This is a genomic window from Mesorhizobium australafricanum (assembly GCF_033977265.1).
In the GTDB taxonomy this organism is placed as follows: Bacteria; Pseudomonadota; Alphaproteobacteria; order Rhizobiales; family Rhizobiaceae; genus Mesorhizobium; species Mesorhizobium australafricanum.
Map to the genome: position 1 here is coordinate 168937 of NZ_JAVIIT010000006.1, position 112740 is coordinate 281676.

Consider the following 112740-nt stretch of genomic DNA (forward strand, 5'->3'; position numbering starts at 1 on the left):
GGTCTCGACATTGCCGGCGACGACGGCGGCAGGGTAGGCGGGCTTCAGCATCGAACCATCGGGGATGATGATGTTGATCGGCCTCAGGCACCCGGCATTCATCGGGATCATGTCCTCAACCATGACGCGGAAGGCATAGAGCACGGCGGCGCGGGCGACGGGCTCCGGCGCGTTGAAATTATTCTTCATCACCGGCGACGTGCCGGTGAAATCGACGGTCGCCTCGCGTTTTTGACGGTCGACGGTGATCTTGACCTTGATCACCTGGCCGGTGTCGGTGGGGTATTCGTAAGCCGCGCTGTCGGGAAGCCGCTCGATGACGCGGCGCACGCTCTCGGCAGCGTTGTCCTGGACATGGCCCATATAGGCTTCGACGACATCGAGGCCGAAATGCGCGACCATCTTGCGCAATTCCGCCACGCCCTTTTCGTTGGCGGCGATCTGCGCCTTCAGGTCGGCGATGTTCTGGGTGGGATTGCGCGCGGGATAAGGATGGTCGGTCAGCAGGGTCTCCAACTCCTTCTCGCGGAAGCGGCCGCGATCGACGATGCGGAAATTGTCGAACAGCACGCCTTCCTCGTCGACCGTTGTGGCCAAAGGCGTCATCGAGCCGGGCGCGGTGCCTCCGACATCGGCATGATGGCCGCGCGAGGCCGCCCAGAACAGGATTTCCTTGCGCGCATCGTCGAAGACAGGCGTCACCACCGTGATGTCGGGCAGATGCGTGCCGCCATTATAGGGGGCATTGAGCGCGAAGACGTCGCCGGGATGGATGTCGCCGGAATTCAGTCGGATGATGGTTTCGACCGAACGGTCCATGGAGCCCAGATGCACCGGCATATGCGGCGCGTTGGCGACCAGCGCGCCGTGGCGGTCGAAGACGGCGCAGGAAAAATCGAGCCGTTCCTTGATGTTGACCGAATAGGCGGTGTTCTGCAGCGTCACGCCCATCTGCTCGGCGATGGACATGAAGAGGTTGTTGAAGACTTCCAGCATCACCGGATCGGCTTCGGTGCCAAGTGCGGCGGCACGCGCCTTTCTTTCCGTGCGGCGTATCACGACGTGGTTGAGATTGGTGATCTCGGCACGCCAGCCCGGCTCGACGACGATGGTCTGGTTCGGTTCGATGATCAGCGAGGGTCCGGCGACCGTGTGGGATGGCCGCAGGTCTTCGCGGCGGTAGACGCCAGCCTCGTGCCAGCGGCCTTCGGTATAGAAGCCCCGGTTTTCCAAAGGCTTGGCCTCGGTCCTCGCCGGTCCGGCAGGCGCGTAGCCTTCGGCCTTGTCCTGTCGAGCGGCTTCCATGCCTTCGACGGCGACGGTCTCCACGACGATCGGCTTGTCGTCATAGACGAATCCGAACTGTGCCTTATGCGCGGCCTCGAAATCGCTTCTGGCACGGAAGATCGAACCGTGCTCGAAATTCACCGGCAGCGCCGTGTCGGTGCCGTCATAGCGGATATGCAGGACAGGCTTCGTTGAAACCGCGTCCCCGGCAATGCCCTGCTCGCCAAGCTCGGCGACAACCTCGCTGCGCAAGGCCACGATCAGTGCCTCGATCGCCGCACGCGATTCCTCGGCAAGCGGCTGCAGCAGACCCTGCTGGCGCGAGGCGAAGACCGACGAGAGGCCGATGCCGTAAGCTGAAAGCAGGCCGGAGAAGGGGTGGATCAGCACGGCTTCCATGCCGAGCGCGTCGGCAACCAGGCAGGCATGCTGGCCGCCGGCGCCGCCGAAACAGTTCAAGAGATATTCCGTGACGTCGTAGCCGCGCTGCACCGAGATCTTCTTGATGGCGTTGGCCATGTTCTCGACGGCGATGGTGATGAAACCCTCGGCGACGGCCTCGGGCGTCCGGCCATCGCCGATTGCGGCGGCAAGTGCCGTGAATTTTTCGCGAACCACCCCGACGTCGAGCGGCTGGTCCTGGCCTGCGCCGAAAATCGCCGGGAAGAAATCGGGCTGCAATTTGCCGAGCATGACGTTGGCATCGGTGACGGCGAGCGGGCCGCCGCGCCGGTAAGCGGCCGGGCCGGGATTGGCGCCGGCGGAATCCGGGCCGACGCGGAAGCGGCCCGCTTCATAATGCACGATCGAGCCGCCGCCGGCGGCGACCGTGTGGATGCGCATCATCGGGGCCCGGATGCGCACGCCGGCGACCTCGGTGTCGAAGGCGCGCTCATATTCGCCGTCATAATGGGCGACGTCGGTCGAGGTGCCGCCCATATCGAAGCCGATGACCTTGTCGAAGCCGGCGAGCTTCGCCGTCTCGACCATGCCGACGACCCCGCCCGCCGGTCCCGAAAGCAGCGCATCCTTGCCCTGGAACATGTCGGCGGCGGTGAGACCGCCCGACGACATCATGAACATCAGACGCGGACCGGCACCCAGTTCGCCGGCCACCCGCTGCACATAGCGCGACAGGATCGGTGACAGATAGGCGTCGACCACGGTGGTGTCGCCGCGGCCGACCAGCTTGATCAGCGGCGAGACCTCGTGAGAAACCGAGATCTGGCTGAAGCCGATCTTGCGGCAGACCTTTGCCACGGCCTTTTCGTGGTCTGGGTATTTCCAGGCATGCATGAAGACGATGGCGACCGCGTCGATGCCGTCGGCCTTGGCCTGTTCGATCGCCGGGCGGCACGCGGCGATGTCGAGCAATCGCTCGATGCAGCCATCGGCGCGCACGCGCTCATTGACCTCGATCACCCGCTCATAGAGCTGCTCGGGCAGGATGATCTCCTTGGCGAAGATATCCGGCCGCGCTTGGTAAGCGATACGCAAAGCGTCGCGAAAACCCTTGCTGATGAGCAGGAGCACACGATCGCCCTTGCGCTCGAGCAGCGCATTGGTGGCAACAGTGGTGCCCATTTTGACGTCGCCGATCGGGTCGGCGGAAATGACCGCGCCGGCTTTCAAACCCAACAGGTCGCGGATGCCCTGGATAGCGGCGTCCGCATAGGCCTCGGGATTCTCGGACAGCAGCTTTCGAGGGTGCAGCCGACCTCGCGGATCACGACCGATAATGTCGGTGAAGGTGCCGCCGCGGTCGATCCAGAAATCCCATTTCCCTGTCTTTTCGGCTGCCGGCATTCTGCTGATCCATTATGTTTTCGAGCGTATGTTCTGTTAGTTCGGGATTCCGGCGCCAGCAATCGCAAGTTGATGTTACACATGGAAACGCAACGTTACGAAACCGACGCGCCTGCTGATGCATTTCCTTTGGGACCGCTCACCGAAACGTGAGCGTTTGTTGAAGGAGAGATACCATGAAGAAGCTCATTCTGGCGTCTGTTTCGGCGCTCGCCCTGCTGGGGGTCGCGGCTTGTAGCGACAGTGGTACCGACAAGACCACCACGCAGAGCACCAATCCCCCGGCCAACGAGCAGCCGATGAAGCCGGTTTCGCCTGACGCTTCGAAGCCCGCCGAACCGGCTCCGGCAACAAATCCGGCTCCTGCCGCGCCTGCGAAGTAGGAGCTGATCGATAATATCGAGGAAGGCCGGTATTGCCGGCCTTCTTTTTGCGTCGATCCGGATGTCGCCGATCACACCTGCGGCATCGTCCCGGCTTGATAGGACCGCCCGGTTCGCACTATGAAGCCGGCATGTCGATTTGGGACCGCCTCGGCGACTTCATCGCTCGTGTATCGTCGTCGGCGTCCTCGGGCGTCGCGGACGTCGTCGAAGCCGTGCGTACCGTGTATTCGGGCGATCCGGACCTGCGCCGGCGCGTTGCCTTCTCGGTGGCGATGATCGCGCTCTCGGCGAAGATGGCTAAAGCCGACGGTATCGTCACGCAGGACGAAGTGCGCGCCTTCCAGGAAATCTTCGAAGTGCCGCCAAGCGAGACACGCAATGTGGCGCGGCTTTACGACATCGCTCAGCAGGACGTTGCCGGGTTCGAGATCTACGCCCGGCGGATGGCGCAACTCTGCGGTTCCGGCCATGCCAACTGCATGATGCTGGAAGACATCCTTGACGGTCTGTTCCATATCGCCAAGGCAGACGGCCTCGTCCATGAGCGGGAAGGGCAGTTTCTGCACCGGATCGCCGAGATTTTCCGGATCGATGAGACGCATTACGAGGCGATCCTGTCGCGGCACGTCAATCTAGGCGCCGCCGATCCCTATGTCGTGCTGGGCATCGAGCGCGGCAAGCCGTTCGAGGAAATCAGGAAACGCTATCGCAAGCTGATATCGGACAATCACCCCGACAGATTGATCGCGCGCGGTCTGCCGCAGGAATTCATCAAGATCGCCACGACCAGGGTCGCGGCGATCAATGCCGCCTATGAGATGATCGAGCGGGGCCTCAGGCAGGTATGAGCGGTTTTCTGCCCGACCAGCCAGGTGCGGAGGTCCGGGTGTCGCCGAATTTCGGTCCGCGCCTCGGGACGTTGAGGCCCGACATGATCGTGCTGCATTATACGGGGATGGTAAGCGGCGCCGGTGCCGAGGCGTGGCTATGCGATCCGGCAAGCGAAGTATCCTCGCATTACCTTGTTCATGAGGACGGCCGTATCATTCAGATGGTGCGCGAGAGCGATCGTGCGTGGCATGCCGGCAAGAGCTCCTGGCTCGGGCGAACCGACATCAACTCCTGTTCGATTGGCATCGAGATCGCCAACCCCGGGCATTCGCTGGGCTACAAGGCCTTCCCCAGACGGCAGATCGACGCCGTGATCGACCTATGCGCGGGTATCGTGGACCGTTATTCCGTTCCTTCCGCAAGGGTGCTGGCGCACTCGGACGTGGCTCCGGGCCGCAAGGTCGACCCGGGCGAGAAATTCCCCTGGAAGGCGCTGTTCGTGGCCGGTGTCGGTCACCTTGTAACGGCGGCTCCGATAAAACCGGGCGCTGCGCTGAAGGCTGGTGACACCGGCTCCGATGTCGAGGCACTGCAGTCGATGTTGGCGCTCTATGGTTATGGCGTTGAGATATCGGGTATTTACGACCGGCAGACGGAAATCGTGGTGGCGGCGTTCCAGCGGCATTTCCGGCGGCGTCTGGTTGATGGCGTGGCGGACAGTTCGACGACCCGCACGCTGGAGAGGCTGTTAGCTTCCGTAAGGATAGCCCTCGCCAAATAATCGCGCTGGGCCCCTTAAATTACAATCTGTCACTTAAAGTGAATTGCGCCGCCTTCATTGCCGCCAATTCCACCGCCAAATGCCTCTCCCGCAAGTCGTCGGACGTCTATCCCCCCGGATGCTCCGACGTTGAATTGGCGTAACTGCGTGAATTTCTTCGCGCGGTTTTAACAGAACAGGACTACATGCAAAAATTGACCGTTGTAGCGGCAGCTGTTGCTGCCGGAGTAATAAGCTTTGCCTTCAATCCGGCAAGCAGTGCCCCTTTGAGCCTTCGGGCAGACAATGGCCTTGCCGTCACCCCCACGACGACCAAGGCGGCCTCAGGCAGCAAGGCGGCGCCAAAGATCAAAAGAGCTCCGGCTAAGGTGCAGAAGGTTGCCGCGACCAGGGCCGCGAAATCGACGGCCAAGCGCGCCAGGCGCGGCAGAAAGACAATTGATCTCACCACGACAGCTTCGATCCATACTGGCAAGATCGACCTGGCGACGCCCCCTGCTGCCGGCGACGGCGAATATTCGACGATCATTGCCCGCTATGCGGCGAGCTATGGCGTTCCGATGTCGCTGGCCAAGGCCGTCATCAAGATCGAAAGCAACTATCGGCCGAACCTGGTCGGCGGCGCCGGCGAGATCGGCCTGATGCAGATCAAGCCGGCGACGGCCCGCATGATGGGCTACACCGGCTCGGCCAAGGGATTGTTCGATCCCGACACCAACATCAAATACGGCATGAAGTACCTCGCCATGGCGCGGGATCTCGGCGGCGGCACCACCTGCGGCACGATCCTCAAATACAATGCGGGTCATGGCGCGACGCGGATGAACCCGGTTTCGGCCGCCTATTGCAGCAAGGTGAAGGTGCAGATGGTGGCGCTGGGCTCACCGGCCTAAGGCTCATCCGTCGAGGCGGATTTGGGCAACGCGTGTTTCCTCATGCATGTCGTTGTCCCGAAACCGCCGCGCACCCTGCGGCTGAGCCCGCGAGCTTTGGCGACATGGATCAGCTTTTTCGTTTGCCTTTTCGGGCGGGAATCCCTTTATACGCGCTTGCCAGCTGGCCGGGCGGCCGCACCCGCGAGAGCCGAAAGGCTGCGGGTGAGGAAAGTCCGGGCTCCATGGAGACACGGTGCCGGCTAACGGCCGGCGGGGGCGACCCCAGGGAAAGTGCCACAGAAAGCAAACCGCCGCGGCATCTGCTGCGGCAAGGGTGAAAGGGTGGGGTAAGAGCCCACCGCGCGACTGGCAACAGAAGCGGCAGGGCAAACCCCACCGGGAGCAAAACCGAATAGGGGCGGTGCGAGGGGAAACCTTCGAGGGCTGTTTCCGGCCCACCGCCCGGGTAGGTTGCGTGAGGCGCATGGCAACATGCGTCCAAGATGAATGGCCGCCACGTTCTCGCTGCAAGGCGAGGGCCATACAGAACCCGGCTTACAGGCCAGCTGGCATTTTTCTGATTTGCGATAGATGCGCGGGATCAAGGGGGTACGCCGACATGCGAGTGTTCTGATTCAGACGCTCTGCAAGACACCCTTGGCGACGTGATCAAACGTATCCTTGAAGCCGGTGCGATCAAATCGTACCTTGGAGGGGCATAAGGAGCGCGCGTCATGGGCCAGGTCGATAAACGCAGCATCACGCTTTCACCGGAGCTGGCAGCCGCGGTCGACGATGTCGTCGCCGCCGGCGAATACGCCTCGGCCAGTGAAGTTATCCGCGATGCGCTCAGGCAATGGAAGGAGCGGCGCGACCTGCTCGGCTACACCGTCGAGGAGTTGCGGGAGCTGGTGCAGGAGGGGATCGACAGCGGGCCGGCGCTGGAGGGGCCTCCTTTGATGGAGCGATTGCGCGCTAAATATGCGAAGATGGCGGAAGCCAAAGGCGCTAGTGAGTGAAGTACCGCCTGCTTCCACAGGCACTGATCGACCTCGAAGCTATCGGCGACTACATCGCCGGCCACAATCCAAATGCCGCAATCCGTTTTGTGGAAACTCTTCAGCGGCGATGGGATTTGCTGACCCTTCATCCCGAATCAAGCGCGCCGCGCGACGACATCTTGCCGGGCATTCGCCACCTCGTTGTCGGGGAGTATCTTACGTTTTATCGGATTGGCGACAACGCGATCGAAATTCTGCGCGTATTACACGGCCGGCGCAGGATCGAGGCCGAGGATCTAGGATCCTAGGTGCCACTCAGTTGGCGACTTTGTCCAGCGATGTCTCGATCGCCTGCCAGAGCTCCTCGACCGGCTCGCAGCCGATCGCCAGGCGAACGAAGCCAGGCGGCACGGCATCGCCGCGTTTCGAGCGCCGCTCGGCCGATGTGTGCACGCCGCCGAAGGAGGTTGCCGCTTCAATAAGCGGACAGCCGTCGATGAACGCCTCGGCCTGTTCTTCGGAGGCGAGCTCGAATGAAATCAGGAAGCCGAAGCGCTCCATCTGGGCACGCGCCAGATTGTGCGAGGCATCGCCCTCGAGCCCGGGAAAGCGCAGGCCGCTGACGGCGCGATGGTCCTTGAGCCGCCGCGCGATCGTTTCGGCCGACGAGCACATGCGATCGAAGCGCACTTCCAGCGTTTCGAGGCCGCGATGCACAAGCCAGGCCTCGAACGGGCCGGGGATGCCGCCGGCTGTCTCGCGCCAATCCTTCACCCTGGTGACAATGTCCGGGTTGCGGCTGGCGACATGGCCAAAGAGCACATCCGAATGACCGTTGATCGCCTTGGTGTCGGCCGAGACCACGATGTCGGCGCCAAGATCGAGCGGGCGCTGGCCGAAGGGCGTCATCGTCGTGTTGTCGACGATCAATGTCCCCCCTTGCGCATGGACGGCCATGGCGACGGCGGTGATGTCGCAGATGTCCAACCGCGGGTTCGACGGACTTTCGACAAATACCAGCCGGTAGCCGGCGAAACCGCCGTCAAGGATGCTCGCCGTTGGCCTTACGTCAAAAGCGACGCCGAGCGGTTTCAGGAAACGCTCGGCCAGTGCGCGCGTCGTGTGATAGCCGTCCGACGGCAAGAGGATGCGGTCGCCCGATTTGAGAAGCGCGAAAAAAGCCGCTGAAATCGCGCCCATTCCCGATGGAAAGGCAACGCATTGCGCATCTTCCAGATGGCCAAGCGCGTGCTCGACCGCATGCCAGGTCGGGTTGCTGAAGCGGCCATATTGATCGAAGCCCGTCGCGTCGCCCGGCGCGTGGAAGATCGAGGCCATGGTCAGTGGCAAGGGAATAGGATCGCCCTTGGCGAAATCGGCGCTGCGCAGATGCGCAAGTGTCGCGGCGCGTGACTTCGCATTGTCAGACATCAGCTCGATCCTTGTTATGGCCAGAAAGGTGTCAAGCGACGCTATGCGCGCCGGCTGTGCGCAGCAAGCTGCGTCGTTTTGGGCCAGAGGGCTCTAAACGCTTCGTTAGGCTTAATGGAGGATAAAAACGAGACGTTCGTTCGGCCTGCCCTTTCTGGTTGTGGCGCGCGTGTTTGTGATGCCTGTTCCCGTTGACGCCCATAGTGCCCCATGATATCCCATTCGCATCATCAAGCTTTCGTTCCGCGTCAGGGTGAAGCGTGCGCCAATCGGGCAGTCGCGGCGGCTGTGCGTTTGTCGGCTGTCGCCTCGGTGAATGAAGCGATTTGCCGCGAGCGCGGGGGCGCGGAGAACAACATGGGAAGGGGTGCGGCGGCGGAAGCGGCTGCAGCGTTCATTGGACCGATTTCTGTCAAACACGGTGAGCAGGATCGATGCAAAGGGGCGGGTGTCCGTTCCGGCGCATTTCCGCGCGGCGGTTCAGAAACGCGGTTACTCCGAACTCTACGCGCTGCGCTGCCTGGACCTGCCGGCCATGGATGTCGGCGGGCTCGACCTGCTCGACCGCTACGAGCAGCGGATCGCGCTGGAAGATCCATTCCTGCAGACGGCGGACGACATGTCGTTCTTCTGCCATGGCGACGGGACGTTTTTGAAGCTGGACCAGGACGGCCGCATCACCATGACCGATTTCATCCGCGAGCATACGAGCATCTCGAACGAGGTGGCCTTTGTCGGCCGCGGCAATTTCTTTCAGGTCTGGGAGCCGGGACGGCTTGCCGCCTATGGGGCGCAGGCGCGGGCCAGGCTGTTGCAGCTTCGGCAGGGGACGAAGCCCGGGGAGCGATCGGAATGATGGCTGGCCACGGCGATGATCCTCACGCCGTTGGCGGACTGGCCCGTCACGTTCCGGTCCTCCTTGCCGAGGTGCTCGACGCGCTTGAGCCGAAGACCGGCGAGATGATCGTCGACGGGACATTCGGCGCCGGCGGCTACACCAGCGCCATCCTCGATCGCGGCGCCTCGGTCGTTGCCATCGACCGCGACCCGGACGCAATCGCGGCGGGCAGGGCGCTCGAACAGCAGGCCGGCGGCCGGCTGAGGCTTGTCCAGGCGCCGTTCTCAACGTTGGACGAACATGTCGAGGGCGCCGACGGCGTCGTGCTCGACATCGGTGTTTCGTCCATGCAACTCGACCAGGCGGAGCGCGGCTTTTCCTTTCGCGCCGATGGGCCGCTCGACATGCGCATGGCGCAAGCGGGCCTGAGCGCTGCCGACGTGGTCAACACCTTCAAGGCCGGCGACCTTGCCCGCATCTTCGGCTTTCTCGGCGAGGAGCGTCATGCCGGCCGCATCGCGCGCATGATCGAGAGCCGGCGCGAAAAACGGCCCTTCGAGCGCACGCTCGATCTCGCCGACGCCATCGAAACGCATATCGGACGAGGGCCGAAGGACAAGATCCATCCGGCCACGCGTGTTTTCCAGGCGCTGCGCATCTTCGTCAACGACGAGCTTGGCGAGCTTGCAGGAGCGCTGCTGGCCGCCGAGCGGGTGCTGAAACCCGGCGGCCGGCTTGCCGTGGTGACGTTCCATTCGCTGGAAGACCGCATCGTCAAGCGTTTCATCGCCGACCGTTCCGAGGCTGCCAGCGGCTCGCGCCACATGCCCGACGCACCCGCGCGCGTCGCGACCTTCCGCAAGGCTGGCGGCGGGGTGACGCCGGGAGAGGCCGAGATAGCGGCCAATCCGCGGGCGCGCTCGGCCAGGCTGCGCGCGGCAATGCGCACCGAGGCGCCGGCGCGCGCAGGCGATTTTTCGATTTTCGGCCTTCCAAAGCTTCCCGCCGTCGAACGGCCGGGAGAGAGGTGAGCACGTGTTTCGTACCAGCGACATAGTCCTGATCGCCGTCATGGTCTCGGCTGCGGCCCTGACCTACAAGACCAAGCGCGAGGCCGAGGAGCAACTGGCGGCCGTGCAGAAGATACAGGCGCAGATCCGCTACGAGGAAGACACGATCGATCTCCTCAAGGCGGACTGGAGCCTGCTTACCCAGCCGTCGCGGCTGCAGAAGCTTGCCGACGTCTACAAGAGCCAGCTCGGGCTTGAACCGGTTGGTGCCCACCAGATCGGCGGCCTTGACGACATTCCCGTGAAGCCGGTGACCATCGAGGACCTCACCTCGCAGCGGCTTGGCGGCATGGCCGACAATTCCGGCGATGGACCCACGGACGACAAGGATCCGGTGGTCACGGGGAGCACGGTGCAATGATCAGCGGGCTTCCAAAGATCGGTGACCTGCTGAAGCGTCGGAAGAGGACCGCCGAGGACGGCTCGATCGTCGTCGACGCGGCGCGCAAGGCGACGGGCGGCAAGGCCAGGACCCGCATCGTCATGACGATGGCGGTGTTCTTCACCATCTATTCGACGATTGCCGGCCGGCTTGTCTATCTCGGCCTGCAGAATCCGGACCTGTCGGACGGTCCGCAGAGCCGGGTCACCGCATCGCGCCCCGATATCGTCGACCGCAACGGCGAAGTGCTGGCGACCGATATCAAGACGGCGTCGCTGTTTGCCGAGCCGCGCCGTATCGTCGATGCCGATGAGGCGATCGAGAGGCTGTCGACGGTGCTGCCTGAGATCGATTACGAGCAGACCTATCGTAAACTGAAGAGCGGCGCCGGCTTCGTCTGGCTGCAGCGACAGCTCACTCCGAAGCAGCAGGCCGACATTATGTCGCTCGGCATTCCGGGCCTGGGCTTTCGCACGGAGAAGCGCCGTTTCTATCCGAGCGGCGAAACCTCATCCTACGTTGTCGGCCTGACCAACATCGACAACCAGGGCATCTCCGGGATGGAGAAATACATCGATGAGCAAGGTCTGAGCGACCTGCAGGCGTCGGGCCTGGCGGTGGCCAGGGATCTGAAGCCGGTGAAGCTCTCGATCGATCTGCGCGTCCAGCATGTGGTGCGCGATGAGATCGCCGCCGGCCTGGAACGCTATCGCGCCATGGGCGCCGGCGCCGTTGTGCTGAACGTCAAGACCGGCGAAGTGATAGCCATGGCCTCGGTGCCGGATTTCGATCCGAACAATCCTTACAATGCACAGGACAAGGACCGGCTGAACCGTATGTCGGCGGGCCTTTACGAGATGGGCTCGACCTTCAAGAGCTTCACCTCGGCCATGGCGCTCGATTCCGGCAAGGCGACGATGGCGAGCCGCTTCGACGCTTCGCATCCGATCCGGGTCGGCCATCAGGCCATTCACGATTTCCACGGCAAGAACCGTGTGCTGTCGTTGCCGGAAGTGTTCCTCTATTCATCCAACATCGGGTCGGCCAGGGAGGCCGAAATGGTCGGCATCGAGGGGCACCGCGAATTCCTGCATCGTCTTGGAATTCTGGACAAGATGCAGACCGAACTGCCGGAAGTCGCCCGCCCGACTGAGCCGAAGGTCTGGAAACAGGTCAATTCGTTCACCATCGCCTTCGGCCATGGCGTGTCGACGACGCCGCTGCAAGCGGCTGTCGGCTGCGCGGCGCTGATGAATGGCGGCTATCTGATCCAGCCGACATTCCTGGTCCGCAGCGAGCAGGATGCAATGGCGGTGGCCAAGAAAGTGGTCAGCGAAAAGACGGTCGAAGGCATGCGCTACCTCTATTCGCTCAACGCCGAGAAGGGCTCCGCCAGAAACGCCAGGGTCCCCGGCTACCGGGTTGGCGGCAAGACCGGAACAGCCGAGAAGGTCATCAACGGCCGCTACTCGAAGGACTTGAACTTCAATACCTTCGTCGCCGCCTTCCCGATGGACGATCCGCAATATCTCGTCTTTACGATTGCAGACGCCCCGCATCCGGAAAAGCCGGGGATGACGGACGTCGCCGCCGCCAATGCGGGGGTTATAGCCGGCAACATCATCAGGCGTTCTGCGGCCATGCTTGGCGTGAAGCCAGATTTCAGCCATGAAAATGGTGCAACGCTGGTTTCCTATCAGTGATTCTTAGGGCGCGCCGGCAACTGCGCGCTATTTTGTTGCGATGAACGGGACTCAATGTATCTAAAAGATCTAGCCGGTGTCCTGCCTGTCGAGGGAACAGCTTCCCGCGATCTGGAGGTTACCGGGCTTTCCTCCGATTCCCGTCAGGTAAGACCGGGTGCGGTTTTCTTCGCGCTCGCCGGCAGCAAGGCCGATGGCTCGACCTATGCGGCCGACGCCGCCAGCCGGGGTGCCGCCGCGATTGTTGCAAGCAAGGGCACGGCCATTTCCGGCCTGTCGATCCCGGTTATCACCGTCGATGACCCGCGCCTTGCGCTGGCGCTCAGCGCTGCACGCTTCTTCGGACGCCAACCTCAGACCATTGTCGCCGTCACCGGCACCGCCGGCAAGACATCCGTCGCCGCTTTCACCCGCCAGATCTGGGAGCAGGCGGGTTTTGCCGCCGCCTCGATAGGCACGACCGGCGTGGTGGCGCCCGGGCGCAACGAATATGGCTCGCTGACGACACCGGATCCGGTGGCGCTGCACCGGTTGCTCAGGGAACTGGCGGATGCCGGCGTCACGCACGCCTCGATGGAAGCCTCGAGCCACGGCCTCGACCAGCGCCGTCTCGACGGCGTGAAACTCGCGGCTGGCGCCTTCACCAATCTTGGCCGCGACCACATGGATTACCATCCGACCGTCGAGGATTATCACCGCGCCAAGCTGCGCCTGTTCGACACGCTGCTGCCGAAGGGCGCGCCCGCGGTCGTCTTTGCCGACGATCCGTGGTCGGAGCCGACGGTTCATGCCGCAAAGGCGGCGGGCCTGAAGGTACTGACCGTCGGCCGCCATGGCGATTTCCTGACGCTGAAACGGGTCGAGCACGAGCGCCACCGCCAACGCGCTGAGATCGCGGCCGACGGCGTGCTTCACGAGGTCGACCTGCCTTTGGCCGGCGATTTCCAGATCGCCAACGCGCTGGTCTCGGCCGGGCTTGCCATCTCAACTGGAACGCCGGTCGATAAAGCCTTGGCCGCGCTGGAAAAACTAAAGGGCGCGCCGGGCCGGCTCGACCTCGTTGGCACCACTGCCGCCGGCGCTCCCGTTTACGTCGACTACGCGCACAAGCCCGATGCGCTGGAAAACGTGCTGACTTCGGTCCGGCCCTTCACCACGGGCCGCGTCGTCGTGGTGTTCGGCTGCGGCGGCGACCGCGACCGCGGAAAAAGGCCGATCATGGGCGAGATCGCGACGCGGCTCGCCGATGTCGTCATCGTCACCGACGACAATCCGCGCACGGAAGTGCCCGAAACCATCCGCGCGGCGATACTTGCCGCGGCGCCCGGCGCCATCGAGATCGGCGACCGCCGCAAGGCAATCCATGAGGCGGTGGCGATGCTTCGCGTCGGCGATACGCTCATCGTCGCCGGCAAGGGGCATGAGGAAGGCCAGACCATCGGCAGCGAAACCTTCCACTTCTCCGACCATGAGGAAGTGCGCGAGGCGCTTACGGAGCGCGCTGCATGAGTTTGCTCTGGACGTCGGAAGCGCTGGTCGAAGCCATGGGCGGCAGGCCGATCGGCTCGCTGCCGGAAGGCATCACCGGCATTTCGATCGACAGCCGCAGCCTGGAGCCGGGAAACGCCTTCTTCGCCATCAAGGGCGAGACGATGGACGGCCACGATTTCGCGACTGCCGCCGTGAAAGCGGGTGCGGCCGTGCTGGTCGTCGCCGAGGGCAAGCTGCCGTCGCTCGGACGGCTGACGGCGCCGATGATCGTCGTGCAGGACGTGCTTGCCGCCCTTGAGAAACTCGGGGTAGCGTCCCGTGCCCGCACGAAGGCCAGGATCATCGCGGTCACGGGCTCGGCCGGCAAGACGACCACCAAGGAAGCGCTGCGCCATGTGCTGTCGGCGGTCGGCAAGGTCCACGCCTCGGCACAATCGTTCAACAACCACTGGGGTGTGCCGCTGACGCTCGCCCGCATGCCGCAGGACTGCGACTACGCGGTCTTTGAGATCGGCATGAACCATCCCGACGAGATCAGGCCGCTGGTCAAGATGGTCAGGCCGCATGTCGCCATCGTGACGATGATTGCTGCCGCACATCTCGGCTTCTTCAAGAATCTCGATGAGATCGCCATGGCCAAGGCCGAAATTTTCGAGGGGATCGAGCCCGGCGGCGCCGCGCTGCTCAACCGCGACGATTCACGCTGGAAGCTGCTCGGGAAGATGGCGAAAGAGGCAGGCGTCGAGCATGTCTTCGGCTTCGGTGAGAATGCCCGCGCTGCCTTCCGCCTTGCCAGCTGCGAACTTTATGCCGACCATTCCGACATCACCGTCAAGATCGGCAAAAAAGACCTAGCGGCCCGTGTCGGGGCGCCTGGCCGCCATATGGTGCAGAACGTGCTGGCCGTGCTCGGCGCCGCGCAACTGGTCGGTGCCGACCTCGACAAGGTTGCGGCTGCGCTGGCAGACCTTTCGGCCGAGCGCGGGCGGGGCCGACGCCATGTCCTGCATCATCCCAACGGGCCGATCATGCTGATCGACGAAAGCTACAACGCCAATCCGGCGTCGATGGCGGCGGCGATGGCACTGCTCAACGCCACGCCCGTCTCGGGCGAGGGCAGGCGCATCGCGGTGCTCGGCGACATGCTGGAGCTCGGCAGCCATTCGGCGAAGCTGCACGCAGCGCTTGCTGAACTGATCGTCGGCACGGGCACGCGCAACGTCTTTCTCGGCGGGCCGGAAATGCAGGCGCTGGCCGAGGCTTTGCCGGCCGATGTCGAGACCGAGTATCGGGCAGGCGCCGAGGAACTGAAGCCGATCGTGATCTCCGCGCTCAGGCCCGGCGACGTGGTGATGGTCAAGTCGTCGAAAGGCATCGGGTTTTCAAAGCTGGTCGAGGCGTTGCTCGGCAAATTTCCGGCGGAAGCCGCAAACATTGAACCGACTTGAGGTCGGGCTCCGGGGGACGGAAGGACCATGTTCACACTGCTCGTCGATTTCGCGGACAAGATCTCGTTCTTCAACGTCTTCCGCTACATCACTTTTCGCACCGGCGGCGCACTGATCACGTCGGCGCTGATCGTCTTCATCTTCGGGCCGACGATCATCAATTCGCTGCGCCTGCGGCAAGGCAAGGGCCAGCCGATCCGTGCCGATGGTCCGCAGACGCATTTCAAGAAAGCGGGAACGCCGACCATGGGCGGGCTGATGATCCTGTCCGGAATCATCGGTTCGTCGCTTTTATGGGCAAATCTTTCCAGCATCTATGTCTGGGTGGTGCTGCTGGTCACCGTCGGCTTCGGCTCGATCGGCTTTTACGACGACTATCTCAAGGTCACCAAGCAGTCGCATCTGGGCTTTTCCGGCAAGGCGAGACTGGCGATCGAGTTCATCGTCGCCGCCATCGCCGCGTGGGTGATCATGCATAATGGCCAGGCGCCGTTCTCGTCGTCGCTGACCTTCCCCTTCGCCAAAGAATTCCTGATCAACCTCGGCTGGTTCTTCATCCCGTTCTCCTGCTTCGTCATCGTCGGCGCGGGCAACGCGGTGAACCTGACCGACGGTCTCGACGGCCTGGCGATCGTGCCGATCATGATCGCGGCGGCGTCCTTCGGCGTCATCGCCTATCTTTCGGGCAATGCGGTGTTCGCCGAATATCTGCAGATCCATTTCGTTCCCGGCACCGGTGAACTCGCCGTCGTGCTCGGCGCGGTGATCGGCGCGGGGCTAGGCTTCCTCTGGTTCAACGCGCCACCGGCCGCCATCTTCATGGGCGATACCGGATCGCTGGCGATGGGCGGCCTGATCGGCACCATCGCGGTCGCCACCAAGCACGAGATCGTGCTGGTCATCGTCGGCGGCCTGTTCGTGGTCGAGATCTTCTCGGTCATCATCCAGGTCGGCTACTTCAAGATGACCGGCAAGCGCGTCTTCCTGATGGCGCCAATCCATCACCATTTCGAAAAGCTCGGCTGGACCGAAAGCCAGGTGGTGATCCGCTTCTGGATCATTGCCGTCATCCTGGCGCTGGTCGGCCTCTCCACCCTCAAGCTCAGATAGGACGCCCGCTTGATTCCCGCCGCTTCCTTTTCAGGCAAACGCGTTTCGCTCTTCGGGCTTGGCGGCTCGGGGATTGCCACCGCGCATGCGCTGATCGCAGGCGGCGCCGAGGTGCTGGCCTGGGACGACAATCCTGAAAGTGTCGCCAAGGGAGCGGCCGCGGGCATTGCGACCGGCGATCTGCGCGCCGCCGACTGGCCGCGCTTCGCTGCCTTCGTGCTGTCGCCGGGGGTGCCGCTGACGCATCCGAAGCCGCATTGGACGGTGGAACTCGCACGCGGCGCCGGCGTCGAGGTGATCGGCGATATCGAGCTGTTCTGCCGCGAACGCATCAGCCAAGCGCCGGCGGCGCCGTTCATTGCGATCACCGGCACCAACGGCAAGTCGACGACGACGGCGCTGACGGCGCATATCCTGAAGTCGGCGGGTCGCGACATGCAGATGGGCGGCAATATCGGCCGCGCCATCATGACGCTCGACCCGCCCGAACCGACGCGGCACTATGTTGTGGAGTGCTCGTCCTATCAGATCGATCTCGCGCCCTCGATCAATCCGACCGCCGGCATCCTGCTCAACCTGACGCCCGACCATCTCGACCGGCACGGCACGATGGCGCATTACGCCTCGATCAAGGAACGGCTGGTCGCCGGTAGCGACACCGCGATCATCGGCGTCGACGATTCCTGGTGCGCCCAGATCGCCGACCGGCTCGAGCGCGCCGGCCGGCAGGTCATCCGCATCTCCAAGCGCCTGCCCTTGACCGATGGCTATTTCGCCGACGGTACCAATCTGATGGAGGCCGTGCATGGCCGCTACAGCCGTGTCGCCTTCCTCGAGGGCATTGGCTCGCTGCGCGGCCAGCACAATGCGCAGAACGCGCTGGCAGCCGTCGCGGCATGCCTGAGGATCGGGCTCGACCTCGGCGAGATCCAGGCGGGGCTCGAAACCTTCCCGGGGCTGGTGCATCGCATGGAGCAGGTCGGCCGCAAGGACCATGTGCTGTTCGTCAACGATTCCAAGGCGACAAATGCCGATGCGGCAGCACCGGCGCTGTCGAGCTTCAACCGCATCTACTGGATCGCCGGCGGCCTGCCCAAGGAAGGCGGCATCGAGCCGCTGCGCGGCTTCTTCCCGCGCATCGCCAAGGCCTATCTGATCGGCGAGGCGGCGCCCGCCTTTTCCGCAACACTGGGCGAGGCTGTGCCTTACGAAATATCCGGAACGCTGGCGGCCGCGGTCGAGCATGCCGCCAACGACGCGGCAAACGACACCGGCGGCGAGGCGGTGGTGCTGCTTTCGCCGGCTTGCGCCAGTTTCGACCAGTTCAAGAATTTCGAAGTTCGCGGCGAAGCCTTCAGGCAAGCTGCGACTGCTATTGATGGGATGAAACCCATCGGAGGGCCACGTTGATGCAAAGCCGTCTCGACAAAAGTCCGGTCGCAACCTGGTGGTGGACGATCGATCGCTGGTTCCTGGCGGCATTCCTGTCGCTGATGGGACTGGGCATCGTGTTGTCCTTCGCCGCAAGTCCGGCGGTGGCTGAGCGCATCGGCCTCGACAGCTTCCATTTCGCCACGCGCCAGATCATCTTCACCATCCCGGCGCTTATCGTGATGCTGGCGGTCTCCTTCCTGGAGGCGCGGCAGATAAGGCGCATGTCGCTGGTGATGATCTGCATCATGCTGGTGCTGATGGTGGCGGTGCTTTATATCGGCGTCGAGGTGAAGGGCGCGCGGCGCTGGGTGTCGCTCGCCGGCCTGTCCATCCAGCCGTCCGAGTTCTTGAAGCCGGCCTTCGTCGTCATCTGCGCCTGGCTGTTTGCCGAGCATAAGCGCCAGCCCGACATTCCCGGCAATCTGTTCGCCATGCTCCTGCTCGCGCTGGTCATCTCGCTGCTGGTGGCGCAGCCCGATCTCGGCCAGACCATGCTGGTGCTCGGCACCTGGGGCGTGATGTTCTTCATGGCCGGCTTGCCCTGGTTCTGGATCGTGGCACTCGGTGCGGCCGGCGTCGGCGGCGTGTTCGCGGCCTATACGGTGTTTCCGCATGTCGCCGCGCGCATCGATAAGTTCATGACCGGCGAAGGCGATACCTTCCAGGTCGATATGGGCCGCGAGGCGCTGATCAATGGCGGCTGGTTCGGCGTCGGTCCGGGCGAGGGCACGGTGAAGCGGGTCATCCCGGACAGCCATGCCGACTTCGTCTTCTCTGTCGCGGGCGAGGAGTTCGGCCTCATCATGTGCTTCTTCATCATGTCGATCTTCGCCTTCATCGTGCTGCGCGGATTGAGCATCGCGCTCAAGGAGCAGGACGATTTCACCCGCTACTCGGTCGGCGGCCTCGTCACCGTCTTCGGGCTGCAGTCGGCCATCAACATGTGCGTGAACCTGCAGCTGATGCCCGCCAAGGGCATGACGCTGCCCTTCATCTCCTATGGCGGCTCCTCGCAGATCGCCATAGCCGTCTCGATGGGCATGGTGCTCGCATTGACGCGCAAGCGGCCGGAAAAGCGCAAGCAGATGGGCTTCGTCCTTTCTCAGCGCGCAATGCCGGCGGAATGAGGCGGGATGGCGAAGGGTGTCATCCTGCTTGCGGCCGGCGGAACGGGCGGACATCTGTTTCCGGCCGAGGCGCTTGCGCATGAGCTGATCGAGCGCGGCTGGAAGGTGCATCTCGCCACCGACCATCGCGCCGAGCGCTATTCCCGCCATTTCCCGGCTGCAGACATCCACTCTATCCCTTCGGCCACCTTGGGCTCGAAAAATCCGGTCGCCATACTGTCGGCCTTCTGGAAAATCTGGCAGGGCGTGCGCGAAGCGGGGAGGATCATAGCCAGGATCAAGCCGGAGGCGGTCGTCGGCTTCGGTGGCTATCCGACGCTGCCGCCGCTCTATGCGGCGACAAGGCGCAAGGTTCCGACGCTGATCCATGAGCAGAACGCCGTCATGGGTCGCGCCAACAAGGCGCTTGCCAGCCGGGTCGACGCGATTGCCGGCGGCTTCCTGCCGGAGGGCGCGAGCGCTGCCGGCGCAAAGACGGTGACCACCGGCAATCCGGTCAGACCGCAGATCCTCGAAGCGGCGAAGACGCCCTATGTCGCATCGAACGCGGGCGAGCCGTTCCGCTTCCTGGTGTTCGGCGGCAGCCAGGGCGCGCAATTCTTTTCCGATGCCGTTCCGGCGGCGATCGCGCTGTTGCCGCAAGACCTGCGCAAGCGACTGGCGATCACCCAACAGGCGCGCGCCGAGGATGTGGCGCGGGTGAAGGCCGCTTATGCCGACCTCGGCGTCGACGTCCAGGTCTCGCCCTTTTTCACCGACATGGCGGCGCGCATCGCGGCGGCGCATCTGGTGATGTCGCGCTCCGGCGCCTCGACGGTTTCGGAGATCGCGGTCGTCGGCCGGCCGGCGCTGCTGGTGCCTTATCCGCACGCACTCGATCACGACCAGGCGGCGAATGCCGCGGCACTTGCAGCCGCCGGCGGCGCCGAGCTTCATCCGCAGTCGACGCTGTCGGCGGAACGGATCGCCGAGTTGGTTGGCGGGCTGATGCAGGACCCGAACCGGCTGGCGACCATGGCCGCCGCAGCCCGCTCGGCCGGGAAACCGAACGCGGCGCGGTTGCTCGCCGATCTGACAGAGGCTATTGCGTCCGGCAAAACGGTTTCGGACTATAGGAGGACGCGCGCATGAAGATGCCGCAGACGATCGGCCTCGTGCATTTCATCGGCATCGGCGGCATCGGCATGAGCGGCATCGCCGAGGTGCTGCACAATCTCGGCTACAAGGTGCAGGGTTCCGACCAGGCCGACGGCGCCAATGTGCAGCGGCTGCGCGACAAGGGTATCGAATGCTTCGTCGGCCACAAGGCCGAGAATCTCGGCGACGCCGAGGTCGTGGTCGTTTCGACCGCAATCAAGAAGTCAAACCCCGAGCTGAAAGCCGCGCGCGAAAAGCTGTTGCCGATCGTGCGTCGCGCCGAGATGCTGGCCGAGCTGATGCGTTTTCGCCAGGCGGTCGCTATCGGCGGCACGCACGGCAAGACGACGACCACCTCGATGGTGGCTACCTTGCTCGAGGCCGGCGGACTCGACCCGACCGTCATCAATGGCGGCATCATCAACGCCTATGGCACCAATGCGCGCATGGGCGATGGCGAGTGGATGGTGGTCGAAGCGGACGAGAGCGACGGCACGTTCCTGAAACTGCCGGCCGATATCGCCGTCGTCACCAACATCGATCCCGAGCATCTCGACCACTATGGCAGCTTCGACAAGGTGCGCGAAGCCTTCCGCCAGTTCGTCGAGAACGTGCCGTTCTACGGCTTCGGCGTGATGTGCACCGATCATCCGGAGGTCCAGGCGCTGGTTAGCCGCATCGAGGATCGCCGTGTCATCACCTATGGCGAGAACGCGCAGGCCGACGTGCGGTTCACCAATCATCGCATGGCGGGGGCTGTGTCGGAGTTCGACGTGACGATCCGCGACCGCAAGGGGCGGGGCACAACGACGATCGCGGGCCTGCGGCTGCCCATGCCCGGCCGCCACAATGTGTCCAACGCTACCGCGGCGATCGCGGTCGCGCATGAGCTCGGCCTGTCGGCCGAGGCGATCAAGAAGGGCCTGTCATCCTTCGCCGGCGTCAAGCGGCGCTTTACCCATACCGGCTCGTGGAACGGCGTCGAGGTGTTCGACGATTACGGCCACCACCCGGTCGAGATCGCGGCGGTGCTGAAGGCCGCGCGCAGCGCTACCGAGGGGCGTGTGATCGCCATCGCGCAGCCGCATCGCTTCACCCGGCTACATGATCTCTTCGACGAATTCTCCGTCTGCTTCAACGACGCCGACACCGTGATGGTGGCGCCCGTCTATGCGGCCGGCGAAGAGCCGATCGAAGGTGTCTCGTCGGATGCGCTGGTTGCGCGCATACGCTCCGGCGGCCACCGCGACGCACGCTATATCGACGGCGCGGCAGCGATCGCGCCAGCCATTCGCGAGCTGGCCAAGCCCGGCGACTTCGTCGTCTTCCTCGGCGCCGGCAACATCACGCAATGGGCTTACGCGCTGCCCAAGGAACTTGGTGGGACGCCCTCATGATGCGCGGCCAGGATCTCATCGACAAGCTTGGTGGCCGGCTTTCCGGCTTGCGCGGCCGCATCATGCCCAATGCCGAGATGGACAAGATCACCTGGTTCCGCGCCGGCGGCCTGGCAGAGGCGCTGTTCCAGCCGGCAGACGAGGAAGACCTGGCGACGTTCCTGCGCGCGGTGCCGGAAGAGGTGCCGGTCATGGTGGTCGGGGTTGGCTCGAACCTCCTGGTACGCGACGGCGGCATTCCGGGTTTTGTCGTCAGGCTCTCCGCCAAGGGTTTCGGCGAGGCCGAGGCCACTGGGCCGACCATGATCAAAGCCGGCGCGGCGACGCCGGACAAGCGTGTCGCCGCGGTGGCATATGAAGCCGGCATCGGCGGCTTCCACTTCTACCACGGCATCCCCGGCGCCATTGGCGGCGCGCTGCGGATGAATGCGGGCGCCAACGGCGTCGAGACCCGGGAGCGGGTCGTCGAGGTGAGGGCGCTGGACCGCAAGGGTAATCTCCACACGCTCAGCAATGCCGACATGGGTTATGCGTATCGCCATTCGTCCGCACCCGCCGGACTGATCTTCACCTCGGCAGTCTTCGACGGCGTTTCCGAAGACAAGGCGGCGATCAAGGCGGCAATGGATGCGGTGCAGAACCATCGCGAGACTGTGCAGCCGATCCGCGAAAAGACCGGCGGCTCAACCTTCAAGAATCCGGAAGGCACTTCGGCCTGGAAGGAGATCGACAAGGCCGGCTGCCGCGGACTGATGATCGGCGGCGCGCAGATGTCACCGATGCATTGCAACTTCATGATCAACACGGGCACGGCGACCGGCTACGACCTCGAATATCTTGGCGAGACGGTGCGGGCGCGGGTGCTCGAGAATTCCGGTATCCGGCTGCACTGGGAGATCAGGCGCCTCGGCAATTTCCGGCCGGGTCATGCGGTGCAGGAGTTTCTCGGGCAACTCCTTTAAAGCGCGTCGCGCTGGAAACGGACTCAGGCGACGCGCTTTAAGTCCTTGGTTTATGCATGTCGCCCAGAACCGCGTACACTTCTGGGCGACATGCATCAGCCGTGTCGATGTTCAGGTGATGCCGGCCTGCGAACGGAGGCTCGGCCTGACCTCAATCTCAACACATCTCTGCGCCTCGTGAAGTTCAAGTAACGCTTGAACTTCGGTGCTTCGCAACGGTGTCAACAGTTGCTGCAAAGACTCAACGACACACTTTTCTCGTGCGTTTTCGCGGAAAGTGAATCTCTCGGAATCATAGGCACTTGCCAGCGAATCAACTCTCTGATTCTCTGCCCTAAAGCGTTTCCTGATTTGAGTCGTTCGACGCGTTCAGTCGCGTTTTCCGTCTGGGGGGGCAACCTGCCGGAAGACTCGGACTCAATGCTCAGGAATGCGGTGCGGGAATATCGGTTGCAGGCCCGGCGTGAGAGGGATGACGGGAAATGAAGAAGAAGCATGTGGCTGTTCTCCTGGGTGGATTCTCCTCGGAGCGGCCCGTGTCTCTGTCTTCGGGGAAGGCGTGTGCGGATGCGCTCGAGAATGAAGGCTATCAGGTCAGCCGCGTCGATGTTTCGCGTGATGTCGGGTCTGTGCTTGCCGAGCTCAGGCCCGACGTCGCCTTCAACGCGCTGCACGGCCCCTTCGGCGAGGACGGCACCATCCAGGGAATTCTCGAATATCTCGGAATTCCCTACACCCATTCGGGCGTGCTCGCTTCGGCGCTGGCCATGAACAAGGAGCAGGCCAAGAAGGTTGCCAAGGCGTCCGGCATTCCGGTCGCGGAATCCAAGGTGGTCAATCGCTTCGCCGTCCAGAACAAGCATCCTATGAAGCCGCCTTACGTGGTCAAGCCGGTCAATGAGGGGTCGAGCTTCGGCGTCGTCATCGTGCATGAGGGGCAGTCGCACCCGCCGCAGGTGATCGGGTCGACTGAGTGGCAATATGGCGAGACCGTCATGGTCGAGCGCTACATCCATGGGCGTGAATTGACTTGCGCGGTGATGGGCGACGTGGCGCTCGGCGTCTGCGAGATTATTCCGACCGGGCATTCCTTCTACGATTACGATTCAAAATACGTTCCCGGCGGATCAAAACACGAAATCCCTGCAAAAATTTCACCGAATATTTACCAAAAAATACAGACACTGGCCCTTAAGGCTCATCTTGCCATTGGTTGCCGGGGCGTCTCCCGATCGGACTTCCGTTACGACGACCGCCACTCTGAAAACGGCGAGGTTGTCTGGCTTGAGGTCAACACTCAGCCGGGCATGACGCCGACGTCTCTGGTGCCTGAAATCGCCGCGCAAGCGGGACACTCGTTCGGCGATTTGTTGAGTTGGATGGTGGAGGACGCTTCGTGTCTGCGTTGAGGTGGGGACAGGGTAAAGGCGGCGGCGCGGCTGGTTCCGCGCTGTTCGGCATGCCGCTGTCATTCGACCGTTTCGTCTTGCCGCGTCAGCTTCGCCGGCCGATGCGTGTGCTGGCGCGCCTGTGCGGCGGCGAGTATGAGGCGCCGCGCTTTTCGGCCGCGATCCTTTCCGCCGCGCTGATCGCATCCAGCAGCGCCTATGGTGCTTATCTTGGCGGCTATGCCGACAGCATCGTGCAGGGCGTGACGGCGCGCACCGGCTTTGCCGTCGACCAGATCAAGGTGGTCGGCAACCGTCAGACTTCCGAGATCGATGTGCTTGACCGGCTCGGCCTCGACGGCTGGACCTCGCTGATCGGCTTCGATGCCGAGGCCGCGCGCGAGCGTATCTCGACGCTGCCCTGGGTCGAGGGCGCGGCGGTGCGCAAGATCTACCCGCATACGCTGGAAGTACGCATCGAGGAGCGCGAACCCTTCGCGCTCTGGCAGCAGGGCGCCTCGGTGTCGGTCATCGAGCGGTCGGGCGAGGCGATCGCGCCGTTCTCGGGCGGCAAGCAGGCGCTGCTCCCGCTGATCATCGGCACGGGCGCGCCGGCCATGGCGCCGGCCTTTCTCGACAAGGTCAAGCGCTATCCCGAACTCGCGGCTCGGGTCAAAGGTTATATCCGTGTCGGCGAACGCCGCTGGGACCTGAGGCTTGAAAACGGCATCACGGTCAAGCTGCCGGAAGACGGCGAGGACCAGGCGATCGCGGAGCTCGTCAAGCTCGACCACGACAACGGCCTGCTGACGCGCGACATCGCCGCCGTCGACATGCGGCTCTCCGACCGGCTGGTGGTGGAGCTCTCGCCCGAAGCGGCAACGCAGCGCGAGGCCGCGCTCAGCGAAAAGCCAAAGAGCCTGACGAAGCGCAAGCCGGAGAGGAAGATATGAGCTGGCTTGGCGGTAGCGGTGATGCTTCTTCGCGCCGGTCGGGCACGCTCACGGTGCTCGACGTCGGCTCGAGCAAGGTTTGCTGCGTGGTGGCGAAGCTGAAGCCGAACGACGACGGCAAGCTCCTGCGCGGGCGCTCGCACCGCATCCAGGTGATCGGTATCGGCCACCAGAAGTCGCAAGGCGTGAAGTCCGGCGTGGTGGTCGACCTCGATCGCGCCGAGCATGCCATTCGGCTAGCCGTCGATGCGGCCGAGCGCATGGCCGGGCTGACCGTCGATTCCCTCATCGTCAACATGACCGCGGGCCGGCTGAAAAGCGAAGCCTTCTCGGCGACCATCAATCTCGGCGGCCATCAGGTCGAGGAAGTCGACATCAAGCGCGTGCTCGCCGCCGGCGCCAAGCAGGCGCTGAGAGCCGAGCGCGAGGTGATCCATTCGCTGCCCGTCGGTTTCTCGCTCGATGGCGAGCGCGGCATGCGCGACCCGCGCGGCATGGTGGGCGATGCGCTTGGCGTCGACATGCATGTGCTGACGGGCGACGCGGCGCCGATGCGCAATCTTGAGCTTTGCATCAACCGCTCGCATCTGTCGGTCGAACGCATGGTGGCGACGCCCTACGCCAGCGGGCTAGCCTCGCTGGTCGACGACGAGCTCGAAATGGGCGCCGCCTGCATCGACATGGGCGGCGGCACGACGACCATTTCGGTCTTCTCGGAGGGCAAGTTCGTCCATGGCGACGCCATCGCCATCGGCGGCAACCATGTGACGCTCGACATGGCCAAGGGCCTGTCGACTTCGCTCGATGCCGCGGAGCGGCTGAAGGTGATGCACGGCTCGGCGCTGCCTGGAAGCGGCGACGACCGCGACCTCGTCTCGATCCAGCCGATCGGCGAGGAAGGCGATGTGCCGTTGCAGATACCGCGCTCGGTGATGACGCGGATCATCCGCGCGCGCATCGATGAGACGCTGGAGCTTTTGCGCGACCGGCTGAACAAGTCCGGCTACGGCAATGCCGTCGGCAAGCGCGTCGTGCTGACAGGCGGCGCCAGCCAGCTCGCGGGCCTGCCGGAAGCTGCACGCCGCATTCTCGGACGCAATGTGCGCATCGGCCGTCCGCTCGGCGTGGCAGGCCTGCCGGAAGCGGCCAAGGGACCGGCGTTCTCGACCCCGGTCGGACTGATGATCTATCCGCAGATGGCGAGCTTCGAGAGCCATTCGGCGAAAGGACTTTCCGGTTTCAGGATGACCGGGACGGGCGGAAAACTGCATCGCATGAGTCAGTGGTTGAGAGACAGTTTTTAATTTGACGGGGACAGCCCCATAGGCGGCCGCAGCGGCGAAGCGGCGGGAAAGGCAAAGGACGGAGACAATGACCATCAATCTGCAAAAGCCGGACATCACCGAGCTTAAGCCACGCATCACCGTCTTCGGTGTCGGCGGCGGCGGCGGCAATGCGGTCAACAACATGATCACAGCCGGCCTGCGCGGCGTCGAGTTCGTGGTGGCCAACACTGACGCCCAGGCGCTGACGATGTCGAAGGCCGAGCGGCTGATCCAGCTCGGCGCGCATGTCACCGAAGGCCTCGGCGCCGGCTCTCAGCCGGAAGTCGGCCGCGCGGCGGCGGAAGAATGCATCGACGAGATCATCGATCACCTGTCCAACACCCATATGTGCTTTGTCACTGCCGGCATGGGCGGCGGCACCGGCACGGGCGCTGCTCCGGTCGTTGCCCGCGCGGCACGCGAGAAGGGCATCCTCACGGTCGGCGTCGTCACCAAGCCGTTCCATTTCGAGGGCCAGCGCCGCATGAAGACGGCCGACTTGGGCATCGAGGAACTGCAGAAATGCGTCGACACCCTGATCGTCATCCCCAACCAGAACCTGTTCCGGCTGGCCAATGACAAGACCACTTTCGCCGATGCCTTCGCCATGGCCGACCAGGTGCTCTACTCGGGCGTTGCCTGCATCACCGACCTGATGGTCAAGGAAGGCCTGATCAATCTCGACTTCGCCGACGTGCGCTCGGTGATGCGCGAGATGGGCAAGGCGATGATGGGCACCGGCGAAGCTTCGGGCGAGGGCCGCGCGATGGCCGCCGCCGAAGCCGCGATCGCCAACCCGCTGCTCGACGAAACCTCGATGAAGGGCGCCAAGGGCCTGCTGATCTCGATCACCGGCGGCCGCGACCTCACCCTGTTCGAGGTGGACGAAGCCGCGACCCGCATCCGCGAGGAGGTCGACCAGGACGCCAACATCATCTTGGGCGCTACCTTCGACGAGGAGCTGGAAGGGGTGATCCGCGTGTCGGTCGTCGCCACCGGCATCGACAAGTCGGCAGCCGAAATAGCGGCCGCGCCGATCTCGATCCGCGCGCCGCAGAAGCCTGCCGCCCGCCCGGCGGCTCCGGCTCCGGAAATTCGCCCCGCCCCGGTTCAGCAGCAGGCCTATGAGCCGCGCGCGGTTGACCCGGTCGCCGAGGCGATCCAGCTTGCCGAGGCAAACGCCGCCGCCATGGCGCAGCCGCGCGCCGTGCCGGTCGACGACTTCCGGCCGCAGAGCAAGATCTTCCAGGCTCCGCCGGCCCAGCCGCAGCCGCAGCCGGTGGTGCCGCAGCAGGTCATGCAGCAGCCCGCGCCACAGCGCGAGATGCCGCAGCCGATGGCGGCGGCCCCGCAGCGCATGCCGCGCGTGGAGGATTTTCCGCCGGTGGTAAGGGCTGAAGTCGAAGCCAAGACCCGCCCGGCGGACCATGAAAACAGCGGCCCGATGGGGCTGATCAAGCGGCTGACCAACGGCCTTACCCGCCGTGAGGAAGAGCCGGCCCGGCTCCAGCCGGCGCAGCCGCGCGAGCCGAAGCTGCGCCAGGCCGCGCCGGAGATGCGCCGCCTCGCCAGCCAGGATCCTGCGCTCTACGCGCCGCGCCGCGGCCAGCTCGACGACCAGGGCCGGCTGACGCCGCAGGCCCGCACGGTCCAGGAAGACGACCAGCTGGAAATCCCGGCCTTCCTGCGCCGCCAGGCCAATTGATCGATACAGCAGACCGCTGATCGTCGATACAGCAGAGGCTGATCGTTAACGATATATAACGGTTGTTAACAGGCAGACGAGAAATCGTCTGCCTGTTGCTTTTTAAAATGTATTCAGAACAATGCGTTATGGAAACTTTCTCATATTTTCCCGTGGTTACACAGGGTAAGAAACCGTGATTTGGAGTCTCCAGGGCGGGCCATTATCTTCGCCACGGACTAAAGTCGGTTTGCCGGGATTCGGGGAGTAGCCCTGCCTGCCGATCATACCAGAGCCGCATGCTCTTGCTTATTTTGCCGCGTTTGTGCGAGCGCCAGACCATCCAACTGGCTGCAAGATACCCAGGGCCGATCAAGCGGACGCAGGCATTAGGGCGTATGGGGTTACTCTTGCACGACTATCAGACGACTGTGAAATCGCGCGCGACGCTGGCTGGCGTCGGCGTCCATAGCGGCAAAACCGTCACCGTTCAGTTCCTGCCGGCCGACGCCGATACGGGTATTGTCTTCCATCTTTCGGACGGCGGCGAAAGCCGCGAGTTCCATGCTCTGGTCGCGGAAGTCGGCGCTACCGACCTTTGCACCATGCTCGGCGATCCGGCCGGCGAGCATATCGGCACTGTCGAGCACCTGATGGCCACGGTGTTCGGTCTCGGTATCGACAACCTCATCATCGAGATCGACGGTTCGGAAGTCCCCATTCTCGACGGCAGCGCCATGGCCTTCGTCGAAGCCTTCGACCAAGCCGGCATCGAGACGCTGGCGGTGAAGCGCCGCTATATCCGTGTCGTCAAGCCGGTGCGCGTGGAAGCCGGCGCATCCTGGGCGGAGTTCCGCCCCTATGACGGCACGCGGTTCGAGGTCGAGATCGATTTTGAAAGCCCGGCGATCGGCCGTCAGCAATTCGCCTCCGACATCAATCCCGATATCTTCCGCCGCGACATCGGTCGTGCCCGCACCTTCGGCTTCATGAAGGATGTCGAACGGCTGTGGGCCGCCGGCTACGCGCTCGGTTCGTCGCTGGAGAACTCGCTGGTCATCGGCGACGACAACCGTGTCATCAATGTCGGCGGTCTGCGCTATCCCAATGAATTCGCCCGCCACAAGACGCTAGATGCCATGGGCGATCTGGCGCTGGCCGGCGCGCGCTTCATCGGCTGCTTCCGTTCCTATCGTGGCGGCCATCGGATGAACGCCTCGGCATTGCGCCGGCTGCTTTCCGACCGGACGGCCTTCGAGATCGTCGAGACGCGGCGGCGCGAACGCGGCCGCGTCGCCGAGATGATCGCCGTCAGCGGGCCGGTCTACGCGCCCTGGGTGATCTGATTCTTAACCGTTTTCTGGTTTTGTAATGCGGGCTTGTGTTGCATAGCTGCATCACAAGGCTGCCAAATTGCGCGGCCTTGGCCACGGCGCCGGCCTGCCACAAAAATGTGCGATTGGCCGGACATAGCGTTGCCGGGCAAGGGGATAATGGTTTATGGCTTCGGCCGGACCGAAACGACGCCGAAGGGGCGGAATCCAAACATGTCTTTTTCGCGAGTTGGTCAATCGGTAACGCCGCGTCGGCGTGTTTTGCTGGCGCTGTCGGTGGTTGCTCCCGCGCTCTTGCTGTCGGCCTGCATGTCCTCCGAGAAGGACGTCAACCTGGCGACCTATGTCGATCAGACCGAACCGGCCGACGTTCTCTACAATCAGGGCCTGGCCAATATGAATGCCGGCCGCCTCGACGAAGCGAGCAAGAAGTTCGACGCGGTCGACCGCCAGCACCCCTATTCGGAATTCGCCCGCAAATCGATGGTGATGGGGGCTTTCGCCGATTATCGCGCCGGCAATTATGACGAAGCGATCGGCACCGCGAAGCGCTATCTGACGCTTTATCCCTCGACCGACGACGCCGCCTATGCGCAGTACATCATCGGCTTGAGCTACTACCGGCAGATCAAGGACGTCACCCAGGACCAGAAGGAAGCGCGCCAGACCATCCAGACCATGCAGGAACTGGTGACGCGCTGGCCGAACTCCGAATATGTCGGCGACGCCAAGGACAAGATCCGCTTCGCCAACGACCAACTCGCCGGCAAGGAGATGCAGGTAGGCCGCTACTATCTCGAGCGCCGCGAATACATCGCCGCCGTGAAGCGCTTCCGCACCGTGGTCGAAAGCTATTCCAACACCCGCCATGTCGAGGAGGCGCTCGCGCGCTTGACCGAGTCCTACTATGCCATGGGCCTGACCTCGGAAGCCCAGACCGCCGCGGCGGTGCTCGGCCACAACTATCCGGACAGCTCGTGGTACAAGGATTCCTACAAGCTCCTGCAGAGCAACGGGCTTGAACCGCGCGAAAATGCCGGGTCGTGGATATCCAAGGCCGGGAAGCTGATTACCGGCGCCTGAAGCTTGCGATGCTGTCCAGACTGTCGATCCGCGATATCGTCCTGATCGAGAAGCTGGACATCGACTTCCTGCCTGGGCTTTCGGTGCTGACCGGCGAAACCGGCGCCGGAAAATCCATCCTGCTCGATGCCTTGTCGCTGGCGCTCGGCGCGCGCGGCGATGCTTCGCTCGTCCGCCACGGCGCGGCGCAAGGCCAGGTCATCGCGGTGTTCGACGTGCCGCGCAACCATCCTGCACGCGCGATGCTTGCCGAAAACGACATCGAGGACGATGGCGATATCATCCTGCGCCGCGTGCAGACGGCCGATGGCCGTACGCGCGTCTTCGTCAACGATCAGCCCTCCAGCGTCACCCTGATGCGCGATGTCGGCCGCGCGCTGGTCGAGATTCATGGTCAGCATGACGAGCGCGCGCTGGTCGATTCCGGCGCGCATCGTGAATTGCTGGACAGTTTCGGCGGGCATCTGGGCGCCGTGCGCGGCGCGGGCGAAGCCTGGCGCTATTGGCGAAACTGCGAGCAGGAGCTTTCGCGGCATCGCGCCAAGGTCGAGGCGGCGGCGCGCGAGGCAGATTATCTGCGTGCTTCCGTCGCCGAGCTTGCCAAGCTCGACCCGCAGCCGGGCGAGGAAACCGAGCTTGCGGACCTGCGCGCGCAGATGATGCGCGTCGAAAAGATCGCCGCCGAAATCCATGATGCGCAGGATGTGCTGTCGGGGCCGTCCTCGCCCTTGCCGCAGCTCGCCAGCCTGTTGCGCCGGCTGCAGCGCAAGTCGAGCGAGGCGCCGGGCCTGCTCGACGATGTGGTGAAATCGCTCGACGAGGCGATGATCTCGCTCGACGCTGCGCAGTCCGGCGTCGAGGCAGCGCTTCGCGCCACCGAATATGATCCGCAGCGTCTGGAGAAGGCGGAAGAGCGGCTGTTTGCGCTGCGCGCCGCCTCTCGCAAGCACAGTGTCGCGGTCGACGATCTGGCGCAGCTGCGCGACACGATGGTGGCCGATCTTGCCGATCTCGATGCCGGCGAGGAGCGGCTGCATGCGCTGGAAAAGCAGGCCGCTGCCGGGGGCGAGGCCTACGATATTTCCGCCGCGCAGCTTTCGTCGCTGCGCCATGGGGCGGCGGCGGGCCTGACCAAGGCGGTGATGGCGGAACTGCCGGCGCTCAAGCTCGAACGGGCCGAATTCGTCGTCGAGATGAGAAGCGATGCCGAAAGCCGCATGGAACAAGGCATCGATGAGGTCGAATTCTGGGTGCGGACCAATCCGGGCACCAGGCCTGGACCGATGATGAAGGTCGCCTCCGGCGGCGAACTGTCGCGCTTTCTCTTGGCGCTCAAGGTGGCGCTCGCCGATCGCGGCTCGGCGCCGACCTTGGTCTTTGACGAAATCGATACCGGCGTCGGCGGCGCGGTGGCCGATGCCATCGGCCAGCGGCTGGCGCGGCTGTCGAAGCGGGTGCAGGTGCTTTCGGTCACCCATGCGCCGCAGGTCGCGGCACGCGCGGCGACGCATTTCCTGATCTCGAAATCCGGCGGCAAGGACCGTGTCGCGACCGGCATTGCCGAAATGGACCGCGCGGCGCGCCAGGAAGAAATCGCGCGCATGCTGGCCGGCGCCACCATCACCGACGAGGCCCGCGCCGCAGCGGACCGGTTGCTGCGCGAGAACACGGCCGCCGCCTAAAGCGCGTCGCGCTGAAACGGATTCAGGCGCTCCCTTTGTTCTCGGAAGCAGAGTCAGCAGGTGGCTGTATCCTGCTGTCGAGCAATGATTTTTCCACCAACTACCTCCCTGCCGGTGAATCCTGATTTATAGTGGCCCGCCATAAATCGAGGACTGCGCTGCATGTCGGAAAAACCCGTCGATTCGTTGAGCGAGAGCGAAGCCGCGGATGAGCTGAAGCAACTGGCGGCGGAGATTGCCGAGCACGACCGGCGCTATCACGCCGAGGACGCGCCGACGATCACCGACGCGCAGTACGATGCGCTACGCCGGCGCAACCTTGCCATCGAAGAGCAATTCCCCGATCTCGTGCGCGACGATTCGCCGTCGCGCCGGGTCGGCGCGCCGCCTGCGGAAGGCTTTGCCAAGGTTCGCCATGCGGTGCCGATGCTCAGCCTCGCCAAGGCCTATACCGACCAGGACGTCACCGATTTCATCGAGCGCGGACGGCGCTTCTTCGACCGCGACAAAGACCTCGACATCGCCTTCACCGCCGAGCCGAAGATCGACGGGCTGTCGGCCTCGTTGCGTTATGAGAACGGCGTGTTCGTGCAGGGTGCGACGCGCGGCGACGGCGCTGTCGGCGAGGACATCACCGCCAATCTGAAGACCATTGCCGATATCCCGAAGACGCTGCAGGGCTCGGGCTGGCCGCAGACAATCGAAATCCGCGGCGAGGTCTACATGACCTATGCCGAGTTCGAGGCGCTGAAGCAGCGTTCGGCGGCTGTCGGGGGCCAGGATTACGTCAATCCGCGCAACACCGCGGCAGGGTCGCTCCGGCAGAAGGACCCGTCGGTCACCGCCAGCCGCAACCTCAAATTCTTCGCCTATGCCTGGGGCTACACGACAGCGGATCCCGCGCCGACGCAGTTCGAAGCCGTGCAGAAATTCGGCGAATGGGGATTCAAGATCAGTCCGCTTATGGTGCGGGCGAAATCGGTCAAGGACCTGATCGAGCACTACCACAGGATCGAGGAGCAACGTTCCGCGCTCGGCTACGATATCGACGGCGTCGTCTACAAGGTCGACCAGCTCGAGCTCCAGCGCCGCTGGGGTTTTGTCACCGGCGAGCCGCGCTGGGCGGTCGCCCATAAATTCCCGGCCGAGCAGGCGATGACGACGGTCGAAAAGATCGACATCCAGGTCGGCCGCACCGGCACGCTGGCGCCGGTGGCGCGGCTGGCGCCGGTCACGGTCGGCGGCGTGGTGGTCGAGAACGTCACGCTGCACAACGAGGACTACATCAAAGGCTTCGACAGCAACGGCCTGCCGATCCGCGATGGCATCGACGTTCGCATCGGCGACAGCGTGGTCATCCAGCGGGCAGGGGATGTCATCCCGCAGATCGTCAGCGTCGTCATCGACAAGCGGCCGGCGAATGCGGTGCCTTACGAATTCCCGCATACCTGCCCGGTCTGCGGCTCGCCGGCGACGCGCGAGATCAACGAGAAGACGGGTAAGGAGGATTCCCGGCGCCGCTGCACCGGGGAGCTGATCTGCGCCGCCCAGGCCATCGAAAGGCTGCGCCACTTCGTGTCGCGCGGCGCGCTCGATATCGAGGGCCTCGGCGCGGAAAACATCGACCTCTTCTTCAATTCGGGGCTGGTGAAGACCGCCGCCGATATCTTCACGCTGAAGGATCGCCGCCCGGCCGTCACCAAGGCGCTGGCCGAGCGGCGCGAGGAGCAGGCGAGGCTGCGCGAGGAGGCCTCGGGCAAGGCGCGCAAGAATGTGCGCAGCGTCGAGGAGCGCAACTATGAAGGCCTCGACAAGCTGTTTTCGGCCATCGACGCGCGGCGTGAGCCTGAACTCGACCGCTTCATCTTCGCGCTCGGCATCCGCCATATCGGCGAGACGACGGCCGCCGTGCTTGCCCGCCAGTTCTCGACCATCGAGGAACTGATTCGCGTCGGCAAGGAGACGGCGAAGGCGGAAGATCCGCATACCGTCTTCCCGTCGATCAACGGCATCGGCGACACGGTGATCGGCGCGCTGCGCGACTTCTTCGGCAATGAGCGCAATGACGACGTGCTCGACGCGCTGCTGGCGCAGGTCCATCCGAAGCCCTATGTCGTCGAAATCTCGGCCGGCAGCGAAGTCTCCGGCAAGACGGTGGTGTTCACAGGCTCGCTGGAAAAGATGACGCGCTCGGAAGCCAAGGCGATGGCGGAGCGGCTCGGCGCCAAGGTGGCGGGCTCGGTTTCGGCCAAGACCGACCTGGTGGTGGCGGGTCCGGGTGCTGGCTCCAAGCTCAAGACCGCCAGCGATCTCGGCATCGAGGTGATCGACGAGGACACCTGGCTGCAGCGCATCGGCAGGGGCGGCTGATGGCAGGCGCGTTCAAGGGCTTTGGGCAGAAGGCCATCCCGTTCCTCAAGGCGCTCGACTTCCACCAGAGCCGCGAGTGGTTCCAGGAAAACCGCGACCTGTTCGACAGCGAGCTGCACGAGCCGTTCTGCGATCTGGTCGAGACGCTGACCGAGCGTTTCGAGGCGGCCAAGCTCGGCTTGCGCGGCGACCGCAAGAAATCGCTGTTTCGCATCAATCGCGACGTGCGCTTCTCAAAGGACAAGCGGCCCTACAACCGGCACCTGTCGGCGATCCTCTCGCCGGACGGCAGCAAGATGTCGCAAGGCGTTTTCTACGTGCATATCGGGCTCGAGCGCTGCTTCGCCGGCGTCGCCTGGTGGCAGCCGGCGCCGGAACTGCTGCAGGCGATGCGCAAGGCGATCGTGACCAAGCCGGCCGCGTTCCGTGGCATGGTCTCGTCGCTCAAGAAGGCAGGTCTGGATCTCGATCCTGAAGATTGCCTGAAGCGCGCGCCGCGCGGCTTCGAGGACGTCGGCGAAGACGATCTTGCACAGGCGGTGCGCAACCGGCATTTCGTGGTCCGCCACGACATCGATCCGGCGACGATCCATTCGCCGGCGCTGGTCGACGATCTCGTCGGCTTCACGCTTGGCGCCAAGCCGCTGCTCGACTGGGGCAGGGCGATCCAGGGCACGGCCGTGGCGGCCTGACGCCGTCGTCGCGGGTCAGGCTAGAGCGTTTCACCGTTTCACGGAAACGGCGAACCGCTCTATCTCTTTGTTTTGACGCAATTCCGGACGGAAAACCGCTCACACTTTTCCTGGAATTGCTCTAACGGCCTACATCCGCATCAGCAGGCCGCCATCGACGGCGAGTTCGATGCCGGTGATGTAGCTCGCGGCGTCCGAGAGCAGGAACAGCGCGGCATTGGCCATGTCCTGGGGCGTGCCGATGCGGCCGAGCGGTGTGTAATCCGCCACGGCGGCACGCTTCTCTTCGGTGTCCCAGCGGGCCTGCAGCGGCGTCAGCGCCATGCCGGGGCAGATGGCATTCGAGCGGATGCGCTCGCCGGCAAGCTGCATGGCCAGCGACTTGGACAGCGCGCAAACGCCGGCCTTCGACGCCTGGTAGGCGTCCTGCGGTTTCGGGTCGCCGCGATAGCACTGGATGGTCGAGAAATGCACCATGGCGCCGCCGCGGCCGCCGGTGCGCATTTGGGGGACGACCGCGCGTGCAGTATGCACGAAGGATTTCAAATTGATGTTGAAGACCTGGTCCCAGACGTCGAGATCCATCTCCAGGGCCGACTTGTCGCGGCCGAACCAGAGCACGCCGGCGACATTGGCGAGGTAGTCGATGCCGCCGCGTTCGCGGCCGGCGGCGCCGATGGTTTGCTCGACGAAAACGGCGTCAGTCAAATCGCCCTGCGCGAAGGTCAGCCTGTCGTCATAGGCGGCAAGCGAGGCCGGGCGGGGCTTCACGTCGATGGCGGTGACCGAGGCGCCGGCATCGAGCAGCGCCAGCGCGATCGCTTCGCCCATGCCGCCACCGGCTCCGGTGACGACCGCATGCCTACCGGTAAAATCAAAGACGACCATTTGTCCCTCTCATGTTGGCGCCAGAGTCGCGTTTTGCGCCAGGGCGCGATGGCGCGACAATAGGGGTGGATAAAAAAGATCGATGGCAACCGGTGTTTGGCAAGCCGCCCATCAGTTCCGCTGATCGTTGGGTCAAGCGAATTGGTGTGACAAGCGAGGCGACGCTCCCTAAATCAGGCCGCTCAAGGAGCGGCTGATGACGGTGGAAGCAATCTCTGAGGGCAGCACCGGTGGTGATTTCTGGGACGGCGTGCGGCTGTCGATGCCGGTCGTCGTCGCCTCGGCGCCGTTCGCGGTGCTGTTCGGCGCGATCGCGGTCGACAACGGGTTGTCCGTCCTCGAGGCTTTCCTGATGAGCGCCATGATCTATGGCGGCGCCAGCCAGATGGTCGGCATCGAACTGTTCGGCCAGCATGTCGCGCCATGGCTGATCGTGCTGTCGATCTTCGCGGTGAATTTTCGACACGTGCTCTATTCGGCCGGCATCGGCAGGCGCATCGCGCATTGGCCGTTGCTACAGCAGGCGCTCGGCTATTTCATCCTGACCGACCCGCAATATGCTATCGCCGAGGCAAGGGCGGCGTCCGGCCGTCCCGTCGGCTTCGTCTGGTATCTGGGGCTCGGCCTGCCGGTCTATGTGTTCTGGGTGATCGAAAGCGGCTTGGGTGCCGTGTTCGGCAAGATGATCCCGGACACGCATGCTCTCGGCATCGATTTCCTGCTGCCGATCTATTTCCTCGGCCTGGTGTTTGGCTTCCGCAAGCGGCCGCTTTGGGCGCCCGTCGTCGCCGCCAGCGCCGTCGCCTCGATCATTGCCTACAGAACCGTCGGCTCGCCCTGGCATGTCTCGATCGGCGCGGTCGCCGGCGTTCTCCTGGCGGTGATCCTGCCGCCGCATCACAGCGGCGTGGGCAAGCGGCCATGAGCACGACCTTCTGGATCATCCTCGCAGGCGCTGTTGCCACCTATCTGACGCGCGTCGGTGGCCACCTCGTCATCTCGCGCTTCGACACCATTGATCCGCGGGTGGAGGCAGGGCTGAACGCCGTGCCGGCCGCGGTGCTGACGACGCTTGTGGCGCCGGAGCTGCTGCATGCCGGACCGGCGGAATGGGCAGCGCTCATCGTCACCGTGCTGGTATCGCTGCGCGGCGGCCTGATGGCGATGTTTCTGGCCGGCGCGGCAGTGCTGATCCTGGCGCGCCAGTTCGTCGGATAGTCAAATCTTCGCGTCGTGGGGCAGCGGCGCGGTGGCTTTCTCCAGCCAGGCCAGCGTCTCGCCGTCGACCATCGGGCCGATCTCGGCCAGCACCCGGGCGTGATAGCGGTCGAGCCACTGCAGTTCGTCCCGATGCAACAGGTCGCTGCGGATGAGCCGCTTGTCGATCGGCGCCAGCGTCAGCGTCTCGAAGCCATGCATGGCGATATCGCCGCCTTCGATCGGCTCCGCCGGCGTGACCAGGATCAGGTTCTCGATGCGGATGCCGTAGGCGCCTTCCTTGTAGTAGCCGGGCTCGTTGGACAGCATCATGCCGGCAAGCAGCTTTTCCGTGCCGGTGCGGGCAATGCGCTGCGGTCCCTCATGTACGGCGAGATAGGAGCCGACGCCGTGGCCGGTGCCATGGGCGAAGTCGCAGCCATGCTTCCACAGGGCCGTGCGGGCGACGGCGTCGATTTCCGAGCCGCGGGTGGCGGCGGGGAAGCGCAGCGTCGAGATGCCGATCATGCCTTTCAGCACCAAAGTGAAGCGTTCGCGCATTTCCTGCGTCGGCTCACCGATCGGCACGGTGCGGGTAATGTCGGTGGTGCCGTCCTGGTACTGGCCGCCGGAATCGAGCAGGAACAGCTCGCCGCTCTCAAGCTTGCGGCTGGTGGCGCGCGAGACGCGATAGTGCATGATCGCGCCATTCGGGCCGGCGCCGGAAATCGTGTCGAAGGAGACGTCGCGCAGCGGCATCTGCGTTTCCTCGCCGGTCCGACGGCGCACCTCCTCGAGCTTGGTGACGACGGCGATTTCGTCCAGCGTGCCGGGCTTCTGGCGGTCGAGCCAGCAAAGCAGCCTGGCGATCGCGGCGCCGTCGCGCCGATGCGCGGCGCGGCTGCCCGCGATCTCGGCCTGGTTCTTGGTGGCGCGGGGAATACGCGCCGGGTCAGCCGCTAAGACGACGGTGCCGCCATTGTCCTCGGCCAGCATGCGGAGCTTTTCCGCCGCCAGCACCGGATCGAGCGCGATCTTGGCGCCGGTCCTGGCCAGATCGACGATGGCGGCTTCGAATTCGTCCGGATCATGCAGATCGGCAAGCTGGGTGAGATAGGCTGCGACCTGGCGCGGGAATTTGCGCTGGTCCATGAACAGCTGATGCTTGCCGTCGGCGGCGAGAATGGCGAAGCCGAGCGCAAGGGGTGTATGGGGCACGTCGCCGCCGCGGATGTTGAAGACCCAGGCTATCGAAGAGGGATCGGTCAGCACGGCCTGGGTGGCACCGTCCTTTTCGATCGCGCCAGCCAACCGCGCCAGCTTGTCCTTGGCAAGCTCGCCGGCAAGATTGAGCGGATGGATCTCGACAGGCGCGCGCGGCGGTTCCGGCTGGTCCTTCCAGATGATGTCGATGGGATTCCTGTCGAGCGGCACCAAAGTCGCGCCGGACTGCTCGGCCGACGCCCTCAGCGTCTTGATCTCGCCGATCGTATGCAGCCAGGGGTCGAAGCCGAGCCTTGCTCCCTTGCCGAGATTGCCCTTGATCCAACTGGCCGGCGGATTGTCGATAAGGCTCTCGACGGTGAAGATCGACAGGTCGACCTCGCCCCGCACCTGCAGCGTGTAGCGGCCGTCGACGAAGATGAAGGCGCGGTCACGCAGGACGATGGCGACGCCGGCCGAACCGGAAAAGCCGGTCAGCCATTTCAGCCGCGCCGAGCGATCGGCGACATATTCGCCCTGATGCTCGTCCGCGCGGGGCACCATGAAGCCGTCCAAGCCGTTCTCCGCCAGCCATTGCCGCAGAAGCGCCACGCGCGGCTTGCCGACGGCCGGATCACCAGCGGAATCAAAGGTCTGGAACATTTCTGGCATCTCCTCGAGTGGCTTGCTCGGACCGTAGCGCATGACACAGAAAACCGGAATCGATTTCGGCAGGGCCAGATCGGCTGGATTTCGCCCGTCTCAGCGCTTGAGATGGATGGTAACCCAGCCCTCGCGATGCAGCGTGCGCACGTGTCGGAAGCTCTGGCCGACATAGGCCGAGATCACCGCATCGCGCTGCCGGTCGAGGATGCCGGAAAGCACCAGCGAACCGCCGAGCCTGATGTACCTGGCCATCTCCGGCGCGAGCCGCATCAGCGGCCGGGCCAGGATGTTGGCGACGATGAGGTCGAAGGGCGCGCGCCTGGCGAAGATCGGATGATGGAAGCCGGGCGCCGTCACCGTCTCGACCAGCGCCTTGACATGGTTGAGACGGGCATTGGCGGCGGCGACGCGGACGGCGACCGGATCGATGTCGGTCGCCAGCACCGGGACATGCGCGAGCTTGGCAAGCGCGATCGCGAGCACGGCGCTGCCGGTGCCGAGATCGAGCGCGTTGCGCGGCCGCTCGCGCAGCACCACCTGTTCCAGCATTTCGAGGCAGCCGGCAGTGGTGCCGTGATGTCCGGTGCCGAAGGCTAGGCCCGCCTCGATCTCAATGGCCAGGTCGCCGCTGTGGCGCTTGGCCCGGTCGTGCGACCCGTGGACAAGGAAGCGACCCGCGCGTACCGGCTTCAAGCCTTCCAGCGAGCGCGACACCCAGTCGATGTCGGGGATGGTCTCGCGCTCGACAGACTTCCGCAGGCCTAGATCCGCGAGGATGGACTTGACCCGCGCTTCAACAGGATCGACGTCGCCGTCGGCATAGAGCGACACTTCGTGGATATCGTTGTCCTCATCGAGCTCCAGCACGGCCAGCGGCAGACCGTCTTCGTCGAAGGCGGCGTCGAGCGCCGCGAAGATGCGGTCTGCCTCGACCTTGTTGGCGGTGAAATGGAGCCTGGTCTGCCCCATCAGAGTGACTCTTGTTTGAACAGAAGCAAAAACCGGTTCCCACTTTTTGCCTTCGCCGACCTTCGGTTCGGGATCATGTTTGGCCACCGGCAGCCAACCGCTTCAGCTTGGCGACGGCGGTGTCGGCGCTCTCGCCATAGGCGATGGTGCCGGCAAAATCGCCCTTGGCATTGAGCAGCAGCACCGAAGCCGTATGGTCCATCGTGTAGTCGCCGTCGCCGGTGTCGACTTTCTTCCAGTAGATGCCGAAGGCCTTGGCCATGGCGTGCACCTTGTCCGGATCGCCGGTGATGCCGGTGATGCGGTCGGAAAAATTGCTGACATAGGTGTTCATCGTCTCCGGCGTGTCGCGTTCAGGATCGACGGTGACGAAATAGGCATTGAGGTTCTTGCCGCTGTCGCCCATCGTCTTCAGCCAGCCGGCAAGCTCGAGCAGGGTCGTCGGGCAGACTTCCGGGCAATGGGTGAAGCCGAAGAACACGACGCTGGGGTGCCCCCTGAAGGCGGCTTCGGTGATCGGCGCGCCTTTCTGGTCGACCAGCGTGAACGCCGCGCCGAAGGGCTCCCCGCCATAGTGGCCCCGGTACCAGTCGAATGTCAGCCAGCCGATGCCCGCCGCCATCAGGACGAGAATGCCGACCAGGATTGAACGCATCATCAGTGAATGTCCGTCGCGATTGCCTTGGCTATAAGCCCAAGTTTGGCGACAGTCTTAGCGGGTCGGAGGCGGGCGCGCAAAGATGTCGCGTTGCCGCAATCGGCTGGACAGGCCGGACGGCTTGCAAAAGCCACGGTGCTGTCCCACCTGACACCGGCAAACGCGAACCGAGGAGGCTTCCTTGCGAAAACTGATCGGCTTATTCGCCGCATGTCTTGCCCTCAACGCCGGCGCGGCCATTGCCGACGAGGTGGGCAAAGTGGGTGTCGACTGGGTCGGCAACGACATCATGATCGACGCGATCAAGGACCCGAAGGTCGACGGCGTCACCTGCCATGTCGCCTATTTCGACCGCAGCATCATCGACCGGCTGCACAAGGGCAACTGGTTCGAGGATCCCTCCGATTCCTCGATCTCCTGCCGCCAGACGGGGCCGATCACCATCGGCGACATCGACATGAGCGAGGGCGGTGAGGAAGTGTTCAAGCAGGGCCTCAGCCTGATCTGGAAGAAGCAGGTGGTGAACCGCATCTACGACAAGAAGAACGAGACGCTGATCTATCTGTCGCATTCGCGCCAGGTGCAGAACGGCTCGGCGAAGATGTCGGTCACGACCGTGCCGCTCTACGGCCAGAACGTGGTGTGGACAAAGGGCAAGCCGCAATAGGATTGAGCCGCTTGCGGGACCGATCGCTCGGGCGTAAAGCCGCGCCATGAACCGCCCTGAAAACCTCGTTCTCAAGGACCCCGAACCGCGCATCCATCCGACCGCGGAGCTGAAGGCCTGCAAGCTCGGCCGCTACGTCTCGATCGGCGAGCGGGTGATCCTGCGCGAGGTGACCGTCGGCGACTTCTCCTATTTCGAGCGCCATTCGGAGGCGATCTACACGACGATCGGCAAGTTCTGCTCGATTGCCGCCAACAGCCGCATCAACGCGCTCGAACACCCGATCGAGCGGCTGACGCAGCACAAGGTCAGCTACCGGCCGAACGAGTATTTCCGCTGGCTGGGCGTCGACACCGCATTCCGTGCGCGGCGGCAGGCAAAAGCGGTCAGTGTCGGCCACGATGTCTGGATCGGCCATGGCGCGGTCATCATGCCGGGTGTCGCGATCGGCAACGGTGCCGTCATCGGCGCCAATGCCGTGGTGACGCATGACGTCGCGCCCTATACGATCGTCGCCGGCGTTCCGGCAAAGCCGCTGCGCCAGCGGTTCGAACCCGAAATCGCCGCGCGCATCGAAAACCTCGCCTGGTGGGGCTGGCCGCCCGAGAAGCTGGCCAGGGCTGTTCCCGACATGCAGGCCATGCCGATCGAGGCCTTCCTCGACCGCTGGGTAGACAGCACTCTCTGACAATTGCTGCGGTGCCCCTTCCGCCATGCGGGGTGGCGCAGCGGAAGGGGCTGGAGGTAAACCGCCGTGAAGCGGAAGGAACAGGTTTTCTGGCCTGCACCGGCACTATCGCAAACAAACCGATAAGGTGCTTTTTCACAGGGCTGCGCTTCTTGCGTGTGTTTGATTGCAGCCGCGCGCAAGCACGAAAATTCAAATCCTTGGAACCCGAGGCGGCGGCAGCTTGTTTCTTCGCAAATGCCTGCGCGTCCACGGTTTTCGAGGGATTTGCATGATCGAGAAGGTTTTTACCAGGATAGCCAATTGGGTGGCGCATCTGGCGGGCATGCCGCCGACCTTCGCGGTCTGCGTTCTTATCATCGTGGTCTGGGGGTTGAGCGGCCCGATCTTCGGGTTCTCGGACACCTGGCAACTGGTCATCAACACCGGCACCACCATCATCACCTTCCTGATGGTGTTCCTGATCCAGAACACGCAGAATCGCGACGGCGCGGCGATCCAGGCCAAGCTGGACGAATTGATCAGGGTCAGCCGCGCCCACAATCATTTCATCGGTATCGAGCACCTGACGGAATCCGAGGTCGAGGAGATCCGCGATAAATGCGAACGAGCAGCCAAGCGGCATGACCGGCAGATTGCCGAAATGGCCGCCAAGAAGGCAGTGTCGGCCAAGAAAACTTCCAAGGACGATCGCAAGATCGCTGACACAGCCGCAAAGAAGACGGTCGCGGCGAAGGACGGCTCCAAGAAGAAGGCGGCCGCTTGAGCGCGCGTCAGCGGTTCACGAAGGCCGCGAACGCGTCCTTGTGATCGGGATGCCAGCGCGACAGAGCAGGGCGGTTCTCGATGATGTCGCCGATCGCCCAGGCCATGCGCTTTTCATCCGTCGGCCGCGCGACCTCGTTGTCGGGGCACAGAATGTAGAAATCGTCGTCCATCAGCGATGTCAGCATGAAGTCGATCACCTGCTCGCCGGTCCAGGCGCCGGCGGGTTTTTCCGTCGCGCCTTCAGTCAGTCCGGTATAGGTGAAGCCGGGGATCAGCAAATGCGCCGAGACCTTTGCTCCAGGCTCGTTGCGCAGCGCATGCGCCAGCCCTTCGGTAAACGTCTTCACGCCGGCCTTGGAGACGTTGTAGGCGAGATTGCCGGGCGGCGTGGTGATGCCCTGCTTGGAGCCGGTGTTGACGATCAGGCCCGGTTTTCCGGTGGCGAGCATGCGCGGCGCAAAGGCCTCGACGCCATGCACGACACCCCAGAAATTGATGTCCAGCAGCCGCTTCCAGGCGTCGCGGTTCTCCCACGGCTTGCCAGGATTGTTGCCGATGCCGGCATTGTTCATCAGCACCGAGACCGCGCCGAAAGCACCGTAGGCAAGATCGGCCAGCCGGTCGACTTCGTCCGCCTTGGAGACGTCGGTCGGGATCGGGAGGACGGCATCCTCGCCAGCGATCGCCGCCACCGCCTGCTTGGCCTGGTCGAGGCTCGTGCCGCCGATATCGGCAAGCACCGTCTTCATGCCCATCGCCGCGAACCGTTTTGCGGCGGCAAGGCCGATGCCGCTGGCACCGCCTGTGATGACGGCGACATTGCCGGAGGCGAATGCGGGCAGAGCGGTCTGGATTTGGGCGTCGTTGGTCATGATTTCCATCCTTGTTCGGGTCGGGCCGAACTTAACGCCGGGCGCCGCCGGGGCAAGGCCGGTTCGTCCCAAGGAGTTGACCGCAAGAGCGGCATGGTCGACCGCGATAGCCGCAACGGGTTGACCGCTGCTGCGCCCGCCGCGCATGTTGTCCTGAAAAAGGAGTTCGACATTTGACCGACTGGATCGGAATCCTGAAGGAGCAGACCGCCAATGGCGACCAGATGGGCCGCGAGGTGCCGAAGATGCTCGCCAATCCCGACATTGACGAAGCACAAGTGAAGACGCTGTTTTCGGCGCTGGAACAGCAGGCCGACTTTGCCGAAAAGCTGCGTCTCGCGCTGGAAAAATTCGGCCACGACTTTCCGGTCATCAAGGCGGCCGAGCGGCTGGAGGAGCGCTATGCCGAGCTTGCCGCCTCGGCGGCGGAGAAGCTGAAAGCAATGCGAAAATAAGGCGGTTCTATTTTTTCGCAATTTCCGGATGGAAGGCTGTGGCGAAGTCACCGAGCCCAACACTTTTCCTGGAATTGCTCTGGCTATTTTTCGATCAGACGTTCGAAACGTTTGTCAGGCGCGAACCAGATGGTCGCCACCAGCACATAGATGGCCACGCCGATCCATTGGCTGACGAAGGTCAGCGCTATCGCGGCCAGATAGAGGGCCAGGGAAATCTTGCCCTTGCGATCCTGGCCCACGGCCCTGGCAAAGGTCGTCTCGGCGCCGTGCAGATGGCGCAGGTTGATGACCAGGATGTTGTAGGCAACGGCGCAAAGCGCCAGATCGACGCCATAGACGGCGACCGGCACCGGGGCGAAGTGATTTTCGCCCATGAAGGCCGTGGTCACCGGCATCAGCGACAGCCAGAACAACAGGTTCAGGTTGGCCCACAGCACGCGGCCGTCGACGCGCTGCACGGTATGGAACATGTTGTGCAGATTGTTCCAGTAGATGCCGACATTGATGAAAGACAGCACATAGCTGAAGAAGATCGGCCACAGCGGCGCCAGCGCCGAGAAATCCTCGCCGTGCGGCACTTTCAGCTCCAGCACCATGATGGTGATGATGATGGCGACGACGCCATCGGTGAATGCCTCGACCCGTCCCTTGCCCATGATTCTCCCTCGCTCTCGATGGACGTTACGGGAGGACGAAGCGGCTGACCATCCTGCCGGAATTGTCAGGCCGAGGTTAGGCGGTTGGAACGCGTTGGGCTTGCGACCGCCGCGCAGGCCTGTGCCTCGATGACACTCATGATCGCTGCCACGGCGGTCTGCGGCGCGGCGGCAGCGCTCGGCTATCGTGGCGGCCTGCAGGTGGGGAACCAGATCGCGCCCGCGAAGCGCCGCGCCGAAGTGGTGTCAGCGTTCTTCTTCTGCGGCAACGCGCTGCCGGTGATCGGCATCGGCATCCTGTCTAGCCTGGCGAAAGCAACCATGGCGAGCCTGGCCTTTGCCGGCATGATCATCGTCTTCTCGCTCGTGGCGCCCGGCTTCGGCGCAAAATACGCGCGCTGATGCAACTTCCTGACCTGTTTCAGCCGTTCGGCGTTTCCGGCAGGAGTTGCGCGCGCTGGCGCGGCACGCCGAGGCCGGTGTCCGGCGGTTCGCCCGCGGCCGGACGGTTCTCGATCATGTGCATCGTGCGCCAATGGCCGAAGCGGTAGTAGGCGGCGGCCAGCGCCAGCGAGGTGATCGAACCCGCCGGAAAGCTCCACCACAGCGCCTCCTGGCCGATCACGCTCCGGAAATAATAGGCAAAGCCGGTGCGCACGATCAGCACGGAGATGACCAGAATGATGAGCGGCGGCATGACGGCGCCGGTGGCGCGCACCGTGGCGAACAGCACAATCGTGATGCCGAACAGGATGAACGACCAGGACGCCACCTTGTTGATGTGGGCGGCAATGTCGATCGCGGTGCCGTCGCCGATGAGAAAGAGGCTCAGCACCGCGCGGTCGAAGACGAACAGCAGCGCCACCAGCGCGCCGGTCAGCACCAGGTTGAAGCCGACACCTGAGGCCGCGACCTTGCCGATGCGGTCCCAGCGGCCGGCGCCGACATTCTGCGCCGCCATCGAGGAGACGGCTGCGCCGATGGCGAGAGCCGGCATCTGGATATAGGTCCAGAGCTGCGCGGCGATGCCGTAGGCGGCCGCGACCTGCGAGCCGTAGGAATTGACGATACCCATCACGGTGAGCGCGGCGGCGGAGATGACGATCATCTGCAGGCCCATCGGAATGCCCTTGAAGACGACGATGCGCAGCAGCGCCGGGTCGGGCTTGAGCAAAACCAGATCACTGCCTGCCAGCCGCAGCGGATGTTTGCGCGTATAGAGCACGATCAGGATGGCGATCACGCTCACCGTCTGGCCGACAAGCGTCGAGGTGGCCGAGCCGGCAATGCCGAGCTCGGGGAAGGGGCCGATGCCGCGGATCAGCAGCGGATTGAGCACGACGTCAAGGACGACCGCCAGCGCCATGAAGACAAACGGGGTTCGTGAGTCGCCGGCGCCGCGCAGCACGGTCATGACGAAGGACAAAAGGTTCATCATCGGCACGGCGACGAAGATGATGCGCAGGTAGGCCCGCGCCAGCGGCAAGGCATCCGCCGGCGTGCCGAGCCCGGTGAGGATGGCATCGACCCAGATCCAGCCGCAGACGGCGAACACCACCGAGACGAGGAAGAAGAAGGTGGCGCTGGTGCCGACGATCCGCTTCGCCTCGGGCAGATCGCGGGCGCCGACCGATTGCGCCACCAGAATGGTCGCGGCCATGCCGATGCCGAAGACGGTGCCGAGGATGAGGAACAGCACGAGATTGGCGTTGGAGGTGGCGGTCAGCGCCGCCTCGCCGAGGAAGCGGCCGACCCAGACCGCATTGATCGAGCCGTTGAGCGACTGCAGCACGTTGGAGCCCAGAACCGGCAGCGCGAACAACAGCAGCGTGCGCGGGATCGGGCCGCTGGTCAGGTCGCCGACGCGCTGGCGGGCGGGCTTTTTGTCATCCATGTTGTTATCCATGGTGGGGCGGGTACCAAAAATGAATCAGGCCCGCGATGCTATCGCAGGCCTGATGGTGATGCATCCCATTACGGTTGAGGCGGCTGCCGCAGCGGCCGTCGCCGTCCATTACTGGGTGGTCTTTCCGGAAAGGCCGGGCAAGGTGACCTGGTAGACTAGGAAGGTGGTGTCGACATCGGCGCCGTCCTCGGCCTTGTACGAAGCGCCGACCTGGAAGCCGTCCTGAGTGAGAAAATCGTTGTCGTTGGCAACGAACAGGAAGTAGTCATCGGGCAGCTTGGGGTCGAGCACCGGAGCCAGCGACATCGCCTCCCACTTCTCCGAAAGGTTGTTCTTGTCGTTCGGGGCGCCATTGTGGAGACCGAATCGGCCGAGCTCGCCCTTGTCGTTGATGTCGATGAACGGCGTCAGCTTGGCAGCGGTCACCGACGGATCGAGCACGCCCTTCGGCGCGACGGGCTTGTCGGCGGCGTCGAACGGGCCGTTGGCGATATCGGTGGCGGCGGAGAGGTCGACGATCTCGATCTTGCGGTAGAGCGACTCGTCGCCCTTCACGCCCTGGCCGTTGCCTGAGTCACGCGCCAGCATCAGGAAGCTCTTGTCGGTGAGCGCCACGATTTCGCTCTGCGCGGCGACCTTGGTCTTGCCCTTGGCGTCCTTGAACACCGGCAGCGGCACGACATATTCGTGCGCCAGCTTGAGGTGGGCGAGATCGGAGGCGTCATAGACCAGCGCGCGCGTATTCTGGCGAGTCGAGCCGGAATCGCCGCCATCCTGGCGCGGCGCCGACTGCAGCACGGCGATCAGGAACTTGCCGTCCGGCGTCATCGACATGCCTTCGAGGCCCTGGTTGTTCTGGCGGCCGGTCTCGGGGTCCTTCGGATCGGGCTCGGCCGCACCTAGGCCCGGATTGTCGGAAGCGAAGTTCGGCTTGCCATGGCGCATCGGCACCAGCGCCGCGGGCGGCTGCGTCGCCGACATCAAGCGGCCGTCGGCCGAGAAGCGGTAGATGTTGGGGCCATACTCGTCGGAGATGAACATGGTGCCGTCGGACAGCCGCACGATCGCTTCGTCGTCCAGCGCCAGCTTGCCGTTGTCGGCCTGCGGCAGGATCGGCATGTCGCCGGCGGCCGACCGCACTCCGTTCAATGGGTCGAGGCCGGTGGTATCGGCGCCCTTGTCGTCGGTCAGAAGCATGGTGTCGGCGAGCGTCGCCTTGACGCCCGTCTGCTCCTGACCGGCGGCGGGTGCGGTGCCCGGCGCGGTCGGTGTCAGCTCGATCGCGATCGTGTTGAGGCGGGCGCGATAATCGGTGGTGCCGACGACATTGTAGCCGCGATCCGGCAGCAGCCAGAGAGAGCCTTTGTAGCTTGCGCCGTCGCGGGTCCAGCCCTTTGTGTCGATCGCCATGCCGGAACCCGAACCGAAAGTCTCGCCGAACTTGTCCTTCAGGCTGGCCGGAATACGGCCGACGCCGACGAGCCCCTTGTTGACATAGGCGACGCCGTCGGCGAGCGCCGGCGTCAGGGCGGTGAACAGGGCAAGTGCCGCGCCGAGCACGACGGTTCGGTTGAGATGTTTCATCGGTATCCCCTTCTTGACGAGCAGAGCGGCCGTTGGCTGAAAAGGGCGCGGCATCGACGATGCGGCCAGCCCCTTGCCGTCGAGCGGTCTAGGACTTGAACGTGATGGTTGCGTGACAGGTGGCGCGCACTTCTCCTTCTCCCCTTGTGGGAGAAGGTGGCCGAGCGAAGCTCGGTCGGATGAAGGGTGTTCCAGGGAACGTCAACGTCTCACTCCGCTGGAACACCCCTCATCCGTCTCGGCGCTGCGCGCCGATCCACCTTCTCCCACAAGGGGAGAAGGGAAAAGGCATGCTCAATCGCTCTCCCTTGCGATCAGTTCCAGCGGCCAGACCTCGCGTATGATCCTCGTGCCTTCGGGCCCGGCGAAGGCGGGAAGGGAGGCGAGCAGCATCTCGGCCAGACGCCTTCCCATCGGCCCCAGCGACGGACGGAAGGCGGTCAGCGCCGGGGAGAAGTAGCGGCAAAGCGGCGTGTCGACGATGACGATCACCGCGACGTCGTGGCCAGGCCTGATGCCCATCTCGGCCAGCGCCTTGCAACCGCCGAGGGCCATGGCGTCATTGTTGAAGATGATTGCCGTCGGCCTGTCCCTGGAGACCATGACGCGCGGCGTCACCTGGTAGCCGCCGGCCTCGTTGATGAAGCCGTCGGCGATCAGGCCGGGGTCGACTTCGATGCCGTGCCGCTTCAGCGCCTTGCGGTAGCCGTCGAGGAACAGGTAGCCGAAGTTGAGATCAAGCGAAGGGCGGATGGCGGCAATGCGGCGGTGGCCGCGTGCGACCAGCCGGTCGACGGCTTCATCACCCGCCCTCTCGAAATCGATATCGAGCGAAGGATAGGTGTCGCCGCCGGACTGACTTCGGCCAAGCGTGGCGAAGGGAAAGCCGGCCTTGCTGAGATAGTCGATCCGATCGTCTTTCCGCCGTGTGTTGGCCAACACGACCGCGTCGGCCCGGCGCGTCTCGACCACGCGGCGCAGCCTCTCCGGCTGATATTGGCCGGGCTCACCCATGACGACCATCAGATCCAGGTCATGCTCGGCGAGCCGCGCCTGCAGCCCGGTCAGGAACGGGATGAAGAAAGGCTCGCCATATTGCTGGTCGCCCGGATGCGGCTGCAGCATGAAGGCGATGGAGCGGGTGGCGCCTTGCCTGAGGCTGCGGCCGGACTGGTTGGGCGAATAGTTCAGCTCTCTCGCCGCTTCCAGCACACGCTGGCGCGTATCGGCATTGACGTCGGCACGGCCGTTCAGCGCGCGCGACACGGTGCCGATCGAAATGTTCAGGTGACGTGCAAGATCGTGGATGCTGGACGCCAAGGACGGTTCTCCCCCTGCCTTGGCTAGCACCGGCTGCCCCTCAGGCCAAGGCTTCGGGACGATTTTCGCGAACAGCCGGTTGACATTCTACGCCATCGGGTGTGTTCTCGTAAACGTTTACGGAAAAACGTTTACGGTGATCCCGTGGATGCCGTGACATTCGGCCTGGAGGGGCCGAACGGGAGGAGCGTTGGATGATGAAGGTCGTCCTGGTCGGGTGCGGAGCCATGAGCAAGCATTGGCTCGATGCCGCAAGGCGGATCGACGGGCTTGCCATTGCCGGCCTTGTCGATCTCGATGCCGAGCGGGCGCAGGCGAGGGCGCGCGAATACGAACTCTCCGACGCCGTCATCGGCACCAGCCTCGACGCCGTCCTCGATAAGACCAAGCCCGATGCCGTGTTCGACGTCGTGGTGCCGGCTGCCCGCCGCGAGGTAGCGCTTTCAGCCTTTGCCCATCACTGCCACCTGCTCACCGAAAAGCCGCTGGCCGACAGCCCGGAGAACGCGCGCGCCATAATCGAAGCCGCCCGTCGCACCGGACGCGTTCACGCCGTCGTCCAGAACCGTCGCTATGTCGCCAATGTCAGGCGCATCCGGCGGTTTCTGGACTCCGGCGCCATCGGCAAGCCGACCAGCATCCACGCCGACTTCTTCATCGCGCCGCATTTCGGCGGCTTTCGCGAGGAGATGGCCCACGTACTGCTGCTCGACATGGCGATCCACACCTTCGACGCCGCGCGCTACATGGTCGCCGGCGAGCCGGCCAGCGTCTATTGCCAGGAGTGGGAGCCGGCCAGTTCCTGGTACCGGCAGGGCTCGTCGGCGAGCGCCGTCTTCGACCTCGGCGGCGGCAAGGTCTTCACCTATGCCGGCTCCTGGTGCGCCGACGGTTTCCGCACCAGTTGGGAAGGCAGCTGGCGCATCGTCGCCGAGCGCGGCAGCCTGATGTGGGACGGCCATGACGGGCTGAAGGCGGAGGTGGTTGCGACCGGCCGCGACGGCATCATCGACAAGACGCAAGCCATCGAGGTGCCGGCGCTCGATCCCGCCGACCGGGTCGACGGCCATCTCGGCATCATCCAGGATTTCATGCAGGCGGTCGAGACCGGCACCGAGCCGGAGACGCGCGGCACCGACAACATCAACAGCCTGGCCATGGTCTTCGGCGCGATCGAGAGCGCCGAGACCGGACGCCGGGTCATGATCGCCAGGGATGCTCAGTGATGGCAAATCCACTGCTCGACATCAGGATCGGCACCATGGTGCGGGCCAATCTCGACGACCCGGCCGCCTACATCAAGCAGATCTTGCCGCTCGGCTTCGAAAGCATCCAGCCCTTCTTCTGGCAGACGCTGGGCGGCAAGGATCTGCCGAGGCTCGCCGGCCAAATACGAGAGGCGATCGGCGACGCCGACGTCACTGTGTCGTCGATCGGGGTGTTCGGCAACCCGCTGGAGAGCGGCGATACAGATCGCGGCGTGCTCAAGGCCTGGGAGACGGTGATCGACAACGCGCATCTGTTCGGCACCTCAATGGTCTGCGGCTTCACCGGCCGCGTTCGCGGCAAGAAGCTGACCGACAGCCTGCCGCGCTTCCGCGAGGTGTGGGGGGCGCTGGCGAAACGTGCCGCGGACAAGGGCGTGCGCATCGCCTTCGAGAACTGCGCCATGGATGGCAACTGGGCAAGCGGCGACTGGAACATCGCCCACAATCCCGATGCCTGGGAGCTGATGTTCAACGAATTGCCGGACGACAATCTCGGCCTCGAATGGGAGCCCTGCCACCAACTCGTCTACCTGATCGATCCGATCCCGCAGATCCGCAAATGGGCGCCGCGCATCTTCCACGTCCATGGCAAGGACGCAACGGTGCGCTGGGACGTGATCCGCGAGCATGGAGTGTTCGGGCGCCTGCCCTTCGTGCAGATGCGCACGCCGGGCTTCGGCGACAGCGACTGGACGCGCGTGATCAGCGAGTTGCGGCTGGCCGGCTACAAGGGCGCCATCGACATCGAAGGCTGGCACGACCCGGTCTATCGCGGCGACCTCGAGATCACCGGCCAGGTGCGCGCGCTCGACTATCTGAAGCAATGCAGGGGAGGTAGGGCCTATCTGCCGAACCCGGCTTGAATGCTGACAGGCGGGAGGAGCCGGGCCGTGCACTTGGCGCCAAATGCCGAAGCAATCGTCGAAAACCCTCCGTTTGGAGGGATCAAAAAGGGAGGAACGTGCATGAGCATCACGACCAGAAGGACTGTTCTGCGCTCGACCGTCGTGGCCGCCGCCACGGCGCTCTGCGCCACAATCTCTGCGTTGCCGGCCCAGGCGCTCGACGCGCAATGGTGCAAGGACGTCCACATCCGCTTCTTCGTCGGCGGCGCTGAGGGCGATGCCTTCGGCACCATCGTCTACAATGGTGCCAAGCAGGCGGCCGCCGATCTCGGCCCAAAGGTCGACTACATCTTCTCCCAGTGGGACGTCGAGAAGATGGTGCAGCAATTGCGCGAGGCGGTCGCGGTCAAGCCGCAGGGCATCGCCATGATGGGCCATCCGGGCGACGCCGCGATCATGCCGCTCGCCGAACAGGCGCATAAGGACGGCATCAAGATGATGTACCAGAACGTCCCGGTGCCAAAGGTGACGGCGGCGTTCGGCGGCGGCTATGTCGGCGCGCAGCAGGAGCAGCAGGGCCGCGCGCTCGGCGCCGAGGCCTTCAAGCTCGGCAAGCTCAAGGCCGGCGACAAGGCGATCATGATCGGCCCGTTCGAGAACGAGAACCGCGGCGCGCGCGAGCGCGGCACGGTGGCGGCCTTGAAGGAAGCGGGCGTCGAAGTCATCCAGCTCTCCTCGCCGCCGAGCGGCGAATGGGCGTCGGATCCCAACCTCGCCATTCCGGTGATCACCGCGGCGCTTCTCAACCATCCGGACGTCAAGGCGGTCGGCTATCCCGGTGGCCAGATGCTCGGCAACGTCGCCACCTATATGCAGGCGGCTGGACGCAAGCCCGGCGACATCTTCAATTTCGGCTTCGATACCAGCCCGCAGATCGTCGAGGGGTTCAAGGGCGGCTGGGTGCAGCTGACCGCCGACCAGCAGCCCTTCCTGCAAGGCTATCTGCCGATCCTCAGCCTTTGCCAGCAGGTGGTGCTGGGGCTGGCCCCGATGAATGTCGACACCGGGGCCGGTTTCGTCACGCCGCAGAACTACGAGATCGTTTCCGAGCTGGCCAAGCAGGCGCTGCGTTGACCTCCCAAGCCGCCGGCCGGGATTATTGCCCGGCCGGCGAGATGACCGCAGAGACAATTCCAGCGAGGATCGCATGAGCGAACGCATCATCGAACTGCGCGACATCAAGAAATCCTATGGCCAGGTCTATGCGCTGGGCGGCGTCAACCTCAGCGTCGATCGCGGCGAGGTGGTCGGCCTGATCGGCGACAACGGCGCCGGCAAGTCGACGCTGATCAAGATCCTATCCGGCGTGGTGAAGCCGACCAGTGGCGACATCCTGGTGCGCGGCACGCCGGTCAGCGGATGGAGCGCGGCGCGCTCGCGCGACGCCGGCATCGAGACGGTGTTCCAGGACAGGGCTCTGGCCGTGCAGCAGACCATCGTGCGCAACATCTTCATGGGCCGCGAGCTGACCGGCTTCATGGGCTGGCTGAAGGTCAACAAGGAGATCGAGGAGGCGAGCCGGCTGATGCGCGAGATCGGCTTCACCTCGAAAGTGTTCACGCCGCACTCGATCGTCGGCCAGCTCTCGGGCGGCGAGCGCCAGGGCGTGGCGATCGCGCGCGCCATCTACAAGCAGGCCGAGCTGATCATCCTCGACGAGCCGACGACGGCGCTGTCGCTGACCGAGACCGCCAAGGTCTTCCATTTCGTGCGCCAGGTGCGGGCGAGCGGCCGATCGATCCTGTTCATCGGCCACAACATCCACCACGTCTTCGACATCGCCGACCGTTTCGTCGTGCTCGACCGCGGCAAGGTGGCGCTGACGGCCGACCGCAGCGAGGTGAAGTCGGCCGAGGACCTGATCAACTTCATGGAAGACGTGGCGCATCCCGGCGGCTTGCCGGGGCTGCACGAGGGCGCGGAGCAGAGAGCGTGATGAGCAAGGCCATGGAACCCGATCTGCAAACCCCTCTGGGAAGAACGAGCGGCCAGGCGGGCAAGGAATGGAGCCATCCGTCGAACCACTGGCTGCGCGGCTTCGTCCTCGACAACCGCGCGGCCCTCGGCACGCTGGCCGTGTTCATCGTCATGATGGCGGTGTTCATCATCGCCAACCCGACGGTCTTCACCACCTGGTATCTCTACAGCTCAGTGCTCACCACGCTTCCAGTCGCGCTGTTCGTGGTGGTGCCGCTGGTCTTCGTCGTCACCTGCGGCGAGATCGACCTGTCGTTCCCGGCGACGATGGGCTTCGCCTCCTGGGTCTTCGCGCTGGTGGTGCAGGCCGGCTACGATCCGTTCCTCGGCATCGCGGCGGCGCTCATCACCGGCACGCTGCTCGGTTTCCTCGTCGGCTCGCTGGTCGTCTATGGCGGGCTATCGTCGCTGATCGCCACGCTCGGCATGAACTTCCTGCTGCGCGGCCTGATCCAGATCATCAACGAGGGCAAGTCGACGTCGTTGAGCAGCCTTGCCGACAGCTTCGCCTACAAGATCTTTTCCAGCCAGCTCTGGGGCATCCCGGTGCAGATCTTCTGGGCGATCGCCTTCGTCGTCTTCTCGGCGTTGCTCTACAACCGGCACCGCTTCGGCGCGCAGGTCAAGGTCGTCGGCGACAATCCCGACAGCGCCAAGCAGATGGGCATCGACGTCAAGCTCGTGCGGGTGAAAGTGTTCGTCTTCACCGGCATAGGGGCGGCGATTGCCGGCACCTTCTCTGTGATGATCAACTTCACCTGGTGGCCGACGGCGGGCGACGGCTATCTGTTGCCGGTGCTGGCATCGGTGTTCGTCGGCGGTACGCCGACCTGGGGCGGCATCGGCACGGTCGTCGGCGGCGCGATCGGCGCCGTCACGGTGTCGTTCATCCAGACCGGCGTGGTGGCCGCGGGCCTGAGCGGCTTCTACGTCCAGTTCTTCAACGGGCTGATCATCATCCTGTCGCTGCTCGGCCACAAATGGAACCAGGCAAGGTACCGGTGAATGCAAGTTTCGGCGGCAAGCGGTAACTTTAGTCCGAAGTCGCTATTTTGCTTGCCAAAAACCTCAAGACTGGCCTTAATTTGCCTGGAGCGATCTGGGGCAGTTTCGAATATGATATCTGAAGGAAGTGTTCGGCGGGCGATAAATCATCTCACTGCGTTCGGTGACACGGACCTTTTCCCTATGCTGCCCGAAATGAAGTGCTTTGCGGAGTCGGCCGACGCGATCGTCGCAGATTGCGCGAAGCTTAATTTAGGGCAGTACACCCCAACGGGTGTCGTTGAGAATCTAACGCCTAAGTCGTGGTTGGGATTTCGAATTGCCCATCAGCTGACTGCCGCTGACAATCTTATCTATCTTGCCGCATTACTCGACTGTGCTGATCGTCTAGAGGCTTCACGGACACCTGAGGAGCGCAATGAGGCGTTTGCATATAGGTTTGACACAGAAGAAACAAAACGCGTTTTCAAGGCGGGCAGGGGCTTTCACCAATGGATCTCCTACCTTGTTGAATTTGGCGCATCTGATCGTCCTTTTTTGGATCCGCCGGTAATTACAACTGACATTGCTGATTTTTATCAGCGCATATATTTTCACAGAATCGAGAATATTCTTGATGACGCGGGGGCCCCACGGGGTCCGTCTGAATTAATTAAGAAGATTATTAAAACTACCAGGGCTCGGCAGAGCTACGGCCTTCCAGTTGGAACGACCGCGTCTCGGCTGATTGCGGAATGCGTATTGAACGACACAGACACTTTCCTCAGAAATTTGGGAGTCACATTTACCAGATTTGTCGACGATTTCCGAATAATAGCCTCTGACGAACAATCTGCTCATTCTATACTTTGTAAACTTGCAGAACACCTTATGGTTACGGAAGGGCTTTCGCTGAATGTATCCAAAACAAAAATTGGTCAGAGGAGCGAATTAGAAGCCGGCGCGAGGCATCGTCTGCAAGACGTCTTTTCGTCTAGTGAAATGGAAAGCATGGCTAGCTTCATTCAGCTAAATTACGGAGAAGGAGACGATGAATCTGAAGATGATTCTCTGAGCAATCCATTTATTGCGTTTATGAAGCCGTCCGTCTTGTTTGAAAAGATGGATAGTCTTGGTGACAAAAGAGGCGTCGATCTTTCGATATTCAAAGCTATTCTTCGAGTTTTACGCTTTATTCCTGTACACGATCCTGTCTATCTGCTCGGTCGTCATGCTGAGTTGCTTTATTATATTCCGAGAGAGTTTTGTATGGTGCTGACCGCTTGGTCAAAGCAGGATGGATTTCCTCATGGAGATGTAAAAACTCGCGTTCTCGAGCTTTTGCATGCCTCGCCCTACGCTGATTTGCCATATGTCCGATCTTGGCTCATCGCGTTGTTTGTCAATGGAACCTTGCCATACGAACCATCAGATTGGGCGACCTACGACTTCAATCGGACGATAATGGAGAAGCGAGCTCGCATTTTCTTGAAAGGACTGGCCAATGATCGCCCTTATTTTCGTGCTCAAAGGACTCAGCTCGGGGGGTTGAGTGAGTGGGAGAAACCAGCTGCGTTGATGGCAGCGATGTGTCTACCTGCCGATGAATATTCAGCTTGGTTAGATGTATCTGTGTCGCAGTTAGCTTCCCCGTTTGCGCGCACCTATTGCAATTGGTTGAAGCGCTCTCACGGAAGTCTCAGAGCTATTCTCGAGCAGTGAAAATCTTAACAATGTCAAACCCCGGTGACAAATCCGTCCAGCACTCGCTTCTGCCCCGCCTTGTCGAAGTCGATGGTGAGCTTGTTGCCCTCAATCGCCGCGATGTTGCCGTTGCCGAATTTCTGGTGGAAGACGCGGTCGCCGACGCTGAAGGCGGACGGCGTGTCGGCGACGGATTTGGCGACCAACTCGCCCTCGATGGTGCGGCCTTTCACGCTGGTGCGGCCGGCGCCGTAGCCGGAGTCGGTCTCGCCATAGCCGATGCGCTCGACCTGGTGGCCGGAGCGGGTGCCCCAGTTGCGGTCGGTGGCCTCGGTGCGGTTGGCCCGCGCGCGTTGCCAGCCGGGCGTGGCATAGGTGTTGGAGAAGCTGCCCTGATCCTTGGCGCCGACATTGTCGAAGCGCGAGGCGCCATAGGGGTTCTGCCGGCCACCGCCGCCGCGGCCGGAGGCGAATGAGCCGCCACCATAGGGATTGCCGTAGCCGCCGTAGCTGCTGCCACCCTCAGCGACATCGACATGGGTTTCCGGCAACTCGTTGACGAAGCGCGACGGGATCGTCGATTGCCACAATCCATGAATCTGGCGGTTGGAGACGAACCAGATGTGCAGGTTCTTCTTGGCGCGCGTCAGGCCGACATAGGCGAGGCGCCGTTCCTCCTCCAGACCGGAGCGGCCGCCTTCGTCCAGCGCGCGCTGATGCGGGAACAGGCCTTCCTCCCAACCGGGGAGGAACACCGTTTCGAATTCTAGGCCCTTGGCCGAATGCAGCGTCATGATCGAGACCGCATCTTGCGACTCGCCCTGCTCGGCATCCATGACCAGCGCTACATGCTCGAGGAAGGCGCGCAGCGACTCATACTCCTCCATGGAGCGGATCAGCTCTTTCAGGTTCTCCAGCCGCCCGGGCGCTTCCGCCGAGCGGTCGTTCTTCCACATGTCGGTGTAGCCGCTCTCTTCCAGGATGGTTTCGGCGAGCTCGGTATGCGGGGTGGTTTCCAGCGCGTTGCGCCAGCGCTCGAAATTGGCCGCCACCTCGCGCAGCGCGGCGCGTGGCTTCGGCTTCAGCTCGTCGCTTTCGGAGAGCGTGGCTGCGGCCTCCAGCATCGGGATGCGCAGGGCACGCGCGGTGTCGTGGATCTGGCGGATGGTCGCTTCGCCCAGACCACGCTTCGGCACGTTGACGATGCGCTCGAAGGCGAGGTCGTCGCCGCTGTTGGCGACGACGCGGAAGAAGGCGAGCGCATCGCGGATTTCCAGGCGCTCATAGAAGCGCGGGCCGCCGATGACGCGGTAATTCAAGCCCAGCGTGATGAAGCGGTCTTCGAAGGCGCGCATCTGGAAGGAGGCGCGCACCAGGATCGCCATGTCGTTGAGCTTGTGCCGATTGCCTTGTCTATCGGGGCGCTGATAGGCCTCGATGGCGTCGCCGATGGCCCGGGCCTCTTCCTCCGAGTCCCAGGCGGCATGGACATGCACCTTGTCGTCCTCGGGGTCGTTGCGGTCTGTGAACAGCGTCTTGCCGAAGCGGCCCTCATTGTGGGCGATGAGATGCGAGGCCGCGCCCAGTATATGCGCGGTGGAGCGATAGTTGCGCTCCAGCCGGATGATGGTGGCGCCCGGGAAATCCTTGTCGAAACGCAGGATGTTGTCGACCTCGGCGCCGCGCCAACCGTAGATCGACTGGTCGTCATCGCCGACGCAGCAAATGTTGACGGGGGACCTGCCTCGGCCTTCGGAGGAAGAGCGACCAATCTCCCCCCTTGAGGGGGAGATGTCGGCGGAGCCGACAGAGGGGGGTGGTGCCCCACCGGCCTGTCCGCGCGAGGCGCCCCCCTCTGTCCTGCCGGACATCTCCCCCTCAAGGGGGGAGATTGGCCTGCCCTCCGGACGCTGCGCGAGAAGCCGCAGCCACATGTATTGGGCGGTGTTGGTGTCCTGGTACTCATCGACCAGTATGTATTTGAACTTGCGGTGATATTCCTTCAGCACGTCCGGATAGGCGCGGAAGATGCGGATCGGATGGTAGAGCAGGTCGCCGAAGTCGCAGGAATTCAGCGTCTGCAACCGTTCCTGATACGCCTTGTAGAGCTGGCGGCCCTTGCCGTTGCCGAAACTGCGCGCATCGCCTTCCGCAATCTCGTCGGGGCCGAGGCCCTTGTTCTTCCAGTTGTCGAGCATCTGGGCGAAGGTCTTGGCCGGCCAGCGCTTGTCGTCCAGCCCTTCTGCCTGGATCAACTGCTTGATCAGCCGCACCACGTCGTCGGTGTCGAGGATGGTGAAGCCCGATTTCAGCCCGGCAAGCTCGGCGTGGCGACGCAAGAGCTTGACGCCGATGGAGTGGAAGGTGCCGAGCCACGGCATGCCCTCGACATTTTCCTCGCCGATCAGGAGACCGATGCGCTGCTTCATCTCGCGCGCGGCCTTGTTGGTGAAGGTGACGGCAAGAATTTCTGACGGCCAGGCCTTTCTGGTGTTGAGGATGTGGGCGATGCGGGTGGTCAGCACCCGCGTCTTGCCGGTGCCGGCGCCGGCCAGCACCAGAACCGGGCCTTCGGTCGTTTCGACCGCGAGCCGCTGTTCCGGGTTGAGGCCCTTCAGATAATCGGGCGCGCTGTTCTGGCCGCTGCGCGCCGCCATGGCGCGCGCGGCTATGCCGGACGGGGCCGCGGGCCGCGCATTCGGTTCATCGAAAAAAGGCATGTCCTCGGAAAAGCCCGACATCGCCCCCGAATGTAGTGATTCGGGGGCGAAAGACCAGAACTGTCTACGTTTTGTTCTAGTTTCGCGTGTCTGGCTCCAACTTGACAGCCGGAGCGGGTGAGGGAAAGCTGGCGGCAGGGCAGGGACGGCATGCCGTCGCCTGGGCGGCGCTATTTTTGTTTGACGCAATTTCGGACGGAAAACCGCTTCACACTTTTCCTGGAATTGCTTGATGCGCGCAACAGTCGAAGGAGCACCGTCTTGGCTGTCACCATCACCTCCCTCGTCCTCTTCCTCATCGGTTTGGTTCTCGGCGGCGGCGGCGTCTGGCTCGCGATGCTGGGCGGCAGTTGGTACTACCTGATCGCCGGCCTGGTTTTCCTGATCACTGCCTGGCTGCTGTTCAGGCGCAGGTCGACATCGCTTTGGCTCTACGCGCTGTTCGTGCTCGCCACGCTGTGCTGGGCGGTTTGGGAAATCGGCTTCGACTGGTGGCAGCTCGGGCCGCGCGGCGGCATCATAGTGCTGATCGCCTTATGGCTGTTGACGCCATGGGCAAGGCGCGGCTTGACCGGTCCGGACGGGCGCGCGCCGATGATCCTGGCCGTGCTCGCCTCGCTTGCCGTGGCCGGCTATTCGATGACCGCCGATCCCAAGGATATCGGCGGCACGCTGGGCACCGAGAAGGTGGCCACGGCGGCCAATCTCGGCGGCGACGTGCCGGCCGGCGAGTGGCACTTCTACGGCCGCACGCCGTTCGGCCAGCGCTATTCGCCGCTCGACCAGATCACGCCCGACAATGTCGCCAAATTGCAGCTGGCATGGACCTATCGCACCGGCGACGTGAAAGGTCCCGACGATATCGGCGAGACGACCTATCAGGTGACGCCACTCAAGATCGGCGACGCGCTGTTCATCTGCACGCCGCATAATTTCGCCATCGCCATCGATGCCGCGAGCGGCAAGGAGAAATGGCGCTACGACCCGAAGATCAAGCTGGATCCCAACCGCCAGCACCAGACCTGCCGCGGCGTGTCCTACTACGCCGATGCCAAGATCGCCGGCGGCCAACCCTGCGCCGCGCGCGTCTACCTGCCGACCTCCGATGCCAGGCTGATCGCGCTCGACGCCGCGAGCGGGCAAGTCTGCCCGTCCTTCGCCGAGGGCGGCACGCTGAACCTGATGGCCAATATGCCCTATCCGAAGTCTGGCTATTACTATTCGACCTCGGCGCCGCTTATCGTTGGCGGCAAGATCATCGTCGGTGGAGCGGTCAACGACAATTATTCGACCGAAGAGCCGTCCGGTGTCATCCGCGCCTATGACGCCGGCACGGGCGCCCTGTTGTGGAATTGGGATTCGGGCAATCCCGACCAGACGGCGCCGCTGCCGGCCGGGCAGAACTACACCAACAACTCGCCCAACATGTGGTCGACGGCGAGCGCCGACGAAAAGCTCGGGCTGCTCTACGTGCCGCTCGGCAACCAGACGCCGGACCAGCTCGGCATGGGCCGCAGCGCCAATGTCGAGAAATTCTCCTCCTCGATCACCGCGCTCGACCTCAACACCGGGCAACTGCGCTGGGTGCGGCAGACCGTGCATCACGATCTGTGGGACATGGATGTGCCGGCGCAGCCGACACTGGTCGACATCACCACGGCGAGCGGCGTGGTGCCGGCGCTGGTCGGGCCGACCAAGCAGGGCGATCTCTACGTGCTCGACCGGCGAACCGGCGAGCCGATCATTCCGGTGAAGGAGGTGCCGGCGCCGGGCGGCGCTATCGAGGGCGATCATGCCTCGCCGACACAGCCTGCCTCCGACCTGTCCTTCAATCCCAAGCCGCTGACCGGCGCCGACATGTGGGGCGTCACCATGTTCGACCAGCTGGCGTGCCGGATCGAGCTGAAGAAGCTGCGCTATGAGGGACGCTACACGCCGCCCTCTGTGCAGGGCTCGCTGATCTATCCCGGCAATTTCGGCGTCTTCAACTGGGGCGGCGTCGCGGTCGATCCGGTGCGGCAGGTGATGTTCGGCATGCCGACCTACCTCGCCTTCACCTCGAAGCTCATCCCGCGCGCGGACGTGCCTGCGCCGAGCGACAACACCAAGGGCAGCGAGCAGGGGCTGAACCGCAACGAGGGCGCGCCTTACGCGGTGGTGATGGGACCGTTCCTGTCGCCGCTCGGCATTCCCTGCCAGGCGCCGCCCTGGGGCTATGTCGCCGGCGTCGACCTCAAGACCGGAAACATCGCCTACAAGCACCGCAACGGCACCGTCTACGACATGACGCCGCTGCCTTTGCCGCTCAAGGTCGGCGTGCCCGGTATCGGCGGGCCGATGATCACGGGCGGCGGCGTCGCTTTCCTGGGCGCCGCGGTCGACGATTATCTGCGCGCCTATGACCTCACCACCGGCAGGCAGCTCTGGCAGGCGAGGCTTCCCGCGGGCGGACAGTCGACACCGATGACCTACACGGTGGCCGACGGCCGCCAGTTCGTCGTCATCGTCGCCGGCGGCCACGGCTCGGTCGGCACCAAGCCGGGTGACTACGTGATGGCCTACACGCTACCTAAATAGGCGGCTGATATTCAGGTGAGGCCGGCCTGCGAATGGCGAGTTCCTGCGCTTCCGGTGCTCACGTACTTTAGTACGCTCCGCTCCGGTTCTCGGACCTCACCATTCTCGACTCGGCCTGACCTGAATCTCAACCACCTATTGCGCTAGGCAACAGCCTGGCGGATCGGCAGCTGGCTTTGGGTGTCGGCCACTTCAGTGCGCTGCGTCAGCGCGAAGATTTCGCCGAATGGCGCCGGGCGGCCGAGAAGGAAGCCTTGAGCCTCGTTGCAGCCTTCGGCGCGCAGGATCGACAATTGGCTGTGCGTCTCGACGCCCTCGGCCAGGACCGGGATATGCAGGCTCTGGCCGAGCGCCAGCACGGCGCGGATGATGGCCTTGGCCTGCGGGCTGGTTTCAACCTCGGACATGAAGGAGCGATCGAGCTTGATCTTGTCGAACGGGAAGGCGCGCAGCGTCTCCAGCGAGGAATAGCCGGTTCCGAAATCGTCGATGGCGATGGTGACGCCCAGCGCCTTGATCCGCCGCAGGATATTGAAGGTACGGATCTTGTCGGCGATGATGGTGGTTTCGGTGATCTCGAGCTCCAGCCGGCTCGGCTTGAGCCCGGTGTCGAGCAGGATCTCGTGGACGAGCTTGGGCAGGTCGGTATGGGCGAACTGGACCGGAGAAAGATTGACCGCGACCTTGTACGGATGATCCCATGAGGCGGCCTTGGCGCAGGCGGTGCGCAGCACCCACTCGCCGAGCGGCAGGATGAGGCCGTTCTCCTCGGCCAGCGGAATGAACTCGGCTGGAGGAATATTGCCCCTGGTCGGATGCTTCCAGCGCAGCAGCGCCTCATAGCCGCGAATGTCGCCGGTCGGAACGGAAGTCTGCACCTGATAGTGCAGGTCAAGCTGACCGTTCTCGACGGCATCGCGCAGATCGTTGGCCAGTGTCCGGTTGGCGCGGACGGCCTCGTCCATGGCCTGCTCATAGAAGCAGACGTTCTGGGTTATGTTGGCCTTGGCGCGATACATGGCCAGGTCGGCATTGTTGACCAGCGTTTCGCGGTCGTGCGCGTCGTTGGGGTAAATGGCGACACCGAGGCTGGCGCCGGTCGCGGTTTCGACGTCGCCGAACCTGACCGGCGCGAACAGCGCCGCTTCGAGGCGCGAAATGAAATCGACAAGGTCCGACTGGCTCTTCATGCGCTTGACGCCGGCGAACTCGTCGCCGCCGAGGCGGGCGACGAATTCGCCTTCCTGCAGCAGCGCGCTCATGCGTTCGGCCAGGTTCTTCAAGGTCTGGTCGCCGGCGCCGTGCCCCCAGATATCGTTGATCTCCTTGAACCGGTCGAGATCGATGCCGACGACCGCCACTTTGCCGCCGAGTTCGCGGGTGCGGTCGATCTCACGGTCGAGATGATCGTTGAAGTTAGCCCGGTTGGGCAGGCCGGTCAGCGCGTCGTTCATCGCCAGGTGATGCAGGCGTTGAAAGGCTTCCGAGCGCGTCTTGTCATCGATCAGATAGCTGGCAAGGCCGGTGCCGATGATGATCAGGCCGGCAACGGCGACGCCGAGCGCCATGGCATGCACCGCCAGGGAATCGGTGTTGGCGCCGCGCGTTACCAGCGACGTCACCTGCACCGCCGCCATCGCGGTGAAATGCAGGCTGACGATGGCCAGCACCAGAATGGCCGCGGCCCAATAGTTGCGGCCGGACAGCCGTTCGCTCAGGGCGACGCTCAAGGCGAGGCAGGCAAAGATCACGGAGAGCAGGACAGAGGCGGCAATATAGGTCGTGTCCCATTCGACGATGCCGTCGACATGATAGGCCGCCATGCCTGTGTAGTGCATGCCGGAGATCGCCAGGCCGACGATGACTCCGCCGACGATCGGGGCAATGCGCGGAGCGTGGGTCGTCGCCGCGATGAAGCCGGCGGCGGTGCCGGTGATGGCGATAAACAGCGAGGCGATCGTCAGCACCGGATCGAAGGCCATCGGAGCGCCGGGATCGTAAGCCAGCATGGCGATGAAATGCGTGCACCAGATGGATGACCCCGCGCAGACCGCGGTCAGGAAATGCCAGCCGACCTGTTGCAAGCCTTTGGCTTCATGCGCACGCAGGAAAAGCCGGATGGTTGCCCAGGAGCCCGCGCTGCAGACCAGCGCCGCGACCAGCACGAGCCACAAATTGTGATCGACTGCCACGCAGGAAACGATGCGCATCATGGCCGGCTAGCCCTCTTATATCTCGGAGGCGCCGGACCTTCCGCCTTATCGAGTCATCGCCCGGTGTCCGTTGGCGGACATCCTGTTTGTCGCGGCGAGGGTGTGACACAGGCGTTGGCAGCCGCCCCCAATGCGGATACCGATAATTCGACCTACAACCTGCTGCACAACCTATAATAGGCGGTTAATTGTATTGGGTACCGGCATCCGTGCGCAGGGCATGGTTTCTGGAATGTGTATGATAATTCTAAAATAGACACAATATCGATATTTCAAGGGTAGGGGCCGTGCCGACCGGGCGCGACCTTCCCTGCCGCCGTCGAGCTCGGCTGGCAAAAAGAGCGAATCAGCTCGCTGTCGAAATGACCGATCCGCTCAAGACCGTGCGGGCGCTTCAAAGCCCGAGATGGCCTCTCAGGCTCGGCACCTGCTCCAGGACCTGGTTGGTCAGGTCAGGGCCAGCGGCGGCTTCGGCCTGCTTGATCAAGGTCTCGCCGGCCTGCCGGATCTGCGCCATGTCGAGACCGGACGCCTTGAGGGCGGCGACGCCGTTGATCAGCGCGCCGGCCTTTTCGCCGAGCACGCCGCCAAGCGCGCCTTGCAGCGACGACAAAAGGCCGCCGCCCGAACCGGCCGCCGCGCCGGCTGCCATCACATCATATTTCTGCGCCAGCGCGTCGGCGCCGGGGATTTGGGCGAAGAAGGACGAAACGCTGGTGCCTTCGGCCTCGTGCTCGAGCACGGAAAAGATGGTGCCGACAACCTTCTCGGTGGTGGGCTCATCAAGTCCTGCCTTTTGCGAGACGGTGTTGACGATGTCCTGGACATTCATGGCATTCCCCTTTTCGTCGATCAGGCAAAGCTGCACCCGCAGCTTTTCTTCCTAATGTGCAGCTTTGCTTCCTAATGTGACAGCACCATCAAGGCTTTCGGAAATGACCAAAATGTGATGGGCGAGCCGCGGCCCTCCGGATCGTCATCCGGGCGCGGCTGGACCGTATAGATCTCGACCCTATCTTGCGGATCGACCCGCCAATCGTCCCAATTGCCGTCGAGGAGAGCCATGACCGAACCCGTTGCCAAGCCCGTCACCACGCAGCCCATCGTCACTCGACCCTTGATTACTAAGGCGATGATCGATGCCTATGACGAATACACGCATCTGACGCTCGATAGGCGCCGCTTCATGGAGCAACTGACGAGGCTGGCGGGCTCGGGCGCGGCGGCGGCCGCGATCGCGCCGATGCTGGCGGCAAATTCCGCCCAGGCGGCGATCGTCGCCGAGGACGACAGCCGGGTGAAGGGCGAGGACATCACATATCCCGGCAGCAGCGGCGAGATGAAAGGCTACCTGGTCAGGCCGGCCGATCAGCCCGGCAAGCGCGGCGCCGTCATCGTCATCCACGAGAACAGGGGCCTCAACCCGCATATCCGCGATGTCGCCCGGCGCGTGGCGCTGGAGGGGTTCGTCGCCTTGGCGCCGGACTTCCTGTCGCCGCTTGGCGGCACGCCGCCCGACGAGGACAAGGCGCGCGACATGTTTACCAAGCTCGATGCCGCCCAAGTCGCGGCCGACGGCGTGGCGACAGTGGCCTACCTCCAGAGCCTCAAGGACGGCAACGGCAAGGTCGGAGCGGTCGGCTTCTGCTGGGGCGGCGGCGCGGTGAACCAGCTTGCCGTCCATGCGCCCGACCTCAGCGCCGGCGTCGCCTATTACGGCATGCAACCCAAGGCCGAGGACGTTCAAAAGATCAAGGCGGCGCTGCTTTTGCACTATGCCGGGCTGGACGAGCGGACCAATGCCGGTATCGATGCTTACAAGAAGGCGCTCGACGCCGCGCATGTCGAATACACGGTCTATGTCTATGACGGCGCCAACCACGCCTTCAACAACGACACCTCGGCCGCGCGCTACGACAAGAAGGCCGCCGATCTCGCCTGGGGTCGGACGGTCGCTTTCCTGAAGGAGAAGCTGGGATAGTCGGGCAGTTTAGGTGTTTGCCGCCGGTTTATGAAAGGCGACGCCGGCGATCACCAGCGCAATGCCGAGGCAGTCTGGGATGCTCGGCACCTGGCGCAGCACGATGACGCCGATGAGCGTTGCCGTGAGCGGCAGGAGCGACAGCATCAGCGCGAAGCTCGCGCGCGGCAGTCTCGCCATGGCGAGCTGGTCGCAGATGTAAGGGATGACCGAAGAGCAGACGCCGACGCCGATCGCGGCAATGAGCAGTCGCAGTGACGAGAAGGCCGGCAGCGCTTCGCTGAAGCCGACGGGCAACACGATGAGAAACGCAATCACCATGGCGGTTCCGAGGCCGGCAATGCCGATGCCAGCCTGGGCGACGCGGTGGCCGATCACGATGTAGCCGACGAACAGGGCGCCATTCAAGAACGCCCAGGACAGGCCGACCGGATCGCTGGACCACTTCACGTCGATAAGCAGCAAGGTGCCGATAACCGCAACAGCCAGCGCCGCGACGTTGCGCCGGCTGCGCAGACCAACCAGCGCCACTGCGATGGTGCCGACGAATTCGATCGCCGCCACCAGCGACATCGGCAGGCGGTCGAGCGCCAGATAGAACGAGCAGTTCATGACCGCCAGGCAGGCGCCGAAGGCCAGCAGCAGCAGTCGCTGAGCGCGATCGGCGCGGGCGAAAACGCGCCAGGGCCTGGTCAAGGGGGCGAAGATGAGGGCGGCGGTGGCGATGCGCAGCCAAGCCATGCCGAGCACGCCGACCTGGTCGAAAAGCAGCACCGCGAAGGCTGGCCCGAGGTAGTGGAACACGGCGCTGACGCAGAACCAGACATGCGGCGGCAACGCGTTGGCCAACCCAGCAGAGGCGGGGCCGGCGAGGTCAGGGCGCACATCGGCGGCGGCCTGGCTTGCAGCCGGAATTTGCGTTTGAGCTTTCATGGGAGCATTATCGCAGGTGAAACCCGCGATCCACATGCGCGATGAACGGCCTGATAGCCATTTCGCTTTCTGAAGGAAGAAAATCAGCTTGAAAAACCTTCGAAATGAAGTTTCGGGTGTGGATGTCGTGGACCTGAAGATCCTGCGGCTCCTGGAAAAGGATGCGCGCATCAGCACGGCGGAACTGGCGCGCGCGGTCGGGCTGTCGCCGCCGAGCGTGGCGGAGCGCATCCGCAAGCTGCAGGAGAACGGCGTGATCGAGGCCTACACGGTCAGGATCAATCCGGCCGCCCTCGGCATGAAGCTGTCGGCATGGCTCAGAATCAGGCCGGTGCCGGGACAGCTGTCGGTGGTGGCGGAAATCATTCGCGAGCTGCCGGAAATCGCGCAATGCGACCGGGTAACCGGCGAGGACTGTTTCATCGCGCTCGCCCATGTCGGCTCGGTGAGCGAGCTCGAGCGCGTGATCGACCGGATCATTCCCTATGCGATGACCAACACCGCGATCATCCAGTCATCGCCGATCGAGCCGCGTTCCCCGCTCCGCGGTTTCAAGCAGAAGTGACGGGGCAGCGACAGAGCAATTCCAGGAAAAGGCCTCGCGGTCCGGCTCGGCGACTTCGCCGTAGCCTTCCGTCCCGAATTGCGTAAGAAAAAACAGATCAAGCGTGGCCGCGCTTCATGCGCGCCTGCTTGAGAATCGCGCGCCAGCGGATCATGTCGAACGGAATAGGTTCGTTGTTGTTGGCGATGTGGAAGATCTCGTTGTTGACGTTCTTCAGCGATCGCCAGAAATCATAGTCGGTGATGCGTGGATCGGCCGCCAACCGCTCCACTTCGACCTTGATGTCGGTTTTCATGCACTGTCCTCGCGCCGCATTCCGCCTGCCGCCCGCGCAAACCCGGTGCGGCGGTTTTCGAACGCGCCTCTGAGTCGTTCAACGGCTCAAATGGCTTGTTCACGTTAAAACCTTGGTAAGGTTAACGCGGGCGCCGAGGTGCTTCAAGCGCTCTTGCGTTTGATGCCGATCGAACGGCCGGCACGCTCCGGCATCGGCAGCGCCGCATGGGCGGCGCGCATGGCTTCAATGTTGCCAAGCACATCGGCGGGGAAGGGAGCAACCTTGGGTCCGTCCATGTCGACATGCAGCGACAGCGTTTCGGACGTTGCTGCCAGCCAGCCGTCGACATGACGGATTTCCTGGTAGGCGCGCAGGCGCTTCTCATCATGGTCGATCAGCTGGAACGAGACGTTCACCTTGTGCTCGAGGTGCAGCTCCTGCAGGTAGCAGACATGAACCTCGGCCGTGTAGATGGTGAGGCGCCGCTCCTTGACGTAGTTCGGCCCCATGCCCATCAGATCGAACGCCTGGTCCGAGCAGCGGTCGAACAGCACGTTGTAGTAGGCCATGTTGAGATGGCCGTTATAGTCGATCCATTCCTTCTCGATCGCCATTGGGCCGGAAATGATCGGTACGGGGATCGTCATCTTGGTTTTCCTTGATGGTCGCTGGACAGGGCGGACGGAAGGCTACGGCGAAGTCGCCGAGCCTAATCGCTTGGCACTTTTCCCGGAATTGCTTTAGGCATCATCCATAGCTGCATAACAAGGTGGCCACTGGTCCATTCGCGGAGGAATTCATGGCTTTGAGCGACCTCAACTCCGTCGAACGCAACGAGGAAGGCATTGCCGCGGTGCTCGGCATCCTCAAGCAGCAGTTCGGCGAGCGTTTTCAGACCGGCGAATCGATCCGCGGCCAGCACGCCCACACCACCACCTATATCCCGACCCAGGCGCCGGACGGCGTCGCGTTCGTCGAGACGACGGCGGAGGTGCAGGAGATCGTGCGTGCCTGCGCCGCCCATCGCGTGCCAGTGATCGCCTTCGGCGTCGGCTCCTCGCTCGAGGGTCACACCAATGCGCCGGGCGGCGGCATTTCCATCGACACCTCGCGCATGAACCGTATTCTGTCCGTCAATCCGCAGGACCTCGACTGCACGGTCGAGCCCGGGGTGACGCGCGAGGACCTCAACCGGCATTTGCGCGACACCGGCCTGTTCTTTCCGATCGATCCGGGCGCCAATGCGTCGCTCGGCGGCATGGCGGCAACCAGGGCCTCCGGCACCAACGCCGTTCGCTATGGCACCATGCGCGAGAACGTGCTGTCGCTGACCGCCGTCATGGCCGACGGCGAGACAGTGACGACCGGCAAGCGGGCGAAGAAAAGCTCCGCCGGCTACGACCTGACGCGGCTTCTGGTCGGCTCCGAGGGCACGCTCGGCATCATCACCTCGCTGACGCTGAGGCTGCAGGGCATTCCGCAGGCGATCTCCGGCGGCGTCTGCCCGTTCCCCAGCCTGGAGGCGGCCTGCAACACGGTGATCGCGACCATCCAGATGGGCATACCGGTGGCGCGTATCGAGCTGGTCAACGCGCTGCAGATGCGGGCGATGAAGAACTATTCCAAGCTCGACTATCCGGAGAGCCCGTGCCTGTTCGTCGAATTCCACGGCAGCGACGCCGGCGTCGCCGAGCAGGCCGAGACGTTCGGCATGATCGCCGAGGAGCAGGGCGGCGGGCCGTTCCTGTGGACCAGCGTCGCGGAAGAGCGGACCAGGCTCTGGAAGGCGCGGCACGACGCCTACTGGTCGTCGCTGACGCTGCGCCCGGGCGCCAAGGGGCTATCGACGGACGTCTGCGTGCCGATCTCGCGGCTTGCCGAATGCGTTACCGAAACCGAGGCTGACATCGCCGAGATGGGGCTGATCGCCCCGATCGTCGGCCATGCCGGCGACGGCAATTTCCATGTGCTGGTGCTGATGGATGTCGACAACCCGGATGAGATCGCGCTCGCCGAGACATTCGTCGCCAGGCTCAACATGCGCGCCATCGCGATGGAGGGAACCTGCACGGGCGAGCACGGCATCGGCCAGGGCAAGGTCGGCTTCCTGCGCCACGAGCTCGGCCATGGCGTCGATGTCATGCGCACGATCAAGCAGGCGCTCGATCCGCTCAACATCATGAACCCTGGCAAGATCCTGCCGTCGACATAGATAATCCTCGCGCTTGATCGCAGACTCGGTCGGCGAAGACGCAGGCTCCACAACGGAGGAACGAAGCCATGGCGATTTCACGCAAGGAAGAAGCTCGCGCGCTTAGCGCGGACGAACAGGATCTGGTTGCGAAGTCGCACCATCCCGTGGTGCAGGAGCTCGCGGACCCCGAACTTACCAATCTGGTCAAGCTGTTGCGGGAACGGCGCGACAAGGCGCAGACCGAGGCGCATCGGCGGCGCCGCGAAATGCGCGGCAAGGGCGCGCCGAAAGGTGCCGTGGCGTCGAAAGCCGACGGCGGCTCGCAGCTGAAGCTGGAAGTCCTCGCAATGGCCATGCGGCGGCTAAACGGTGAGGCCGAACGACGCCGCCAGCTTGCCGCGCGCCTTTCATTGGTCGAGAACGCGCGCAAGGCACTGGCCAGCAAACAGGCCGCCGCCAATGGGCCGGATTTCAACACGCGGACTGCGCACAGGGGGATGCGGGCGATAGCAAACGAGAAGGCACAGAACCTTGTTCGGCCGGCGGAGCGTGGCCGCCAGCGAAAGGCGGCGGCGGTGGCTCAGGCCAAGCGCGATGCGCGGTAGCAATTCCTCTACGGCTGAGTGCAGACTATTCCTGCACCCCCTCGACCAACTTCTGCAGCATCGGCCGGGTCGGCGCGAAGAAAGTCGTGCCGGTATGCGGGGTGGAGAAGTCGAGCAGTCGGTCGTAGGCGCCGGGCGGCTCGCCGACATACATGCGCTGCAGCATCTTCTCGATCACCCACAGATAGCGCGTGTAGCCGATGAAATAGGTCCCGAACTCATTCTGCCCCGGACGGCCGAACGGCATGTTGTCGCGCAGGATGTCGTATTCGTTGCCGGCGTCGTCCTCGATCGTGGCCAGCGACTTGTGCGACTTGCGCGGCTTGTCTTCGTCATCGATCTCGATGTTGTCGATCTTGGTGCGGCCGATGATCTCTTCCTGGACATGCGTCGGCGTTTTGCCCCACGCAGCCATGTCGTGCAGGTATTTCTGCACCACGACATAGCTGCCGCCTGCAAAGTCGGCGTCCTCGTCGCCGACCAAAGCGGAGGCAGGCAGGTCTAGGCCGGTCGGATTGGCGGTGCCGTCGACGAAGCCCAGAAGATCGCGTGCGTCGAAATAGCGAAAGCCCGAGACTTCGTCGACGACAGTCACGCCGTCGCCCAGGCCGTTCAACAGGATGCGCTCGAACTCGAAGCACATATCGGGCCTTTCGGCGCGGATGTGGAAGAGCAGATCGCCCGGCGTCGAGGGCGCCGAATGCGCGGAGCCCTCGATCGCCGCGAACGGCTTCAACTCGCGCGGCCGCCGGTTGGGCGACAGGCGGCTCCAGAGCTCGGCGCCGATGCCGGCGATGCAGGATAGCCGGCCCGACAGGTCGCGGAAACCGACATTCTTGACGAGGTCGTCAAGTTCGCCGAGTACCGATGCGACCTTCGAAAGCGCCGCCTTGTCGCTACCGACGGTGACGACGAGGAAAATCGCGGCCAGCGACAGCGGAGCGTCGACGCTCTGCGCGTCGATGGGCACTCTATCCCAGTTCTTGCCTGACATTCGGAATGCTCCATGCTGGGGTGAGATGAGCCGGCCAGGGACATGACCGCGGGGGGAGGGATGGTCGGGAAAAAGATATCGCGACCGCGCGCAGTCGCGCAACAGCGGACATTGCCCGGACCGCTGGCCGTTGCTAATGGAATTGCCTCTTTATCGACACGCGGATGCGGGTAGAGTGCGGCTGACTTTCAACCCGGGAAACAGATGCTCGCCCGCCTGTTCGTGATCTTCGGTGGCCTGTTCGTGCTGGTGCTGTGCGCGGCGCTGGTGGTGCCGTATTTCATCGACTGGACGGGCTACCGGGCCGACTTCGAGCGCGAGGCAAGCGCTATCCTCGGCCGCAAGGTGACGGTCAAGGGCGATGCGACGGCGCGGCTGTTGCCGTTTCCGTCGGTGACCTTCTCCAATGTCGAGGTCGCGGGCGGGCCGGTAGGCCGGCCGGCAATGACGGTCGAGACCTTCTCCATGGATGCGGAGCTGGCGCCTTTCCTGCGCGGCGAGGTGCTGATCTTCGACATGCGGCTGGTGCACCCCAAGGCCGTCATCGATGTCGCAAGTGACGGTACGGTCGACTGGGCGATCCGGCCCTCGACGCGGCTCGACCCCGGGCAAATCGCGATCGAGAAACTGACCATAACGGAGGGGCAGATCGAACTGCGCCACGCCGCCGGCGGGCGCAGCCACCTGGTTTCCGAGATCAACTCGACGATTTCCGCCAAAGCGCTCATCGGCCCCTGGCGGATGGACGGAACACTGCGCTTCGATGGCATGCGCACGGACATCTCGGCCTCGACCGGCAAGGTGGAGCCCGACGGCCAGATGCGGCTCAGGCTGAAAGCCGATCCCGATGCCTATCCGCTGATCATCGAAGCCGACGGCAATGCCGGCATCGTCAAGGGCGCCGCGGTCTATTCCGGCCAGTTCAAAATTTCGGCCGCTGACAAGAATGGGGCCGACAGGAATTCGGCCGAGCTGCGCGGCAACGACGGCGAGCCGGTCAAGATCAGCACCGGCAAGCCCGACCCGGGCTTCCGGTTGAACGGCAAGTTCGCGCTCGATCACCAGAAACTCGACGTTGACGCGTTCCGCTTCGAGACCGGGCCACTCGACAATCCCTACACCGCCGACGGCAAGGCCTCGGTCGATCTCGCCCTGAAGCCGCATTTCTCGGTCGAGGCCAGCGGCGCGCAAGTCCAGTTCGACGAGGCTGTCGGCGGGGCCGCCGGAGCCGGCTTTACGCTCGACCAGCGCATCGCGGCATTCGAGCAGACGCTGCAGCATATGCCGAAGCCGACCATACCAGGCACGGTCGAGGTCAGGCTGCCGGCGGTGGTGGCGGGCGATACGACGGTGCGTGACGTGCGGTTGTCGGCCGAGCCTGTCGAAGGCGGCTGGTCCGTCAAATCGTTGGCCGCGACGCTGCCGGGCCGCACGACGCTCGAAGCCGACGGTATGCTGAGCGTGGAAGACCATTTCGGCTTCACCGGTTCGTTGCTGTTGGCTGTCGCACAGCCTTCCGGCTTTGCGGCCTGGCTGTCGAAGGATGTCGACGAGGCCATCCGCCGGCTACCCGCGGCAGGCTTCAAGGCCAAGGTCGACCTCAGCGAGAACCGGCAGTCCTTCAGCAATCTCGAACTCATTCTGGGCAAGGCGAAATTCTCGGGCAGCATCGATTCCAGCCAGCCGGATGGCGCCAGGCCTTCCGTGCTGATGCGGCTGACGGGCGGGGAGATGGACCTCGATGGGCTGGCCGCTTTCGCCTCGATCTTCATCAGCGACAAGGGCGCCAACCGCTTTTCGGATCGCGATCTTGATTTCAAGATCAAGGCAGGGCCAGTCAGCGCCGTCGGGCTCAGCGCGGACACCGTCGATACGGCGCTGCGGCTGCGTGAGGGCCTGCTCGAGATCGACCGGCTTTCGATCGGCGGCCTCGCCGGCGCCTCGATCAGCGCCACGGGGCGGGTCAAGGATTTTCCGCAGAGCCCGACCGGCAAGCTCAATGCTTCCGTTGTGGCGGTGGATCTCAAGCCGCTGATCGATGTCGCGGCCCAGCATTATCCCGACAATGCCGTGCTCAAAGGCTTGGCCAGTCGTGCGGCGGCCTATCCCGAACTGTTCCAGGACGCGCGCATCGACTTGCTGACCAGCGCCGCCGACAATGGCGACGGCAGCACCGGGCTCGCGCTCTCAGCCCAGGGCAAGGCCGGCGGTTCGGCCTTCTCGGCTTCGCTTTCCGGCAAAGGAACCGCGGATAAGCTCTCCGAGGCGCCTGTATCGATCACCTTCAACGCCCGCAACGACAATGCCACCACGCTGCTCGCGCTCTACGGCCTGCCTGCGCTGCCGCTTGGCATGCTCGGCCACGCAAGCACCGACATCTCGGCGAAAGGTTCGGTTGCCGGCGGTCTCGCGACCAGCTTCAACCTGACGGCAGATGACTTCAGGGCGAGTTTTGACGGAACCGTCGCTGAGACGGCGCAAGGCGCCACCGCCAAAGGCAAGGTCAATCTCGACGCCGCCGATATCGAGCCATGGTTGATGACGACGGGCGTGGGCCTGCCCGGCATGGGGACCGGGACCTCGACGTCGCTGACGGCCGATGCCGATTTCGGCAACGGGCTTCTGGTGCTGAGCGGTCTGACCGGTTCGATCAACAAGGCCGCGGTATCAGGCGACGTCAATATCGATGCCAAGGATGGGCTGCCGCATCTCGCCGGAGCGCTGGCGCTCGACGAACTCGACCTCGATCCGCTGGCGGTCTCGCTGTTCGGCGACCAGTCCTTCGCTCCCGCCAAGGGCGGATGGCCGACGACGCCGTTCAGTCAGAAGTCGACCCTGCCGTTCAACGCAGACCTCGATCTCAACACCTCGGCGCTTGCCGTCAGGCCATTCGCCGCGGCGCATGACGCGGCCTTCTCGCTGAAGCTCGATCGCGAAGGCATCCACGTCTCCGACCTCAAGGCGAAGCTTTACGGCGGCGATTTGACTGGTCTGTTCGACCTGAAGAACACGGAGGGTACCGGCCTGTTCTCCGGCCAGATGAAGCTTGCCGGCAGCGATCTTTCCGTTGTCCTGCCGGGAGCCGGCATCGGCGGCGGCGGCGATCTTTCGGCGGCGCTGTCGACCAGCGGCAAATCGGTCGATGCCATGATTGCAGCGCTGTCCGGATCAGGCACCGCGGCGCTGAAGGGATTGAAAGTCGACGGCGTCAATCCGGACGGCTTTGCCGCCATCATCGCCAAGGCCAACGCGATCGGACGCGATATCGACACGGCCAAGACAGCGGGCTTCGCGCCGCAGATTGCCGGGCAGGGCAGCTTCGCCGCCGGCGATACGGATGTGGCTTTCGCCGTCGCCAACGGCACGCTGCGGGCGCCGCCGATCAGCCTCGACAATCCGGGTGCGACATTGTCCGCCGACGTCACGGCCGATCTCAACACAAGCACCGTCACGGCAAAGGGTACGCTGACCTACCGTCCCGGCGACGAGGCGCTGGTCGGCTCCGAGCCTGCCGTCAATTTCAGCCTGGCCGGTCCGCTTGGGGCGACCGCGCCCCAGTTCGACAGCGGCCCGCTGGCGCAGTTCCTGACGCAGCGCGCGCTGGAGAAGGAACAGCAGCGGGTCGAGGCGATGCAGGCGGCGCTCCTGGAGAAGCAGCGGCTGCGGCGCGAGGTGCGCTACTACGCGTCGCTGCAGACCGAGCGCGACAAAGCGGCTGAAGAGTTGCGCCGGCAAGAGGAAGAGGCGCGGCTGAAGGCCGAGGCCGAAGCCAAGGCGAAAGCCGAAGCGGAAGCGCAGGCAAAGGCTGAAGCCGACGCGAAAGCCAAGGCGGACGAAGAGGCCAGGGCCAAGGCGGAAGCCGACGCCATTGTTCAAGCCGAGGCGGACGCCAAGGCCAAGGCGGATGCACAGGCTAAGGCCGAGGCTGAGCAGCGGGCCGCCGACGAGGCGGCCAAAGCGCAGGCCGAGGCCGATCGCAAGAAGGCGGAGAAGGCGAAGCTGGAAGCAGAGCGCAAGGCGGCCGAGCAGACGCCGAAAGTCGACCGGTCGCTTCCAGGCGTCAATGACGGTTCGACTTCAGCGCCGGCGAATCCGAAGGCCAATCCGTTCACAATCGACAATCTGTTGAAGTCGCTCGACGGCGGTTGAGCGTCATCAGTCGAAGACACGCCCAAGCCGTCCCGGCGCCGAGCCCAACCGCTAATGCATGTCGCCCAGAGGTGTGCAGCGGTTCTGGGATAACGACATGCATCAAAACAAAAACTTACAGCGCGTCGCTTGAATCCGTTTCAGCGCGACGCGCTTTAGGCACTTTTCCTGGAATTGCGCCTACGACTCTTCCTGGCGAGAGAGCAGACGCCGCAGCATCGGCTCTATCCGCGAAAGCTCGTCGAGATGCGCGGCCGACAAGTCGGCCAGGTGATCGTCGGCCAAAGGGGTGAGTTGCAGCAGCACGCGCCGGTGATCGCCCTTGTCCTGATCACGTATGACCAGACCTGCCTCGGCAAGCCGGTTCACCAGTTCCACCGCGCTGTGATGGCGGATGCGCAGCCGCTCGGCAAGCTCGCCCACCGCCACCGGTCCGCCGCCGGGAAATCCCTTGATCGCCAGCAGCGCCTGATGCTGGCGCGGCGTGAGGCCCGCCTCATTGGCCTGGACCTGGCTGAATTCGAGAAAGCGGCGGATCAGATAACGGAACTCGGATAGCCGCTGGTAGTCGGCCTGGCTGATGGCGGGGCGTGGTTTCGGCGGCGTCATTCGCCGACTTATGGTCCTTTCCTGCAAAAGCTCAACTGGCTGTCGCGATCCCTGTCCAAAATGACGGGGGCAGCGATCGAAAACGGCCTTGAAGGTTCATATCGTATTACGATATGAACCCACCTGAAACCGGACGGTCTTTGCGCCGCCAGAAAGTTCAGGCTCCCAAAATGAAATCCGCTCACGCCGGCAACGGCCATCTTCGCGACTTCACGACCGATCCGCGCGTGCTGCTTATCGCAGCCATAGCCGTGGTGGTGGCGACAGCCGGGCTCTTTACCGGTATCGTCCTCTTGAAGCTGATCCGGCTTGCCACCAACATCGCCTATTTCGGCCAGTTCACGCTGGCCGAACTGAGGCTCGAGGACACGCCGCTTGGGCTTGCCGCGGTGATCGTGCCGGTGATCGGCGCGCTGATCATCGGACTGATGGTGCGCTTCGGCAGCGAGAAGATCCGCGGCCACGGCATTCCCGAAGCTATCGAGGCGATCCTGTTGGGACGTTCGCGGCTCGACGCCAAGGTCGCGGTGCTGAAGCCGCTGTCGTCGGCGATCTCGATCGGCTCGGGTGGACCGTTCGGCGCCGAAGGCCCGATCATCATGACCGGCGGCGCCATCGGCTCGCTGATCGCGCAGATGCTGCCGGTCAGCGACAATGAGCGTAAGACGCTGCTGGTGGCGGGTGCCGCGGCCGGCATGACGACCGTGTTCGGCACGCCGATCGCCGCGATCATGCTTGCCGTCGAGCTGCTTCTGTTCGAATGGACGCCGCGAAGCTTCATTCCGGTCGCCGTCGCCGCGATCGTTGCGGAAGTCGAACGCAGTCTGCTGCATCTGCCGGGACCGATCTTTCCGTTCTCGGGGAGCATGGATGCATCGATCGCCGGACTGGGCGGCTGGGTGCTGATCGGCATCGCCTCCGGACTTCTGTCGGGCCTGCTGACGCAATTGGTCTATGCCTGCGAGGACGCCTTTCTGAAGCTGCCGACACACTGGATGTGGTGGCCGATGATCGGCGGTCTGGTGGTCGGCATCGGCGGCCTGATCGAGCCGCACGCGCTTGGCGTCGGTTACGACAACATCGCCAACATGCTCGACGGCCGCACCGTCGCCACCGCCGCGCTGCTGCTTCTGGTGGTGAAGGCCATCATCTGGTCGGTCGCGCTGGGGTCCGGGACCTCGGGCGGCGTGCTGGCGCCGCTGCTGATCATGGGCGGAGCGATGGGAGCGGTGCTCTCAGGCATCCTGCCCGAGGCGAGCCCCGGCTTCTGGCCGCTGCTGGCGATGGCCGCTACGATGGGCGGCACCATGCGCGCGCCGCTGACCGCGACCTTCTTCGCCACCGAACTTACCGGCAACACGCATGTTCTGGTGCCGTTGATCGCGGCCTGCGCCACCGCGCATGCCGTCACCGTGCTGTCGATGAAGCGCTCGATCCTGACCGAAAAGGTGGCGCGGCGGGGACATCACCTCGTTCGCGAATATCGCGTCGATCCTTTTGCCTTGACCAGGGTCAATGAAGTGATGACGACCAAGGTCGAGAGCGTGCCGGCGACGATGACGCTGCACGGCGCCGCAACCTTCCTGACCGCTCCGGATACGCGGCACCCGAGCTTCCCGGTGATCGATGAAGCGGGACATGTGCTCGGCGTCATCGATCCGCCCGCGATCCTGCGCTGGCGGCGCGCCGGCATGCACTGCAAGGCGACGCTCGGGGAATTGCTTGCCGGCAGCAAGGTGACGCTGGCTTATCCCGACGAATATCTGGAAGGGCTTTCGGACAAGCTCCTGGTCGCCAATGTTTCGCATCTGCCGGTCGTCTCGCGCGAGGATGCGCGGCTGGTCGGCTATGTCGGCTGGAAGGACCTGATGCGTGTGCGCTCGAAGACGCTGGCGCAGGAGCGCGACCGTTCGGCGCTGCTCAGTTTCGCCGCCAGGCGCAAGGCAGGGCAAAGCGTCGGCGATCCGGCTTAGAGCGCGTCGCGCTGAAACGGATTCAGGCGACGCGCTTTAAGCTGTTATTTCCATGCATGTCGTTTTCCCAAAACCGCTGCGCACTTTTGGGCGATATGCAGTAGATCATCCTCAGGGCGGGGCGCCGCCGCGCTTCGCCCAGGCCAGCACGTAGAGCCTCAGCGCGGACGACAGGTTCGCATCCCGGGTGCGCGTCTCGTCGATCTCCGCGACCAAAGCCGCGAGCGACAGCGAGCGCTCCGCGGCGATGGTGACGAGATCGTCGTAGAAGGGCTGTTCCAGGGAAAAGCTGGTGCGGTGACCGCGGATCGTTACCGAACGTTTTTCGACCGCGGCCATTGCCGGACTCAGCGCTCGCCAGGGTCGTCAGGCTTTTCACGACGATGGCCGGCCACGAATTTTTCCGCCTTTTCGGATGTCAGCCGGTCACGCTCGCGCTCTGTCTTCGACCGGCCATGCAGCGCCCGGTTCTCGCCGGCCTGGCGTTCCTTCTCGCTGCGCGCTTTCTGCTTGCGGGCCTGGCGGAGATTGACGACCTCGCCCATGGTGCCGGGCTATTTCTTGCGGAAGGCGTCGAGCGAAACCACGTCGGCGCCCTTGCCTCCGGTCTCGGCGACGGCCGCCTTCTTTTCCGCATCGGCGGCCTTTTTCTTGGTTTCCGGCTTCTTTTCCGGAACGACAGCGATAGGTTCCGGTGCCGGAGCCTCGTCTTCCGCGCTCTCCGTCTTGACGTCGAACTCGAGTTCGAAATTCACCGACGGATCGTAGAAGCCGCGCACGGCGGAGAAGGGGATTTCGAGCTTTTCCGGCACGTCGGAGAAGGAAAGTCCGACCTCGAAGCCGGCATCCGTTACCTTCAGGTCCCAATACTGGAACTGGATGACGATGGTCATCTGCTCCGGATAGCGCTCGCGCAGCCGGGACGAAATGCGCACGCCCGGCGCGCCGGTCAGGAAGGTGATGAAGAAATGATGATTGCCCGGAAGGCCGGTGCGCGCGACCTCGGCCAGGACCTTGCGCATGACGCCGCGCAGGGCCTCCTGGGCCAGAATGTCGTAGCGGATGTGGTCGTCGGCCATGTGATGGTCGGGTTCCGTTGAATCGTCCGCATAGCTGTAATCAAGCTTGGGCGCGGCGTAAACCGCATATAGGCGCAAAGCGCGGAGGCCAAGAGGGGTGCCGGCGATTTGATCGCTCAGGCGTGGACGAGCATAGCCTGTTTGCCGGCTGGCGATTTCTTTTTGGCGAAGGCGCTGAGAAAGGTGCGCACGCCGTTGGAGGCGGAACGCAGCACCTCTTCCTCGGCGGGCACGCCGCCCAGCATGAAGGTGATCTGAAGCTCGGCATTGACGAGGGCAAAGAACTGACGCGCCGCGACGTCGGGGTCACCGATCGAGAGATGTCCGGCGAAGGCAAGCCGGGCGAAGCGGGCGGCAAGCGCCGACCATGTGCGGCCCGGGCCTTGTTCGCGCCATTCGGCAAACAGTTCCGGATAACGCTCGCCTTCGGCCTGGATCAACTTGCGCAGGAAACGGCCATCGCGGTTGCAGATGCAATTGCGGTTCATGCGCACGGCGAAGGCAACCAAGTCGGCTTCGAGATCGGCAGGCTGGTCGGGGAACGTGGCGATGGTGGCGAAGATGCCGGCATTGCAGCGCTCCGTCAGATCACGCACGACGGCAACGAAGAGCTTTTCCTTGTCGCCGTGATGGTTGTAGACGGTCTGCCGAGAAACGCCGGCCTCGGCCGCGATCAGGTCGATATTGGCGCCGGCATAGCCTTCCCGACAGAACACGCTAGCGGCGGCATCGACCACCGACACGCGCTTGGCCTCATGGCTGCGTGGCGGGAAAGTGTCAGGAGAAACACCGGGCTTCATGAAAATCTATATAGCGGTGATTGACGAATTGGACAAGACTGTCTAAATTTGTGGACACAACAAAGGGAAATTCGCGCTGACGCGGCGATCTACGTCGCTCTCGGATGTCGGATTTCCGCGGGATGGAACGTCCTGGGTTCAGACGCCGGTATTTCGCGGCGGCAACCAGATCCGAAAAGAGCCTTATCATGAGTCCCAAATTCCTCCGCATCGCGGTCGTGCTCGGCTTGTTGTCCGCAATCGGCCCGTTCGCCATCGATATGTATCTTCCCGCGCTGCCTTCGATCGGGCAGGACCTGCATGCCGGCACCGCCGCCGTGCAGATGAGCCTTTTGATCTTCTTCCTGTCGATGGGTTTTGGTCAGATCGTCGTCGGCCCAATCTCCGACATGGTCGGGCGCAAGGTGCCGCTTTACGCGGGCCTGGCACTGTTCATGGTCGGCGGCGTCGGCTCGGCGATGGCGCCGACCATCGAGTGGCTAATCGCCTTCCGCTTCCTGCAAGGCCTTGGCGCCAGCGCCGGCATGGCCATACCGCGAGCGATCGTGCGCGACTTGCACACCGGCAACGAGGCCGCCAAGCTGATGTCGCTGCTGATGCTGGTGTTCTCGGTGTCGCCTATCCTCGCGCCGCTGACCGGCAGCCAGATCATCGAGAGCTTCGGCTGGCGTGCCGTGTTCTGGACCGTGACTGGCGCCGCCGCACTCGCCACCATCCTGCTCGCCACCTCGCTCAAGGAAACCCGGTCGGCGGAGGAGCGGGCCAACTCGTCCTTCGGCACGGCTTTGGCCGGCTATCGCTACCTGATGGGTGACCGCAATTTCCTCGGCCTGGTGGCGATCGCAGGCTTCGGCATTGCGAGCTTCTTCGTCTATCTGTCGAGCTCGTCCTTCATCCTGATCGACCATTACGGCCTGTCGCCGTCGGTCTACAGCGTGTTCTTCTCGATCAACGCGGTCGCCTTCATCGGCATGTCGCAGCTGACCGGGCTGCTGGCCGATCGTTTTGGGCTGAAGCGCGTCGTCTGGGTGGCGGTCACCGGCTATGCCACGGTGATGGTGGCGTTGTTCGCGATAATGGCCTCAGGCGTCGACCGGCTGGATGTGATGGCGGCGCTGCTCTTCGTCGGCTACGGCTTCCTTGGCCTGGTCATCCCGTCCACCTCGGTGCTGGCGATGGAAGAGCATGGCGAGATCGCCGGCACGGCCTCGGCGCTGATGGGCACGCTGCACTTCGCCATCGGCGCGCTCGCGATGGGTGTTGCCGGCATCTTCTTCGACGGCACGCCGCTGCCGATGGTGGCCGGCATCACGCTCTGCGCGGTGATCTCGTTCACACTGGCCAAGCTGACGCTCGGCCGCGCGCGCGAAGCGGTCGAAGCGCCGGCGGAATAGGCCCCCTCAAAACAACGAAAAGGCCGGGCTTGCCCGGCCTTTTTCATGTCCGTCGCAAGCCTGCCTGATCGATGACGAAGCGGACCCGCTCTTCGACTGAAGCGAGAGGCAGGGGCACGAGTTCGTAGCCGAGCTCCGCATAGACGCCGGTCACCGAGCGGAATGTGCGCTCAGCTTCGTCGAGCGTCTGCTTGCGCTCTTCGTCCTGGGTGAAGATCTCCGGCCATGGTGGCGCGACGAAGACGTGGCGCGCGTAGCGGAACTTGTGCGCCGCGCTTGTGACGTGATCCGGCACCGGCAGGCCGCAGAGCTTGAGATAGCCGATCGTGTCCGGTGCGCCCCGATCGAAGAAAACCGGACCAGGTTCGGCGCGCGCGGCGTGCCAGGAACGCAGCTCCCACGATAGCATCAGCTCGGCAAAAAGCGCGCGATCCTGCCAGGGAAGGGCAGGGCCGCCGATCGCCATCTGGTCACGGATGATGCCGCGACCAGCTTCAGGCGCAGTCGCGAAGCCTTCGGCCCGCAACGCCTCGATCAGCGTGGTCTTGCCGGAGCCGGGGCCGCCGGTCAGCACGAAGAATCGGTCGAAATCGCTTTGCATCGCTTGTCCATGGGTAATGAGCGGCAAGGCAGTGCCGCGCATCAAGCGCCGGGCGAGCCTGGGCCATTCGGTTGGTCTGGGAAGAAGCAAAAGAGGGGAGAAGTGGAGGTTTCTGTTGCCAGGTACCTCCGAACCCCGCCTAGAAGTGCGAACCGCTAGGACTTGATTTGAAGCGTTCGCGCCGCATTAAGCAGCGAGACGAGCTTCCGCATAGTTGTCGTTGGCAACTATAAGTTTAGCCCGATGACGGTGGTACAATGCCGGGCAAAAGTACGATCTTTACACCTTCGTCGATCCTATTTCGCCCCCAGCAAAAGCCGCTCCCATTTGGGAGAGCGGTTTTTGGTGGAGGCGCCGGGTACCGCCCCCGGGTCCGAACGGCTTATTTCATCGCCTGTTTATCGCCATAGTCGGTCAAGCCGACGAAGCGAATATAGGGAGCGATGACGGAAAAAGAAAGGCCAAACGGGCGCTTATCCGGTTATGCCAAACTGCGCAGCCAAGGGTTGACTTGCGCGCTGACACAATCAAATCTCGCTCACGGTGAGGAGACTCTGACCTAGCGCACAGGTTGCGCAACGCGCCGCAACCCTCATCGACCGGATCCGTGGCGCTGACGAGGGGAAGTTTGATGGCCGACTATCTTGCGGATGTGAAGAAATACGATGCCGGCGCCAGCGCCGATGTGGTCGATAAAATAGTCAAGCATCTGGGCATTGCGCTGCGGAACCGTGATTCCTCGCTGGTGTCCTGCACGGACCCGAAGGAACTCGATCGCGTGCGGGAGAACTGGATCGGCAAGAAGCTCGGCATCGCGGATGCCGCAAAGGCCAACGCCTCGATCGAGAAGACTTGCAAGGCGATGCATGCGGACAACACCAAGAGCCGCGTCACGTTCTACTACCTTGTTGCCAAGGATCTCGGCAAACTGGCCTCGCTCTAAGGCACAGCCACCCCGGCGGCCGGCACGAAAACAGTGCCGGCGCCGTGGACTTTCTGGCGCGATCCACATCAGTGGTTCGCTTTGCGGTGTTCGACCTGCCGTCAGTCGGGTATGATTGCCTGTAAGCCCGAATCGAGGCAAAGCCGATGCGCCAATATATCGACCTGTTGAAGCATGTACTGGAGAACGGCGCCGACCGCGGCGACCGTACCGGGACCGGCACGCGCTCGGTGTTCGGCTACCAGATGCGCTTCGACCTTTCGCGCGGCTTTCCGGTCACGACCACCAAGAAGCTGCATCTGAAGTCGATCATCCACGAGCTTCTGTGGTTCCTGGCCGGCGACACCAACATCAAGTATCTCAACGACAACGGCGTCAGCATCTGGGACGAATGGGCCGACGAGAACGGCGATCTTGGCCCGGTCTATGGCAAGCAGTGGCGCTCATGGCCGGACGGGCATGGCGGCGCGATCGACCAGATTGCGAATCTTTTGAAGGAGATACGCAAGAATCCTAATTCGCGCCGGCTGATCGTCTCGGCCTGGAACCCGGCCGAGGTGGAAGCCATGGCGCTGCCGCCCTGCCACTGCTTGTTCCAATTCTACGTCTCGGAGGGCCGGCTCTCCTGCCAGCTTTACCAGCGCTCGGGCGATATTTTCCTCGGCGTGCCCTTCAACATCGCTTCCTATGCCTTGCTCACCATGATGGTGGCGCAGGTGACCGGACTGAAGGCCGGCGACTTCGTCCACACGCTGGGCGACGCGCATCTTTATTCGAACCATTTCGAGCAGGCGCGCGAGCAGATGCGGCGCACGCCCAAGGCCTTGCCGACGATGTGGATCAATCCGGAGGTGAAGGACCTTTTCGCCTTCCGTTTCGAGGATTTCCGCCTCGAAAACTATTTCGCCGACGCGAATATCAAGGCGCCGATCGCGGTGTGAGCCAGCACCGCCGGCTCAGTCGATGCCGACCATCACGTCCGATGCCTTAATCACCGCATAGGCCTGCTTGCCTTTTTCGAGCGCGAGGTCGGCGACAGCATCGTTGGTGATCGATGCGGTGACGACGACGCCGCCGCCGATGTCGATCCTGACATGCGAGGTGGTCGCTCCCTTGACGATCTCGGTGACCTTGCCCTTGAGGATATTGCGCGCGCTGATCTTCATCCGTCTCTCCTTCAGCTTCGCTGTTTCGCGTTCATCGTAGGCTGAGACCATGCTGGCGCACAATGCCACGACAGGTGAAAAGCCTTTCCTTGTTATGTTCATCCGGATATATCGGTCCAAGGCTTTGGGCCGTACGGATTTTTGAAACCACGGGAGAGACTTCATGACGGGCAAGGGTTTTGGATTGAAGGCGATCGCCGTTGGCGGTCTGGCGGCAATGCTGATGGCCGCGGTGCCGGCGGCCCATGCCGACGACAAGGTGGTCGTATTTGCCGCGGCGAGCCTCAAGGACGCGCTCGACGCGGTCAACAAGGCTTGCGAGCCGGAGGTCGGCGAAGCGGCGACCATTTCCTACGCGGCAAGCTCGGCACTGGCCAAGCAGATCGAAGGCGGCGCGCCGGCCGACATCTTCGTCTCGGCCGACCTAGACTGGATGAAGTATCTCTCGGACAAGAAGCTGACCAAGCCGGACACCGAAGTGAAGCTGCTCGGCAACCAGATCGTGCTGGTGGCGCCGAAGGACTCCAAGGTCGAGACCAAGGTCGAAAAGGGCTTCGACCTTGCCAAGCTGATCGGCGACGGCAAGCTTGCCATGGGCCATTTCAAGGCCGTGCCTGCCGGCAAATACGGCAAGGCGGCGCTGGAATCGCTGGGCGTCTGGTCGTCGGTCGAGGGCAAAGTCGCACAGGCCGAGAATGTGCGCGCCGCGCTGAAGCTGGTGTCGACGGGCGAAGCCCCGCTTGGCATCGTCTACGCCACCGACGCGCATGCCGAAAAGGGTGTCAAGGTCGTCGGCACTTTCCCGGAAGATTCGCATCCGCCGATCATCTACCCGATTGCCCAGACCGCGGATTCGAAGGACAAGGATGCGGCTGCCTTCCTGAAGTGCGTCGAGTCGGCCAAGGCCGCCGCGCTCTTCAAGGAACAGGGTTTTACGGTGCTCGCGCCGAGCAACTGAGAAAGACCTTACACCACATATGAACTGGCTGCTGGACCTCACTCCCGACGAATGGAATGCGGTCCGGCTGTCCATCAAGGTGGCAACGGTTGCGATGATCGCCAGCCTGCCGCCCGGCATCTTGCTCGCGCTCCTGCTCGCGCGGGGGCGCTTTTGGGGCAAGACCCTGCTCAACGGGCTGGTGCATCTGCCGCTGATCCTGCCGCCGGTGGTGACAGGCTATCTGCTTCTGCTCACCTTCGGGCGGCGTGGACCGGCCGGCGCCTTCCTTGCCGAGCATTTCGGCATCGTCTTTTCGTTCCGCTGGACGGGTGCGGCACTTGCCTGCGGCGTGATGGGCTTTCCGCTGATGGTGCGGGCCATCCGGCTCTCGATCGAGGCTGTCGACCGCAGAATCGAGGCGGCTGCCGGCACGCTCGGCGCCAATCCGCTCTGGGTGTTTGCCACCATCACGCTGCCGCTGATCCTGCCTGGCCTTATCGCCGGCGCGATCCTTTCCTTTGCCAAGGCGATGGGCGAGTTCGGCGCCACCATCACCTTCGTTTCCAACATCCCCAACGAAACGCAGACGCTGCCCACGGCGATCTACACTTTCACGCAGGTGCCTGGCGGCGATGAAGGCGCGCTCAGGCTGACGCTGATCTCGATTGCCATCTCGATGGTCGCGCTGGTCGCGTCGGAAGTGCTGGCGCGGCGCGTCGGCCGGCGGATGGACATCGAATGATGCTCTCCGTCGACATCCATCATCGGCTTGGGGAATTCGCCTTAGAGGCGCGTTTCGAGAGCGTCGGCCGGCTGACGGCGCTGTTCGGGCCATCGGGCTCGGGCAAATCGACGCTGATCAACCTGATCGCGGGCCTGATCCGCCCGGACAAGGGCCGCATCGCAGTCGATGGGCGTGTGCTGGTCGACGCTGCCGCGCGCGCCTTCGTGCCGATGCACAAGCGGCGGATCGGCATGGTGTTCCAGGATGCCCGGCTGTTTCCGCATATGAGCGTGGCCGGCAATCTGCGCTACGGCCGCTGGTTCACGCCGTCTTCCGAGCGCTACGCCAAGTTGGATGCGGTGGTCGAGCTGCTCGGCATTAGCAACCTCCTCGACCGGCGGCCGGCGAAACTGTCGGGCGGCGAAAAGCAGCGCGTCGCCATCGGCCGTGCCTTGCTTGCCAGCCCGAAACTGCTTTTGATGGACGAGCCGCTCGCCTCGCTCGACGACGCGCGCAAGGCCGAGATCCTGCCCTATATCGAACGGCTGCGCGACGAGACGAAAATCCCGATGGTCTATGTCAGCCATTCCATCGCCGAGGTGGCGCGGCTGGCAAGCGACGTCGTGGTGCTTTCGCAGGGCAAGGTTATGGCCTCAGGCCCGACCGAGGCGATCATGCGGCGACTGGACCTGCTGCCGGCGGAAGAGCGCGGCGAGGGCGGGGCGGTGCTCGATGCCAAAGTTCTGCGCCACGACGAGGCCTTCGGCATGACGGTGCTTGTCTCGCAGGCCGGCGAAATCCGGGTGCCGAAACTGGCCAGGGCGGCCGGCGCTCCGGTTCGCATACGCATCCGCGCCCGTGACGTGATGGTCGCCATCGAGAAACCCGTGGGCCTCAGTGCGCTCAATATCCTGCCGGGAACAATCGTCAGCATGAAGCCGGGCAAGGGGCCCGAGGTCGAGGTCGGCATCGACTGCCACGGCGCGGTTGTGGTCGCGCGGATCACCGAACAATCGCGGCAGACGCTTGGTCTCAAGCTGGGAAGCCAGGTCTATGCGGTCGTCAAGAGCGTGAGTTTCGATCGCGCAAACACCGGCGGCGGCCTGCCGGCCGAAGCCGACGTTTGACGAGTTCAACCATGTCGCTATGTGTGTTTGGAATAGCGCTGTCTTCGCGCAGGGGCTATTGTCGTACCGTGAAATCCGAGGAGATGAAATGCCGTCGCTCAGCCTGCGGATAAATCTCGACCCCGACGGCCGGATCGGCCCGGGCAAGATCGAGCTTCTGGAGCAGATCGCCGCTTTCGGGTCGATCTCGGCTGCGGCGCGCGGCATGGAGATGTCCTACAAGCATGCCTGGGACCTGGTCGAAGACATGAACCGCGTGTTCGGCAAGCCGCTGGTCGCGGCGCAGACCGGCGGCCGGAAAGGCGGCGGCGCGCAACTGACATCGGTGGGTTTGGCGGTCGTCAGCCGGTTTCGGGCCATAGAGAGAGCCGCGTCATCGGCCGCCGCCGTCCATATGCAGGCCTTGCAGGCGGAGATCGATGCGGGATGAGGGAGTAGGGGAGTAAGGGAGTAGGGGAGTAGGGGAGTAGGGGAGTAGGGGAGTAGGGGAGTAGGATGTGATCTCCTAGAGTGCTTGCGCACGCGATTCGCTTCTCCCTATTGCCTTACTCCCTTACTCCCTTACTCCCTTACTCCCTTACTCCCTTACTCCCTTACTCCCTTACTCCCTTACTCCCCTGATTTCCTCAGCAGGTAGGTGTCCATGATCCAGCCCTTCTTTCGCCGGGCTTCTTCGCGGACTTTCTCGATCTCTGCGCCGACATCGCCCAGCCGGCCGGAAATGATGATTTCGTCCGGCGTGCCGAGATAGGCGCCCCACTGGATGAAGACATCCTTGTCGGCCAGCGTGTTGAAGGCGCATTTGCCGTCGAGCATGACCGCCGCCGACCCGGCATTGGCCGGCAGACCTTCTTCCGTCAGCCGCCGGCCGGTGGTGACCAGGATCGAATCGCCGATGCGGTTGAGCGCGGTCGCATGGCTCGCGGCGAGCGCCTGGATCGCGGTGATGCCGGGGATGACTTCGAGCTCGAAACCGACATTGCCTCTCAGGCGAACGCGTTCGAGGATACGCAGCGCGCTGTCATAGAGTGACGGGTCGCCCCAGATCAGGAAGGCGCCGCAGCCGTCTTCGGCAAGCTCGTCGCGGATCAGGGTCTCATAGATTTCGGCGATCGCTTCGTGCCAGTCGTCGACGGTCACGCGGTAGGACGATGTCGGCTCGGCGCGAACCGGCACATCGAACTCGACCCGACGCGATTTCGGATTGGTCACGAAGCGGTCGCAGATCTGCCGGCGTAAATCAGCGAGATCGTTCTTCTTGGCTCCCTTGTCGGGAATGAACAGCACGTCGGCGCGGTTCAGGCCGTTGATGGCCTGGACCGTCATGTGGTCGGGATTGCCGGCACCGATGCCGATGACGAGAAGCTTGCGCATGGCGATCTCCTGCCCGATCGGCGGCGCGGTGTCCAGAAGTCCCGCCATCCGGTGACGAAGAGCTTTGAAACGCCGTCTTGAAACGGATAGATGGAAGAGCGCATCCGGCCGGTCCCGGTATCGCCGCAGAGAGGGGAGTCCATGTTACGCACCGTACTGACCGCAGCGCTGGCAGTCATGGCCGCTCCGGCCTTCGCCAATGATTCCGTCGCCGAGCTCGGCACCGGCGGCCTGATCCTGTCGCGCAGCGACGCCGTCGCCATGCAAAGCGAGGACCTTTTCATCTCGCCGGAAAAGGTGACGGTCGACTATGTGTTCCGCAACAACACCGACAAGGACGTCAGCTCTATCGTAGCGTTCCCGATGCCCGACATTTCGGGCGATCCGAACGAGATGCCGGCGATCCCGGAAGCGCAGAGCGACAATTTCCTCGGCTTCGAGGTGACGATCGATGGCGTCGATGCGAAGCCGCAACTGGAGCAAAAGGCCCTGGCACTCGGCATCGACATCACCGCGGATCTCAAGGCGCAGAACGTGCCGCTCTATCCGTTCGGCGATGCCGCTAAAGCGGCGCTTGCGAAGCTGCCCAAGGACGTCACCGAGGATTGGGAAGATCGCGGCATCATCATCGAGGATACCGCCGATGACGGCTCGGGCATGCAGACCGCCTATGTGCCGTTCTGGCAGCTGCGCTCGACCTATTGGTGGCGCTCGACCTTCCCGGCCAACAAGGAGGTCCACGTTTCGCACCGCTACAAGCCGAGCGTCGGCGGCACGTCCTCGGTCAGCTTCTTCTCCGACGGCCAGTTCCAGAGCCCGCAATACGACACCTACAAGACCCGCTATTGCATGGATCAGACATTCGACAACGCGGTGCGCAAGGCGGCCAAGGCAAATCCGGACGGTTATCCGAAATATTACGAGAACCGCATCGCCTATATCCTGACCACCGGCGGCAACTGGGCGACTGGGACCATAGGCGACTTCAAGCTGACCATCGACAAGGGCGGCGCCGACAATCTGGTATCCTTCTGCGGCGACAATGTCCGCAAGGTCGGCCCGACGACGTTCGAGATGACGGCGAGGGACTTCTATCCCGAGCACGACATCGACATCCTGCTGCTCGAGCCTTCGGACAAGGGCGGGAACGGCGGCTGATGGACATCGCAATCTATGTCGCCATCGCCGAAAACGGCGTGATCGGACGCCAAGGCGGCCTGCCGTGGCGGCTTTCCACCGATCTCAAGCGCTTCAAGGCCGATACGATGGGCAAGCCGATCATCATGGGCCGCAAGACCTATGAAGGCATAGGCCGGCCGCTGCCCGGCCGGCTCAACATCGTGGTGACGCGCGACAAGGCCTGGCGCGCCGAAGGCATCGAGGTGGTCCACTCGCTGGATGACGCGATCGCGCTGGCCAAGGTGCGCGGCCGCTGCATGGCGGGCGCCGAGGAGATCTGCGTTGTCGGCGGCGGCGAGATCTATGCGCAGGCTTTGCCGCTTGCCGACCGGCTGCATGTGACGCATGTGCTGGCCAGCGTCGATGGCGACGCACATTTCCCGCCGATCGACCCAAACACCTGGCAAGTCGTCAGCGCCGAGGATTTTCCCGCCGGCGAGAAGGATAGCCACGCCACGCGCTATACGGTGTACGAGCGCCGACGCGACGGTCATTGACGACGACAAAGGGTCGCTGCAAGCCCAAATCGGATGGCGCCGGCGGCGGACCGCGTTGAAAGCGGGTCGAGGCGTCCCTATAGAAGAACGATGCTACAGCGGCGCGCGTCCAACCGGACGCGCAAGAGGTCGCTGTAAAACTTTGATTTTGGCGCATGTTTCCTTTCCGAAATCCGATATGGGTTTTCGGGGTCATGCGCTAGGATTGCGCCGTAAGGCCTGAGGGAACCGAAGCGAAAGGACATTCATGCCCTGGAACGACAAAAGCGGTGGCGGCGGCCCATGGGGCGGCGGCGGCAATCAGGGGCCCTGGGGGCAGGGACCGAAAGGGCCGAGCGGCCCGCAGGGTTCGCCTCCCGATCTTGAGGATATCATCCGTCGTGGCCAGGACAGGCTGCGGCGCGCGCTTCCGGGCGGCGGGGGCAGCAGCCCGGCCGTGCTCGGGCTGGTAGCACTCGCCCTCATAGTGCTGTGGGCCTTCAAGGCGATCTACACCGTCCAGCCTGACGAGGTTGCGGTCGAACTGCGCTTCGGCAAGCCGAAGGCCGAGCTTTCGCAGCCGGGCCTGCATTTCCATTGGTGGCCGATCGAAACGGTCGAGACGGCCAAGATCTCCGAGCAACTCGTCAGCGTCGGCGGCGGCGCGACCAGCGGCTCCGGGTTGATGCTCTCCGGCGACCAGAACATCGTCAACGTGCAGTTCTCCGTCGCCTACCAGGTCTCCGATCCCAAGGCCTATCTGTTCGCCGTTTCCGATCCGGACGGCATGCTGGCCCAGGTCGCCGAGAGCGCCATGCGCGAAGTCGTCGGCCGGCGACCGGCGCAGGACATCTTCCGCGACGATCGCCAGGGCATCGCAACCGCGGTGCGCGAGATCATCCAGGGCACCCTCGACGGCTACAAGACGGGTCTGCAGGTCAACGCGGTCTCGATCGAGGACGCAGCGCCGCCGCGTGAGGTGGCCGACGCATTCGACGAGGTGCAGCGCGCCGAACAGGACGAGGACAAGTTCGTCGAGCAGGCCAATCAGTACTCCAACCAGAAGCTCGGCCAGGCACGCGGCCAGGCGGCACAGGTGCGCGAGGACGCGGCGGCCTACAAGAACCGCGTCGTGCAGGAGGCGGAAGGCGAGGCGCAGCGTTTCATCTCCGTCTACAACGAATACGCCAAGGCGCCCGACGTCACGCGCAAGCGCCTCTATCTCGAAACCATGGAGAAGATCCTGAAGGACTCGAACAAGGTCGTCGTCGAGCAGGGCAGCGGTCAGGGCGTGTTGCCTTACCTGCCGCTGCCGGCATTGCAGCCGAAAGCGCAGCCGGCCCCCATGGGCGCGACGACGGGAGGTAACCAGTGATGGCAAACCGCCTTCCCATCATCGCCGTCATCGCGGTTGTCCTGTTGTTCCTGCTTTACTCGTCAATCTTCGTGGTCAATGCCGGCCAGCAGGCGATCGTGCTCAGGTTCGGCGAAATCATCGACGTCAAGAGCGAGCCTGGCGTCTATTTCAAGGCGCCGTTCGCCTTCTTCGATGCCGACAGCGTGCAAATGGTCGAGAAGCGGGTGATGCGCTTCGACCTCGACAACATCCGCGTCCAGGTCTCGGGCGGCAAGTTCTACGAGGTCGATGCCTTCATCGCCTACCGTATCTCGGATCCGCGCACTTTCCGCGCGGCGGTGTCCGGACAGGTGGAACTGGCCGAAGCGCGGTTGAGGACGCGTCTCGATGCGGCGCTGCGCCGGGTCTACGGTCTGCGCGACTTCGAGGCCGCGCTCTCCGAGGAGCGCGGCGTCATGATGCGCGAGGTACGCGATCAGCTTCGCCCCGATGCGACGTCGCTCGGCCTCGACATCGAGGATGTGCGCATCCGCCGGACGGATCTGACGGCGGAGGTCTCGCAGCAGACCTATGACCGCATGAAGGCCGAGCGCCTGGCTGAGGCTGAGCGTCTGAGGGCGCGCGGTAACGAGGCGGCGCAGCGCATCAGGGCGCGGGCCGACCGCGAAGTCGTCGAGATCGTCGCCGAGGCGCAGAAAGAATCGGAGATTCTGCGCGGTGAGGGCGAGGCGCAGCGCAGCGCCACCTTCGCGGACGCCTATAAGCGCGATCCGGCCTTCTTCGACTTCTATCGCTCGATGAACGCCTATGGCACGGCGCTGGACAATACCGGAACGACGATGGTGCTCTCGCCCGAGTCCGAGTTCTTCCGCTACTTCCGCGATCCGCATAGCAAGCCTCAGCCCGGGCAGCCGGCGGCATCGCAACTTGGATCGGGGCAACCGGCGGCCCCCGCGGCACCGGCCGCGCAACCCAGCACCGCCCAGTAGCGGCGGTGCAGGATTTTGTCGCGGCGATCGGCCTGGTCCTGGTGATAGAGGGCCTGGTCTATGGCGGGTTTCCGGGCCTGGCCCGGAAACTGGCGACGGAAGTGCTGTCAATGCCCGAGAACGCACTGCGGATCGGAGGACTGGTCGCGATCGCCGTCGGCGTCGCCATTGTGTGGCTGGTCCGCGGCTGATGAAAATTCCTAAGAGCCGGCATCATGTCCTAGTGCCGCGGCAATTGACGATTTATCCTTCGCCGACAGCCATAGCCGCAAACGTGCCGTATTTCTTGCCAACATGAACCGGACGGGCGTCGTTGCGGAACGCGCCTTTCCTTTTCTTAGAAACACCGGGAGGCCACGATGATATCCGACACCCTGTTGCGCGCGGCGCGGCGTACGTTCTTCGCCGGCGCCACGGCGTTCGTGGTCGGCATTGTTGCCGTTCCGTCCTTCGTGACCCCGACGATCGCCTCCGACGGACCGCCTTCGGTCGCCGATCTCGCCGAGCGCCTGCTCGGCGCAGTGGTCAACATCTCGACCTCGCAGACGGTGAAAGGCACGGAGGGGCCGGGCGCGGTGCCGATGCCGCAACTGCCCGAGGGCTCGCCGTTCCAGGACTTTTTCGACGATTTCTTCAAGAACCGTGGTGGCGACAAGGGCGGTGGCGGCGGTCAGAAAGTGCAGTCGCTCGGCTCCGGCTTCGTTGTCGACGCCGACCAGGGCATCGTGGTGACCAACAACCACGTCATTGCCGATGCCGACGATATCGAGGTCAATTTCTCCGACGGTATCACGCTGAAGGCGAAGCTCGTCGGCACCGACACCAAGACCGATGTCGCGGTGCTGAAGGTCGATCCCAAAGGCCACAAGCTGACGGCGGTGAAGTTCGGCGATTCCACCAAGATGCGCGTCGGCGACTGGGTGATGGCGATCGGCAACCCCTTCGGCCTGGGCGGCACCGTCACTGTCGGCATCGTCTCGGCGCGCAATCGCGACATCAATTCCGGACCCTATGACGACTTCATCCAGACCGACGCTGCCATCAATCGCGGCAATTCCGGCGGCCCGCTGTTCGACGCCAATGGTGAAGTCATCGGCATCAACACGGCGATCATCTCACCGTCGGGCGGCTCGATCGGTATCGGTTTCTCCATCCCCTCGCAGCTTGCCGCCGGTGTGGTCGACCAGCTCCGCCAATATGGCGAGACTCGGCGCGGCTGGCTTGGCGTTCGCATCCAGCCCGTGACGGACGACATCGCCGAAAGCCTCGGCATGGCAACCGCCAAGGGCGCGCTGGTGGCCGGTGTCATCAAGGGCGGGCCGGTGGACAACGGTTCCGTGCAGGCCGGAGACGTCATCATCAAGTTCGACGGCAAGGATATCCATGAAATGCGCGACTTGCCGCGCGTCGTCGCCGAAAGCCCGGTCGGCAAGGCGGTCGACGTCGTCATCGTGCGCAAAGGCGTCGAGCAGACCGTCAAGGTGACGCTCGGCCGCCTCGAGGACGGCGAGAAGCTGGCCAGCGGCGAGAACGGCAACACCGACCAGGGCAATACCGACAAGGCAACCCCTCCGGTGTCGACGGCCTCGGTGCTTGGCATGACGGTCGGCGAGCTGAACGACCAGACGCGGCAGAAGTTCGGCATCGCGGCGGATGTGTCCGGCGTGGTCATCACCGATGTCGCCAAGGATTCGGCCGCGGCCGAGCGCGGCATCCAGCCCGGCGAGGTGATCACCGAGATCGCGCAGGAATCGGTCGGCACGCCGAAGGATGTGATGGACCGGATCGGCGCGCTGAAGGAGCAGGGCCGCAAGAATGCGCTCTTGATGCTGGCTTCCAAGACCGGCGAGTTGCGCTTCGTGACGATCCGGATGGATTGAGCTTTCAATCCGGCGAAATCAAAAAGGCGGCTAACCAGCCGCCTTTTTTCTTGCCCGCCAATCCTCGGCCGAAAGCCTGTAGAGCACATGCCGCTTGAGCGCGGGGTGGCTGTCCGGAATGTCGGGATGGTCGAAGTCGCTGGCCGGGTCGGCGCTCATGCCGAGGCGTTTCATGACGGCGGTGGAGCGATGATTGTCGGCCACGGCGAAGGAGACGATCTCGTTGACGCCCAGCGTGTCGAAGCCGTAGGCGAGCCAGGCCTCCGCCGCCTCGGTGACATAGCCCTTGCCCCAGTATTCCGGTGCCAGCCGCCAGCCGATCTCGATCGTGCTGGTCGGCAGGGAGGGCACATGATCGGTTTCGAGGAGGCCGACGAAGCCGATGCACTCGCCGGTGGCCGCGATCTCGGCGGCGGCAAAACCATAGCCGTCCTCGGCGATCCAGGATCGGAACTTATCCATCATGGCGTCGGCGGTAGCGCGGTCGCGGCGGAACGGAAAGAATTCCATCACGCGCTCGTCGGAGTTGATGCGGTGGAACAGCGCGCGGTCGCGCTCCTCCCAATTGCGCAGGATCAGGCGCTCGGTGCGGATCGGCGTCATTCGACGAACTCATCCCGGCGGTAGCCCTGGAGATAGAGCAGTGCGGTCAGGTCGCCGTGATCGATGCGGATCCGCGCCTGCTCCGCCACCGTCGGCTTGGCGTGCAGGGCGACGCCGGTGCCGGCAAGGCGGATCATGTCGAGATCGTTGGCGCCGTCGCCAACGGCGATGGCATCCGCGGTCGTCAGTCCGACCCTCGCCGCAATGTCGAGCAGCGCTTCGGCCTTGGCGGCGCGGCCGAGGATGGGCTCCGCCACCATGCCGGTGAACTTGCCGCCTTTCTCGACCAGGCGGTTGGCCCGGTTTTCCTGAAAGCCCAGCATATCGGCGATGCGGCTGGTGAAGACGTCGAAGCCGCCCGAGACCAGTGCCGTCCAGGCGCCGTTGGCGCGCATCGTCCGCACCAAGGCGCGGCCGCCGGCGGCGAGCGTCAGCCGGTTGACGATGATGCGATCGACCACGGCGGTGTCGAGGCCTTTCAGCAAGGCGACGCGCTCGCGCAAGGCGGGCTCGAAGGCGATCTCGCCATTCATCGAGCGCGCGGTGATCGCCGCGACATGGTCCTTGACGCCGATTTCGTCGGCGAGCTCGTCGATGCACTCCTGGTCGATCATGGTCGAATCCATATCGGCAAGCAGGATCTTCTTTCGCCTGCCTTCGGCCGGTTGGACGATAACGTCGACCGGCTCGGAAGCCAGTGCGGCGCGCAGATTGGCGGTCATTTCGCCGATATCCGGTGTCTGCGGCAAATCGAGATCGCAGGCAACGTCTTCAGCCAGCCAATGAACGGCGCTTGCGCCGGCGGCCCGCAAGGCCATATTCGCAAGCGAGGCCGGCACGGCGCGGGCTTCTGGGCGGGACACTAGCGTGGCGATCAGCGGCATCGAGAATTCCGGCAGGCAGGCGGGCGAAGGCCGCGTCAAGAACGCGATCCTGATAGCCGGGCCGACAGCCAGCGGCAAGTCGGCGCTGGCGCTCGATCTTGCCGAACGTGGCGGCGGCGTCATCGTCAACACCGATTCCATGCAGGGCTATTCGGTGCTCGATGTCTTGACGGCGCGGCCGACGGCCTCCGAGATGGCCCGCGTTCCGCATTTCCTCTACGGCCATGTGCATCCCTCGACGGCCTATTCCACCGGCGCCTGGCTGCGCGATGTGACGAGGCTGATAGAAGACGGCGTCCTGTCGGGCCGTCCGGTCGTTTTCGTCGGCGGCACCGGGCTCTATTTCCGCGCGCTGGCCGAAGGCATCTCGGATATGCCGGACATTCCGGCGTCCGTCCGCGAGCGCTGGCGCTACGAGCTCAAGGAACAAGGGGCCGAAAGGCTGCATCGCCTGCTGATGCATGAGGATTCTGCTGTGGCCAAGCAGCTCAGGCCGACCGACGGCCAGCGTATCGTGCGGGCACTCGAAGTGCTCGACGCTTCGGGACGCTCGATCCTGGAATGGCAGGCGGCGCGCGGCCGCCCGCTGATCGATCGGGACAGCGCACGCTTCCTGGTCATCGAGCCGGACCGTGAGCAACTGATCCGGCGCATAGAGGCGCGTTTCGACCAGATGCTCGACAAGGGCGCGCTGGAGGAAGTGCGTCAGCTTACGGCGCTCGGCCTCGACCCGGACCTGCCGGCGATGAAAGCGATCGGGGTGCGCGAGCTGCAGGCGGCGATGGCCGGACAATCGGGCTTTCCTCAAGCGATCGAACGCGCCAAGATCGCGACCCGGCAGTACGCCAAGCGTCAGTCGACCTGGTTCAGGCACCAGCTGGGCGCGGAGTGGCGTAGGCTGCGGCCGGGCGACGAACCGGCGGTCCTGGGCTGACTAAAAGCTTTTTCAATCAGTACCTTAATATCCTTAGCTCTAATTCTCGCCAAGGTTGTCCGGGTTAACGGTCCGTAAGGCCCGCCATGCCATAACCTCAGCGGTTACAGAGCCGCGGGGAGTTGATGCGTTTCCATAAGGCGGAATCCGCATTTTTCGTCTTTATTTTCGTGATCCTGGCCGCCGGCCTGGTGACCTTCCATGCCTATGGCCAATTGCAGGACATCGCCTCCGACCTCGATGCCGCGTCGCGCGTCGACAAGATCGTCTATCTCAACAAATTGCTGTTCGTCACCGGTGCGCTGCTGGCAACCGCGCTGTTCTTCGGGACCTTCTTCATCTACCCGCTGATCCGCGGCCAGGTGCGGGAAGAGGGCAAGCTCAGGGCCATGACGGTTTCGCTCAGCGCCCGTTCGCAAACGCTCGAGCAGGCAGCCCTCACCGACGGCCTGACCGGCATGCAGAACCGCCGCTATTTCGACGATGCGCTGCGTGAATATCTCCAGGAGTTTCGCCGCATCGACAGGCCGGTCGGGCTGATGATCCTCGACCTCGATCATTTCAAACAGGTCAACGACACGCATGGTCACGATGTCGGCGACGAAGTGCTGAGGGCTGTCGCCACCTGCCTGAGAGGCATGACGCGCTATCACGATGTCGTGGCGCGGCTGGGCGGCGAGGAGTTTGCCGTCGTCACGCCCAACATGGATGTCGAACTGCTTGCCAGATTCGCCGAGCGCATCCGCAAGGCGATCGCCAGCATGTCGATCCTGTCGGGCAATGTGCGGCTGAAGGTCACCACCAGCGTCGGCCTTGCCGTCTGGGACCACAAGGAGAGCGCGGAGGATTTCTACCGCCGCGCCGACCGACAGCTCTATGAGGCGAAGAAGCAAGGCCGCAACCGCGTCTGCGCATAAAATTCCGAAGATGAATTCGTGAGGCCTGCCGTATGCCGCCGTTTGCTGGGCTTCCGGTGCTCACGGACTTGATGTCCGCTCCGCTCCGGCCTTCGCCGGCCGAAGCCCTCACAAGTGTCTCCGTCCATGAAGGCTACGGCCGGCGTAGGCCGGTTCTCGCAAACGGCACCATCCGACTCGGCCTGACGAATTCCCTGTCGGAATTTACCTACCTTGCGACGCTGCAGGTTCAGTCGTTCAGCTGGCGCATGCCGAAGGTTGAGGGCTTCAGGCCGTAGCGTGTGTCGAAGTCGTCGTCCGGCTGCACGCGCGAGGCGCTAGCAGGCTTCTTATAGTCCGGGTCGCCGGCCTGGCGGGAGGAGTCCACCGCCTCGGCGAAGGCCATGGCCTGCTGCGGCTTCGGCACGTTGCGAAGCCGCTCGACGATCATGGCCAGATCGACGTCGTTGCCGTCCACGGAGGGCTCGATCTGCTCGCCTTTGGCAGTGCCGGGGATGAACTCCTGCGACAGCTTCTCGAATTTCAACCGCATGGTCGTCGCCACGCCTTCGCCGAAGGCGATGGCTTCCCGCTGCCCCATCGAGGACAGGAACGCCAGCGTCGAGGCCGAGGAGTCGGCGATCGCCGAGCGGATGATCGCCTGGTCCTGCTCGTTGGCAAGCCGCATGGCGAAGAACGTCGAGCACTGCGACAGGATGGTCGGGTCAAGCTCGCCGGGGCGCTGGGTGACGACGCCCAGATAGCAGCCATATTTGCGGCCTTCCTTGGCGATACGCGACAGCGCGTGCCTGGTCGGTGCGAAGCCGAGGCGGGGATCGGCCGGCATGTAGCGGTGCGCTTCCTCGCAAAGCACGAGCAGCCTCAGCCGGCCCTCGCTCCACAAGGCCAGGTCGAAGGCCAGGCGCGCCAGCACCGAGCAGACCGAATTGACAACTTCCGAAGGCATGCCCGCCATCTCGAAGCAGGTCACCGGGCGGCCGTGGCTGGGGACCCGGAAAATATTGCCGATCGTTTCGTGGATCGTGTCCTCGATCAGGCGCGAATTGAACATGAAGCGGTAACGCGGGTCGGCGGCCGCCGATTCGATACGCGTCTTCAGCGACTTCAGCGTCGGGCGGTCGTTCTTGCTTTCGAGCATGCCCATGCGCTCGTCGATCTGCTTGATGAGATCGGCGATGCGGTAGGGCACCGGCGTGTCCGCCGTCAGCGCGTCGCTGCCGCGCCTGACATAGGTTCCGGAACTCGGGTTGCGGTAGAGGTTCTTGGCGGCCGGGATCAGGTCGCGCAGCACATCCACTTCCTCGGGCACCGTCTCGCGGCCGCGAAACAGCACTTCGGCGAATTCCTCCAGCCTGAACATCCAGAACGGCAGGTCGAGCGTCTTGGAATCGACCTTGACGCAATATTCCGGCAGCGAGGCGGCGAACTCGTTGTGCGGATCGAGGATAAGCACCCGCAGATCCGGCCGCGCCTCGATGGACTTGCGCAGCAGCAGCGAGACCGCCGTGGATTTGCCGACACCGGTTGTGCCGACGATGGCGAAATGGCGCGCCAGCGTGTCGTCGATGGCGATGTTGGCATCGATCGACTCATCCTGCGACAACGTGCCGATGGTGACCGAATGGCGCCCGGCGAGATCGTAGACCGCCTGCAGGTCGCGCGTGCGGATGCGATGGGCGACAGCGCCGATATGCGGATAGGCGGTGATGCCGCGGTCGAAGACCGGCTTGGCGCCGGGTTCGACGCCGTCGCGCACTTCACCGATCAATTCGATGCTGACCTCGATCGGGTTCTGGCCCTCGTTGCTCCAGGCGCGATCCGATTTGCCGATCTCATAGACAAGGCCGACCGTGCGCGTGGCGCCGAGATTGATGGAGATCATCTTGCCGACCGTCCACTGGCCGGTGACCGTGCCGTCGGCATCCTCGGCATAGGCGCTGATTGTGGCGCGCGCGCCGTCGCATTGCACGACATTGCCGAGAATGCGCTTGTCGCTTTGCAGGGCATTGCGGCGCTCCTGCGAAATCGGTTCGCCAACGGAGGCTTCGCGTTCGACAAACATGGCTGACCTGGTCCCATTCCCTGGAGCGTCGACCCTACCCAACCCGGGTTAAAGTCAGGTGAGGTCGAATGGTGTAGGCGGTGTTAAGCCAGCCGTGACAATTCGATCGAATAGCCTCTTCTCAGACTGCGCAATTCCTATATATTGGACGAATGGATGATATATCGAATGACATCACGGCGACGATCGGTAGACGGATACGCTCCGAAAGGACGGTGAGGGGCTGGTCGCTGGCCGGGCTTGCCGAGCGCTCGGACGTGTCGAAGGCGATGCTGAGCGCCATCGAACGCGGTACGACCAGTCCGACCGCGGCGCTCCTGGTGCGCATCGCGGCGGCCTTCGGCATGACGCTGTCGACGCTGATCGCACGGGCCGAGATGCAAGGCGGCGGCGTTTCGCGCAAGGACGAGCAGCCGGTCTGGCAGGATCCGGCAACCGGTTACATCAGGCGGCATCTGTCGCCGGCATCGCAGATGCCGCTCGAGCTGATCAGGGTCAGCTTGCCGGCAGGCGCCAAGGTAAGTCTTCCGGCCGCATCCTACGCCTTCATCAAGCAGCAGATATGGCTGATGTACGGAAGGCTGGATTTTACCGAGGGCGATGTGGTGCACAGGCTTGAGCCCGGTGACTGCCTTGCACTGGGTGCCCCCGCGGACTGCGTCTTTCATGCTCACGGACCGGATGCGGCGGAGTATCTCGTGGCGCTGGTCAGGGACTGATCCCGATGTCTCGCCGGCCAAAACGCTCGCACAATGGCGGGCCGCCGCTCGACGACTATGACGGCCCGCCCTGGGGCAAGGGGGACGCCTACATTTTCCTGGCTTGGCGAGCCGCCCGCGACAAGGCCTGGAAGGCGCCGAGCCATGCCGTCATGCTGATGCGGCTGGCAAGGGCCGAGCGGCTCGGGCTGACCTATGAGGAATATACGCTCGAAATACTGGAGCGCGGCCGCTATCTCAGCGAGGACGACGCCGAGCGTATCGCTGAAATTAGACGGTCGCGACGGCGCGGGCGGATCAGCCATTTCGAATGACCTTGCCCCCGACGCCTCGTTACCTGGAGAGCACCAGCATGAACTCCCTTGAAATCCGGGCGTTGACCGGCGACGCGGCAACCACCGCAATGCTGGCCGATCTTTTGATCGAGACCATCGCCGCCGGCGGGTCGGTGAGCTTCATGCATCCATTGTCGCCGGAAGCAGCCCGGGACTTCTGGCGCAAGTCGCTTGCGGCGGCCGCGCGCGGCGAAAGGGCGGTGCTGGGCGCATGGCAGGGCGAGGCCCTTGCCGGCACCGTCACGCTGCTCCTCGACTTCCCGGCCAACCAGCCGCACCGCGCCGAGATCGCCAAGCTGATGACTGGCCGGGACCATCGCGGCAAGGGCGTCGCGACCCGCCTGATGCGAGCCGCCGAAGAACTGGCCGTTGAGAAAGACCGCACGCTGCTGGTACTGGACACGGCGAGCGAAGAGGGCGCGGCCGGGCTCTATGAGAAACTTGGTTTCACCTTGACCGGCGAGATACCGGACTATGCGCTGAAGCCGCATGGCGGGCTGACCGGCACCCTTATCTACTGGAAACGGATAGGAGCAGCGGCCCTATCCTGAAGGTCCGGCAATGTGCGACAGAAGCCAGCGGCGAAAATCCTGCTCGGCACCGGATAGCCGCGACGATGACGGCCTTGTCAGGAAATGACCCGATGGGCTCGAAAGCTCGAAATCCGAAAGCTTGACGAGAACATTATCCTTGAGCGCGGTGTCGACCAGCGGTCGAGAGCCCAGCAGGGCTCCGGCCCCGGCCTTCGCCGCTTCCATGGCGGCGACGAAACTGTCGAAGCGATGTGAGCGCCGGGAATGGCCGGCAAGCCCGGAGGCCGCAAACCATTCCGCCCACATCTCGCGCGCGCCGGCCACCAAGAGCAGCGGCAACGATGTCCAGTCGTCATCACGGGCGAGTGTCGGAGCGGCGACCGGGACAAGCCGCTCGACGGTCAGCCGGTCGGCCTCGCGCCCGGGAAAGGATCCGTTGCCGAAGCGTATGTCGAGTGTTGAGCCCGGCTGGTCGTAATCGGTCGGCCGATGGATGGTCACCAGATCGAGCCTCACCCGCGGCAGCGCCTTTGCCAGGTCGGGAAGAGCCGGGACCAGCACCAGCAGGGCGAAGGAGATGGGGACGCGGATGCTGACGGTCTGCACCGCGCGCGGCTCGAACAACTCGTTCGTGCTGTAGCCGATAGTCGCGAATGCCGACTGGATGTGGGGAAGGTAGGCCGCGCCCTCCGGCGACAGGGCCACGCCGCGCGCCAGGCGCGCGAACAATCGCGTCCTAAGCCGCTCTTCCAGGAAACGGATGTGCTGGCTGACGGCGGCTTGGGTGAGCCCGAGTTCAGCAGCCGCGGCGGTGAAATTCGACAGGCGGGCGGCTGCCTCGAAACTGCGCAGCCAGTCGAGAGGAGGCATCGGATCGAACGTTCTTCCAGCCATCATGAATTTAGTGCCATTACCTGAAAAACGATAATTTGAATTATGCCTTTGACGAAGTCAGCATGCAATCCGTGCTCGCAGTGGCGGGTAGAGATGGGAGCTTCCGGACATGCTGACGAGAGCGACGCTAAGCGACGAGGGACGAACGATCGAGCTTGGCTGGAAGGATGGAGAGCGCAGCCGTTTCCACGCCATGTGGCTGCGCGACAATGCGCTGGACGACAAGACACGCAGCGCCGGCAACGGCCAGAGGCTGATCACCATCCTCGACATTCCGGCCGAGACGCGGATCGGCGCGGCCTCGATCAAGGGCGAGGTGCTCGAAGTCACGTTCGCTCCCGAAGGCAAGACCGTCGGTTTTCCCGCAGGCTGGCTTCGCAGCCATGCTTACGATCGCCAGGGGGCTCGCGAGCCCGGCTGGACGGGAGGCGACATACGGCGCTGGACGAAAGCCACGATGCAGAATTCCGTGCCGCGCGCGGCCTATGCCGACGCCAGTCGCGACAGCGATGTGCTGCGGCAATGGTTGGCCGCGGTACGCAGCCATGGCTTTGCCGTCATGGACGGCCTGCCTGCCGAATCCGGCGCGCTGTGCAAGGTGGCCGATCTTTTCGGCTATATCCGGGAGACCAATTACGGGCGCTGGTTCGAGGTGCGTGCCGAGGTCAACCCGAACAATCTCGCCTACACCAATCTCGGCCTGCAGGCGCACACCGACAATCCTTATCGCGACCCGGTGCCGACGCTGCAGATCCTGGCTTGTATCGAGAACACGGTCGAAGGCGGCGAATCCAGCGTCGTCGACGGGTTTGCGGTGGCGGCAGCACTTCAGGCGGAAAACCCCGCGGGCTTCCGGCTGCTCTCTTCCTATCCGGCACGCTTCGAATATGCCGGCTCATCAGGCGTGCGGCTGCAGTCCAAGCGGCCGATGATCGAGCTCGGACCCGACGGCGAGCTCATCTGCATCCGCTTCAACAATCGTTCGCTGGCGCCGGCCGTCGACGTGCCGTTCGCCGACATGGACAAATACTACGCGGCCTATCGCCGGTTCGCCGAACTGATCGAGGATCCTGCCTTCGAGGTGACGTTCAAGCTCGAAGCGGGGCAGTCCTTCATCGTCGACAACACCCGCGTCATGCATGCGCGCAAGGCGTTTTCCGGCAGCGGCAAGCGTTGGCTGCAGGGCTGCTACGCCGACAAGGACGGCCTGCTGTCGACGCTGGCGGCGATCGAGCACGATTTCAAGGAGGCGGCCGAATGAACCCGAGCGAATTGAACACAGGCAACATCGTCGAATTCATCGCCGACATCTTCGAGCGCCGCGGGGCTGAGTCCTATCTCGGCGAGCCCGTCACGATGTCCGAGCATATGCTGCAGGGCGCCTGGCTTGCCGAGCAGGACGGCGCGCCGGACGAACTGGTGGCAGCGGCGCTGCTGCACGACATCGGTCACTATACCAGCGAGTTCGGCACCTATTCGCCGGACGACGTCGAGGACAAGCACCATGACGAGGCAGGCGGCGAGGTGCTTGCGCCGTTCTTTCCGCCGATCATCGTCGAATGCGTCAGGCTGCATGTCTCAGCCAAGCGTTACCTGTGCGCCACCGATCCGACCTATTTCAGCAAGCTGTCGCCGGCCTCGGTCCATACGCTGTCGCTGCAAGGCGGGCCGATGAGTGCCGAGGAAGTAGAGGAGTTCCGCAGCAATCCGTTTCACGAGGAAGCGGTGCGCGTGCGCATCTGGGACGAGGGCGGCAAGATCGCCGACATGAAGACACGAGCCTTTCGCGATTACGTGCCGTTGCTGGAGCGGGTGGTGGAGAGGTTCGCGGCTGAAAAGGCAGCTTAGCCGGCCGCGAAGCCCGGGAGGAGAAGGCCGATGTGTCTCTGCTTCGACGGTGAAGGCGCGCTGGTGGCATATCAGCCGGACGAATGCAGTGAATCCCAGCCGGCTGAGAGCACCAGCGCGTCGCGCTCGGCTGAAGGAAAAGCTTCGTCGGCCGTCCAGCAAAGGCGCGGCGAGAGCCACGCCTTTGCTGGTATAGGTTCGGGAGGGATCTATCCCTTGTGATGGACCTCCTGCAGCCCGTAGACGGGAGTCGGCAGACCAACCTGGCGCGCCTTCAGCTGCAGCGACAGATACTGCGAGTAGTGGCGCGACTGGTGGAGGTTGCCGCCATGGAACCACAGCGCTTCCTGCTGCGTCGGCTTCCACATGTTGCGTTGCTCGCCTTCCCATGGGCCGGGATCTTTTGTGGTGCTGGAACCCAGACCCCAGACCTTGCCGACCTTGTCGGCCACCTCCTGCGAGATAAGGTCCGCGGCCCATCCGTTCATCGAGCCGTAGCCGGTCGCATAGATCACCAGGTCGGCCGGCAATTCGGTGCCGTCGACGAATTTCACGCCGGTCTCCGTGAGCTCCTGCACTGCCGCGCCGGGTCCGCTTTTCAGCTTGATCGAGCCGTCGATGACGAGGTCGCAGGCGCCGACGTCGATGTAATAGCCGGAGCCGCGGCGTAGATACTTCATGAAAAGGCCTGAATCGTCATCGCCCCAGTCGAGCATGAAGCCGGCCTTTTCCAGGTCCTCGTAGAATTTCGCATCGCGTTCCTTCATCTGCTCGTAAAGCGGAATCTGGAACTCGTGCAGGATGCGGTAGGGGAGCGAAGCGAAGATCATGTCCGCCTTGCGCGTCGTCATGCCGTTCTCGACCGCCTGCTCCGAATAGAGGGCGCCGAGGCCGATATCCATCAGCGTGTCGGATTTGACGATGTGGGTGGACGAGCGCTGCACCATGGTCACGTCCGCGCCGCCTTCCCATAGTGCTGCGCAGATGTCGTGCGCCGAGTTGTTGGAGCCGATGACCACCACCTTCTTGCCACGGTACTTGTCCGGGCCGGGATGGGTTGAGGAGTGCTGCTGCTCGCCCTTGAATATGTCCTGGCCCTTGAATTTCGGCCAGTTCGCCTTGCCCGACATGCCGGTCGCCAGCACCAGCTGCTTGGGCTTGAGCACGATCTCCTTGCCGTCGCGCTCGACGACGATTGTCCATTCCCTGGCCTTCTCGTCATACTTGGCGGATTTCGCGGTGGTGGAGGACCAGTAGTTCAGCTCCATCACCTTGGTATACATCTCCAGCCAGTCGCCGATCTTGTCCTTCGGCGCGAAGACCGGCCAGTTCTTCGGAAAGTCGATATAGGGCAGGTGATCGTACCAGACCGGGTCGTGCAGACAGAGCGACTTGTAGCGCCGGCGCCAGGAATCGCCTGGACGCTCGTTCTTCTCCACGATGATGGCAGGCACGCCGAGTTGCTTCAGCCTAGCTCCAAGAGCAATTCCGCCCTGGCCGCCGCCGATGATGACGACATAGGGCTGCCGGGAATGGCCGAGCTCGGCGATTTCGTCATCGCGCTCCTCGCGCCACGTTTTGCGGCCCTTGCCGTGGCCGTGCTTGGCGCCGAGGGGGCGGGTGAAGCCTGCCTTCTCCTCATGGTCTTTCAGCTCCGCCATCGAGGTCAGCAGGGTCCAGATCAGGTCGCCCTTGAACCGCACAAGGCCAAAGCCGCGCGCAACACTCGTCTCGAAGGTGATCCAGGCGGTGATGATGCCGCCGTCCTCGCTTGCTTCCTCGCCTTTGGCTACCGCCCAGCCGGTCGGCTTGGTGTTGGCCAGCGTCGCCTGCAGCATGTCGCGAACCTGGTCGCGGCCCTCCATCGTCTTCAAATTCCATGTGAAGGTGACGAGGTCGCGCCAGTAGCAGTCGGCCTGGAAGCAGTTGACGGCGCTGTCGATGTCGCCGGCTTCCAACGCCTTGCCAAATTTGTCGAGCAGCGCTTGCGCCTTGGTGGTGGGTGTTCTCTCGAGCATTTGTTCTCCTCCGCATGTGCCAGCGCATAGTGGTTCCTCGGGGAGGTGCGCTCAACTGTACTATGGTAGCGCGAACGTGCCGTTCGCGTAGGCGAGGGAATTCACGCGGCACCCCATTGACGAGCCCGCGTTTTCGCCCTTATTGTCCGCGCCCATGAAAACGGCACTCATTCTCGTAGGCTTGCGCGTGGGCAAGGCGGTGTAACCGCCGGGCGAAAACCTCCCATGCGCATCACACAGGCTCCCTCGGGGGCCTTTTTTATTGCCTGAAATCCAACTAAACGACCAGCAATCGCCAGACGGCGGACAATACGGGACCAAACCGATGAGCAATGGACAGAACGAGCGGCGCGAGATGACGGGCGCCGAAATGGTGGTGCAGGCGCTGAAGGACAACGGCGTCAAGCACGTCTTCGGCTATCCGGGCGGCGCCGTTCTTCCAATTTATGATGAAATTTTTCAACAAGACGAGGTCGAGCACATTCTGGTCCGGCACGAGCAGGGCGCCGGCCACGCGGCCGAAGGCTATGCGCGCTCGACCGGCAAGGCCGGCGTGCTCCTGGTCACGTCCGGCCCCGGCGCCACCAATGCGGTGACGCCGCTGCAGGATGCGCTGATGGATTCGATCCCGCTGGTCTGCCTCACCGGCCAGGTGCCGACCTCGCTGATCGGCTCCGACGCCTTCCAGGAATGCGACACTGTCGGCATCACGCGGCCCTGCACCAAGCACAACTGGCTGGTGAAGGACGTCAACGACCTCGCGGCCACCATCCATGAAGCCTTCCATGTCGCGACGACCGGCCGCCCCGGCCCGGTCGTGGTCGATATTCCGAAGGACGTTCAGTTCGCCAAGGGCATCTACGTGCCGCCGCAGACGGCGCCGCGCACCAGCTACCAGCCCAAGGTCCAGGGCGACCTGGAGAAGGTCAAGGCCGCGGTCGAACTGATGGCCGGCGCCAAGAAGCCGATCATCTACTCGGGCGGCGGCGTCATCAATTCGGGCCCGGAAGCCAGCCACCTGCTGCGCGAGCTGGTCGACCTCACCGGCTTCCCGATCACCTCGACATTGATGGGGCTTGGCGCCTATCCGGCATCGGGCAAGAACTGGCTCGGCATGCTCGGCATGCACGGCACCTACGAAGCCAACATGGCCATGCATGATTGCGATGTGATGATCTGCATCGGCGCCCGCTTCGACGACCGCATCACCGGCAGGCTCACCGCGTTCTCGCCGAACTCGAAGAAGATCCACATCGACATCGACCCGTCGTCGATCAACAAGAACGTCCACACCGACGTGCCCATCATCGGCGATGTCGGACGGGTGCTGGAGGATCTGGTGCGGCTATGGCGGGCGACCGCCAAGACCGACAAGAAGGCGCTCTATCCGTGGTGGGAGCAGATCGCGAAATGGCGCGCCAGGGACTCGCTCGCCTACAAGATGAACAACGACGTCATCATGCCGCAATATGCGATCCAGCGGCTCTACGCGCTGACCAAGGACATGGACACCTACATCACCACCGAGGTCGGCCAGCACCAGATGTGGGCGGCGCAGCACTACCATTTCGACAAGCCGAACCGCTGGATGACCTCCGGTGGGCTGGGCACGATGGGTTACGGCCTGCCGGCGGCGCTCGGCGTGCAGATCGCGCATCCGGACGCACTGGTCATCGACATCGCCGGCGACGCTTCCGTGCAGATGACAATGCAGGAAATGAGCTCGGCAGTGCAGTATGAGGCGCCGATCAAGATCTTCATCCTGAACAACCAGTATATGGGCATGGTGCGCCAGTGGCAGCAGCTGCTGCACGGCAACCGGCTGTCGCATTCCTATACCGAAGCAATGCCCGATTTCGTCAAGCTGGCGGAGGCCTATGGCGGGCACGGCATCCGCTGCGACAAGCCGGATGAGCTGGACGACGCGATCAAGGAGATGATCTCGGTCAAGAAGCCGGTGCTGTTCGATTGCCGTGTGGCGACTTTGGCCAACTGCTTCCCGATGATCCCGTCCGGCAAGGCGCATAATGAAATGCTGTTGCCCGACGAGGCCACCGACGAGGCAGTCGCCAACGCCATCGACGCCAAGGGCAGGGAACTGGTCTGACGGACCAGGCAGGGCTTGTCGCAAGAAGCCGTGCGCAAACAGAGAACTAGCTCAAGAATTTGAAATCGAGATTCACGTCATGAACGCACAGCACCTTCAACCGACCGGCTCCGCCTATTTCATCGCCAAGGAAACCGAGAAGCCGGAAACGCACACGCTTTCGGTGCTGGTCGACAACGAACCGGGTGTGCTTGCCCGCGTCATCGGACTGTTCTCCGGGCGCGGCTACAACATCGAAAGCCTGACCGTTTCCGAGACCGAGCATGAGAAGCACCTATCGCGCATCACCATCGTGACGCGCGGCACGCCGCATGTGATGGAGCAGATCAAGAACCAGCTCGAGCGCATCGTGCCGGTGCACCGGGTGGTCGACCTGACCGTGCGCTCGCATGAGCTTGGGCAGGAGCGACCACTGGAGCGTGAGCTCGCGCTGGTCAAGGTAGCCGGCACCGGCGATGCCCGCGTCGAGGCGCTTCGGCTTGCGGATGCATTCCGCGCCTCGGTCATAGACGCCAACACCGAGCATTTCATCTTCGAGATAACCGGCAAGGGCTCCAAGCTCGACCAGTTCATCGCCATCATGAAGCCGCTCGGGCTGGTCGAGATCTGCCGCACCGGCGTAGCCGCGATGAACCGCGGCCCGCAGGGAATGTGACCAGGACGATCGGCGTTATCCCGTTTTCAGCTTTTGGCCCGGCAGTTGCCTGCTTCTGGCTTTTGCGCGTTTGCCAAAAGGACAGTAAGGCTGACATATCTGGGAGGATATCATGTCGGTTGACGCGTTCCTTGCCCTTTTGGTCTATGCCTTAGTGACCTCGATCACCCCCGGGCCGAACAACCTCATGCTGCTCGCTTCCGGCGTCAATTTCGGCATCGCCAGGACGGTTCCGCACATGCTGGGCATCAGCATCGGGTTTCTGGTCCTGCTGCTGGCCGTCGGGTTCGGGCTTGGCGCCGTGCTGACGGCGTTCCCGGCGCTGCATACGGCGCTGAAAATTGCGGGCGCCGCCTATCTGCTCTACCTCGCCTGGAAGATCGCCATGTCGCGGTCGATGAGCGACGGAAAAGGGGCGGAGGGGCGGCCGATGCGCTTCATCGACGCCGCTGCGTTCCAGTGGGTCAACCCCAAGGCATGGGTGATGGCCATCACTGCCATGGCCGTCTACACCAACCCCGATCACCCGTTCGTCTCGGTGGGGCTGATCTCGATCGCCTTCACCATCGTCAACCTGCCCAGCGTGTCCGTCTGGGCCGGCTTCGGCACGGCGTTGCGCGGTTTCCTGTCGGATCCGGTGCGGCTGAAATGGTTCAACATCGCCATGGGTGTGCTGCTTGTGGCAACGCTGTGGCCGATGCTCCGCTAGCAGCTTTTCGGATCGGCTGGAAAGACGTGCGCGGCCAGGTTAGCCGGCTGCCCAACTATTGTGCGCTGCACATTAAATCTTCGTAATGCCGCGTATTGGCCCTTTTCCGCCAAAGGCTTGTTCTATCTACTTCACGAAAATCGCGGCACGAGGCCGTGAATCGAGCTAAAATGGACCACCGGGATCGGCGTGTCGGGTAGAGGGCTTGTCGATGCGCGCGAAAATTGCCTTTGCGGTTGTGGCGCTCGCCTGCCTGGCGGGCGCCGGGCTCTATTTTTCGCCCACGACGTTAGCCAAGGTCCAGCAGTTGATTTCGGGCAAGCAGGCTGACGCGGCAGCCACGGACAAGACGGCGAACAGCGACAAGACGGCCAACGCTTCGGACAATGCGAAAGGCGGCGGTCCGCGTTCCGCCTCGATCGTTTCCGTCGCCGCGACAACCGCCGATTTCCCGATCCGCCGCTATGCCATCGGCTTCGTTTCCTCCCCGTCGGTGGTGAACATCAATGCCCGGATTTCCAGCCAGATCGTGTCCATCGATGTCAAGGACGGTCAGATGGTGAGGGCAGGCGATGTCCTGTTCTCGCTCGACGATCGCGCGCTGAAGGCGCAACTGGCCAAGGATCAGGCGACGCTCGTCAAGGACCAGGCGATGCTGGTGAGCGCCCAGGCCGATCTGCAGCGCGCCAAGGATCTTGTCGCCAAGCAGGCCGGCACGCAGCAGACCTACGATCAGACGCTGGCGGCGCAGAAAGCCGCGGCCGCGACCATCGACGCCGACAAGGCGACCATCGACGCCGATACCGTGCAATTGAGCTACGCGACCATCTCGGCGCCGATCGCGGGCCGGTTGGGCGCCGTCAACGTCTCGGTCGGTGACCTCGTCACCGCCAGCAACGGCAACTCAAGCAGCACGACGCCGCTGGTCACCATCACGCAGATGGATCCGCTGCAGGTGAATTTCACGCTGCCGGAAAGCAACCTTGCCCTGTTGCATAAGGCGCTCGCCGACCCACAGCAAGGCGGCGTGGCGCTGACCAAGGACGGCGATCCCACGCCGATCGGCAAGGGCACGCTCGATTTCGTCGATTCCAGCGTCGATACGGCCTCCGGGACCATCGCCACGCGGGCGAGCATACCGAACCCGGATCTTTCGCTGTGGCCCGGACAGTATGTGAATGTCGTGCTCGAGGCCGGCACGATGCCGCATATGACCTCGGTTCCGACGGTCGCGGTGCAGCCCAGCCAGAAGGGCCCGTTCGTCTATGTCGTAAAGCCGGACAACACCGTGGAGATGCGTCCGGTGCAGGTGGCGCTGACGGAGGGCGCGAACAGCGCCATCAGCGACGGTCTGAAGAGCGGCGAGAAGGTGGTCGTCGAAGGCCAGACACGATTGAAGAATGGCGCGGCGGTGCATGAAGGCAAGGCAGCCGGATCCGGTGACCAGGCACCGCCCAAGGTTGCGGAGGCCGACAAGGCCGGCGGGGCGAGACAATGATCTCCGAATTCTGCATCCGCAAGCCTGTCGCCACCCTTCTGATGTCGTTCGCCCTGGTGCTGGGCGGTATCTTTGCCTACAAGTTCCTGCCGGTGGCGGCTCTGCCCAGCGCCGAATTTCCGGTGGTCAACGTCTCCGCGTCGTTGCCCGGCGCGTCGCCGGAGACGATGGCGACTTCCGTGGCGACGCCGCTGATCAAACAGTTCGCGACGATCGCCGGCATCGATTCGATCTCGACCACCAACTCGCTCGGCCAGACCTCGATCGCTATCCAGTTCGTGCTCAACCGCGATATCGACGCGGCGGCCGCCGACGTGCAGGCGGCGATCGCGCGCACGCAGAGATCGCTGCCGTCGCAGATGACGGCGCCGCCAAGCTATCGCAAGGTGAACCCGGCCGACGCGCCGATCCTGTTGATGTCGCTGGTCAGCGACACGGTTCCGCTGACCGATCTCGACGCTTTCGCTGAAAACGTGATCTCGCCGTCGCTCTCGACCATCGACGGCGTGGCGCAGGTCTCGATCTTCGGCCAGCAGAAATACGCGGTGCGCATCCAGATCGATCCGACAGCGCTTGCCGCGCGCGGCATCTCGATCGACCAGTTGCAGGCGGCCGTCGCTTCCGCCAACAGCAACACCCCGCTCGGCGTGCTGCAGAACAACAAGCAGCAACTGACCATCACCGCCAACACGCAGCTTACGGATGCGGCCGGCTTCTCCAACCTCATCATCGCTACCAAGAACGGCCATCCGGTGCGGCTGGGGGAGGTGACCCGCGTGGTCGATTCCGTGCAGACCACGACGACGGCGAGCTGGTACGACGGCACCCGCGCGATCATCATGGCCGTGCAGCGCCAGCCCGACGCCAATACGGTCGACGTCGTCGACAAGGTCAAGGCAATGCTGCCGTCCTTCCAGGACCAGATGCCGGCGGCGGCCTCGATCAAGCTGCTCAACGACCGCTCGACTTCGATCCGCCAGGCCGTCGACGACGTTCAGTTCACGCTGCTGTTGACTATCGCGCTGGTGGTGATGGTGATCTTCGTGTTCCTGCGCAGGGTGACGGCGACGATCATCCCGGCGGTGGCGGTGCCGATCTCGCTGATCGCCACCCTCGGCGCGATGTTCCTGTTCGGCTTTTCCATCGACAACATCTCGCTGATGGGATTGACGCTCGCGGTCGGCCTGGTCGTCGACGATGCCATCGTCATGCTCGAAAACATCTTCCGCCACATGGAGGAGGATGGGCTGTCGGCCTTCGACGCTTCGCTGAAGGGCGCGCGCGAGATCGGCTTCACCATCATCTCGATCTCGATCTCGCTGGTGGCGGTGTTCATCCCGGTGCTTCTGATGGGCGGCGTCATCGGCCGCATCTTCAACGAATTCGCCGTCGTTGTGACCGTCGCCATCCTGGCCTCCATGTTCGTGTCGCTGACGCTGACGCCGATGCTCTGTTCGCGGCTGCTGTCGGTGAGCAAGGCCGATCGCGAGGCGCATGGCGCCGGCCACAGGCACGACATCGTCACCCGTAGCTATGACTGGCTGCTGAGCTTCTGCCTGCGCCACACCTTTCTGATCTTCCTGGTCTTCATCGCCACCGCCGCGGCGTCGGTGTGGGTGATCCAGGTCTCGCCGAAGGGCTTCTTCCCGCAGGAAGATATCGGCCAGATATCGGTGACGACGATCGCGCGCCAGGACATCTCGTTCGACGCCATGGCGAAGCTGCAAGGGCAGGTGGCCAGCGTGTTCTCGAAGTCGCCCTATGTCGACCATGTGGCCTGGTCGGCAGGCAGCGGCGGCAATGCGCTGAACCAGGGGCAACTCTTCGTTCAGCTCAAGGGCAAGGATCAGCGTCCCAAC

104 protein-coding genes and 2 other RNA genes (2 of these 106 cut by a window edge) are annotated in these 112740 nt (G+C 63.8%); 73 read left to right on the top strand and 33 right to left on the bottom strand.

The features are described from left to right. On the bottom strand, window positions 1-3093 hold the 5' portion of the coding sequence (locus RFM98_RS14015; protein WP_320309428.1) for a hydantoinase B/oxoprolinase family protein. 540 nt of this gene lie to the left of the window's left edge; the window shows 3093 of its 3633 coding nt (coding positions 1-3093); its start codon is at window positions 3091-3093; its stop codon lies off the left edge, out of view. 176 nt (window positions 3094-3269) lie between these two features. On the opposite strand from RFM98_RS14015, the gene RFM98_RS14020 reads away from it, so the two are divergent. From RFM98_RS14020 to RFM98_RS14050, 7 genes are all read left to right on the top strand, one after another. Next, window positions 3270-3476 (top strand): hypothetical protein, encoded by a 207-nt coding sequence (locus tag RFM98_RS14020; RefSeq protein WP_320309429.1) that lies wholly within the window; start codon window positions 3270-3272, stop codon window positions 3474-3476. 131 nt (window positions 3477-3607) lie between these two features. After that, window positions 3608-4327 carry a TerB family tellurite resistance protein gene (locus RFM98_RS14025; RefSeq protein ID WP_320309430.1) on the top strand — a complete coding sequence of 240 codons (720 nt, stop codon included), beginning with the start codon at window positions 3608-3610 and terminating at the stop codon, window positions 4325-4327. Then, window positions 4324-5091, top strand: a complete 768-nt coding sequence (locus RFM98_RS14030; protein WP_320309431.1) for a peptidoglycan recognition protein family protein — start codon at window positions 4324-4326, stop codon at window positions 5089-5091. Before RFM98_RS14025 ends, RFM98_RS14030 begins: the two co-directional genes overlap by 4 nt. A 185-nt stretch (window positions 5092-5276) precedes the next feature. Then, complete coding sequence (locus RFM98_RS14035) at window positions 5277-5984, top strand: lytic transglycosylase domain-containing protein (protein WP_320309432.1); 708 nt, start codon at window positions 5277-5279, stop codon at window positions 5982-5984. A gap of 159 nt (window positions 5985-6143) precedes the next feature. Then, an RNA gene (rnpB, locus tag RFM98_RS14040) (RNase P RNA component class A) lies at window positions 6144-6540 on the top strand. Window positions 6541-6700: 160 nt separating this feature from the next. Continuing rightward, on the top strand, window positions 6701-6985 hold the full coding sequence (locus RFM98_RS14045; RefSeq protein ID WP_320309433.1) for a type II toxin-antitoxin system ParD family antitoxin: 285 nt from the start codon (window positions 6701-6703) through the stop codon (window positions 6983-6985). Further along, a complete protein-coding gene (locus RFM98_RS14050) occupies window positions 6982-7275 on the top strand; it encodes a type II toxin-antitoxin system RelE/ParE family toxin (RefSeq protein WP_320309434.1) in 294 nt (97 codons plus the stop codon). The genes RFM98_RS14045 and RFM98_RS14050 overlap by 4 nt, the downstream gene beginning before the upstream one ends. Before the next feature lie 7 nt (window positions 7276-7282). Here the strand turns inward: RFM98_RS14050 and RFM98_RS14055 are convergent, their stop codons facing one another. Beyond that, a complete protein-coding gene (locus RFM98_RS14055) occupies window positions 7283-8398 on the bottom strand; it encodes a cystathionine gamma-lyase (protein WP_320309435.1) in 1116 nt (371 codons plus the stop codon). Between the two features lie 397 nt (window positions 8399-8795). On the opposite strand from RFM98_RS14055, the gene mraZ reads away from it, so the two are divergent. The 21 genes from mraZ (at window position 8796) to RFM98_RS14160 (ending at window position 35008) form a co-directional block, all read left to right on the top strand. Next, window positions 8796-9254 carry a division/cell wall cluster transcriptional repressor MraZ gene (mraZ, locus tag RFM98_RS14060; RefSeq protein ID WP_320212591.1) on the top strand — a complete coding sequence of 153 codons (459 nt, stop codon included), beginning with the start codon at window positions 8796-8798 and terminating at the stop codon, window positions 9252-9254. Then, window positions 9251-10267, top strand: a complete 1017-nt coding sequence (gene rsmH / locus RFM98_RS14065; protein WP_320309436.1) for a 16S rRNA (cytosine(1402)-N(4))-methyltransferase RsmH — start codon at window positions 9251-9253, stop codon at window positions 10265-10267. Before mraZ ends, rsmH begins: the two co-directional genes overlap by 4 nt. A 4-nt stretch (window positions 10268-10271) precedes the next feature. After that, window positions 10272-10667 carry a cell division protein FtsL gene (gene ftsL, locus RFM98_RS14070; protein ID WP_320309437.1) on the top strand — a complete coding sequence of 132 codons (396 nt, stop codon included), beginning with the start codon at window positions 10272-10274 and terminating at the stop codon, window positions 10665-10667. Beyond that, window positions 10664-12391 carry a peptidoglycan D,D-transpeptidase FtsI family protein gene (locus tag RFM98_RS14075; protein WP_320309438.1) on the top strand — a complete coding sequence of 576 codons (1728 nt, stop codon included), beginning with the start codon at window positions 10664-10666 and terminating at the stop codon, window positions 12389-12391. Before ftsL ends, RFM98_RS14075 begins: the two co-directional genes overlap by 4 nt. A 54-nt stretch (window positions 12392-12445) precedes the next feature. Next, complete coding sequence (locus RFM98_RS14080; RefSeq protein ID WP_320309439.1) at window positions 12446-13900, top strand: UDP-N-acetylmuramoyl-L-alanyl-D-glutamate--2,6-diaminopimelate ligase; 1455 nt, start codon at window positions 12446-12448, stop codon at window positions 13898-13900. Continuing rightward, window positions 13897-15330 carry a UDP-N-acetylmuramoylalanyl-D-glutamyl-2,6-diaminopimelate--D-alanyl-D-alanine ligase gene (locus RFM98_RS14085; RefSeq protein ID WP_320309440.1) on the top strand — a complete coding sequence of 478 codons (1434 nt, stop codon included), beginning with the start codon at window positions 13897-13899 and terminating at the stop codon, window positions 15328-15330. Before RFM98_RS14080 ends, RFM98_RS14085 begins: the two co-directional genes overlap by 4 nt. A gap of 27 nt (window positions 15331-15357) precedes the next feature. Continuing rightward, entirely contained in the window at window positions 15358-16440 is a 1083-nt protein-coding gene (gene mraY, locus RFM98_RS14090) for a phospho-N-acetylmuramoyl-pentapeptide-transferase (protein ID WP_320309441.1), read from the top strand. Between the two features lie 9 nt (window positions 16441-16449). Further along, window positions 16450-17850 (top strand): UDP-N-acetylmuramoyl-L-alanine--D-glutamate ligase, encoded by a 1401-nt coding sequence (gene murD, locus RFM98_RS14095; RefSeq protein WP_320309442.1) that lies wholly within the window; start codon window positions 16450-16452, stop codon window positions 17848-17850. Further along, a complete protein-coding gene (gene ftsW, locus RFM98_RS14100; protein ID WP_320309443.1) occupies window positions 17850-19001 on the top strand; it encodes a putative lipid II flippase FtsW in 1152 nt (383 codons plus the stop codon). The genes murD and ftsW overlap by 1 nt, the downstream gene beginning before the upstream one ends. Before the next feature lie 6 nt (window positions 19002-19007). Continuing rightward, on the top strand, window positions 19008-20132 hold the full coding sequence (murG, locus tag RFM98_RS14105) for an undecaprenyldiphospho-muramoylpentapeptide beta-N-acetylglucosaminyltransferase (protein WP_320309444.1): 1125 nt from the start codon (window positions 19008-19010) through the stop codon (window positions 20130-20132). After that, window positions 20129-21535, top strand: coding sequence for a UDP-N-acetylmuramate--L-alanine ligase (gene murC / locus RFM98_RS14110; RefSeq protein ID WP_320212601.1), 1407 nt, complete (start codon window positions 20129-20131; stop codon window positions 21533-21535). Before murG ends, murC begins: the two co-directional genes overlap by 4 nt. Then, window positions 21532-22497 (top strand): UDP-N-acetylmuramate dehydrogenase, encoded by a 966-nt coding sequence (gene murB / locus RFM98_RS14115; RefSeq protein WP_320309445.1) that lies wholly within the window; start codon window positions 21532-21534, stop codon window positions 22495-22497. Before murC ends, murB begins: the two co-directional genes overlap by 4 nt. A 482-nt stretch (window positions 22498-22979) precedes the next feature. Then, on the top strand, window positions 22980-23906 hold the full coding sequence (locus RFM98_RS14120) for a D-alanine--D-alanine ligase (protein ID WP_320309446.1): 927 nt from the start codon (window positions 22980-22982) through the stop codon (window positions 23904-23906). Then, the gene (locus RFM98_RS14125) at window positions 23894-24838 is read left to right on the top strand and encodes a cell division protein FtsQ/DivIB (RefSeq protein ID WP_320309447.1); all 945 of its coding nucleotides are present in this window, start codon (window positions 23894-23896) and stop codon (window positions 24836-24838) included. Before RFM98_RS14120 ends, RFM98_RS14125 begins: the two co-directional genes overlap by 13 nt. After that, window positions 24835-26142 (top strand): cell division protein FtsA, encoded by a 1308-nt coding sequence (ftsA, locus tag RFM98_RS14130; RefSeq protein ID WP_320309448.1) that lies wholly within the window; start codon window positions 24835-24837, stop codon window positions 26140-26142. Before RFM98_RS14125 ends, ftsA begins: the two co-directional genes overlap by 4 nt. 67 nt (window positions 26143-26209) lie before the next feature. After that, entirely contained in the window at window positions 26210-27868 is a 1659-nt protein-coding gene (ftsZ, locus tag RFM98_RS14135) for a cell division protein FtsZ (protein WP_320309449.1), read from the top strand. A 377-nt stretch (window positions 27869-28245) separates the two neighbouring features. After that, complete coding sequence (gene lpxC / locus RFM98_RS14140) at window positions 28246-29193, top strand: UDP-3-O-acyl-N-acetylglucosamine deacetylase (RefSeq protein WP_320309450.1); 948 nt, start codon at window positions 28246-28248, stop codon at window positions 29191-29193. A 201-nt stretch (window positions 29194-29394) separates the two neighbouring features. Next, the gene (locus tag RFM98_RS14145) at window positions 29395-30264 is read left to right on the top strand and encodes an outer membrane protein assembly factor BamD (RefSeq protein WP_320309451.1); all 870 of its coding nucleotides are present in this window, start codon (window positions 29395-29397) and stop codon (window positions 30262-30264) included. Between the two features lie 8 nt (window positions 30265-30272). Further along, the gene (gene recN / locus RFM98_RS14150) at window positions 30273-31946 is read left to right on the top strand and encodes a DNA repair protein RecN (protein ID WP_320309452.1); all 1674 of its coding nucleotides are present in this window, start codon (window positions 30273-30275) and stop codon (window positions 31944-31946) included. 162 nt (window positions 31947-32108) lie between these two features. Further along, window positions 32109-34316 carry an NAD-dependent DNA ligase LigA gene (gene ligA, locus RFM98_RS14155; RefSeq protein WP_320309453.1) on the top strand — a complete coding sequence of 736 codons (2208 nt, stop codon included), beginning with the start codon at window positions 32109-32111 and terminating at the stop codon, window positions 34314-34316. Beyond that, window positions 34316-35008, top strand: coding sequence for a DUF2461 domain-containing protein (locus RFM98_RS14160; RefSeq protein WP_320212611.1), 693 nt, complete (start codon window positions 34316-34318; stop codon window positions 35006-35008). Before ligA ends, RFM98_RS14160 begins: the two co-directional genes overlap by 1 nt. A 129-nt stretch (window positions 35009-35137) precedes the next feature. On the opposite strand, the gene RFM98_RS14165 is transcribed toward RFM98_RS14160, so the two are convergent. Next, window positions 35138-35896, bottom strand: a complete 759-nt coding sequence (locus RFM98_RS14165) for an SDR family NAD(P)-dependent oxidoreductase (RefSeq protein WP_320309454.1) — start codon at window positions 35894-35896, stop codon at window positions 35138-35140. A 196-nt stretch (window positions 35897-36092) separates the two neighbouring features. Between RFM98_RS14165 and RFM98_RS14170 the strand changes: the two genes are divergently transcribed. After that, window positions 36093-36821, top strand: a complete 729-nt coding sequence (locus tag RFM98_RS14170; protein WP_320309455.1) for an AzlC family ABC transporter permease — start codon at window positions 36093-36095, stop codon at window positions 36819-36821. Beyond that, entirely contained in the window at window positions 36818-37114 is a 297-nt protein-coding gene (locus tag RFM98_RS14175) for an AzlD family protein (RefSeq protein WP_320309456.1), read from the top strand. The genes RFM98_RS14170 and RFM98_RS14175 overlap by 4 nt, the downstream gene beginning before the upstream one ends. Here RFM98_RS14175 and RFM98_RS14180 read toward each other — a convergent pair whose 3' ends face one another. The 3 genes from RFM98_RS14180 to RFM98_RS14190 form a co-directional block, all read right to left on the bottom strand. Next, window positions 37115-38959, bottom strand: a complete 1845-nt coding sequence (locus RFM98_RS14180) for an aminopeptidase P family protein (RefSeq protein ID WP_320309457.1) — start codon at window positions 38957-38959, stop codon at window positions 37115-37117. It lies immediately after the preceding gene. A 99-nt stretch (window positions 38960-39058) separates the two neighbouring features. Further along, complete coding sequence (locus RFM98_RS14185) at window positions 39059-39931, bottom strand: 50S ribosomal protein L11 methyltransferase (protein ID WP_320309458.1); 873 nt, start codon at window positions 39929-39931, stop codon at window positions 39059-39061. 73 nt (window positions 39932-40004) lie between these two features. Beyond that, window positions 40005-40589, bottom strand: a complete 585-nt coding sequence (locus tag RFM98_RS14190; protein ID WP_320212617.1) for an SCO family protein — start codon at window positions 40587-40589, stop codon at window positions 40005-40007. Window positions 40590-40770: 181 nt separating this feature from the next. Here RFM98_RS14190 and RFM98_RS14195 point away from each other — a divergent pair, with 181 nt between their 5' ends. The 3 genes from RFM98_RS14195 to RFM98_RS14205 all read left to right on the top strand — a co-directional run bounded on the left by RFM98_RS14195 (window position 40771) and on the right by RFM98_RS14205 (window position 42710). After that, window positions 40771-41256 (top strand): CreA family protein, encoded by a 486-nt coding sequence (locus tag RFM98_RS14195; RefSeq protein ID WP_320309459.1) that lies wholly within the window; start codon window positions 40771-40773, stop codon window positions 41254-41256. Between the two features lie 46 nt (window positions 41257-41302). After that, window positions 41303-41944 (top strand): DapH/DapD/GlmU-related protein, encoded by a 642-nt coding sequence (locus RFM98_RS14200; protein ID WP_320309460.1) that lies wholly within the window; start codon window positions 41303-41305, stop codon window positions 41942-41944. A 271-nt stretch (window positions 41945-42215) separates the two neighbouring features. Next, window positions 42216-42710: a low affinity iron permease family protein gene (locus tag RFM98_RS14205; protein WP_320309461.1), complete on the top strand. Its 495-nt coding sequence runs from the start codon at window positions 42216-42218 to the stop codon at window positions 42708-42710. Window positions 42711-42717: 7 nt separating this feature from the next. Here RFM98_RS14205 and RFM98_RS14210 read toward each other — a convergent pair whose 3' ends face one another. After that, window positions 42718-43584, bottom strand: a complete 867-nt coding sequence (locus RFM98_RS14210) for an SDR family NAD(P)-dependent oxidoreductase (protein WP_320309462.1) — start codon at window positions 43582-43584, stop codon at window positions 42718-42720. Window positions 43585-43757: 173 nt separating this feature from the next. Between RFM98_RS14210 and RFM98_RS14215 the strand changes: the two genes are divergently transcribed. Then, the gene (locus RFM98_RS14215) at window positions 43758-44039 is read left to right on the top strand and encodes a hypothetical protein (RefSeq protein ID WP_320309463.1); all 282 of its coding nucleotides are present in this window, start codon (window positions 43758-43760) and stop codon (window positions 44037-44039) included. An 83-nt stretch (window positions 44040-44122) separates the two neighbouring features. Here the strand turns inward: RFM98_RS14215 and RFM98_RS14220 are convergent, their stop codons facing one another. Next, entirely contained in the window at window positions 44123-44698 is a 576-nt protein-coding gene (locus tag RFM98_RS14220; RefSeq protein WP_320309464.1) for a TMEM175 family protein, read from the bottom strand. Window positions 44699-44836: 138 nt separating this feature from the next. Between RFM98_RS14220 and RFM98_RS14225 the strand changes: the two genes are divergently transcribed. Beyond that, the gene (locus RFM98_RS14225; RefSeq protein ID WP_320309465.1) at window positions 44837-45100 is read left to right on the top strand and encodes a hypothetical protein; all 264 of its coding nucleotides are present in this window, start codon (window positions 44837-44839) and stop codon (window positions 45098-45100) included. Between the two features lie 19 nt (window positions 45101-45119). Here RFM98_RS14225 and RFM98_RS14230 read toward each other — a convergent pair whose 3' ends face one another. The 3 genes from RFM98_RS14230 to RFM98_RS14240 form a co-directional block, all read right to left on the bottom strand. Continuing rightward, window positions 45120-46592: an MATE family efflux transporter gene (locus RFM98_RS14230; protein ID WP_320309466.1), complete on the bottom strand. Its 1473-nt coding sequence runs from the start codon at window positions 46590-46592 to the stop codon at window positions 45120-45122. Between the two features lie 120 nt (window positions 46593-46712). Then, window positions 46713-48188, bottom strand: coding sequence for an esterase-like activity of phytase family protein (locus RFM98_RS14235; protein WP_320309467.1), 1476 nt, complete (start codon window positions 48186-48188; stop codon window positions 46713-46715). A 294-nt stretch (window positions 48189-48482) separates the two neighbouring features. Then, window positions 48483-49508 carry a LacI family DNA-binding transcriptional regulator gene (locus tag RFM98_RS14240; protein ID WP_320309468.1) on the bottom strand — a complete coding sequence of 342 codons (1026 nt, stop codon included), beginning with the start codon at window positions 49506-49508 and terminating at the stop codon, window positions 48483-48485. A 194-nt stretch (window positions 49509-49702) separates the two neighbouring features. On the opposite strand from RFM98_RS14240, the gene RFM98_RS14245 reads away from it, so the two are divergent. The 6 genes from RFM98_RS14245 to RFM98_RS14270 all read left to right on the top strand — a co-directional run bounded on the left by RFM98_RS14245 (window position 49703) and on the right by RFM98_RS14270 (window position 56364). Beyond that, on the top strand, window positions 49703-50734 hold the full coding sequence (locus tag RFM98_RS14245) for a Gfo/Idh/MocA family protein (RefSeq protein WP_320309469.1): 1032 nt from the start codon (window positions 49703-49705) through the stop codon (window positions 50732-50734). Further along, a complete protein-coding gene (locus tag RFM98_RS14250) occupies window positions 50734-51639 on the top strand; it encodes a sugar phosphate isomerase/epimerase family protein (protein WP_320309470.1) in 906 nt (301 codons plus the stop codon). Before RFM98_RS14245 ends, RFM98_RS14250 begins: the two co-directional genes overlap by 1 nt. 102 nt (window positions 51640-51741) lie before the next feature. Then, a complete protein-coding gene (locus RFM98_RS14255; RefSeq protein ID WP_320309471.1) occupies window positions 51742-52755 on the top strand; it encodes a substrate-binding domain-containing protein in 1014 nt (337 codons plus the stop codon). Window positions 52756-52828: 73 nt separating this feature from the next. Further along, window positions 52829-53617, top strand: a complete 789-nt coding sequence (locus tag RFM98_RS14260) for an ATP-binding cassette domain-containing protein (RefSeq protein WP_320309472.1) — start codon at window positions 52829-52831, stop codon at window positions 53615-53617. Then, window positions 53617-54663 (top strand): ABC transporter permease, encoded by a 1047-nt coding sequence (locus RFM98_RS14265; RefSeq protein ID WP_320309473.1) that lies wholly within the window; start codon window positions 53617-53619, stop codon window positions 54661-54663. Before RFM98_RS14260 ends, RFM98_RS14265 begins: the two co-directional genes overlap by 1 nt. A gap of 183 nt (window positions 54664-54846) precedes the next feature. Continuing rightward, window positions 54847-56364, top strand: coding sequence for an RNA-directed DNA polymerase (locus RFM98_RS14270; protein WP_320309474.1), 1518 nt, complete (start codon window positions 54847-54849; stop codon window positions 56362-56364). Between the two features lie 14 nt (window positions 56365-56378). Here RFM98_RS14270 and RFM98_RS14275 read toward each other — a convergent pair whose 3' ends face one another. Next, on the bottom strand, window positions 56379-59087 hold the full coding sequence (locus RFM98_RS14275) for an ATP-dependent helicase (RefSeq protein ID WP_320309475.1): 2709 nt from the start codon (window positions 59085-59087) through the stop codon (window positions 56379-56381). Between the two features lie 240 nt (window positions 59088-59327). On the opposite strand from RFM98_RS14275, the gene RFM98_RS14280 reads away from it, so the two are divergent. Then, window positions 59328-61643, top strand: coding sequence for a glucose/quinate/shikimate family membrane-bound PQQ-dependent dehydrogenase (locus tag RFM98_RS14280; RefSeq protein ID WP_320309476.1), 2316 nt, complete (start codon window positions 59328-59330; stop codon window positions 61641-61643). A gap of 143 nt (window positions 61644-61786) precedes the next feature. Here RFM98_RS14280 and RFM98_RS14285 read toward each other — a convergent pair whose 3' ends face one another. The 3 genes from RFM98_RS14285 to RFM98_RS14295 form a co-directional block, all read right to left on the bottom strand. Further along, window positions 61787-63856 carry a putative bifunctional diguanylate cyclase/phosphodiesterase gene (locus RFM98_RS14285; RefSeq protein WP_320309477.1) on the bottom strand — a complete coding sequence of 690 codons (2070 nt, stop codon included), beginning with the start codon at window positions 63854-63856 and terminating at the stop codon, window positions 61787-61789. Window positions 63857-64250: 394 nt separating this feature from the next. Then, the gene (locus tag RFM98_RS14290) at window positions 64251-64688 is read right to left on the bottom strand and encodes a hypothetical protein (RefSeq protein ID WP_320309478.1); all 438 of its coding nucleotides are present in this window, start codon (window positions 64686-64688) and stop codon (window positions 64251-64253) included. Between the two features lie 71 nt (window positions 64689-64759). Continuing rightward, complete coding sequence (locus RFM98_RS14295; RefSeq protein WP_320309479.1) at window positions 64760-64921, bottom strand: hypothetical protein; 162 nt, start codon at window positions 64919-64921, stop codon at window positions 64760-64762. Between RFM98_RS14295 and RFM98_RS14300 the strand changes: the two genes are divergently transcribed. Further along, complete coding sequence (locus tag RFM98_RS14300) at window positions 64920-65837, top strand: dienelactone hydrolase family protein (protein WP_320309480.1); 918 nt, start codon at window positions 64920-64922, stop codon at window positions 65835-65837. The two genes, RFM98_RS14295 and RFM98_RS14300, sit on opposite strands and share 2 nt — an antisense overlap. Before the next feature lie 9 nt (window positions 65838-65846). On the opposite strand, the gene RFM98_RS14305 is transcribed toward RFM98_RS14300, so the two are convergent. Next, window positions 65847-66770, bottom strand: coding sequence for an EamA family transporter (locus RFM98_RS14305; protein ID WP_320309481.1), 924 nt, complete (start codon window positions 66768-66770; stop codon window positions 65847-65849). A gap of 88 nt (window positions 66771-66858) precedes the next feature. Between RFM98_RS14305 and RFM98_RS14310 the strand changes: the two genes are divergently transcribed. Continuing rightward, on the top strand, window positions 66859-67335 hold the full coding sequence (locus RFM98_RS14310; RefSeq protein ID WP_320309482.1) for an Lrp/AsnC family transcriptional regulator: 477 nt from the start codon (window positions 66859-66861) through the stop codon (window positions 67333-67335). Between the two features lie 97 nt (window positions 67336-67432). Here RFM98_RS14310 and RFM98_RS14315 read toward each other — a convergent pair whose 3' ends face one another. Further along, window positions 67433-67630: a hypothetical protein gene (locus RFM98_RS14315; RefSeq protein ID WP_027168755.1), complete on the bottom strand. Its 198-nt coding sequence runs from the start codon at window positions 67628-67630 to the stop codon at window positions 67433-67435. Window positions 67631-67773: 143 nt separating this feature from the next. Then, the gene (locus tag RFM98_RS14320; protein WP_320309483.1) at window positions 67774-68259 is read right to left on the bottom strand and encodes a thioesterase family protein; all 486 of its coding nucleotides are present in this window, start codon (window positions 68257-68259) and stop codon (window positions 67774-67776) included. 152 nt (window positions 68260-68411) lie between these two features. On the opposite strand from RFM98_RS14320, the gene RFM98_RS14325 reads away from it, so the two are divergent. Beyond that, a complete protein-coding gene (locus tag RFM98_RS14325) occupies window positions 68412-69824 on the top strand; it encodes an FAD-binding oxidoreductase (RefSeq protein ID WP_320309484.1) in 1413 nt (470 codons plus the stop codon). A gap of 68 nt (window positions 69825-69892) precedes the next feature. Further along, window positions 69893-70411, top strand: coding sequence for a hypothetical protein (locus RFM98_RS14330; RefSeq protein ID WP_320309485.1), 519 nt, complete (start codon window positions 69893-69895; stop codon window positions 70409-70411). A 25-nt stretch (window positions 70412-70436) separates the two neighbouring features. Here RFM98_RS14330 and RFM98_RS14335 read toward each other — a convergent pair whose 3' ends face one another. Then, window positions 70437-71405: a Dyp-type peroxidase gene (locus RFM98_RS14335; RefSeq protein ID WP_320309486.1), complete on the bottom strand. Its 969-nt coding sequence runs from the start codon at window positions 71403-71405 to the stop codon at window positions 70437-70439. A gap of 204 nt (window positions 71406-71609) precedes the next feature. Between RFM98_RS14335 and RFM98_RS14340 the strand changes: the two genes are divergently transcribed. Beyond that, entirely contained in the window at window positions 71610-75554 is a 3945-nt protein-coding gene (locus RFM98_RS14340; RefSeq protein WP_320309487.1) for an AsmA family protein, read from the top strand. A gap of 180 nt (window positions 75555-75734) precedes the next feature. Here RFM98_RS14340 and RFM98_RS14345 read toward each other — a convergent pair whose 3' ends face one another. Further along, window positions 75735-76163 (bottom strand): MarR family winged helix-turn-helix transcriptional regulator, encoded by a 429-nt coding sequence (locus RFM98_RS14345; RefSeq protein ID WP_320309488.1) that lies wholly within the window; start codon window positions 76161-76163, stop codon window positions 75735-75737. 170 nt (window positions 76164-76333) lie between these two features. Between RFM98_RS14345 and RFM98_RS14350 the strand changes: the two genes are divergently transcribed. Further along, entirely contained in the window at window positions 76334-78136 is a 1803-nt protein-coding gene (locus RFM98_RS14350; RefSeq protein ID WP_320309489.1) for a chloride channel protein, read from the top strand. Window positions 78137-78247: 111 nt separating this feature from the next. Here the strand turns inward: RFM98_RS14350 and RFM98_RS14355 are convergent, their stop codons facing one another. From RFM98_RS14355 to RFM98_RS14370, 4 genes are all read right to left on the bottom strand, one after another. Continuing rightward, window positions 78248-78475, bottom strand: coding sequence for a ribbon-helix-helix domain-containing protein (locus RFM98_RS14355; RefSeq protein WP_320309490.1), 228 nt, complete (start codon window positions 78473-78475; stop codon window positions 78248-78250). An 8-nt stretch (window positions 78476-78483) separates the two neighbouring features. Further along, the gene (locus RFM98_RS14360) at window positions 78484-78681 is read right to left on the bottom strand and encodes a DUF4169 family protein (RefSeq protein ID WP_320309491.1); all 198 of its coding nucleotides are present in this window, start codon (window positions 78679-78681) and stop codon (window positions 78484-78486) included. A gap of 9 nt (window positions 78682-78690) precedes the next feature. Then, the gene (locus RFM98_RS14365; protein WP_320309492.1) at window positions 78691-79215 is read right to left on the bottom strand and encodes an SspB family protein; all 525 of its coding nucleotides are present in this window, start codon (window positions 79213-79215) and stop codon (window positions 78691-78693) included. Between the two features lie 116 nt (window positions 79216-79331). After that, on the bottom strand, window positions 79332-80015 hold the full coding sequence (locus RFM98_RS14370) for a TetR/AcrR family transcriptional regulator (RefSeq protein ID WP_320309493.1): 684 nt from the start codon (window positions 80013-80015) through the stop codon (window positions 79332-79334). Window positions 80016-80203: 188 nt separating this feature from the next. On the opposite strand from RFM98_RS14370, the gene RFM98_RS14375 reads away from it, so the two are divergent. Next, entirely contained in the window at window positions 80204-81409 is a 1206-nt protein-coding gene (locus tag RFM98_RS14375) for a multidrug effflux MFS transporter (protein WP_320309494.1), read from the top strand. Between the two features lie 43 nt (window positions 81410-81452). On the opposite strand, the gene RFM98_RS14380 is transcribed toward RFM98_RS14375, so the two are convergent. Further along, a complete protein-coding gene (locus RFM98_RS14380; protein ID WP_320309495.1) occupies window positions 81453-82010 on the bottom strand; it encodes an AAA family ATPase in 558 nt (185 codons plus the stop codon). A 101-nt stretch (window positions 82011-82111) separates the two neighbouring features. Then, window positions 82112-82473: a transfer-messenger RNA gene (gene ssrA, locus RFM98_RS14385) on the bottom strand. Window positions 82474-82641: 168 nt separating this feature from the next. Here ssrA and RFM98_RS14390 point away from each other — a divergent pair. Both RFM98_RS14390 and RFM98_RS14395 read left to right on the top strand, forming a co-directional pair. Then, complete coding sequence (locus RFM98_RS14390) at window positions 82642-82953, top strand: DUF2853 family protein (protein ID WP_320309496.1); 312 nt, start codon at window positions 82642-82644, stop codon at window positions 82951-82953. A 146-nt stretch (window positions 82954-83099) separates the two neighbouring features. Then, the gene (locus RFM98_RS14395; protein WP_320309497.1) at window positions 83100-83894 is read left to right on the top strand and encodes a thymidylate synthase; all 795 of its coding nucleotides are present in this window, start codon (window positions 83100-83102) and stop codon (window positions 83892-83894) included. A 15-nt stretch (window positions 83895-83909) separates the two neighbouring features. Here RFM98_RS14395 and RFM98_RS14400 read toward each other — a convergent pair whose 3' ends face one another. Next, window positions 83910-84119: a TOBE domain-containing protein gene (locus RFM98_RS14400; RefSeq protein ID WP_320309498.1), complete on the bottom strand. Its 210-nt coding sequence runs from the start codon at window positions 84117-84119 to the stop codon at window positions 83910-83912. 163 nt (window positions 84120-84282) lie between these two features. On the opposite strand from RFM98_RS14400, the gene modA reads away from it, so the two are divergent. The 4 genes from modA (at window position 84283) to RFM98_RS14420 (ending at window position 87340) form a co-directional block, all read left to right on the top strand. Next, window positions 84283-85077, top strand: a complete 795-nt coding sequence (gene modA, locus RFM98_RS14405) for a molybdate ABC transporter substrate-binding protein (RefSeq protein ID WP_320309499.1) — start codon at window positions 84283-84285, stop codon at window positions 85075-85077. A 19-nt stretch (window positions 85078-85096) separates the two neighbouring features. Next, window positions 85097-85801, top strand: a complete 705-nt coding sequence (gene modB, locus RFM98_RS14410) for a molybdate ABC transporter permease subunit (RefSeq protein WP_320309500.1) — start codon at window positions 85097-85099, stop codon at window positions 85799-85801. Then, window positions 85798-86910, top strand: a complete 1113-nt coding sequence (gene modC, locus RFM98_RS14415; protein ID WP_320309501.1) for a molybdenum ABC transporter ATP-binding protein — start codon at window positions 85798-85800, stop codon at window positions 86908-86910. The genes modB and modC overlap by 4 nt, the downstream gene beginning before the upstream one ends. Window positions 86911-86998: 88 nt before the next feature. Continuing rightward, entirely contained in the window at window positions 86999-87340 is a 342-nt protein-coding gene (locus tag RFM98_RS14420; protein WP_040982165.1) for a winged helix-turn-helix domain-containing protein, read from the top strand. A 179-nt stretch (window positions 87341-87519) separates the two neighbouring features. Here RFM98_RS14420 and cobF read toward each other — a convergent pair whose 3' ends face one another. Then, window positions 87520-88284, bottom strand: a complete 765-nt coding sequence (gene cobF / locus RFM98_RS14425; protein WP_320309502.1) for a precorrin-6A synthase (deacetylating) — start codon at window positions 88282-88284, stop codon at window positions 87520-87522. Window positions 88285-88425: 141 nt separating this feature from the next. Here cobF and RFM98_RS14430 point away from each other — a divergent pair, with 141 nt between their 5' ends. The 6 genes from RFM98_RS14430 (at window position 88426) to RFM98_RS14455 (ending at window position 94165) form a co-directional block, all read left to right on the top strand. Then, window positions 88426-89442 (top strand): DUF4424 domain-containing protein, encoded by a 1017-nt coding sequence (locus tag RFM98_RS14430; RefSeq protein ID WP_320309503.1) that lies wholly within the window; start codon window positions 88426-88428, stop codon window positions 89440-89442. Further along, window positions 89442-89960 carry a dihydrofolate reductase gene (locus tag RFM98_RS14435; RefSeq protein WP_320309504.1) on the top strand — a complete coding sequence of 173 codons (519 nt, stop codon included), beginning with the start codon at window positions 89442-89444 and terminating at the stop codon, window positions 89958-89960. Before RFM98_RS14430 ends, RFM98_RS14435 begins: the two co-directional genes overlap by 1 nt. Before the next feature lie 247 nt (window positions 89961-90207). Next, window positions 90208-91314 (top strand): FtsH protease activity modulator HflK, encoded by a 1107-nt coding sequence (gene hflK / locus RFM98_RS14440; RefSeq protein ID WP_320309505.1) that lies wholly within the window; start codon window positions 90208-90210, stop codon window positions 91312-91314. Continuing rightward, a complete protein-coding gene (hflC, locus tag RFM98_RS14445) occupies window positions 91314-92285 on the top strand; it encodes a protease modulator HflC (protein WP_320309506.1) in 972 nt (323 codons plus the stop codon). The genes hflK and hflC overlap by 1 nt, the downstream gene beginning before the upstream one ends. A gap of 5 nt (window positions 92286-92290) precedes the next feature. Next, window positions 92291-92476 (top strand): DUF2065 domain-containing protein, encoded by a 186-nt coding sequence (locus tag RFM98_RS14450; RefSeq protein ID WP_127228865.1) that lies wholly within the window; start codon window positions 92291-92293, stop codon window positions 92474-92476. Window positions 92477-92644: 168 nt separating this feature from the next. Then, the gene (locus RFM98_RS14455) at window positions 92645-94165 is read left to right on the top strand and encodes a DegQ family serine endoprotease (RefSeq protein ID WP_320309507.1); all 1521 of its coding nucleotides are present in this window, start codon (window positions 92645-92647) and stop codon (window positions 94163-94165) included. Between the two features lie 30 nt (window positions 94166-94195). Here the strand turns inward: RFM98_RS14455 and RFM98_RS14460 are convergent, their stop codons facing one another. Together RFM98_RS14460 and serB are read right to left on the bottom strand one after the other, a co-directional pair. Continuing rightward, window positions 94196-94768, bottom strand: coding sequence for a GNAT family N-acetyltransferase (locus tag RFM98_RS14460; RefSeq protein WP_320309508.1), 573 nt, complete (start codon window positions 94766-94768; stop codon window positions 94196-94198). After that, window positions 94765-95652, bottom strand: a complete 888-nt coding sequence (gene serB / locus RFM98_RS14465; RefSeq protein WP_320309509.1) for a phosphoserine phosphatase SerB — start codon at window positions 95650-95652, stop codon at window positions 94765-94767. Before serB ends, RFM98_RS14460 begins: the two co-directional genes overlap by 4 nt. Here serB and miaA point away from each other — a divergent pair. Beyond that, on the top strand, window positions 95642-96586 hold the full coding sequence (gene miaA / locus RFM98_RS14470) for a tRNA (adenosine(37)-N6)-dimethylallyltransferase MiaA (RefSeq protein ID WP_320309601.1): 945 nt from the start codon (window positions 95642-95644) through the stop codon (window positions 96584-96586). The genes serB and miaA overlap by 11 nt on opposite strands. A 125-nt stretch (window positions 96587-96711) precedes the next feature. Next, window positions 96712-97503 (top strand): GGDEF domain-containing protein, encoded by a 792-nt coding sequence (locus tag RFM98_RS14475; protein ID WP_320213247.1) that lies wholly within the window; start codon window positions 96712-96714, stop codon window positions 97501-97503. A 229-nt stretch (window positions 97504-97732) separates the two neighbouring features. On the opposite strand, the gene RFM98_RS14480 is transcribed toward RFM98_RS14475, so the two are convergent. Then, entirely contained in the window at window positions 97733-99565 is a 1833-nt protein-coding gene (locus tag RFM98_RS14480; protein WP_320309510.1) for an ATP-binding protein, read from the bottom strand. 152 nt (window positions 99566-99717) lie between these two features. On the opposite strand from RFM98_RS14480, the gene RFM98_RS14485 reads away from it, so the two are divergent. The 3 genes from RFM98_RS14485 to RFM98_RS14495 are packed head-to-tail and all read left to right on the top strand — an operon-like array spanning window position 99718 to window position 101170. Continuing rightward, window positions 99718-100284: a helix-turn-helix domain-containing protein gene (locus RFM98_RS14485; RefSeq protein WP_320309511.1), complete on the top strand. Its 567-nt coding sequence runs from the start codon at window positions 99718-99720 to the stop codon at window positions 100282-100284. Window positions 100285-100289: 5 nt separating this feature from the next. Next, window positions 100290-100598 (top strand): hypothetical protein, encoded by a 309-nt coding sequence (locus tag RFM98_RS14490; protein WP_320309512.1) that lies wholly within the window; start codon window positions 100290-100292, stop codon window positions 100596-100598. Window positions 100599-100636: 38 nt separating this feature from the next. Beyond that, on the top strand, window positions 100637-101170 hold the full coding sequence (locus RFM98_RS14495) for a GNAT family N-acetyltransferase (RefSeq protein WP_320309513.1): 534 nt from the start codon (window positions 100637-100639) through the stop codon (window positions 101168-101170). Here the strand turns inward: RFM98_RS14495 and RFM98_RS14500 are convergent. Then, the gene (locus tag RFM98_RS14500; RefSeq protein ID WP_320309602.1) at window positions 101162-102046 is read right to left on the bottom strand and encodes a LysR family transcriptional regulator; all 885 of its coding nucleotides are present in this window, start codon (window positions 102044-102046) and stop codon (window positions 101162-101164) included. The two genes, RFM98_RS14495 and RFM98_RS14500, sit on opposite strands and share 9 nt — an antisense overlap. Window positions 102047-102155: 109 nt before the next feature. Between RFM98_RS14500 and tmpA the strand changes: the two genes are divergently transcribed. Both tmpA and tmpB read left to right on the top strand, forming a co-directional pair. Further along, window positions 102156-103307, top strand: a complete 1152-nt coding sequence (gene tmpA, locus RFM98_RS14505; RefSeq protein ID WP_320309514.1) for a 2-trimethylaminoethylphosphonate dioxygenase — start codon at window positions 102156-102158, stop codon at window positions 103305-103307. Next, on the top strand, window positions 103304-103894 hold the full coding sequence (tmpB, locus tag RFM98_RS14510) for a (R)-1-hydroxy-2-trimethylaminoethylphosphonate oxygenase (protein ID WP_320309515.1): 591 nt from the start codon (window positions 103304-103306) through the stop codon (window positions 103892-103894). Before tmpA ends, tmpB begins: the two co-directional genes overlap by 4 nt. A 209-nt stretch (window positions 103895-104103) precedes the next feature. On the opposite strand, the gene RFM98_RS14515 is transcribed toward tmpB, so the two are convergent. Then, on the bottom strand, window positions 104104-105912 hold the full coding sequence (locus RFM98_RS14515; RefSeq protein WP_320309516.1) for an NAD(P)-binding domain-containing protein: 1809 nt from the start codon (window positions 105910-105912) through the stop codon (window positions 104104-104106). A 325-nt stretch (window positions 105913-106237) separates the two neighbouring features. On the opposite strand from RFM98_RS14515, the gene RFM98_RS14520 reads away from it, so the two are divergent. The 5 genes from RFM98_RS14520 to RFM98_RS14540 all read left to right on the top strand — a co-directional run. Further along, window positions 106238-108019 (top strand): acetolactate synthase 3 large subunit, encoded by a 1782-nt coding sequence (locus RFM98_RS14520; protein WP_320309517.1) that lies wholly within the window; start codon window positions 106238-106240, stop codon window positions 108017-108019. Between the two features lie 79 nt (window positions 108020-108098). Continuing rightward, complete coding sequence (ilvN, locus tag RFM98_RS14525; RefSeq protein WP_126093159.1) at window positions 108099-108674, top strand: acetolactate synthase small subunit; 576 nt, start codon at window positions 108099-108101, stop codon at window positions 108672-108674. Between the two features lie 112 nt (window positions 108675-108786). Continuing rightward, the gene (locus RFM98_RS14530; RefSeq protein ID WP_320309518.1) at window positions 108787-109383 is read left to right on the top strand and encodes a LysE family translocator; all 597 of its coding nucleotides are present in this window, start codon (window positions 108787-108789) and stop codon (window positions 109381-109383) included. Between the two features lie 211 nt (window positions 109384-109594). Then, the gene (locus RFM98_RS14535; protein WP_320309519.1) at window positions 109595-110881 is read left to right on the top strand and encodes an efflux RND transporter periplasmic adaptor subunit; all 1287 of its coding nucleotides are present in this window, start codon (window positions 109595-109597) and stop codon (window positions 110879-110881) included. Next, window positions 110878-112740, top strand: the 5' portion of a protein-coding gene (locus tag RFM98_RS14540; RefSeq protein WP_320309520.1) for an efflux RND transporter permease subunit. 1296 nt of this gene lie beyond the right edge of the window; 1863 of the gene's 3159 nt are visible here — the first part of the coding sequence; it begins with the start codon at window positions 110878-110880; its stop codon lies off the right edge, out of view. Before RFM98_RS14535 ends, RFM98_RS14540 begins: the two co-directional genes overlap by 4 nt.

Excerpts from the sequence above, each read along its gene's own strand:
- RFM98_RS14020 (WP_320309429.1), top strand. The coding sequence starts at position 3,270 with ATGAAGAAGCTCATTCTGGCGTCTGTTTCGGCGCTCGCCCTGCTGGGG.
- RFM98_RS14025 (WP_320309430.1), top strand. The coding sequence starts at position 3,608 with ATGTCGATTTGGGACCGCCTCGGCGACTTCATCGCTCGTGTATCGTCG.
- RFM98_RS14030 (WP_320309431.1), top strand. The coding sequence starts at position 4,324 with ATGAGCGGTTTTCTGCCCGACCAGCCAGGTGCGGAGGTCCGGGTGTCG.
- RFM98_RS14035 (WP_320309432.1), top strand. The coding sequence starts at position 5,277 with ATGCAAAAATTGACCGTTGTAGCGGCAGCTGTTGCTGCCGGAGTAATA.
- RFM98_RS14045 (WP_320309433.1), top strand. The coding sequence starts at position 6,701 with ATGGGCCAGGTCGATAAACGCAGCATCACGCTTTCACCGGAGCTGGCA.
- RFM98_RS14055 (WP_320309435.1), bottom strand. The coding sequence starts at position 8,398 with ATGTCTGACAATGCGAAGTCACGCGCCGCGACACTTGCGCATCTGCGC.
- rsmH (WP_320309436.1), top strand. The coding sequence starts at position 9,251 with ATGATGGCTGGCCACGGCGATGATCCTCACGCCGTTGGCGGACTGGCC.
- RFM98_RS14075 (WP_320309438.1), top strand. The coding sequence starts at position 10,664 with ATGATCAGCGGGCTTCCAAAGATCGGTGACCTGCTGAAGCGTCGGAAG.
- RFM98_RS14080 (WP_320309439.1), top strand. The coding sequence starts at position 12,446 with ATGTATCTAAAAGATCTAGCCGGTGTCCTGCCTGTCGAGGGAACAGCT.
- RFM98_RS14085 (WP_320309440.1), top strand. The coding sequence starts at position 13,897 with ATGAGTTTGCTCTGGACGTCGGAAGCGCTGGTCGAAGCCATGGGCGGC.
- mraY (WP_320309441.1), top strand. The coding sequence starts at position 15,358 with ATGTTCACACTGCTCGTCGATTTCGCGGACAAGATCTCGTTCTTCAAC.
- ftsW (WP_320309443.1), top strand. The coding sequence starts at position 17,850 with ATGCAAAGCCGTCTCGACAAAAGTCCGGTCGCAACCTGGTGGTGGACG.
- murG (WP_320309444.1), top strand. The coding sequence starts at position 19,008 with ATGGCGAAGGGTGTCATCCTGCTTGCGGCCGGCGGAACGGGCGGACAT.
- murC (WP_320212601.1), top strand. The coding sequence starts at position 20,129 with ATGAAGATGCCGCAGACGATCGGCCTCGTGCATTTCATCGGCATCGGC.
- murB (WP_320309445.1), top strand. The coding sequence starts at position 21,532 with ATGATGCGCGGCCAGGATCTCATCGACAAGCTTGGTGGCCGGCTTTCC.
- RFM98_RS14120 (WP_320309446.1), top strand. The coding sequence starts at position 22,980 with ATGAAGAAGAAGCATGTGGCTGTTCTCCTGGGTGGATTCTCCTCGGAG.
- ftsA (WP_320309448.1), top strand. The coding sequence starts at position 24,835 with ATGAGCTGGCTTGGCGGTAGCGGTGATGCTTCTTCGCGCCGGTCGGGC.
- ftsZ (WP_320309449.1), top strand. The coding sequence starts at position 26,210 with ATGACCATCAATCTGCAAAAGCCGGACATCACCGAGCTTAAGCCACGC.
- lpxC (WP_320309450.1), top strand. The coding sequence starts at position 28,246 with ATGGGGTTACTCTTGCACGACTATCAGACGACTGTGAAATCGCGCGCG.
- RFM98_RS14145 (WP_320309451.1), top strand. The coding sequence starts at position 29,395 with ATGTCTTTTTCGCGAGTTGGTCAATCGGTAACGCCGCGTCGGCGTGTT.
- recN (WP_320309452.1), top strand. The coding sequence starts at position 30,273 with ATGCTGTCCAGACTGTCGATCCGCGATATCGTCCTGATCGAGAAGCTG.
- ligA (WP_320309453.1), top strand. The coding sequence starts at position 32,109 with ATGTCGGAAAAACCCGTCGATTCGTTGAGCGAGAGCGAAGCCGCGGAT.
- RFM98_RS14160 (WP_320212611.1), top strand. The coding sequence starts at position 34,316 with ATGGCAGGCGCGTTCAAGGGCTTTGGGCAGAAGGCCATCCCGTTCCTC.
- RFM98_RS14165 (WP_320309454.1), bottom strand. The coding sequence starts at position 35,896 with ATGGTCGTCTTTGATTTTACCGGTAGGCATGCGGTCGTCACCGGAGCC.
- RFM98_RS14170 (WP_320309455.1), top strand. The coding sequence starts at position 36,093 with ATGACGGTGGAAGCAATCTCTGAGGGCAGCACCGGTGGTGATTTCTGG.
- RFM98_RS14175 (WP_320309456.1), top strand. The coding sequence starts at position 36,818 with ATGAGCACGACCTTCTGGATCATCCTCGCAGGCGCTGTTGCCACCTAT.
- RFM98_RS14180 (WP_320309457.1), bottom strand. The coding sequence starts at position 38,959 with ATGTTCCAGACCTTTGATTCCGCTGGTGATCCGGCCGTCGGCAAGCCG.
- RFM98_RS14185 (WP_320309458.1), bottom strand. The coding sequence starts at position 39,931 with ATGGGGCAGACCAGGCTCCATTTCACCGCCAACAAGGTCGAGGCAGAC.
- RFM98_RS14190 (WP_320212617.1), bottom strand. The coding sequence starts at position 40,589 with ATGATGCGTTCAATCCTGGTCGGCATTCTCGTCCTGATGGCGGCGGGC.
- RFM98_RS14200 (WP_320309460.1), top strand. The coding sequence starts at position 41,303 with ATGAACCGCCCTGAAAACCTCGTTCTCAAGGACCCCGAACCGCGCATC.
- RFM98_RS14205 (WP_320309461.1), top strand. The coding sequence starts at position 42,216 with ATGATCGAGAAGGTTTTTACCAGGATAGCCAATTGGGTGGCGCATCTG.
- RFM98_RS14210 (WP_320309462.1), bottom strand. The coding sequence starts at position 43,584 with ATGACCAACGACGCCCAAATCCAGACCGCTCTGCCCGCATTCGCCTCC.
- RFM98_RS14220 (WP_320309464.1), bottom strand. The coding sequence starts at position 44,698 with ATGGGCAAGGGACGGGTCGAGGCATTCACCGATGGCGTCGTCGCCATC.
- RFM98_RS14225 (WP_320309465.1), top strand. The coding sequence starts at position 44,837 with ATGATCGCTGCCACGGCGGTCTGCGGCGCGGCGGCAGCGCTCGGCTAT.
- RFM98_RS14230 (WP_320309466.1), bottom strand. The coding sequence starts at position 46,592 with ATGGATGACAAAAAGCCCGCCCGCCAGCGCGTCGGCGACCTGACCAGC.
- RFM98_RS14235 (WP_320309467.1), bottom strand. The coding sequence starts at position 48,188 with ATGAAACATCTCAACCGAACCGTCGTGCTCGGCGCGGCACTTGCCCTG.
- RFM98_RS14245 (WP_320309469.1), top strand. The coding sequence starts at position 49,703 with ATGATGAAGGTCGTCCTGGTCGGGTGCGGAGCCATGAGCAAGCATTGG.
- RFM98_RS14250 (WP_320309470.1), top strand. The coding sequence starts at position 50,734 with ATGGCAAATCCACTGCTCGACATCAGGATCGGCACCATGGTGCGGGCC.
- RFM98_RS14255 (WP_320309471.1), top strand. The coding sequence starts at position 51,742 with ATGAGCATCACGACCAGAAGGACTGTTCTGCGCTCGACCGTCGTGGCC.
- RFM98_RS14260 (WP_320309472.1), top strand. The coding sequence starts at position 52,829 with ATGAGCGAACGCATCATCGAACTGCGCGACATCAAGAAATCCTATGGC.
- RFM98_RS14265 (WP_320309473.1), top strand. The coding sequence starts at position 53,617 with ATGAGCAAGGCCATGGAACCCGATCTGCAAACCCCTCTGGGAAGAACG.
- RFM98_RS14270 (WP_320309474.1), top strand. The coding sequence starts at position 54,847 with ATGCTGCCCGAAATGAAGTGCTTTGCGGAGTCGGCCGACGCGATCGTC.
- RFM98_RS14275 (WP_320309475.1), bottom strand. The coding sequence starts at position 59,087 with ATGTCGGGCTTTTCCGAGGACATGCCTTTTTTCGATGAACCGAATGCG.
- RFM98_RS14285 (WP_320309477.1), bottom strand. The coding sequence starts at position 63,856 with ATGATGCGCATCGTTTCCTGCGTGGCAGTCGATCACAATTTGTGGCTC.
- RFM98_RS14290 (WP_320309478.1), bottom strand. The coding sequence starts at position 64,688 with ATGAATGTCCAGGACATCGTCAACACCGTCTCGCAAAAGGCAGGACTT.
- RFM98_RS14300 (WP_320309480.1), top strand. The coding sequence starts at position 64,920 with ATGACCGAACCCGTTGCCAAGCCCGTCACCACGCAGCCCATCGTCACT.
- RFM98_RS14295 (WP_320309479.1), bottom strand. The coding sequence starts at position 64,921 with ATGGCTCTCCTCGACGGCAATTGGGACGATTGGCGGGTCGATCCGCAA.
- RFM98_RS14305 (WP_320309481.1), bottom strand. The coding sequence starts at position 66,770 with ATGAAAGCTCAAACGCAAATTCCGGCTGCAAGCCAGGCCGCCGCCGAT.
- RFM98_RS14315 (WP_027168755.1), bottom strand. The coding sequence starts at position 67,630 with ATGAAAACCGACATCAAGGTCGAAGTGGAGCGGTTGGCGGCCGATCCA.
- RFM98_RS14320 (WP_320309483.1), bottom strand. The coding sequence starts at position 68,259 with ATGACGATCCCCGTACCGATCATTTCCGGCCCAATGGCGATCGAGAAG.
- RFM98_RS14325 (WP_320309484.1), top strand. The coding sequence starts at position 68,412 with ATGGCTTTGAGCGACCTCAACTCCGTCGAACGCAACGAGGAAGGCATT.
- RFM98_RS14330 (WP_320309485.1), top strand. The coding sequence starts at position 69,893 with ATGGCGATTTCACGCAAGGAAGAAGCTCGCGCGCTTAGCGCGGACGAA.
- RFM98_RS14335 (WP_320309486.1), bottom strand. The coding sequence starts at position 71,405 with ATGTCAGGCAAGAACTGGGATAGAGTGCCCATCGACGCGCAGAGCGTC.
- RFM98_RS14340 (WP_320309487.1), top strand. The coding sequence starts at position 71,610 with ATGCTCGCCCGCCTGTTCGTGATCTTCGGTGGCCTGTTCGTGCTGGTG.
- RFM98_RS14345 (WP_320309488.1), bottom strand. The coding sequence starts at position 76,163 with ATGACGCCGCCGAAACCACGCCCCGCCATCAGCCAGGCCGACTACCAG.
- RFM98_RS14350 (WP_320309489.1), top strand. The coding sequence starts at position 76,334 with ATGAAATCCGCTCACGCCGGCAACGGCCATCTTCGCGACTTCACGACC.
- RFM98_RS14355 (WP_320309490.1), bottom strand. The coding sequence starts at position 78,475 with ATGGCCGCGGTCGAAAAACGTTCGGTAACGATCCGCGGTCACCGCACC.
- RFM98_RS14360 (WP_320309491.1), bottom strand. The coding sequence starts at position 78,681 with ATGGGCGAGGTCGTCAATCTCCGCCAGGCCCGCAAGCAGAAAGCGCGC.
- RFM98_RS14365 (WP_320309492.1), bottom strand. The coding sequence starts at position 79,215 with ATGGCCGACGACCACATCCGCTACGACATTCTGGCCCAGGAGGCCCTG.
- RFM98_RS14370 (WP_320309493.1), bottom strand. The coding sequence starts at position 80,015 with ATGAAGCCCGGTGTTTCTCCTGACACTTTCCCGCCACGCAGCCATGAG.
- RFM98_RS14375 (WP_320309494.1), top strand. The coding sequence starts at position 80,204 with ATGAGTCCCAAATTCCTCCGCATCGCGGTCGTGCTCGGCTTGTTGTCC.
- RFM98_RS14380 (WP_320309495.1), bottom strand. The coding sequence starts at position 82,010 with ATGCAAAGCGATTTCGACCGATTCTTCGTGCTGACCGGCGGCCCCGGC.
- RFM98_RS14390 (WP_320309496.1), top strand. The coding sequence starts at position 82,642 with ATGGCCGACTATCTTGCGGATGTGAAGAAATACGATGCCGGCGCCAGC.
- RFM98_RS14395 (WP_320309497.1), top strand. The coding sequence starts at position 83,100 with ATGCGCCAATATATCGACCTGTTGAAGCATGTACTGGAGAACGGCGCC.
- RFM98_RS14400 (WP_320309498.1), bottom strand. The coding sequence starts at position 84,119 with ATGAAGATCAGCGCGCGCAATATCCTCAAGGGCAAGGTCACCGAGATC.
- modA (WP_320309499.1), top strand. The coding sequence starts at position 84,283 with ATGACGGGCAAGGGTTTTGGATTGAAGGCGATCGCCGTTGGCGGTCTG.
- modB (WP_320309500.1), top strand. The coding sequence starts at position 85,097 with ATGAACTGGCTGCTGGACCTCACTCCCGACGAATGGAATGCGGTCCGG.
- modC (WP_320309501.1), top strand. The coding sequence starts at position 85,798 with ATGATGCTCTCCGTCGACATCCATCATCGGCTTGGGGAATTCGCCTTA.
- RFM98_RS14420 (WP_040982165.1), top strand. The coding sequence starts at position 86,999 with ATGCCGTCGCTCAGCCTGCGGATAAATCTCGACCCCGACGGCCGGATC.
- cobF (WP_320309502.1), bottom strand. The coding sequence starts at position 88,284 with ATGCGCAAGCTTCTCGTCATCGGCATCGGTGCCGGCAATCCCGACCAC.
- RFM98_RS14430 (WP_320309503.1), top strand. The coding sequence starts at position 88,426 with ATGTTACGCACCGTACTGACCGCAGCGCTGGCAGTCATGGCCGCTCCG.
- RFM98_RS14435 (WP_320309504.1), top strand. The coding sequence starts at position 89,442 with ATGGACATCGCAATCTATGTCGCCATCGCCGAAAACGGCGTGATCGGA.
- hflK (WP_320309505.1), top strand. The coding sequence starts at position 90,208 with ATGCCCTGGAACGACAAAAGCGGTGGCGGCGGCCCATGGGGCGGCGGC.
- hflC (WP_320309506.1), top strand. The coding sequence starts at position 91,314 with ATGGCAAACCGCCTTCCCATCATCGCCGTCATCGCGGTTGTCCTGTTG.
- RFM98_RS14455 (WP_320309507.1), top strand. The coding sequence starts at position 92,645 with ATGATATCCGACACCCTGTTGCGCGCGGCGCGGCGTACGTTCTTCGCC.
- RFM98_RS14460 (WP_320309508.1), bottom strand. The coding sequence starts at position 94,768 with ATGACGCCGATCCGCACCGAGCGCCTGATCCTGCGCAATTGGGAGGAG.
- serB (WP_320309509.1), bottom strand. The coding sequence starts at position 95,652 with ATGCCGCTGATCGCCACGCTAGTGTCCCGCCCAGAAGCCCGCGCCGTG.
- RFM98_RS14475 (WP_320213247.1), top strand. The coding sequence starts at position 96,712 with ATGCGTTTCCATAAGGCGGAATCCGCATTTTTCGTCTTTATTTTCGTG.
- RFM98_RS14480 (WP_320309510.1), bottom strand. The coding sequence starts at position 99,565 with ATGTTTGTCGAACGCGAAGCCTCCGTTGGCGAACCGATTTCGCAGGAG.
- RFM98_RS14485 (WP_320309511.1), top strand. The coding sequence starts at position 99,718 with ATGGATGATATATCGAATGACATCACGGCGACGATCGGTAGACGGATA.
- RFM98_RS14490 (WP_320309512.1), top strand. The coding sequence starts at position 100,290 with ATGTCTCGCCGGCCAAAACGCTCGCACAATGGCGGGCCGCCGCTCGAC.
- RFM98_RS14495 (WP_320309513.1), top strand. The coding sequence starts at position 100,637 with ATGAACTCCCTTGAAATCCGGGCGTTGACCGGCGACGCGGCAACCACC.
- RFM98_RS14500 (WP_320309602.1), bottom strand. The coding sequence starts at position 102,046 with ATGGCTGGAAGAACGTTCGATCCGATGCCTCCTCTCGACTGGCTGCGC.
- tmpA (WP_320309514.1), top strand. The coding sequence starts at position 102,156 with ATGCTGACGAGAGCGACGCTAAGCGACGAGGGACGAACGATCGAGCTT.
- tmpB (WP_320309515.1), top strand. The coding sequence starts at position 103,304 with ATGAACCCGAGCGAATTGAACACAGGCAACATCGTCGAATTCATCGCC.
- RFM98_RS14515 (WP_320309516.1), bottom strand. The coding sequence starts at position 105,912 with ATGCTCGAGAGAACACCCACCACCAAGGCGCAAGCGCTGCTCGACAAA.
- RFM98_RS14520 (WP_320309517.1), top strand. The coding sequence starts at position 106,238 with ATGAGCAATGGACAGAACGAGCGGCGCGAGATGACGGGCGCCGAAATG.
- ilvN (WP_126093159.1), top strand. The coding sequence starts at position 108,099 with ATGAACGCACAGCACCTTCAACCGACCGGCTCCGCCTATTTCATCGCC.
- RFM98_RS14530 (WP_320309518.1), top strand. The coding sequence starts at position 108,787 with ATGTCGGTTGACGCGTTCCTTGCCCTTTTGGTCTATGCCTTAGTGACC.
- RFM98_RS14535 (WP_320309519.1), top strand. The coding sequence starts at position 109,595 with ATGCGCGCGAAAATTGCCTTTGCGGTTGTGGCGCTCGCCTGCCTGGCG.